This window comes from Streptomyces sp. AC602_WCS936, assembly GCF_019049125.1.
In the GTDB taxonomy this organism is placed as follows: Bacteria; Actinomycetota; Actinomycetes; order Streptomycetales; family Streptomycetaceae; genus Streptomyces.
The window spans coordinates 1-104,632 of record NZ_JAGMUF010000057.1; the positions used below are offsets into that span (position 1 = coordinate 1).

Consider the following 104,632-nt stretch of genomic DNA (forward strand, 5'->3'; position numbering starts at 1 on the left):
CTGGCTCCATCACTACAATCACCACCGCCCCCACACCGCAACCGGCGGCAAACCACCCATCACCAGGTTGACCAACGTCCCTGGGCAGTACACCTAGGTCAGCTCGTCGGAGCGGCCCGCTTCGATGCGGGACCACTGGGCGATGGGGCGCCCGTTCGTGCGCCACTCCTCAGGGTTCTCCTCGGAGTACCAGGGCTGGGGCCAGCCGCGGGGGGAGTCCTCCCATGCCTCCTGGCGTCCGTAGACGGTCATGTCCAGCAGTCCGTGGGTGGGAGCCATGACCTCGACGCCGCGACCGCCGGTGTAGTACGTCTCGAACACCCGCTTGCCGTCGCGGACGTAGCAGACGAGGTGGTGACGCTGCCAGTCACGGCCCTCCAGGAGCTGCGGCGCCGTCTTCTCGACCGAGTACCACGGCATGTCCAAGCCCAGGAAGTCGCGGTAGCGGACGCTCTCTCGGTACGGACCCTTGCAGAGAGTGGCGTACGTGGCGTCGCGGGAGTGGATGTAGGACAACTCGCGGACCTGGCAGTTGAAGAACGTGCAGCCCTCGCACTGCCCGGCAGCGGGCTGTCCGGGCCACCAGGCGTGGAAGTAGGCGATGAGTTGCTTGCGGCCTTCGAAGACGTCGAGGATCGTGACCGGCCCGTCAGCGCCGATGACCTCGACGGTGGCGTCGACCTCCACCATCGGAAGCCGCCGGCGAGCCGCCGCGATCGCGTCTCCTTCACGGGTGTGCGCCTTCTCCCGTACGAGCAGACCTTCCCGGGCCACCTGATAGGTGGCTCTGTCCACCACAGGTGGGAGGGCCGGACTCGATGTGCGATCGTTCACGAGCGTCTCCATTCGCTCCTGTACCGGGCGGCCGGCAGAAGCCACCGGGAAACCAGAATGGCCACTGGGCTGCGCCGGGCTTTGAGGCGCCACGCAGCAGCCCTTCGGCGGCTCGCTCGTTCAGTCCAACAGCCGACGCCGGAGCGGCGAGACCGCAGGCGTGGCCCCGTCCCAGACTTCGACCCGGCCGCGGTCCATACCCTGGCAAGGCTGCGAGTGGATCGAGAGATCCTCGGCGTGGTGGCAGCGGAGTTCGACCGTGTCCGTCGCGAACTGGGCGACCACGAAGCCGGGAGCCGCTCGCTGTCTCTCGCGCGCGGCCCCCGGCCGGTCCTGTTACGGACGTGCTCAGTTGGTGTTGAGCGTCAGCCCGTAGTAGCGAAGGGCGTCGTCGAGCGGCTGGAAGTACGAGGAGCCTCGGGAGTAGACCCCGCCGCTGCACTGCTGGTTGGTCGGTCCGCCGGAGGTCATGCCCTGTGCCTGGTTGCCGGAGATGTACGCACCGCCGCTGTCACCGCCCTCGACGCAGACGCTGGAGGCGGCCAGGCCGCTGACGACCGTGTCGGGGCCGCCGTTGGGGTCGGTGTAGGTGACGGTGTTGTTGTAGGAGCTGATCGCGCCGCAGGTCCAGCCGGTGGTGGCACCGGACTTGCAGACAGCGGCGCCGGCGGCGGCCCGGCTGCTGCCCCTGACGGCCACCGTGCTGGTGCTGCCCTGGCCCCAGGTGCCGACGCTGGTGGTGATCGAGTGGCCGGAGTTGATGGTTGCGATGCCCATGTCGACGCTGCGGGTGCCGAGGGCGTAGCGGGTCTTGTAGCCCTTGGCGAAGGCCGCTCCGTCGTAGCGCAGGGTGTTCACGACGCAGTGTCCTGCGGTCACCAGGTACTGGTTGCCCGATCGGTCGCGGGCCCCGTACCCGACGGAGCACCACTGCGTCGTGTCGTTGAACGTCATCTTGCTGCCGGGGTAGATCGCGGCCTTGGGCTCGAGCTCCTTCTGGCCCCGCTCGATCTCGACGGCGGAACCGTGCCTCGCGGCCTTGGCGAGGAACGCCTTGGCGGCGGCTCCCCGGTCGTTGTTGACCTTGACGATCACCTTGTCGGAGGCCAGATCCACGGCCCAGGCCACCACTCCGGAGGGGACCTTCCTGGCGGCGAGGGCGTCCAGCTCGGCCTTGATCTCGTCGAGTGCGGTCTGACCGCGGGCGGGCACCCGGGCGGTGAGGCCGGCCTTCTCGATTCTGGCCGCCTCGGCGGTGTCGGCGGCGTTGACGGTCAGCTTTCCGGAGGCGTCGAAGAAGGCTCCGTCGCCGGATATGCCGCTCCTCTTGAGCTCCGCGAGCTTGGACTGCTGGGCGGTCTGCCGGTCCAGGCGGTCGGCTGCGGCCTCCTCGCTCACACCGAGCGAAGCGGCCAACGCCCGGACCATCTCGGGCTGGTAGTGGGGGGTGGGCTCAGCGCCCTGCGCCTGCGCCACGGTCTGGGTCCCCAGGACCGCAGAGGCCGAAAGCGCGATGGCCGCCGCAGCCAGGCGGCACTTACGAGAGTTGCGCACGTTGATTCCTTCCGGGTGACAGACAGAAACCCAATGTGGGGTTTATGCCGGAACGCAACAGCGCCCCGGCACAGGACGGCTCCTGCCTGACGGCGAGTCAAAGACCGGCCGTGATCCCGAACTATTGCTCAGCGATTCCTCGAATTACAAGGTGCGTGCGACGGCATCTTTTCGTGGAGTTCTTGATGCTCCGTTGAAGCGGGAGAGAGCAATCAGGGCGGAGCATAAGAGAGTCACGTCCGCCGTTGCATCAGGCCGGCGCATTTACGGATACGCAAGAAACCCGGCGCGCCTCGGAGCGCCGCAGTCTCTCCGGACGTGACACGAAGGCACCCGGGATACGTATAGGTGATTGGCCGGTCCGGATATTCAGGGATCGGACCGGTTCATACGTTGACCAAAGCGCGCGGTCCGCCGGGCGATTTCACCGCACTATGTGCCGATGGAGCGGAAAAGCGCGTAGAAACAAGGAGGCGGCGCCGTGACCAGAATCTACTTCCAGGTCCATGTGCCCATCAGGAACTCCGCACGGCCCGAGCAGCACGGGCTGCACGTTTTCACCGGGGCGGCCGACACCTGGTCGGCAGCGCTCCGCATCGCGCGCGAAACCTGTGACTCGGCCGTTGCCGCGCAGAAGGCGGGCCTTCCGGTCCCTGGCCGGCGTCCGGACGGCTGGGGAGCGCGCGGGCTGCGCCCCGGCTGGGTGCTCGACTGGACGGCTGCGACTGTGCATGCCTGGGGGCACGACAGGAGGTTCCGGCTCAGCAGATCTCACCTGCCCTGACGGGACGGCTCCCTCCGGGTGCGAAGAGGCGCGCACCGCTCCCAGGAGCGCCTCCCAGCCGGTGGTCGAGGTCACGGCGGGAGAGCGCCCCGGTCTTGCGCATGGCGCGGGCGATGTGCTGCTCCACCGTGCGGGGAGAGAGGTGCAAGGTCGCGGCGATCTCCCGATTGGTGAGACCCGAGACGGCGAGCTGGGCGACTTCCGCCTCCCGGGGGGACAACTCGTCGGCGTGCGAAGGGCGTCCGGGAGGGCGGCCCTTCTTGGCCGGCTGCCGTGTGCGCAGCAGGGCCCGGGCCCGCGCCGCGTCCCAGACGGCCCCGAGGTCGGTGAAGCGCTGGGCGCAGGCATCCAACTCGGTGGTCGCCGACAGGGCGGAGGCGCGGTCGGATGCCGGGTCTGTCGACGAGGAGGTGCATCCGGTCTCAGCGGCCGGGCAGTCATGGGCTTCCGTGTCCGCCGCGAGTACGCAGCGCGCGGCGCCCTCCGAGGCCAAGGCCTGGGCGTAGGGGCGGGGCAGCTCCGCGTAAGCGGCCGCAGCCTGCCGGTACAGTTCAGCGGCCCGCAGCAGTCCGTCCCGCCGGTCATGGTCGGGGGCTTCCGTTTCGGCGAGAACGGCCCGGCTCCAGATCAGTGCGGCCCTGGCGGCGGGCGCGTAGCCCGGTCCGAGTCCCTGGGAGAAGCTCCGGACCATGGTGTGTGCCGTGGCGTTGTCACCCACGCGGGCAAGTGCTTCCACGGCCCACGGCGCGAGTTCCGCGGCCCACGACCACACTCCCTTCTCGGCCACCACCTGCCACGCGGCACGCGCCTGTTCCGCCGCGGCCTCCACCTCCTGGCGGGCCAGGGCGAGCCGGACCACGGCGCCGGCGGCGGTCGCGGTCAGGGGAACGGGCAGGTCCTTCGTGCCGAACGTCCCACGCTGGGACAGCCAGCACGCGGCCTCCCCCCAGTCGCCCTGGGCGAGGGCGAGCAGGCCGCGCACGATGTAGGCGTCGGAGGCGATGAGCGGCATGTCGGCGGTCGCGGCGACGAAGTCCTCGCACCGCTTGGCCAGGCCCGACCACCGGCCGGTCCACCATTCCTGGAGCAGTTGGGCCCCCAGCGCGTTGTGCTCGAAGTAGGGCGCGCCGCTCCGCGCGGACAGGTCCCGTCCCTGCGCGAGCAGGTCTTCCGCCTGCTCGTGCAGGCCGAGCCAGACGGCGGAGTCCGCGGCGTTGCACAGGCCGCGTGCCGCCTGCCGGGCGCACGCGGGGTCGGTGGCTTCCAGGGGAAGCCCCTTCACCAGCTCCCACGCGTCCGGTTCGGCACAACTCGTAGCGAGGGCGGCGCGGTTGGCCAGGACCGCCGTACGCATCGAGCCGTCCCCGCTCGCCTCCGCTGCGGCCATGGCCTTGACCAACCACTCTCGGTGGACGTCGATGGAGTCGCCCGGCCAGTAGGGGCTGGACAGCGCCGCCATGGCGCGTGCGGCCAGGCCGGGACGGACCTCGACCAGTTCGGCGGCGGCGGTCTCCAGAGCCCGCCGGCCCTCGGGGTACCGACCCATCTGATTGCACAGCAACAGCCCCAGATCGAGCCGCAGCTCCCCGCGCACGGCCGGCGGCAGAGACGTGTCCTGCACGATCTGCGCGAGGACCTCCACGGTCTGGTCCGAGCGCAGTCCGGTCACCGCGCTGCGGGCCAGCAGCGGTGCCAGCCGGGCGCGGACCTGGGGCGGAAGGCCCGGGGCGGCCAGCGTCCGTTCCAGTAGCGTGACGGCTTGCTGGTGCCGACTGGAGGCCGCCGCCGACTCCGCGGCCTTCTCCACCGCTTTGATCCATCTGCGGCTGTCGCCGGCCGCCCTGTGGTGTTCGGCCACGGCGTGCCAGGCGACGGGCTGTCTGCGGCTCAGCGCACCCGCCGCCCGCCGGTGGAGGTCCTGGCGGACGGGCCCGGGCATGGAGGCTCGTACAGCCGGCGCCGCGAGCGGGACGGCGAAGCCGTAGCGGTCTTCGCCCAGCTCCGCCAGGGCCGCGGAGTCCAAGGCCCGCAGCAGTGCGCTGTTCCCCGACGCGGCTCCAAGTCCCGACACCGCGATCAGTTCGTCGCGGCCGGCGGGTTCGTCAAGGACGGCGGCCGCCCAGACCACCGGCCGGTCCGCGGGGGACAGCGCGTGCGTACGGCTCAACACCAGCTCCGCCAGCCGGGTCGGCGTACCGGCCGCTTCCACCTCGGCTCCCGTACCGGCGAACGCGGGCCGCCGCTCCCTCAGTACGGCGAGGAGGTCGACGACCACGCGGGGCACGCCGCCGGTCTGCTCGTGCAGCGTGCGCACCGCTTCGGCCGTACAGTCCTCGCCCAGCGCCTCCACGGCGGCCCGGCGGACCCGTTCCTCGTCCCAGGACTCAAGCCGGTGCCGGAGCACCGTCATCCGGGGCGGGTACGCCATCGGCGGGCTGCCCAGCGGAAGACCGGGGACGGAGAGTTCCTCCGGGCGATAGGCCACAGCGGCCCCGGAGCCCGGCCCGAGCCCTTCCAGCACCAGACGCAACCGTCGGAGTTCGTCCTCGTCCGCCCGGTGAACGTCGTCCACCAGCCACAGGGCCGGCATCCGCCGGTCCCCGTCCCCGTCCGACGGCCCGCCGTCGACTCCACACCGCCACCACACACGGACCGTGTTCGCCGTCTCGGGCAGGCCGGCCAGTTCCTGAAGCAGATGGCTCTTTCCCTGACCGGCGAGACCCTCGACGAACAACAGCACCGGATCGGCACGTTCGTCGGCCAGGGCGCGTGCCAGGGGCCGCAGAGCGGAACCACGCGTCGCGATCACGCCGTCATCCTCGCTCTCCTCAGGCGGAGCCCATCCACCGTGACGCCCCACGGAAGGCGCCGTTCCGGCACGGTACCAAGGTGACGACACACCCGAACAGACGTGAGAGCAGGACGTCCGCTGACCCTCCTCCGGCGAACCACAAGAGCCACGGCGCGAATCCGCAACGGTGGGCGGTACCCATTCCGAGCAGGCAGTCACATCCATCCACGCCGTTCAACGGGCATGCGTGCCCGGGCGTGCGGAAGAGCTTCCGGCGTCGAGGCGCACCGCGGAGCACACCGACCGACCCCCGGGAAGCAGCGCCATGCCATCCGGCTCGGGACAGCCGGGAGATGGCATGCGCGGTCCGTTCCACACGCCCGTGCACACTGTCGGTCGACCGAGGCTGGAGGAGTTCCGCGAATTCGCTGCGCGGTCTCGCAGTCCGGTCGGCCGACACCTGAAACTAGGCGCCGCTCCGAGTCCCCGAACATCCGGAAGTCGGGATCCACGGATACTCAATCAACCTTTCGGAAGACGTCACAGCATGCTGAGTGCCTGCATCGCGTCGTGCTCGATACGCGAGAGGTCGTGGAGGACGGAGCCGGCCTGCGTGAGGTCCTTCGTGTCGCCGGATTCGCCTGCTGCCGCGACGAGCGCGGCCACCTGTGTCCAGAGGGTGGCGGCCTCGGCATACAGGCTGTGGCCAGTGCGCAGGTGGCTGCTGTCGATCAGCTGGGCACACTCGGCGAGAAAGTCCCGGTAGAGATTGCGGAACAGGGCGCCGCCGGTGCCGGCCCGCTCCATGAGGGCGGCGGCCCGTGGCAGGTCCTCCCGCGGGTCGGCGGTGCGCTGCAGCCACTTCGGCACTTGCTTGGCGGTCTTCTCGATGCCTCGGTGACCCAGGTTCGCGATGGGCGGGTTGAGGAAGGCGTTGGCGCAGGTCCTGATCGCGGGGATGATCCGCTCCTGCGGCGACGTCAGGCTGCTGGGCGCCGTGATGGTGAAGGATCGGTGCCTGGCGGACATGGGGCCGCGCTCGGCCCTGGCCCTGGCCAGGGCGGCGAGGCTGGTGGAGACCGCTCCGCCCTGCGGGTCGGTGTCCACCAGGTAGGCGTCCTGTCCGTCGTAGCCGTACATGGCCACGACGTGCCCGCCGAAGTGCACCTTGGTGCTGAAGTAGTCCAGGTGGTAGCTGTCGAGTTGAAGGCCGACCGGCTGACCGGCGTCGATGGGTGCCGCCACGTTCTTCCATGCCTTGCGTGGAGAGGCGGTCTCCTGGACCAGCAGCTGAAGCCCGAGTGCGGAGGCCAGGCTCCTGGTCAGCTCGAAAGGCTTGACCCGGCCTCCCAGGAAGGGGAAGCCCATGGCTTTGCTGTCCCAGTAGACGAAGGACAGCCCGGAGCCGAGCCCGAACAGCATGGGCTCGGACAAGTCGAGTCCCTCGTGCCGCAGCAGCACGCCCAGAGCAGTCGTCTCACAGTGCCGCATACCGCGGACATCGACGTCTTTCACCATGGTCATGCCGCTCATTCTTCCTCCTGACCTCGACACGCGCCGTGATGGCCCTGGCCCGGCCCGTGGAGTTCCCCCGCAGGACCCGGCGACGACCTGAGGCCAAGCCCCGCCTACGATGCTTCGACACGGAATCACACCTGCACCACGGGGGATACACACATGCGCAGGACAGCAACCACAGTGGCGCTCCTGGTAACGGCCGGGCTGATGACCGCCTGCGGCAGCGGCGACGAGGGGAAGAAGGAGCGCGCAGACAAGGGCACGACCACGTCGTCGTCGAAACCGGCCGCAGGCGGCCAGGACAAGACATACGAGATCACTCTGCAAGTCGGCGGCAAGGGCACGTCCAGAGTGGGCTACAACCTCGACACGAACCATTTCGAGCAGGTCACCCTGCCGTGGAAGAAGTCGGACAAGCTCACCCTGAACGGCACCGAACGCAAGGTGGGGATCACCGTGTCCATCGTGCCGGGTGCCGTGGAGCTGCCCAACGGCCAGCTCGGCGCCGCTCCTTGCTCGATCACCGTCGACGGTGAGAAGGTCGCCGAGGACCCTGGTGGCGTCGACGGCAAGCACATGTGCGAGTACACCCTCCACTGATCGCTGGAGGAGCGGCGCGTCGGGACCGCGCTCGGCGCCCTTGAGTGCTTGGGCTTCCCAGTCCCCTCAAGGGCGCAAGGCCTCAAGTTCGTCCGCGCGACGGAGGTCCTTGGGACGGCCGAGGGAACGGCGCATAAGGATCAGGTCGTCCAGGCCGGCGTAGAGGATGTCGAAACCCGCCGGATCGTGGGCGTTGACCGCCCGGGCAAGGCAGGGCGAGACGTCCAGGTCGCCCCAGGGCAGGGCGGGAGTGCACAGGTCGCCGTCGGCGCCGATGACCTGGTAGGCCACCTGAGAGCGAGCGAGGTCGGGCAGGTTCGCACAACCCGTGGCGGTCAGGGCCTCGCGCAGGGCGTGCGCCTGCTCGGGCGTACCGTCCCACAGCAGGTCGAGGTCGCCGGTCGGTTCTGCCGAGCCGTGCATGATGCCGGCCACCTGGCCTATGACCACCGCACGTGAACCGGCCTCGTGAAGAGCCCGAAGGAATGGAAACGGATCGAAGCCGAAGGCGCCGTCCGTGGCGAACGTACCGACCACGTCATCGGCTTCGCCCGGGCCGCGCCCCGTTGTGGCACGATTCCGGGTGGCCGCCTCGATAAGCCGAACGGCCCGGCGAAGACGCAAAGCAGCAGTTTCATTCACGCAGCTCATTCAACCTCACGCGCAGCAGCCTCACCTCGGTGCGGCTTGCTCGGCCAGGGCTCCAGCGACGGGAGAGCCGGCGGAAGTGGGTCGGAGTCACTCATGATGGCCGTGGAAAGACGGGGCCGCCGACTGGCGAGGAGGACGCATGGGAAAGGTCGCCTAAAGCGCAGCAGGACGAGCGGGACGACACGACGTCGGAGGCATACGGCGGCGCGTGGTCCGGAGTCGAGTTCATCCTGACCCACCGACCGGAGGAGATCGCCGACGCCCCGGCCGTCGTCGTCCTGAACTGCGACATCGTGGAGGCGGTCCGTCGCGCTCAGGAAGTCGCCGGCGACAGGGACGTGCAGATCATCAGCGCCGACATCGCCCGGCAGGCGCTCGAGCACGACCTCATCGACGAGTTGCAGGTCTTCGACGTTCCCGGCGGGCAGCGGATCTACTGGGAGCTGGTTGAGATCTACGAGGACAGTCCGCGTAGCTTCGGGCGTACCTACCGCCCGAAGCGGCGTTCCTGAACTCTTCCCGGTGTGCGGAGAAGCCGCTCAGTCGGAGGGTAGGCACGGAGCTGAGGCAGCAGGCCTCCCACGCGTCATCCTCCGACCTTGCCGGCCTTGATCTGTTGGCGTCGGGTGGCGTCGACCACGATGGGCAGTCCGTCGGGGACCTGGCCCTCGAGGCTGTTGAGGAGGTCCTTGATCGGCGGTGGTTCGCCGGGGCGAGGCCCACGTGTTCAGCAAGCACGGTGGTCACGGTGTTGGCGGCCGGCGGAAGCAGGACGGCGGTGAACAGCAGCGCGAGCACTCTCAGACGCGGGCGAGCTCAGCGGCGCCGAAGGAGACGTCGAAGCGGTCGCACCAGATGCTCACACTGGTGTAACGGGACGGGTCGACGTCGGCCGGTACCGTGTAGTTCTGGCTGCCCTTGTTCCCCTTGAGCTTCCCGAGACTGACGTACTCCCCGTCGTCGAACACGTGCCAGCCGGCCGTCCCCGACTTCACCGGCGCATCGGTCAGCCACACCCGCAGGTCCGGGCCGTTGCTCGTGTCGAGGTTCTCGACACGCACGATGTGGGAGCCGTCGGTGAGCCGCACCAGCTTCACCGTTCCCGAGGTCGCGTGCTCGTGGCTGATCAGCCCGCCGCTCGCGAGGGTCACCGGTCCGGCCGAGGCCGGTGCGGAAGGGGTGCCGTCGGCCGGCTCCCCAGCGGACGGCCGCGGTGGCGGCACGGCTCCGGGCAGTGCCTCGTTGACGGTCTCCTCCTGCCACAGCTTCCATGGCTGGAACCAGTAGGAGCCGAAACCGCCCACCGCGACAGCCACGGTCAGCGCGGTGATGACCCACGGCCTGACCAGCACACTTCGAAGACGTCTCATTGCGCCCCTCCCGACAGTCGTTGACCTGGGACCATTCAATGCGAGAACCGGCCGACACGGGGCACCCGGCAGATGACGAAACTCTTACGCCGCGGCCGTGAACCACCGCGCGCACCGCGCTCACCAGCCGGTCGCCAGCAGGTGGTTGAGGAGCAGGGCCAGCACCGCCTGCGCTGTCAGCCAGGCGCGCGGGCGGGTGAGGAACGCGCAGGCCGGCAGGAGCCACAGGGCGAAGGGGAGCCAGATGCGTTCCGTCTCCGCCTTGCTCATGCCGGACAGGTCGGCGACGAGCAGGGCGAGCAGCGACGCGGCGATGAGGAACGCGAGGCGGCTGTCCTCGGTGCGGACCTCCTCACCGTGCCGTCGGACCAGCGCGGTCCGGCGCAGGCCCGCCGCCGTCGCCAGGCCCGTGATGAGCACCGTGCAGGCGAGGTTGGCCCACACCCAGTAGCCGTAGGGGCGGACCCCGCCCGCACCCTCGTAGTAGCGGGTGACCAGCAGGTGGTAAGCCTCCCACCAGTCGAACCCGGCGACGCCGAACGCCACGGGCACCACCGCCGTCCCCGCCAGCAGCGGCACGAACAGCAGCGGCCGCTTCCGCACCTCGCGTCTGCCCAGCAGCAGCACCGCCGCCCCGGGCACCGCGAAGAGCGTGAGCCCGTACGAGAGGTAGCAGGTCAGGCCGAACAGCAGCCCCGAGCCCGCCGCCCACCACAGCGAGCGTCGCGTGACGGCGAGGGCCAGCAGGGCCACGGCCCACGCGGCGACCGCCGCGAAGTAGCCGTCGGCGGACGTGCCCATCCACACCGCGGCCGGTGCCAGCACCAGGAAGGGAGCCGCCCGCCGGGCGAGCCGTTCGCCGGCCAGGGCGCGCACCGCCACCAGCACCGCCACGCATGCCGTCGCGCCGATGGTGATGCACCAGGCCCCGGCCCAGCCCCCGCCGCGCAGCCCGAGCCGGTCGAGCAGCACGAAGGTGAGCGTGGCCGCCGGGGGGTGACCGGCGACGTGGGCCGGCCAGTTGTCGGGGGAGTGGAGCAGGATGTGCTGGGTGAAGTCGCGCAGGGTCGCCGGGATGTCGTTCCAGCGGCCGATGACCGACAGGTACTCCTGATGGGTGGTGAGCCGGCCCGCGATGCCCCGTTGCCAGCCGTCGATCAGGGCCAGTGACCAGGTCCAGGCCATCGCCGCGCCCCAAGCCGCGGGAAGCAGGGCGCGCCACGGCAGGCGGGCGGCGACGGCCGGGCCGTACGCCACGGTCGCCACCGCCACCAGGACGGCCGCCGGCGTGCCGGGGCCCAGGTGCGGGTCCCAGCGGCCCAGCAGGGGTGGCCAGCCGACGATCAGGTCGTCGTAGGTGAACAGGTACCGGCCGACGAGGCCGGCTGCCGCGACGAGCAGCGCGGCGGCCGCGGCAGCGTACAGGTCGCGGGGAACGGAGCGGAGGCGGGTCACACCGGCACCGTAGGCCGGGAGATGGCGCACCGGTCGGTGCGCACGGCGGACGTCAGCGTTTCGTCATGGGTCGTGGGCCGTACCGGGCGCCGATCGCGGCCTACCGTCGGAACATGCGCGACCTCGCCACACGGCTTCCGTCCTCGCCGAGCTTCTGGCGCAGCCCCCTGCGCGGCCCCTGGTTCACCTCGGTACTCGGCCTCGTCCTGCTCGTCGGCGTCAGCGTGCTGTTCGTGACCGGCCTGCTCTCGTACGCCGCCTACAACCCCGACCTGTCCCCGGTCAACGACAAGACCCCGGACAAGGGACTTCTCGGCTTCTATCTCTTCGCCTGGCCGACCGACCCGCCCTGGCTGTACCGCCTCACTCAGGGCGTCCACGTCACCCTCGGGCTGACTCTGATCCCGGTACTGCTGGCCAAACTGTGGTCGGTGGTGCCGAGGCTGTTCACGCTGCCGCCGGCCCGTTCGGTCGCCCACGCGCTGGAGCGGCTCTCACTGCTGCTCCTGGTGGGAGGCGCGCTGTTCGAGTTCGTCACCGGGGTGCTCAACGTTCAGTTGGAGTACGTCTTCCCCGGCTCCTTCTATCCGCTGCACTTCTACGGCGCCTGGGTCTTCTTCGCCGCGTTCCTCGCGCACGTCGCGCTGAAGGCGCCGGCCGCGGTGCGCAACGTACGCCAGATGCGTGCCGGGGGAGGGGAGGAGCCGGACAGCCTCGTGGCGTCGCGGCCCGACGCGCCGACGGTGTCGCGGCGCGGGGCCCTGTGGGCGGTCGGCGGGGGATCGCTGGTGCTGTTCGCCACCAGCGCCGGCCGAAGCTTCGACGGGGCGGTGCGGGCGACGGCCGTGCTTGCGCCGCACGGCGGTGCCGAACCGGGCGGCGGCCCGAACGGCTTCCAGATCAACAAGACCGCCGCGTACGCGGGCATCGACCCGGCCGAGACACACGAGGACGCGTGGCGGCTCGTCGTCGTCGGCCCCACCAAAACGGTCCGCCTCGGCCGCGCCGACCTGCTGCGACTGCCGCTGCACAGCGCCGCGTTGCCCATCGCCTGCGTCGAAGGCTGGTCGACCTCCGACCAGTGGTGGCGCGGGGTGCGGCTGCGCGACCTCGCCGCCCTGGTGGGCTTCGACGGCGACTCGCCGGACGTGCTCGTCGAATCCCTCCAGCGGCGGGGCGCCTTCCGCAGCGGCGCCCTGCGCGGCAACCAGGTGGCCGACCCGCGCTCCCTGCTCGCGCTGTACGTCAACGGGGAGACGCTGAGCCCGGACCACGGCTACCCGGCGCGGATCATCGTGCCCGCCGCGCCCGGCGTGCTGAACACGAAGTGGGTGGCGCGGATGACGTTCGGAGACCTGGGATGAACCTCGTACGCAGATTGCGGCTGCCGGTACTGCGGCTGCCACGGCCCGTGATCGGCGGCCCTTTCCAGATCCTGCTGCTCGCCGCCTCGTTCGCGCTCGCGGGCTACGCGGGGGTGCGGCTGCTCGCCGGTGACTGGCTCGGCGTGGCGCTGTGGTTCGTGGGGGCGGCGCTCTTGCACGACCTGGTGTTGCTGCCGCTGTACGCGGTGGCCGACCGGGCCGTGGTGAGCGGGCTGGGGAAGGCGGGCCGTCGTGAGTGGGTGCCGTACGTGCGGGTCCCGGCCGCCTTCTCGGCGCTGCTTCTACTGGTGTGGTTTCCGCTGATCAGCGGCCGGGTGGACGCGCGCTACCGGTCGGTCGCCGGACTGTCGGCGGACGGCTTCCTCACTCGCTGGCTGCTGATCACAGCCGCGTTGTTCGGCGGTTCGGCGCTGCTGTTGCTGCTGCGCAGGGCGACGAAGCGGCGTTCCCCCGACGTCCACTGAGCGGCCGTCCGCCAACCGCCGGCGGCCGCGCGGCGGCGCAGGGCGCGGGTGCCGATCCGCGCCCACGGGAAGGGGCTGCCGGACGCGTGGCCGTCCGTGTCGTCGACGACCTGCACGTGAGCGCGCTCGTCGACGTCCGCCCGGGCTGTCTCGGCGATCAGCAGGCCGCCGGGTGCGAGCAGGGCGGCGACGCGGGCGAGCAGGGCGCCGGGGTCGCCGCCGATGCCGATGTTGCCGTCCATGAGCAGGACGGTGCCCCAGCGTCCCTCGCCGGGCAGCGACTCGAACACGGAGCGCCGCAGCGACTGGCCGCCGGTGCGTACGGTGCGGGCCACGGCGGCCGCGCTGACGTCGATACCGAGGACGGTACGGCCCCGGGCGGCGAGCTCCGCCACCAGCCGGCCCGGGCCGCAGCCCACATCCAGCACGGTGCCCTCGCACCGGTCCAGCACGTCCAGGTCGACCGCGTCGGCCCGCGCACACCACCGCTCCACGTCCAGCGGCAGCAGCCAGCCGTCGGTGCGCCGCAGGAACAGCGGCCCGCGACCGGCCCGCAGCGCGGCCGTATAGGGGTCGCAGGCCTCCCAGGCCCGGGCGGCGGCGGGCGGCGCGGACAGCCGGCCGGAGCCCACGTGCGGGGCCGCCCTCACCGGCGCACCCGCCGGTCCGCGCCCGGCGCGCACGCCGCGAGCCGGGCGGCGAAGCGCCCGTGCGGGACCAGCGCGGCCACGGCCCGCGCGTCGTCGGCGGTGTCGACGTCCCGGAGCAGCGGCAGGTCGCGTACCCGCAGCCCGGCCGCGAGCAGCCGCCCACGCTGCACGGCGCCCGTCACCGGTGTCGACATGGGCACGCCACGCAGCAGGGCGGGGTCGGGGCGGGACAGGGCCAAGGCCCAGAAACCGCCGTCCTCGGCCGGGCCGAAGCAGGCGTCGCAGTCGGCGAAGTCCACGTCGAGCAGTTCCGGCGTCACCTGCGGGGTGTCCATCCCGATCAGCAGGGCGGGCCCCGTACACCCGGCGAACGCGGCGGCGAGCCGTTCGTCGAGGCCGCCCGGGCACTGCGGTACGACGTCGAAGCCGGCCGGCAGCCAGGGGCCCGGTTCTCCGGCGAGCACCAGGACCCGGCGGAGTGCGGGCGTCGCGGCCACGGCGCGCAGGGTGTCGGCGAGCGCCGCCTCGGCCAGCGCGGCCGCCTCGGCGGGCGTGAAGGGCGGGGTGAGCCGGGTCTTGACCCGGCCGGGGCGCGGCTCCTTGGCGATGACGAGGAGAGTGGTCGCTGCACTCACCTGGAGGTCTCCTCTCGGACGTCCGGTGCCTCGGCCAGGACGCGGCGCATGTCCCGTACGGCGTGCCAGGTGCCGCGCCACGTGCCCGTCACCTTCGAGGCGCCGGTGCGCGGCAGGTACGGGACGTCGTGCTCGGTGACCCGCCAGCCGGCGTCGGCGGCGCGGACCACCATCTGGAGTGGGTAGCCGCTGCGCCGGTCGGTGAGGCCGAGACCGAGCAGCGCCTCGCGGCGGGCGGCGCGCAGCGGCCCCAGGTCGTGCAGGCGCAGGCCGGTGCGGCGGCGCAGCATCCGGGCGAGGGCGAGGTTGCCGGCGCGGGCGTGCGCGGGCCACGCACCCCGGCCCTGCGGGCGTCTGCGGCCGAGGACGAGGTCGGTGCCGCCGGCCCGGATCTCGCGCACGAAGGGCACCAGCAGGGCGGGGTCGAGAGAGGCGTCGCAGTCGCAGAAGCAGACGACGTCGGCGGTGGCGGCGGTCAGCCCGGCGTGGCAGGCGGCGCCGAAACCACGGCGCGGCTCGGTCACGACCGTGGCGCCGTGCGCGCGGGCGATGTCCGCCGAACCGTCGGTGGAGCCGTTGTCGACGACGAGCGCACGCCAGCCGGCCGGGACACGGGCCAGGACCCAGGGCAGGGCCCGGGCCTCGTCCAGGCACGGGAGTACGACGTCGACGTCCGGAGGGGGCGAGGTGGTCACGGCTTTCACCCTACGAGCGCAAAACGCGCGAACCGGACCTTCGTTCCTTACGAAACGCGGACGTCGCGGCCGGTGCAGCTCCCGGCGGCGACGCCCGCGCGCCCGCGGTGCGAGGCTTGGCGCATGCAGCAGCCCCACGAGTCCACCTTCACGGACCTGTCCCCCCGCAGACCTCCGGACGGGCCCCCTGCCGGTCCCGCCCGGATCCTGGTCGTCGACGACGACCCCACGGTCGCGGAAGTCGTCGCCGGCTACCTGGAGCGCGCCGGTCACGTGGTGGACCGGGCCGACGACGGTCCGGCCGCGCTCGACCGAGCCGCCGCGCACTGGCCGGACCTGGTCGTGCTGGACCTGATGCTGCCCGGCATGGACGGCCTCGAGGTGTGCCGGCGGATACGCGGCACGGGACCCGTGCCGGTCATCATGCTGACCGCCCGAGGTGACGAGGACGACCGGATCCTGGGCCTCGAGGTCGGCGCCGACGACTACGTGACCAAGCCGTTCAGCCCGCGGGAGCTGGTGCTGAGGGTGGAGTCGGTCCTGCGCCGCACCCGGCCCGCCGCAGCGCCGCGCCCGCCGTCCGCGGCCGGCCTGACCGCTGACCCCACCGCTCGCCGGGCCACCAAGGACGGTGTCGAACTGGCTCTCACCCTGCGCGAGTTCGACCTGCTCGCCTTCTTCCTCCGGCACCCCGGGAAGGCCTTCGCCCGCGAGGAGCTGATGCGCGAGGTGTGGGGCTGGGACTTCGGCGACCTGTCCACCGTCACCGTCCATGTACGGCGGCTGCGCGGCAAGGTCGAGGACGATCCGGCCCGCCCCCGGCTGATACAGACCGTGTGGGGCGTCGGCTACCGCTTCGACCCCGCCGGACGGGAGGCGGACTGACGTGCACGACACCCTCCTCATCGCCCTCTACGCCTTCGCCGGTGCCGCCGCCACCGGCCTGGCCGGCGCGGGCGTGCTGCGGCTGATCCGGCGGCGCTCGCTGACGGCGTCGCTCGCCGTGGTGGCAGCCGTCGCCGTCCTCGCGATGCTCGCGGGCACCCTCGCGGTCGCGTGGGCGATGTTCCTGTCCCCGCACGACCTGTCCGTCGTCACGACCGTCGTGGCCATGGCCGCCGTCGTCTCCCTCGCCACCGCGCTGCTGCTCGGCCGCTGGGTGGTCGCCCGAAGCCGTGAACTGGCGGCGGCGGCTCGCTCGTTCGGAGACGACGGCGACTACGCGGCACCCACCACACCGGCCACCGCCGAACTCGACGCGCTCAGCCGGGAACTGGCGGCCACCAGCGCCCGGCTCGCCGAGTCCCGCGAACGGGAACGCGCCCTGGAGACCTCCCGGCGCGAACTGGTCACCTGGATCTCGCACGACCTGCGCACCCCACTGGCCGGCCTGCGCGCCATGTCCGAGGCCCTGGAGGACGGCGTCGCCGCCGACCCCGACCGCTATCTGCGCCAGATCCGCACCGAGGTGGAACGCCTCAACGACATGGTCGGCGACCTCTTCGAACTCTCCCGCATCCACGCCGGCACCCTTCCCCTCGCTCCGGCCAGGGTCTCCCTCTACGACCTGGTCGGCGACGCCCTCGCGGGCGCGGACCCGCTCGCCCGCGAGCACGGCGTACGGCTGGTCGGCGACGCGGTGGCGGCCGTACCGGTCGAGGTGGACGGCAAGGAGATGAGCCGGGTCCTCGGCAACCTCCTCGTCAACGCGATCCGCCGCACCCCCGCCGACGGCACGGTCGCGGTCGCCGCCGAGCGCTCCTCCGAGGGCGTCGTGGTCTCGGTGACCGACGGCTGCGGCGGCATCCCCGAGGAGGACCTGCCCCGCGTCTTCGACACCGGCTGGCGCGGCACCCACGCCCGTACGCCCCCGGCCGGCGCGGGTCTGGGCCTGGCCATCGTGCGCGGCATCGTCGAGGCCCACCGCGGCCGCGCCACGGTCCGCAACATCCCGGGCGGCTGCCGCTTCGAGGTGCTCCTGCCTCCGGCGGAAACCTGAACCCCCGGGCACGCGGTCACCGGCGGCGCAACTCCGCCCGTGCGAACTCCCGCATGCCCTCGGCGAACCCGACCCGCGGCCGCCACCCCGTCTCGTTCCGCAGCCGCGCGGAGTCCGCGGTGATGTGGCGTACGTCGCCCAGGCGGTACTCGCCGGTGACGACGGGCTCCGGCCCGCCGTACGCCGCCGCCAGGGCGCGGGCCATCTCCCCGACCGTGTGCGGCTCACCGCTGCCGGTGTTGTAGGCGACGAGGCCGCCGCCCGGCCTCTGGACCGTCAGCGCGGCGACGTTCGCCGCGGCCACGTCCCGGACGTGCACGAAGTCCCGGCGCTGACACCCGTCCTCGAAGACCCGCGGAGCCTCGCCACGCGCGAGGGCGGAGCGGAAGAAGGAGGCGACACCGGCGTACGGGGTGTCGCGGGGCATCCGGGGTCCGTACACGTTGTGGTAGCGCAGCGACACAGCCGTGGCGCCGGTCGTCCGGGCCCAGGCGGCGGCCAGGTGCTCCTGGGCCAGTTTGGTGGTCGCGTACACGTTGCGCGGATCGGCCGGGGCGTCCTCACCGACCAGTCCCGGCACCAGGTCCGCACCGCACACCGGGCACGGGGGCTCGAACCGTCCCGCCTCCAGATCGGCCACGGCGCGCGGACCCGGCCGCACCACCCCGTGCCGCGGACAGCCGTAGCGTCCTTCCCCGTAGACGACCATCGACCCGGCCAGCACGAGCCGCCGCACGCCCGCCTCGGCCATCGCGGCGAGCAGGACGGCGGTGCCGAGGTCGTTGCGCGAGACGTACTCCGCGGCGTCGGCGAACCCGGTGCCGAGCCCGACCATCGCCGCCTGGTGGCACACCGCGTCCACCCCTGCCAGGGCCCGCGCCACGGCCGCCGGGTCACGCACGTCGTCGCCGGGATCCTCGCGTACGTCGAAGCAGACGGCGTCGTGCCCGTCCGCCCGCAGGGCCTCGACGACGTGGGACCCGATGAACCCGGCACCGCCGGTGACCAGTACGCGCATACGCCCACGCTAGGTCCACCGAACGCCCGCGCCGCGCGCCGCGAGCGGCACGTCACGGGTCCGTAAGAAGCGGGCGGCGCCTCCACGCTTGCTTGCGCTCCGGCGACCGTCACGCCCTCCCCATTCCTGCTAGGGCCGCCGCACCACCGTGAGCAGGTCGTCCCGGTCGGCCAGAGTCTCAAGGGACAGGGTGCGGTATCCGGCCCGGTCGAACAGGACGGTGATGCGGTCGCCGTCCTCGCTGAGCACGGTGCCGCCGCCCCACCGACCGTGCCGTACCTGAGTGCCGACCGGGTAGCGGGAGGCGGTGCGATGCACGGGCCGGTGGGCCTCGACGGGGTCCTGGGCGTCGTCGGAATCCTCCGCCTCACACCGGTCACAGTTGCCGCACGGCGGCTCGTAGGCCTCGCCGAAGTAACCGAGCAGGAAGTAGCGGCGGCAGCCGGTCCCCTCGGCGTACGCCCGCGCCATGTCGACTCGGGTGCGGTCGGTACGCCGGTGTGCCTCGGCCGCGCGTGCGGCCTCCTCCACTGCCTCACCCGGTGGTGTGTCCGGGTCTGGACGCACCTCGCCTTCCTCCCCGGTGGTGACCGTGCCGGCCTCCTCCAGGAGGTTCACCGCGGCCGTCACCCGTGGGCGGGACAGGCCCGTGTCCTGACGTAGCTCGGCGAGGTCGGCTGGATCGTCCTCGTGGTCGTGGACGGCGTCGGCGACCTCGGTCAGCGCCTGTCTGCCGGTGGCGCGGGCGGCGAAGAACGCCTGCATGCCGGTGTCCTCCGGGCGGTAGTGCAGCACGGCGTCGGCCGGTCGGCCGTCCCTGCCGCAGCGGCCGATCTGCTGGTAGTAGGCGTCGAGCGAGCCGGGGAGCGCGGCGTGCAGCACGAAGCGCGCGTCCTCCTTGTCGATGCCCATGCCGAAGGCCGAGGTGGCCACGACCACGTCGGCCTCACCTGACTGGAAGGCCTCGTGGACCCGGGTGCGCTCGGCGGCACTCAGACCGGCGTGGTACGCCTCTGCCGCGAGTCCCAGCGAGGTCAGTTCGCCGGCGTAGTACTCGGTGTCCTTGCGGGTGCCCGCGTACAGCAGGCCCGGTTTGGGCTCGGCTGCGGCCCGCTCCACGACGGCGCGACGACGCTCGGTGTCGTCCTGGAAGCGCCTCACCTCCAAGCGGATGTTCGGCCGGTCGAACCCGGTCACCATCACCCGTGGGTGATTCATGCCCAGGCGCTCGGTGATCTCCCTGCGCACCGGCGGCGCGGCCGTCGCCGTGAGCGCCAGGACCGGGGGCCTGCCCACTCGTCGTACGGCCTGTTCCAGACGCAGGTAGTCGGGCCGGAAGTCGTGGCCCCAAGAGGAGACGCACTGCGCCTCGTCCACCACGAACAGAGCGGGCCCCACCTCGACCACCAGGTCCTTCGCGAGCTGCTCGGGCGCGAGATAGAAGAAGCGGACGCTGCCCTCGCGCACCCGCTCCCAAACGGCACGCTCCTGTGCGGAGGTGAGGTCGGAGTTCAGGGCGACGGCGCCCGGCGACTTGTCATCCCCGGTCAGGCCGGCGATCTGGTCGTGCTGCAAGGCCAGCAGCGGTGAGACCACTACGACCGGACCACTCAGCAGAAGGCCGGGCACCTGGAACACCGCGGACTTCCCGGAGCCGGTCGGCATCACCACCAAGGCGTCCGCCCCGTCCAGCACCCATTCCATGGCTGTCAGCTGCTCAGGGCGCAGACTGTCCCAGCCGAAGACGTCGGCTGCCACACCGCGCAACCGCGCGGCCCGTCCCGTCGCACCCATACCCAGCACCTCACCTCGGCCGGCAGACCCGGAGCGCCGCTCGGAGCCCGGGTACCCCGGCAGCGGAGGGCAACCGGCCAACCGGGAGGCCGTTCGGTCCGCACGGGGTGCGGCGAAGGCTACGTCGCGCGGAACCTTCCCCGCTCGACCTCCGTGACCCGTCCCGTGCCGATCAGCCGGTTCAGGTGCCGCGCCGCGGTCCGTCGCTCGACCGGCCCCACGTGCGGGCCCTCGACGTGCGGGCGGTAGACCAGCCGGTGCTCGGCGATCTCCTCGACGGTCCGCGGCTCGTCCAGGAACGCCAAGAGGGTCGCGTCGCGTTTCTCCACCACCCCCACGAAAGCGTCCAGCCGCCCGGAGAACTCTCCGGCGCCCTCGATCACACCCTTCTGGTGAGCCGTGCCGTACCAGCGGACACCGATCTCCCGGCATCGGCGCACGGAAGCCTCGAAATCCGTGAGACTGCTGCCCACGTCTCCGTAGTACGGGCCGAACGAGGTCAGGTCGATGTCCGCCACGAAGAGGAAGCCGTCCGGCTCGATCAGGAAGCCGCTGTGGCCCGGCGTGTGGCCCGGGAGGTGGACGACGGTCACGGTGCGGCCGCCGAGGTCGAACACCGTGCCGTCCTCGAACCCCGTGGCGTCGGTACGACCCCGCACGTGGAAGCGGTCGCGCAGCATCGCGTGGGTACGCTCGGTGGCCTCCGGGGGAAGGCCGTAGCCTGCGACCATGACCTCGCGTGACCGCAGCGCGGCCAAGTCCTCCTGGTGGACGCGGACGGGCACGTCGTAGTCGGCGAGACCCGCGACGTGGTCCTCGTGCGCGTGGCTGACGAGGACCAGGTCCGCAGGTGGCGCCGTGCCGACGAGCGACAGCGACGGGTCGATGAGCAGTGTCTCGGCGGTCCCGCGCACGAGTACGGAGTTTGCGTAGGGGTAGGCGCCCAGTTCCGCGCCCACCAGCACGGTGACTCCGCCGTACTGCCTTTCCGTGTATGCCGTGGTGGCCAAGGCCGGCACTCCTTCGTCCGCCGCGTGTCGCGGTGATCAGGTACAGGTAGCGGTTCGGGTGTCGAGGCCGGTGGGCCCCGGAAGAGAGTGTCCCCCGGCCGTCGGTGGCGTCCGGGGCGGGGTGCGGGATCAGCCGCGGGCAGGCCTTGACACACAGTGGACCGATAAACCGCATTGAATTGAATGTCACTGCTTCGAGGTAAGCACCTCGTCTCCCTGCTGAATGCGGCCAGTTCAGCAGCTAGCTTCTGCATGTGGACGGATTCCCGTGATCCCTCCCGCTCGTTGCCCATTCCTCCCTGTCTCCCGGTCGGCGCACCCGTGTGCGCCGGACGACCCGTCGTCCAAGGAGAAAGCCCGCCGATGTCCGTCGACAGCATCCCGGCAGCCCAGACCACCCCAGCCACGCCGCAGCAGTCCCTGAGTACCGCCGCCGCCCGCAAGCTCGCCACCACCACCAAGTCCGCGCCGCAGATGCAGGAGATCACCTCCCGCTGGTTGCTGCGGATGCTGCCCTGGGTCGAGGCCGCGGGCGGTGCCTACCGGGTCAACCGGCGGTTGCGTCACACCCTCGGCGACGGACGCATCGAATTCGTCCAGGAGGGCGCGACGGTCCGGGTGATCCCCCGGGAGCTCACCGAACTGGCCCTCCTGCGCGGCTTCGAGGACACGGACGTCCTGAGCGCCCTCGCCGGCCGTTGCACGCAGCGCGACTTCGCGGCGGGTGAAGTCCTCGTCGAGCGCGGCAGCCCCGCAGACCGGATCCACCTGATCGCCCACGGCCGGGTCAGCCAGACCTCCGAGGGCAAGTACGGCGGAGAGATCGCCATCGCCGTACTCGCGGACGGCGACCACTTCGGTGAGAACGCGTTGACGGACTCCGACGCCCGCCACGACAGCACGGTCACCGCCGAGACCGCCGGCACCCTCCTCACCCTCTCCCGCGCCGACTTCGCCGCCGTCCGGGATTCCGCGCCACAGCTCCAGGCACACGTCGACGAGTTCGATGCCCGTACACGGCAGCGGCAGAACAAGCACGGTGAGGCCGAGATCGCCATGTCGGCCGGCCATGTCGGCGAGGTCGACCTGCCAGGCACCTTCGTCGACTACGAACTGAAGCCGCGCGAGTACGAGCTCTCCGTCGCGCAGACCGTTCTGCGCATTCACACCCGGGTCGCCGACCTCTACAACGACCCGATGAACCAGAGCGAAGAGCAACTCAGGCTCACCGTCGAAGCCTTGCGGGAGCGTCAGGAACACGAGCTGATCAACAACCGCGAGTTCGGGCTGCTGCACAACGCCGACTTCAAGCAGCGCATCCAGCCCCGCAGCGGCCCCCCGACCCCGGACGACATGGACGACCTGCTCTGCCGCCGTCGCGGCACCAAACTGTTCCTCGCCCACCCCAGGACGATCGCCGCCATCGGACGTGGCTTCAACGCCTGCGGTCTCTACCCCGACCACGTCGACCTCGGCGGTCAGTCCGTCCCGGCCTGGCGCGGGGTCCCCATCCTGCCCTGCAACAAGATCCCGATCAGCAAGGAACAGACCAGTTCCATCATCGCGATGCGCACGGGCGAGAAGAACCAGGGCGTCATCGGCCTGCGGCAGACGGAACTGCCTGACGAGTACGAACCTGGTCTCTCCGTCCGGTTCATGGGCATCAACGAACAGGCGATCATCTCCTACCTCGTCAGCACCTACTACTCCGCCGCGGTGCTCCTGCCCGACGCCCTCGGCGTGATGGAGAACGTGCAGATCGCCTCCGGGCCGCGCTGAGGCCCCGATACGCAGCATGCCCACGCCCGACAGCCGCACGCACCACGGAGCGGCCACCCCACCGCAGCAAGGAGCCGCCGATGCCCGACCCTGACTTCCTGGCGGCGCTGCATCCGCCGGTCACGATCCCCAAGCCGACACCACCACCGCCGCCGACGGACGCTCCCGCCGCACCCGACACGCCTCACGCCACCACGACCACGACCACGACCACGACCACCATGGACTCCGCTCTCCAGCGCGTTCTGCGCGGACCGACCGGACCGGGCACGGCCTCACTCGCCTTGTCCGGCGGGCAGCGATCCGCACCGGAGCCGGCGGCCCCGGCCCCCGCACCGTCCGCCGAGGGCCGCGCCGTCCCCGGCCTCTACTACCACCCCGTCCCGGAGCCCGACCCGGTGCGCGTCGAAGAGGTGAGCCGCCGGATCAAGCGCTGGGCCGAGGACGAGGTCCAGCTCTACCCCGAGGAATGGGAGGGGCAGTTCGACGGCTTCTCCGTCGGACGCTACATGGTCGGCTGCCATCCCGACGCACCGACGATCGACCACCTGATGCTCGCGACGCGGCTGATGGTCGCCGAGAACGCGGTGGACGACTGCTACTGCGAGGACCACGGCGGGTCACCCGTCGGTCTCGGCGGGCGTCTCCTCCTCGCGCACACCGCGATCGACCACTTCCACACCACCGCGGAGTACACACCGCCCTGGCAGGAGTCACTCGCGTCCGACGCCCCGCGCCGGGCCTACCACAGCGCGATGAAGTACTTCGTCGACGCGGCCACACCCGCACAGTCCGACCGCTACCGGCACGACATGGCCCGACTCCACATGGGCTACCTCGCCGAGGCCGCCTGGGCTCAGACCGGTCACGTACCGGAGGTGTGGGAGTACCTGGCGATGCGCCAGTTCAACAACTTCCGGCCCTGCCCCACGATCACCGACACCGTCGGCGGCTACGAACTGCCCGCGGACCTGCACGCCCGGCCGGACATGCAACGGGTCATCGCCCTCGCCGGCAACGCGACCACCATCGTCAACGACCTCTACTCGTACACCAAGGAACTCGACAGCCCGGGCCGTCACCTGAACCTGCCCGTGGTGATCGCGGAACGCGAGCAGACCTCCGAGCGCGACGCCTATCTGAAGGCCGTCGAGGTCCACAACGAACTCCAGCACGCCTTCGAGGCCGCCGCGGCCGACCTCGCCACCGCCTGCCCCCTGCCCACCGTGCTGCGCTTCCTCAGAGGCGTGGCCGCATGGGTCGACGGCAACCACGACTGGCACCGCACCAACACCTACCGCTACAGCCTGCCTGACTTCTGGTAAGAAACGGACACCTCTGTGACGACTGAAACGACCTCCACCGCCACCGCGAAGATCCCGGCCCCGGCGACGCCCTACCAGGGGGACATCGCCCGCTACTGGAACAACGAGGCCAGGCCGGTCAACCTGCGCCTGGGCGACGTGGACGGGCTCTACCACCACCACTACGGCATCGGCGCCGTGGACCACGCCGCGCTCGGCGACCCGGCGCACAGCGAGTACGAGAAGAAGCTCGTCGCGGAGCTGCACCGGCTGGAGTCGGCACAGGCGGACTTCCTCATGGACCACCTCGGCCCCGTCGCCCCCGAGGACACCCTCGTCGACGCCGGCTGCGGTCGCGGCGGTTCCATGGTCATGGCCCACCACCGGTTCGGCTGCCGGGTCGAGGGCGTCACCCTGTCCGCCGCCCAGGCCGACTTCGGCAACGGGCGCGCGCGAGAACTGCGCATCGAGGACCACGTCCGCTCCCGCGTGTGCAACATGCTCGACACACCCTTCGAGAAGGGCAGCGTCACGGCCTCGTGGAACAACGAGTCGACCATGTACGTCGACCTGCACGACCTGTTCGCCGAGCACTCACGCTTCCTGAAGGTGGGCGGCCGGTACGTGACGATCACCGGCTGCTGGAACCCGCGCTACGGCCAGCCGTCGAAGTGGGTCTCCCAGATCAACGCCCACTTCGAGTGCAACATCCACTCCCGCCGCGAGTACCTGCGTGCCATGGCCGACAACCGCCTCGTGCCGCACACCATCGTCGACCTCACCCCGGACACGCTGCCCTACTGGGAACTGCGGGCCACGTCCTCGCTGGTCACCGGCATCGAGGAGGCGTTCATCGAGTCCTACCGCGACGGCTCCTTCCAGTACGTCCTGATCGCGGCGGACCGCGTGTAGGCCCTGCACGGCGACGCGCGCGACATCAGGGCAACGGCGCTGTCATCGTCCGCCCGCAGCCGACCGGCGCGGGCGGATTCCGTCCAGGAGGTAGGCGGTGCGGCGGTCGTAATCGTCGCGAGGAGGCCGCTCGCCGTGCTTGAGGGCGAGGGCAGTGTCGATGACGAGAGCGTGAAGGTCGCCCGCCGTGAACTCCGGCCGCAGCGCACCGGAGGCCCGCGCCGCCGCGACGATCTCGTCGTTGGCCTCGCTCCCGGCCCGGCAGATGTCCATGAGTTGCCGTGAGTGCGGATACGTCTGCAACAGAACGTCGTTGACAGCGGGCTGGCGGTACTGGAGGTCGCGGAGCGCGGTGAGGTAGTACGCGATCCGCTCACTGACGTCGTCGATGGTCCGAGTGCGGTCGATGACAGCGAACAGCTCCGTCGCGACGACCTCTTCGATGACGGCCTCGATGAGGCCGATCCGACCGCCGAACCGGTTGAAGATCGTGGCCTTGCTCACCCCTGCCGCCTTGGCGACCTCCTCCAGCGGCACCGTCAGGCCCCGCCCCTGGAAGGCGCCGATCGCGGCGGAGCGGATCTGCTCGGAATTGCGCCTGGCGTCGGCGCGCAGGCGGGATTCCGGAGGCACCGCACCGGCCAAGGTCCTCACCGTCTCTCACTGCCGTCCATACCGAAACTTGACTCCATGGGTCAGCTTACCTACGGTGGCCGAAAAGCACGAAACTGACCTGCATGGTCAGCTTATGATGCGGCCCCCACCAGGGCGGATCCGGTGTGGGCACACAGGAAGAGGCCACAAACATGATCGTTGTCACCGGTGCCACCGGGGCTCTGAACGGGACCACCGTCGAACACCTCCTCAAGCGCCTGCCCGCTGACCGGATCGGCGTCAGCGTCCGCGACGTCGCCAAGGCGCAGCACTTCGCCGACCGCGGTGTCCGTGTGCGGCAGGGCTCCTACGATGACCCGGCCGCGCTGCGCGATTCCTTCGCCGGTGCCGAACAGGTGCTTCTGGTGTCCGGCAACGACCCGGCGGCCGACTTGGTCAGCCTCCACCGAAACGCCGTCGAGGCCGCCGTCGCGGCCGGCGCCCAGCGGATCCTCTACACGAGCCAGCTGGCCGCCGTCCCCGGCAATCCGTACCCGCCGACGGAGATCCACATCGCCACGGAGGCGATCCTCGCCGACTCCGGAGTCGCCTGGACCGCACTGCGCAATGGCGCCTACGGCACACTGGACCAGGTGCTCGGCCCGTGGCAGCAGACCGGAGAGATAGCCCAACCGGAAGACGGTCCCGTCCCGTACACCGACCGTGCCGACGTGGCCGAGGCCACCGCGGTCATCCTCGCCGGTGACCGCTCCTTCGACGGCCCGGTCAACCTCACCGCGCCCACCGCCGTCACCCTGGACGACCTGGCCAAGATCGCCTCTGACCTCACCGGCCGCACCATCAAGCGCATCGTCCTGGACGACGAACAGTGGGTCGCCGACCAGATCGCGATCGGCGTCCCGGAGCAGATGGCCCGGTTCATGCTCACCTGGTACCAGGCCGGCCGCGCCGGCCACTTCGCGGAAGCCGATCCCCTGCTGACCGAACTCCTCGGCCGCGAGCCCCGCAGCGCCGCTGACCGGCTCGCAGCCGGCCTCGCCGCCTGAGGGGCTTCGCTTCGATCACCGGGTACTACCACGACCGCACCGGACGGGTGCCGACGCGCCGGCCGGCTCCGTCCAGCAGGTGCCCCATGCGTTTGACGGTTCGGGCGCCGATGATCCGATCGGTGATCTCCAGCGTGGCCAGGCGCGCGGACATGGCGGTCTCGTGCTGCTGCACGGTGCCGATGCCGGGCAGCCAATAGGTGGCCAGGACCGTGGAACTCCCGGTGACGGCGGCGACCAGCCGGCAACCGTGCAGGGTGGCCAGGGTGCGGTGCAGGGCGTTGACGTCCCTGATCGGTGCCCGGCCCCGAAAGGTCACGGCCACCGGAAGTCCCGTGAGGTCGGGGGCCACGTCGCAGCGGAAGGCCACCGTCCCGGAACGCGTGAGTCTGCCGAGCCGTCTGCGGACGGTCGCGGCGCTGACGTCCAGGCGTTGCGCCAGAGTGGCCAGTCCGAGGCGTCCGTCGTGAGCCAGGGCGTCGAGCAGCGCGCGGTCGACCTCGCCGAGAGCGGACGTGGGCGCTTCGGTGTCCGGAATCGATCCGCCGTCGGGGCGTGGGACGTCACCTTCCGCGGCAGACCCGCGCACGCCGCCCTCGCCCCCTGGGAAGGGGTGAACGCGCTCGACGCCGTCACCCTGGCGCACGCGGCTGTCGGCATGCTGCGCCAGCAGTTGCCGCCGGGCACCCTGGTCCACGACGTCGTGCACGAGGCGGGCCACGCGGTCAACGTCATTCCGGAGCACGCGCGGGCACGCTACGAGGTGCGCGCCCGCGGCACGGAGGAACTGGCCGCGGCTCGCCGGCGGGTCCGGGCCTGCCTGGAGGCGGGCGCCCTGGCCACCGGAGCGGAGTTGGACATCGTGCCGCGCGGCCACGACTTCGCCGATCTCCGGCAGGACCCGTTCCTGACTTCCGCCTACCTCCGGGCCGCACGCGCGCTGGGCCGCGACCCGGTGCCCCGCCACGGCGAGCTGATGGCCTCCACCGACATGGGCAACGTCTCCCACGCCGTACCGTCGCTCCACCCGTGCATCGGCTACGACACTGGCGGCGCACTCCAGCACACGGCCGATTTCACCCGTCACGGGACCAGTGAGGGCGCCGACCGGGCCGTCCTGGACGGTGCGACCGCCCTGGCACACGTCGCGGTGGAGCTGGCCACCGACCCTCGGCGGCGCGCCGACTTCCTCAGCCGCGTCGAACTGCGCCGGGCCGCCGCCGAGGCAGGACCCGAGCGGTGACCGGCCCCGATGGACCCTTGCCGAACAGGCCCGCCGGTTCACCACCGCCGAGAGCCGGTGGTCGGAGTTCCGTCCGGGGCGAACGAGTCGTGGAAGGCGAAGGCGTGCGGCGCGGAGCCGTGGTCATGGAGATGCTCCAACCTGGAAACCCCGTCCTGCCAGGTGGGTGTCACACCGTCCGAGACCCACCAGAACACGTAATTCGGGTGCTCAGTCCTCTCGAACCAGTCGTAGCGCCTGCTCAGCGCCTCACGGTGGAGACCGGTGTAGATCGCGTCGAAGGCGGGTCGCAGGCCGGTCCAGAGTGAGAGGGTCGTGGCCAGGGCGGTGGTTTCCGGCGTACGGCCCTTGTCGTACCAGGGCGGGACGGCGAATTCTCCCCACGCACCCCAGTCCGCCTCGAAGAACGCGCCCCGGTCGCCGTCCGCCGCTTCGGCACGCGCGAGGTACCCGGAGTGCTGACTCATCTCCCGGTAGACGGCCTCACCGATGTCATAGAACTCGTGCGTGAGAGGCGCGGGATCGGAGAGGGGTGACTTGAGGACGCCGAATGTGTACAGAGCAAGATGGGACATGCGTCTCTCCCGGGTCTGGGGGCGAGGGTTCCTGGGGCGTGACCAGCTCATCCACGACCCAGGTGAAGGTAGCTGCCTCTTGGCGCCATGTCGAAGTTGCGTTCTTGTTGTCCAAGTGGCCTCTCGCACAGCCCCTTGTGGGGCGCGACGCCGGCGGCGCCGACCGGTCGTCAGCCGAGTGATCGCGGGTACTCGCTCAGCGTGCCGGGGCCGCGTGCTGCTCGGTCCCGGCCGCGATGGATGCAGTAGACCCGACCGAGAGGCAGGTTCCCGAATGAGCACGGTCAAGGAAGCGGTGGAAGTCGAGGTTCCCGTGCACACCGCCTACAACCAGTGGACCCAGTTCGAGGAGTTCCCGCAGTTCATGGAAGGTGTCGAGGAAGTCAGGCAGCTCGATGAGCGCCGCAATCACTGGACCACCCAGGTCAGCGGAGTGAAGCGCGAGTTCGACACCGAGATCGTCGACCAGCTGCCCGACGAACGCATCACGTGGCGCACGACCACGGGTGACAGCAAGCAGAAGGGCACGGTGCGCTTCCAGCGCCTGGACGACACGCACACGCGGGTCGAACTCGTGATGGAGGTCGATCCCACCGGCGTCGCGGAGAAGACCGGTGACATGCTGGGAGTGATCGACCGGCGGGTGAAGGGCGACATGCAGCGCTTCAAGGAGCACATCGAAGGCCGTGGCGGCGAGTCCGGGGCCTGGCGCGGGCGCATCAGGCCGGGGGAGTGACCTCGTCCCGTCCCTGAAGCGCGGCGGTGTCGGCGTCGGTGACCACGTGGTGGCGTCGGCGCCGACAGCCGCATCACGGGTTCCACGTACGTCAGGGCTCGATGCCCGCACCGGCCGCCGGTGATTACTCCCCTGCGGCGCAGGAGTCGCGGTGTTCCAGGTGCGGGAACAGCGCCTTCCAACGGTCCTCCGACAGACTGACGGCTTGTGAGCGGCACATGTCCTCGTAGAGGCGGTCGGTGTCGTAGTCGAGGATGTACGTGTTCTGCTCGTTGGACAGACCCGGCGCGTCGGTCTTGGTGGTGACGGCCAGCCAGCTCCCGTCCGAGGGCAGGCGGACGGACTCCGCGCTCTGCAGGGTGGCGAACTCCGGGGTCACCCAGCGGCCGTCGCGGTCCAGGAACCAGATGCGGTAGGGGCTGCCGGTGATGGCGTGATGACCGTCGTCGGTGGCGGTGAGGGATGTGATGGCGCGGTCAAGGCGTACCGTCTCCTGCTTCTTCCTCGGCTTGCGGGGATCAGACACGTCCCAGAACTCGATCGTGCCGTCGGCGACCGCGGTCGCGAGTTCGTCCTTCCCGGAGGGGAAGTAGCTTTCCGGAGCGGCAGGGATCCGCTCTCCCTCGACCGGGCGCGCCGGCTGGGAGAGGTCGTACAGCCGGATCGTGTCGCCGCTCTCCTCGGTGACGAGCAGCTGCGACACGTCGTCGTACATCGCGCCCCGGCGCAGCGCCGCCTCCTCGATCACGTCGCCCCTGCGTGGATGGTCGGGGTCGGAGACGTCCCAGAACCGCAGGTGCCATTCGTTCTCGACGGTCACGACGGTGTGCGGGCCGGCGAACCAGAGGCTTCCCGTGTCGAAGAGTCCGCCCTTGGCCTGCGCGGGAATGTCGGCCCGCCGCACCGGGTTCCCGGGGTCGCTGATGTCCCACAGGGCGATGGTCCGCTCCTCCCTCGAGCCCACGGCCAGCAAGCTGCCGTCGGGGCTGACGGTGATGTGGGAGACGTCGGCGGTGTACCGGATGCTCGCGCTTCGGTGCGGCGGGCCCTCGGCGTCGAACCGCCAGAGCTGGAGGGTGTGGTCCAGTCCCCCCGTCCAGTGGTGGGCCAGCAGGACCGGGTCGCCGTCGCGGCCGGTCAGGAACCAGTTCGCCTCCCAGTCCTTCGGGAGGGTGTAGCGCGGCTCGGGTGAGCCGTGGTCGCCCATGGTCCAGATCCGGGTGGTCGTGGAGGAGTCGGGCTGGTCCTCCTTGGTGATGAGGAGCCTGCCGTCGGCGCTGATGGGGCCCGTGCCCGCCACCTCCTGCACGGGCAGGTAGCCGGGGAGCGCGGGCGCCCAGGCACGTTCGGTCCAGAGCCGGATCTCGCCGCCCACCTCACCGGCGGCCAGATAGCGGCTGTCGGGGCTGTAGGCGACGGCCTGGACGGGCTGCCCCGCGGACAGCACACCGAGTTCCTGCCTGATCCGGGCCAGCTCGGCCGCCTCGGCCGTCGTGCTGAGCCGCCGTACTCCGGTGTCGCGGTCCGCCCCCGCCAGGAACCTGCCGTCCGGGCTGAACGCGAGCTGCGGCATGCCGTAGTAGCCACCCCAGCCGGTCAGGCCGTCCTCCGCGGTCACCCGCCGCAGTTCCCGCCCGTCCACGACCTGCCACCATGCCGTCGTCCCGCCGCCGCCGTTCGCGACGACCAGGTCCCGGCGAGGGTGAGCCGCGACGGACATGACCGAGGCGGCCTGCTCGGTGTCCCGCAGGACGGGCCGGCCGGGGTCGGTCAGGTCCCACAGCCGCACCTTGGCGGGGTCCCCGTCCGCGCTCGGAGCGTTGCCGTTGCCAGTGATCAGGTGGTGTCCGTCGCGGGTGAACGCCAGGGAGATCAGGTCGGCGTCGGCCACCGTACGCCGCGTGCGCAGCACCGGGCGCGCCGGGTCGGAGACGTCCCACAACCGCAGCCGGCCCTTGTCGCCGCCGGACGCCAGGGTCCGGCCGTCCTTGCTGAACGCCACACTGAACGTCGTCCTGCTCCCCTCGACCGGCACATGCGCCAACCGCTCGGGCCGCTCTGGATCCGCGGTGTTCCACAAGGTCAGTTCCGTACCCGTCTGCGCGGCCAGCAGGGGCTCGCGGGGATGGTGGGCGAGCACGGGCCGGCCCTTCATCCGGAATCGGCCCCCCTCGGCCGGCCGCTTCGGATCGGACAGGTCCCACAACTGCACCCGGCCGTCCCGGTGGCTCGCGGCCAGCGCCCTGCCGTCCGCGCGGTAGGCGAGGCTGAGGACGGGCTCGCGGTGTGGCTCGGCGGGGGTGAGGTGGACAGGGGTCAGAGTGATCGCCGCCGCGTACAGGCTGGAGCGGGTCTCCGGCGTCTCGGCCGTGCGGTACGCGGCCAGACTGAGGTGCAGCGCCGTCCCCGGGTCGCGGTCGCGGATGCGGTCGGCGCGGCCTGCCAGCTCACGGGCGATGAGGGCTCGCTCCCGGCTCGCGGCCTGCCTGTTCTCGTGCAAGGCCCAGCCCGCCAGGGAGGCCGCCACCAGGGTCAGCACCGACAGCACGGACACCCACGCCCGGACGGCCCGGCGCCGGTGCCGCTCGGCGGCGTCGCTCGCGGCGACGAAGTCGCGGACCACCTGCCGTACGGGCGCTGCCCCGGCGGTCCGGCCGGCGGCCGGCTCACGTGCCTCCCGCAGGTCGAAGCCCCGCCACAGGCCACTGGGCCCGCGGCCGCCCTCGTCCCAGCCCTCCGCCGCGGCCGTCAGCCGTCGCAGCCGCAGCAGATCGCCCCGGACCTCCTCGATCCAGCCGGTCAGGCGCTCCCACGCGTGCAACAGCGAGTCGTGCCCGAGCTGCGCCCCGCCGTCCTCGTCCACCACGACGAGATGGGCGTCGGCGAGGAGTCGCAGCAAGTCCTGCGCGTCGGCCAGTTCCTCGCGCGGCACCCTGCGGCGCACCAGCCGGCCCTCGCCGTCGGCGACCTGCACCATGGCGAGCATCAGGGTGCGCAACCGCTGCCGGCCGTCCTCGTCGAGGCCGTCGTGGATCCGGTCGGCTGCGCGGGCGACCGCGTCGCGGATGCCGCCCGCCTGCTGGTAAGCCGCGTAGGTGAGCGTCGTGCCGCGTCGCCGCAGCCAGATCTCCTGAAGGACGTACGCCAGATACGGCAGGGCCGCCGCGTCGCCGGTGCGTCCGCCGCGCCTTTCCTCGTTCACCTCACGCAGCAGGATGCGCGGGACGCCCGTCTCCCACTCCAACCCGGCGTAGCGGGCGGGCTCGACGACGGCCGCCTCGATCTCGTCGTCGTTCATGGCGGGCACCACGAAGTGGTCGTGTTCCGCGAACGGGGCGAGATGCGGGTCGCCGAGAACGTCGCCGTGGTAGTCGGCGCGCAACGCCAGCACGACGCGCGGGCCGTCGGCAGCGGCCAGCGCGGCGGCGAACCGGCCGCGCTCGGCCTCGTCCGCGCCGTGCGTGAAGTACTGCTCCAACTGGTCGACGACCAGGACCCCGGGCACCGGCCCGCCGCGCGCCCCGGATCCCTCGCGGGTGAAACTGCCCTGTTCCAGATCGCGTACGACCTCGGTGACCGAGCGGCCCACCGCCTGCGCCCACGCCTCGGCGAGCCGCCGGAACGGTCGCGCTCCGGGTGCGGGCACCAGGCACACCGGTCCCAGTCCCGCACGGTGCGCCGCCACGCTCAGTCCGGCGCGCAGCAGCGACGACTTGCCGACGCCGGAGTTTCCGATGAGCACCAGCGGTTTCCCCGGCCGGGTCCCGGCAACCCTCGCCAGCAGCCGCTCCGTCATCTCCTCGCGGCCGAAGAACAGGTGGTGCTGCTCGGGCAGGTACGGGCGCAGGCCCGGGTACGGGCACACGGCGTCCGAGTCGTCCTCCGGCACCCGCGGGACGTCCGGGGCAAGCGGCGCGGGATAGCGGCGGTTGGTGGTGACGACCAGCTCGGCCATGCGGGCGGTGCCACCGCCGTAGGGGCGGGCCGCCTCGCCCTGGAGCCGCTGGTCGAGCAGGCGGTAGATCCCACCGAGCGTCAGCAGACGGGAGGCGCCCGCGTCGCCCTCCCGCAGCAGCTTCAGCAGATGCCCTGTGAACAAGGTGTACTCGGTGCCCTCGGCGGCGTAGGCGAGGGAGTTGCGCTGGGCCGACCCCAGCAGATAGCTGCCCTGGGGACGGGACGCGCCGAACGGGTCCTGGGCGGGGGCGTGGTCGGGTTCCCGGGCGTTCCCGGCGAAGCAGCAGTCGAGGATCAGCACCGGGTCCGCGGCGGCGTCGCCGAGGTAGCGCTCGATCTCCGCGTAAGGCACCGCGTGAGCGGTGTCCGTGAGGGACTTCGTCGCGGCCGTCGCGAGATACAGCCGTCCGCCGGGCCCGCGCAGACCGTGGCCGACGAAGCAGAAGACGACGATGCCGCTCTCGGGCCGCTCCTCGGTGGGCGCCGCCCGGTCCGCGGCCTCCGCCAGCGCCTCCAGCACCTCGCTGGGTGACGCGGGGTCCGTCAGCACGCGGACCCGGTCACCCATGCCGCAGTGCGCGCGCAACGTCTCGGCCAGCGCCCGCGCCGAAGGCACGGCCGAGGGCAGATCATGCAGCCGGTCTCCCGGATGGCGGCCGGTGCCGACCACCACTGCGTAACAGCCGGGGCCGGTCAGATCCGGTCCTCCCCCTAACGGCATGGTCAGTGCGCCCCCTCGGTCCGGCGCGTGCCGTCCCCGTCCGACCGACGGGAACCGTACCCGTCGGCCTGCCGGGTGCCGTCCCCACCGGACGGTTCGCGCTCGCCCGTGTCCAACGCGGACGGCTCCCGCCCGGCATCCCGAGCCGATGGCTCCCGCAGTGCCTCCGCCACCCGCTGGGCCAGCTCGCCGGTGCCCTCCGCGGTCAGCGGCCGGACCTTCTCGGAGGTGACCACCAGCTGGGTGCCGTCCGGCCGGCTGATGGTGACGGTCACATTGCTCCGCCGGTTCTGCAGCCAGACGACGAGGGCGGCACCGGCCGCCGCCGTGGGCCCGCCGGGGGCGAGCAGCAGGGCCAGCAGCTCGCTCCAGGCACCGCCCATCGCTCCCGCGGGCGCGCTGTCCGCGAGGTCGCGCCGCACGAGTCCGCGCAGTTCGGGATCCTGGCGCAGCCAGTCGTACAACTCGTCCGTGGCGCTCACGTGGTCCCCGGTCTCCGCCTGTACGCCGAGTGTGAAACGCAAGTCCCGCTCCTCTCCCGGCACGCCGACGCCGCACCGCTCATCCGTCCCCTGAGTCCCCAACTACCCTTACCCGTTCGCCAGTTCCCCGCAAGCACAAGACAGCGACGCCCTCGTAAGGGCCGTCGGGCGGGATGACGTGCTCAAGTGAGTGGGACCCGGCGGGCAGGGACTTCGAAGACGACTTCGCGGCCGTCCTCCTCGTCCCACTGCTCCCCGACCTCAACGAAGCCGAAGCCCGAGATCGTGGCCAGGGATGCCACGTTGTCGGGGCTGATCGTCGCCCGCACAGTCGTGACCGCGGCTTCGGCCGCCGCCCGGCGGAGCAACTCGATCAGTGCGGCTCGGGCATATCCCTGGCGACGAAAGTCGGGGGCGACGGAGTAGCCGATCTCGACCATGCCGACCTCATCAGGTGGGCCGTGGAACCCGGCATGTCCGACGACGAGACCCTGGTCGCCGACGACCGCTTGTCGCACCATCCACCGGGCCTCGCCGGGATCGGCGGCCATCTGGTCGAGCCGGAACCGCCACAGCCACTGTGCTCTGCCGGTCACGAAGTACTCGGTCAGCGAAACCCCGGCCAATCTGCTGGCTTCGGACAGGTCACCATCGAGCAGAGCGGACATCGCCCCGCCGGACAGCTCGACAAAACGTACACACTTCGGGCTCCGCCTGAACGGTCCCCGGCGATCGGCTCCATCTGTCACCCGCGGATGCTCGCCGACTCACCCGGAGGGAGTCCAGCGATTTTGCAGCAGATGACACCGTCGGAGACGAGCTCGCGGCCAATGCCCCACATGGTGTGGCGCGAGCGCGGGCGAGGCCGGTCGTCGGCTCGTCGCTCCAGCAGCTCGGCGGTGACCTGCTTTGCCCTCGCGTCTGGAGAGGTGGCCCGCGACCTGGACCTGCCCGCCGTCGGCACCGATGAGCGTGGAAAGCCGATGCCGTCGAGGACGGGCTTGGCGCCGTACGCCTTGCGCTACTTCTCGGCCGTGCCGGGCTTTCCACCGAGGGATTCCTGATAGACGTCCGCATAGGTACGTGAGTCCTTGATCAGGCCGTCGCAGAACGCGGCGACATCGTCACCGATCAGTTCCAGAATCCCCTTGCCTGCGGCGACACCCTCCTCGAAGAAGTCGACGATCCCGGGCAGCAGGGGCCCGTCGGGCAGGTCGATCGGTCCGACCTTGAACAGATACCGCTGCATCTCCTTGTAGACGATCTGGTAGTCGGGCGGGAGCGCCTTGACCCGAGCCATGTGTGCGCGCCACTGCTTCTTGCCCTCGATGATGTCGTGGATGCTCACGTCAGCCCTCCAGTCGGCTCAGTTTCCTCGCGACGTTCCTGTTCAACTGCTCGCGCCACCGGTCGCGATAGGTTCGAGCCCCGTGTCCGCCGGCCAGCGCCGTACAGAAGCCGGGGATGTCGTCGCCGAGCCCCTCCTGGACGCTCAGCCCGTCCGCTGCGGTCTCTTCGAGCAACCCCAGCGCCGCGTCGAAGATCGGTGTCAGATTGCGCCCGGTGAAGTCCCCATGAGGAAGGAGATGTTCCTTGATCTGCTCCCACGCCGCACGGTAGTCGTCCGGCAAGGCCTCGGCCCGGGCTTCGAACGCCTTCCAATCCCGGGTGAGATCGCTGCCTGTGACCCTCTCCCAGAAGTTCATCTCCCGCCCTCCTTGAGCCTGTCGATGCGTGATGAGACGTACTGCCATTTCGCCCAGAACTTCGCGAGTTCCTCGCGTCCGGCATCGTTGAGCGAGTAGAACTTGCGCGGCGGACCGGCCTCGGATCGTCGTTTCGCCACCTGGACGAGTCCGTTCCTCTCCAGCCGCAGCAGGATGGTGTACACCGTCCCCTCGACGACGTCGGCGAAGCCGAGCTCGTTCAACTGGCGAGTGATGGCGTACCCGTAGGTTTCCTCGCTGCCGATGATTTCGAGCACGCACCCTTCAAGCGTGCCCTTCAACATCTCCGTCAGGTCGTCCATCGCCAGCCCACCTCAGCTCCATCGGTACTACGTGCTACCGAGTACTGCTACAAAGTACCACCGAGTAGTGAAGGGTGTCGACGAAGAATTGCGTGGCCCCGGCGAGGAGCCCTTCCGCAGAACAAGCCGCCCCCGTCCCGCTACTGGTCGACCAGCGCCCACAGCCCGGACACCGACGCGCCACGCCGGCGCTTGGCCTCGATGGTCGTCATGCCCGCGTGCAGGGCGGTGGTGCCGTGGACGTAGGCGTCTTCGACGGGCAGGTAGTACATGAGGTTGAAGTACAGGTGCGGGGCCGGGTGCCGCCGGTCGACGGCGACCGCACGGATCCACGTCGTCGACCCGTAGTGGTAGTACAGGCAGAACCCCGCCATTCGTCGCCCGTCATAGGCGGCCACCACACGCGCTTCGTCACCCATCGCCGCGGCCTGCCGCTCCAGGAGCCCGGTCATCGCGTCGACACCGTCCCGGTCGTGCCCGTGGTCCCGCTGATGGCCGGCGAGCAGCGCACCCGCGTCGTACAGGCAGTCCGCGAGCGCCTGGTGGCGTACGTCCAGCCCGGCGGCGGCGAAGGCGCGGCGTTCCCGGCGTATGCCGGCACGGCGCCGCGAGGGCAGGGAGGCGATGTAGTCGTCGACACCCGTGCCGGGCAGGGGGATGAGGGCGTCGTCCTCCAGACGGAGGGGGCGGCCGGGGTAGAGAGGAGCGAGCCGCGCGGCGGCGGGTGCGGTGAGGTACGGCCACCAGTGGGTGGTGCCGTGCCGGTCGGCGAAGTGCCGTGCGGCGTCCCGCAACAGCAGGAGGCAGCCGTCTCGCTCCGCGGCCCCGAGGCCGGGGGCGGTGAGCGGCGTGTTGTGGTAGCCGCGCCGTGCTCCGGCGATCACGCGCGGCCGCAGGTGTGTGGGCAGCACGGTGGCGGGCTGGTAGTAGTCGTTCGGCTCGTCCCGTACGAGGTAGAGGGGCGCGGCGGCGAGCAGAGTGCCCGCGCGGTCCCGGACGAGTGCGTACGCACACCGGGCGGTCGGGTCGTCCTCTTCGCCCGCGAGCCACTGGTGGGAGAGGTAGAGGCCGGCCGGCCGGGCGAGGTGCTCCCACTCGGCGGCGGGCACGGCGCTGGCGGAATCGACGAGGGTCGTGATCAACGGGGTTTCCTCCGACGATGGCGGTTGGCGGCTTTGAGAGCCGGCGCGGCGAGGACGGCGATCAGGCAGGCGGCGGCTTCGACGCCCCACGGCAGGAGCGGGCCGGCTTCCAGCAGCAGGGTGAACACGGCGGGAGCGGCGACCATGCCGACGGCCCACGAGAACTGGTACAGCCCCTGCGTGAAGCCTCGCGCCGCCCCTGGAGTGAGGCTGACCGACAGTTCGCTCAGCGCAGGTCCGAGAAGGATCTCCGCGACGCTGAACAGCACCATCGCGCCCATGAGGGCGACCCACGCGGTGGAGGCGAGGTGGGGCAGCGCGGGCAGGGCGAACGCGCCCATCGCCAATGTCATGACCAGGTATCCGGCCGCCACGGCGCGGCGGGGAGCCTTCGGCGCGACGTGTGCGGTGATGACGGTCGACAACCCGGAGACGATGACGGTGTTGACGACGAACAGCGCACTCGCCGCCGACGCGGAAAGCCCCAGGGAACGGGTGGTGTAGACGGCGACCAGCACGGAGAGCATCGCCTGGGCGAGGACGTAGGGGATGTTCGCGGCGACGAGGATCAGGTAGCGGCGCGTGTCGTCCGCCGGGCTGACCACGGTGTCCGGTGCCGCGCCCTCCGCCGGCGGGGGAGTGGTGGTGAGTGCGGCGAAGCAGAGGGCGGCCAGCAGGTACGTCGCGGCGTCGACCGCGATCATCCACCACAGCGAACCCGGACCGAACACCGTCAGCGCCCCCGCCGCCGCGGCGGCGCCCGCGGCGAGGCCGATGTTGCGCAGCGAGCCGGTGAAAGCGAACCATGCCCGCCGCTCCCCGGGTTCGGTGACGTGCGTGATCAGGGTGCGCTGCGCGGTGAAGTACATGTTGATCCCGGCCTGCACCAGCACGTACACGCCGACGACGTGCCACAGCTCGCCCGCCGCCAGGAACAGGGCGAACCCGGCTGCGGCGACGACGTTCGCCCACACCACGACCGGTTTCGGCCCCACCCGGTCCATGAGGCGCCCGGCGAGGAACGTGACCGGCAGGGCGATCGCCTGTCCCACCGTCGTGGCCACCCCCACCTGCGCCAGCGGCAGACCTCGTACGTCGGTGAAGTACAGCAGCCCCAGCGGCAGCAGCATGCCGTTGCCGACGGAGTCGATCAGGTTGCCGGTGATGAAGAGACCGTGTCCCCGCAGCACGGGTACGCCGAGACGTTCCGCGGCACGGGAACGGCCGCGGGCCTGTGTCACCGCGCTCACGGGCACAGCAGGGAGCGGATCTTGCCCATGACGTCGGCCGCGGGGAAGCCGGTCGTCTCGTGCAGTTCCGTCAGGGCCTTCACCGTGCTGTCCTCCTCGCCCTCGGCGAGGGTGAACGCGACGATGTCGCCGCGGGAGACACCGTCGATGACCAGATCGTGCGCGGTGACCACCGTGACGCGCTGCCGCAGCTCGGCCACCACCGCCGGCGGGACGCCGTCCTCGGCGAGGAACTCGACGGCCCATCCGGTCCGTTCCGCCGGACCGTCGGTGACGGGCAGCCCCCGGGCCATGCGGGCGAGGGACGCGAAGGTGTTCGTGCCCGAAGCGGCGCACGACAGGGTGGTGGCCCCGCCGATGCGCGGGTTGATCTCCAGTACGACGAAGTGGCCGCGGGCGTAGACCATGTCGACGTTGACCGACCCGCACACCCCGAGGTCCCCGCACAGGGTGACCAGCGTGCGGGCCACTTCGGCGAACGCGGCGTCCGCTTCCGCGTGGGGACCGCACCAGCGCAGGTCGGCGAAGGTGAACACGGGCTCCGCCCCGGCGCGCCCGGTCCAGCACAGCGGCAGCACCCGGTAGGAGCCGGGGCGCCCCACGATGTCCACGCTGCACAGGTCGCCCTCGACGACCTCTTCCACCACCGCGGACACCTCCGGCGGGGAAGCGAGGTAGGCGTCGAGGTCGGCGGCACCGCGGAGGGTGCGGATGCCCATGCTGGTCGAGTCCCACACGGGCTTCGACAGCAGCGGATAGCCGATCTGCCCGGCCCGTACGCGCAGGGCGTCCCGATAGCCGGGCACCGGCAGCCCCCGACCCGCCAGCAGGTCGGAGTCGGTACGGAATCCGGCCGGCACCCTCAGCCCGGCCTGCTCGCACAGCCGCTTGGTCTCCCACTTGTCCACCAGCAGCATCGTCGACTCGAGTGGAGTCATGACCGTCGGGATTCCCTGGGCGTCCAGCAACGCCTTGGCCGCGGCATCTCGCACCGCGTTCTCGCACGGCAGCGAGATCGACACCGCGGCATCCGCTCCCCAGGCGGCGACCGCGTCGGCGAGCGCCCTCGGCGTCACCGCCCGGTCCAGCCGCTCCCGGTACCCGGGAAAGTCGTCGTCGCCGGCGGCGCCGCTGGTGTGGAAGAGCCCGGCCTCGATGCCGTCGGCGGCGAGCCCGCGTACGGCTCGCTGGATGTAGGGGTCGGCGCGCTGGATACCGACCGACCGTAAGAACGCGATCTTCCGCACCTGTTCAGCTCACTTCCACTCGGGACCGGGCGGCCACCCGACCGGCCAGCCTGCCTGCTTGGTCAACCGTTTCCGCGCGGGCCACCACGTGCCCGACGCGGCAGCTCGAGTCCGCCGGCTCCGGCACCGTGTCGCCGGGCCGCAGGTGCAACTCGCTGTGCGTACCGGGCATCTCGGGGATGGACACCTGCCGGAGCACCCCTCCCCGCTCCGGCAGCAGGAACCGGATCGTCGCCGCGTCCGTACGGGAGGCGACAGTGTCTGGGGTCCGGCCGAGCACGGCCTGGAGACAGGCCACGGCTTCGCTCACGCCCGTCGCGGCCTCGACGACCTCGCACAGGTTGTCGCCCGGCAGACGGGCACCGGTCTCGATCACATACGGCGTCTCGGTGCCCCGGGGGATCTTCACCTCCGTGTGGGCGATCCCGTTGCGCACACCGACGGCGAGCGCCGCCCGCGCGGCGACGTGCTGCACCCTCCTGGCGAGCGGCGGGGCCAGACCGGACGGGCAGGTGTGTCCGGTCTCGATCCGGTATCGGCCCTCGGTGGTGTCCTTCCTGACGACCGGCAGGGGATAGGCCACCCCGTCCGCGACGACCGTGTCGCACGAGTACTCAGCACCCGGGATGTACTCCTGTACCAGGGCCCGCGTGTCGAGCTTCAGACCGTGCGGGTGCGCGTGGGTGTACTGCCGGGCCGCCTCGACGGCACGGGGCAGCTGATCCGGGGTGTCCACCACGGACACGCCCCACGAGCCGCCCTGCTCCGCGGGCTTCACCACCAGTGGCCGGCCCAGCTCGCCCGACCTGGCCACCCCGTGCGCCTCGGCCGCGTCGTGCACGACCGTCCAGCGGGGGGCGGGGACCCCGGCGGCGGCGAACGCCTCGCCCATCAGGATCTTGTTCCTGGCCGCGTGCGCGAGCGCCGGATCGTTGCCGGGCAGGCCGGTCCGCCGGGCGAGCAGGGCGGCGAGCGGCGTGAACAGTTCGAAGCAGGCGACGATGCCCGAGACGGCGTGACGCCGGCAGAAGACGTCCATGTCGTGCAGAGCCCTCGGAGTGTCCGCGAGGTCCGTCGTGCACACCCCCGCGAGAGCCGAGCGCAGCCACACCGGATAGCCGTCGTGGATGTCCTTGTGCGTGGCCGCGTACAACCGCAGGCCCAGCCGCTCGGCGGCCTCGACGAGGAAGCGCCCCGCGTTGCCCATCGGCTCGATCACCAGCACTGCCGGCCCGCGCGGGCCCCCACCGATCGTCATGCGACCAGCAAAGCCGCAGGGCACAGCGGACGACTATGGGCCCGACCGACGAAAACAACTCCTCGCAGAGCGCGGGCATTTGGAGCATCGGCCAGCCAACTCACCAGTAGCAGAAGCTCATTTGGTGCACACGCCTCATGGAGCGGCGCGAGCACTCCGTGATCGGATCGCCACGTCAGGTAAGCCGCACCCGCGACCCGAACGGGGATCACCGCCGTGACCAGCCTGCACCAGCAACTCGCCGACTACATCGACCAGGGCGTCATTCCGCCCTACCAGTACTCGTACCCTCCCCGCTCCACCTACCGCCCCCTCCAGGAGGGCAGGTGGACCGTCCACGACGTGTGGGAGAAGGACCTCGCCAACTACCAGGTCCCCGAGCTCAACCTCTACCTGCACGTCCCCTTCTGCGACCGCAAGTGCGGTTTCTGCAACCTCTACACGATCATCAGCACCGACGAGGACGTCTTCGACGCCTACACCGACGCCCTCTGCACCCAGATCCGCGATCACGCGGAGATCATCCAGGCCCGGCGCCTGCGCACCGTCTACATCGGCGGCGGCACCCCCGCCCTGCTCAAGCCCCGGCACTTCGAGCGGATCTTCACCACCATCGGCGCCGTCTACCCCAACTGGCGCTCCACCGTCGAAGAAGTCGCCGTCGAGGCCACCCCGTCCTCCATCGCCGACGAACCCGACGAGTTCAAGGCCCTGATCGAGATGGGCCTCACCCGGGCCAACGTCGGCATCCAGTCCCTCGTACCCCGCGAGATCCGCGAAGCCGGCCGCGGCGGCGAGGACGAGGACGTCATCCGCCGGGCCGTCCACACCGCACACGAACTCGGCCTGCCCGACCTGTCCACCGACCTGATCATGGGATTCGCCGGACAGACCCCCGAGACCTGGCGCCACAGCGTCGACGAACTGGCCCGGCTCCGGCCCACCACCATCAGCACCTACTTCCTCACCGTGCGGCCGGACGCCTGGTTCTCCAAGACCGGCGCCTACCAGTACATGTGGCAGCCCGAGCTGTACGACCGCTACGACTACGCCCGCCAGGTCTTCCTCGAGCACGGCTACGTCCAGGAGGGCTCCGTCCGCTACAAGAGGCCCGGCCGAGGGGGCTACGCCCAGAAGGTCCTCACCTTCCACGGCGTCCCCCTCCTCGGCCTCGGCGTCGGCGCCCGCTCCTACACCAGCGTGCTCGACTACATGAGCGGCAGCGTGAAGCCCTCGACGGCCGAGGTGGCCGACTACATCAAGAAGGCGAAGAGCCACGCACTCGCCCCCGTCACCGGCTTCGAGCTGACCGGCGAGGAGATCGTCCGCAAGCGCCTCGTCCTCGACACCTTCGACCTGGATCTCACGGAACTCGACCGCTTCGGCTACCAGCAGCACGCCGCGGAGTTCGAACCCATCCTCGACGCGGCCGAGTCCAACGGGCTCCTCCACCGCATCGGCCGCCGCGTCCAGCTCACTCCCAAGGGCTTCAAGTACCGCGACATCCTCTCCTGGATGTTCTACTCGGAGCCCGTCAAGGCACTCGACCGCGAGTACTACGAGAACCTCCACGCCGCCAACCGGCGCGCCCGGACCAACATGGGAGCGACTCCCTTACGCATCACCGGCATCGACCTGCGCGAGCACGTCGCATGAGCGACCTGTACGTCGCCGCGGGCGGAGGAGGCGACCCCATCGGCACCCTCATCGCCGCCCGTACCGTCACCGTCGACCCGGCCCCGCCGCTGATCGCCACGTACGCCTGGGAGCGCCCCGAAGTCGACCCCACCGCCAGGCCCCTCGGGCAACGGGACTTCACCGGGCTCACCCGCGAAGCCGGCGGAACGGCCTTCACCTCTGCCACCCGGGCCCGCCCGCCGGCCGGATCCACCATGCCCGGCCTGGCCAGGGACCTGCCCGTCCGGCTGCTGCTGCTCGACCCCGCCCAAGGGCTCTTCTCCCTGTCACGGCAGATCGAAGCCATGGCCGAAGCAGCCGGCGACCGGATCCGCGTCATCGACATCGGCGGCGACATCCTCACCCACGGCGACGAGCCCACCCTGCGCAGCCCGTTCGGGGACGCCTTCACCCTCGCCGCCTGCCACCTCGCCGGCATCCCCACCACCGTCTACGTCGCCGGGCCCGGCCTCGACGGCGAGATCGACGAACAGCTCCTGCTGAAACGCCTCACCGGCCGCCGGCCTCTCACGCCCGGCCGGGACGCGGCCTCGGCGGCCGGTCCCGCGCTGGCCTGGCACCCCTCCGAGGCATCCGCCCTGTGGGCCGCCGCCATCCACGGCGCCCGCGGCACCGTCCGGACCGTCCACCACACCGTCCGGCTCACATCCGTCTCCCCACGGCTGTACCACCTGCCGCTGCGGGACGCCATCGACCACAACCCGGTCGCACAAGCCCTGCTGGACGAGCGCCCGGCCACCCTGGAGGCGGCGGCGGCCCTCTCCCACCGGCTCACCGGCATCCATGGACTGGCCCCCGAACGCGACCGCGCACCCCATGACCAACCGCACGCCGGGAGCACCGCCCTCCTCGACCAGGACCAGGCGATGAAGACACTCCGCGAAGCGGCCGACGGAGCCGACCACGTCACCCTCCGGTACGCCGCCCGCACCCTCGACCTCCCCTGGACGGCCATCCCGTCCCTGCGAGAGGTCCTCGGGAGCGACATGCCGCTGCTCCGGCTCACCTGAACCTCCGCCAGGAGAGCTCACCGGCTGAGCCCGACGCCGGGCACGGGTCCTTCCACCAAGAGCGAGGTCTCGCGGTTCTTCACTGACCTGGAGCACCCAACTGACCGCGGTCCGCACCCGGCCCCTGGACCGCATCCTGGTGAGCCGATGACTGTCCCGGTTATGCTGCCCTGTCCTGTCAGGCCAGGAAGGATCGGCACTATGCGCGGCACCCCGTCAACCTTTCCCGATCGGATCGAGCTTGCCGGGGAAGGGCTCGTCCTGCGTGACTGGACGGAAGCAGACCTGGCCGCGATGCCGGATTTGTTCGACCATCCCGACATCGCGTACTGGACGCCGGTTGTCTCGCCCTTCGACGAAGCTGCCGCTCGCGCGCGGCTGGACCGGGACCGGCAGATGCGGGCGGAGGGCACGACCATCCTGCTCGCCATCACCGTTGATGGTTGCGCGCCGCTCGGCGAGGTGATGCTGCGGCGCGCTCCAGAGGGCACAGAGATCGGCTACGCGGTCGGCCCGGCGTACCGCGGCCGGGGACTGGCCGCGCGGGCGGTGCGGGTGATGGCGGCATACGCCTTCGAACAACTGGGCGCGGAGCAAGTGATCCTGGAGCTGGAGGCCGAGAACACCGCGAGCGTCGCCGTGGCCACCAAGGCCGGGTTCAGCCTGCTTGACGTGCCGCTGATCGAGGGGGAGGAGAAGGGACGTCCCTATGCCCTGCAGACGTGGGGCCTGCGGCCGACAGTGTCAGACAGTTCAGGGTGACTGTCCCGCCGCTGAAGAGGGCGGCCGGTCTTGTTCGCGTTGGCGTACACGATGACGATGCCGCCGAACGCGTCCATGCCGCCGTCCACCGGGATCTCCGCGCCGCTGATGAACGACGCGTCGTCGGACAGGAGGAACACGACCAGGGGCGCCACCTCGCCGACGGTGCCGGTGCGGCCGAGCGGCGTGGCGCGGATGTTGGCCTCGCGGAAGGCGGGTGCGGCGGAGGCGGTCATCTCCGTCTCGATGCAGCCGAGGTGGATCGTGTTGACACGGGTGCCGCGCGGGCCCAGCTCCCGGGCGGCGGTCCTCGACAGGCCGCGCAGCGCCCACTTGCTGGTCGTGCAGGCGACCGGGTAGTGCGCGGTGAGGGCCGCGAGGAGCCGACGTTGACGACCGATGAGCCCGGTGGCATGAGCGGTGCCAGGTGCTGGACGCCGAGGAGTGGACCGGTGACGTTGACCGCGTGGACGCGGGCCATGTCCTCGGGGCGCACGTCGCCGAGGTGGGCCCGCCAGGTGATGCCGGCGTTGTTGACCAGGCCGTGCACCTGCCCGTACGACTCCCGCAGCTCGGAGGCGAGTCCGGCCCAGTCCCGCTCGTCGGTGACGACGACGACCTTGCCGAGCAGCCTCTTGAGGTGCGGGTCGCTCACGGCCGCTCCCGGGACCGGCGCCGGCCGGCGGGGAGCGGGACGGGCTCGACGCCGGGGACGACGGTGTTGGTGAGGGTGCCGATGCCCTCCACGGTCAGGGTGACGGTGTCGCCCGGCTTCAGCGGCGGCGGAGTCTGCTCGCCGCGGCGGCCCCACAGTTCGGCCAGGCAGCCGCCGTTGCCGCAGGTGCCCGAGCCGAGGACGTCACCCGGTACGACGCGGGTGCCGCGGGAGGCGTAGGCGGTCATCTCCTCGAAGGTCCAGCTCATGTTGGACAGCAGGTCCTCGCCGACCTTGTCGCCGTCGACATCGGCGGTCAGAGCCAGACGCAGGAAGCCGTCGGCGTCCCGGTACGGCTCCAGTTCGTCCGCGGTGACCAGGTACGGGCCGAGCGTGGTGGCGGTGTCCTTGCCCTTGCAGGGGCCGAGGCCCACCTTCATCTCCGCGCTCTGCAGGTCGCGCGCGGACCAGTCGTTGAACACGGTGTAGCCGACGACGTGGTCGCGGGCCTGCTCGGGAGTCAGGTCACGGCCGTCCCGCCCGATCACCGCGCCCACCTCCAGCTCGAAGTCCAGCACGGACGAACCGGGCGGCACCGGGACGTCGTCCCGGTGGCCGTAGATCGCGTGCGGGTTGGTGAAGTAGAAGGTCGGTGCCGCGTACCACTGCTCGGGGACCCCGGCCACCCCGTCGATCGAGCGGCGTACGCCCTCGACATGCTCCTCGAAGGTAACGAAGTCCCGTACCGACGCGGGCCGCAGCGGGGGCAGCAGCCGTACCTGGGAGACGTGGGGGCCGGACGGGACGTCCAGGGCGGCCCGTCCGGCGCCGAGCAGCCCGGGCAGGCCGTTCACCTCCGTGAGCAGGTCGGTGAGCGAGGTGACGCCGGGCAGAGGGTAAAGGGTGCCGTCGTCCTCCACGACGGCCACGCGGTGGCGGTGGCGGTGTTCGTAGGCGGCGAAACGCATGCTACGGCTCCTGGGGGAGGGGGTCGGTCGAGGGAATGCCCATGAGGTCGTGGCCCGCGGTGAGGCGGCCCGGCAGCCGGCCGCGCGGGCGGAGCCGCGGGCCGCCGCGTCCCCGGTGTGCGGAGAGGGATCAGACCGGCGGGGCGACGAACACACCGCGGTCGGGATCGTTGAAGGACTCCTTGGCGACGAGTTCGTTCATGGGGTTGGCGGTACCCCACTGGTCGGTGACCTCGGGCTGGGAGAAGTCGTAGACGTGTGGGTGCCAGGTGTCCTCGTCCAGACACTCCAGCTCGGTGGTGTACTCGACGGTGTTGCCGTGCGGGTCGAGGAAGTAGGTGAACGTGTTGTCGCCCGCCATGTGCCGGCCCGGACCCCAGATCTTCTTGAAGCCGGCCCGGATGACGCGCCCGGAGCCGCGCATGTACTCGTCGATGCCGCGCATCTCGAAGGAGACGTGGTGCAGGGCGGTGTGCGGGCCCTGGGCGATGGCCATGGAGTGGTGCTGGCTGCTGATGCGCATGAAGTGCATGACCTCGCCCATGTGCGGCGAGCTGAGCGTGTCCGACAGCGCGAAGCCGAGGTGACGCTCGTACCACTCGCGGGTGCGGTTCAGGTCGGGGGAGTTGAGCACGACGTGGGAGAGCTTGACCGGGATGGCCTCCTTCTCCTCGATCTTGCGGTGCTGCCTGACCACGACGTCGGCGGAGACCTCGATGGTGCGGCCGTCGACGTCGAAGAAGCGGAAGCCGTATCCGCCGCCCGGAGTGTCGACCTTCCCCGGCTGGGAGATCAACCGCACGCCGCCCGCCAGCAGTCGCTCGGCGAGGGTGTCGACGTCCGAGGCGGACGCCGCGCCGTAGGAGACCAGGTCGAGGCGCTTCTCCTCGGCCTTGCGGAGCCGGACGACGTACTGCTCGGGGGAGCCCTCGGCGGCGAGGAAGGAGATGCCGGAGTCCTCGGCGACCTTGGTCAGGCCCCAGACGCCGGCGTAGAAGTCGAGTTGCTTGTCGTAGTCGGGCACGGCGAGGTCGACGTGCCGCAGGTGGGTGAGCAGGCGCATGATGTCAGTCCTTCCGGAGGAGGGCGGCGGCGTTCGCGCCGCGGACGGCGTGGAAGTCGGCCTCGGGCAGTCGTGCGGCGCGCAGGGCGCCGACGGGGTCCTCGGTGCCCATGTCGAAGGGGAAGTCGGAGCCGAGCAGCACCCGGTCGGCGCCCGCGGCCCGGACCAGCTCCCGCAGCACGTGCGGGTCGTGGACGAGGGAGTCGAAGTACAGCCGCCTCAGATAACTGCTGGGCGGGTGCGCGCAGTCGGCGCCCGCGTCGGAGCGGGCCGACCAGGCGTGGTCGGCGCGGCCGATGTGGGTGGGCAGGTAGCCACCGCCGTGCGCCGCGATCAGTCGCAGGCCCGGGTGACGGTCGAGGACACCGGAGAAGATCAGGTGGGAGAGGGCGACGGCGTTCTCGGTGGGCTGGCCGACGCTGTTGGACAGGTACCACCGGTCCAGCCGCTCGTCGAGGGTGCACCCGAAGGGGTGCAGGAAGAGCAGCGCGCCGGTCTCCTCGGCCCGGGCCCAGAAGGGCTCGTAGGCCGGGTCGGACAGCTCGCGTCCCGGCGCGTGACTGGAGATCTCCACCCCGGCCAGGCCCTGCTCCAGGGCGTGGCCCAGGGCGCGGACCGCCTGCTCCGGGTGCTGGAGCGGGACCAGCCCGAGTCCGCGCAGCCGCTCGGGGGCGGCCGAACAGTGCGCGGCCGTGGCCTCGTTGGCGAGCCGGTACACCTTCTCGGCCGTGTCCTCGTCGGCCCAGTAGTGATAGTGCGACGGGGAAGGGCTGACCAGCTGTACGTCCACGCCCTGGGCGTCCATCGCTGCCAGCCGCACGGCCTGGTCGGTCAGCCTCGGGACGCGCTCGCGGACCATGGAGCCGCTGACGGCGAGGGCGGCGGGACCGTTGCGCCGGGCGTCCAGCTCCTTGGCCTCCGCCTGTCCGGGCAGACCGGCGACGAGCGCTTCGACCTCGGGCAGCAGGACGTGGGCGTGCACGTCCACGGTGGGCGTGTCCACGGCGGTCACGGCAGCTCCCTGAGCATGGTCATGGTGCGGGCCATCAGACCGGGCACGTCGGCGTCCCGTACCCCGTCGAGCTGCCACTGCCCGATCTGTACGGACGCCTCCACGACCGGGCGGACGCGGGCGATCCGCCGCTCGTAGTACGCCTGGAACAGGACGTCGTCCCACTCGTCGGACCCGGTCAGCATCTGCGAGAGCACCCAGGCGTCCTCCAGGGAGAGGGCGGCCCCCTGGGCGAGGGTGGGCGGGCAGCAGTGCGCGGCGTCGCCGACGAGCACCACCCGGCCGCGGTGCCAGGAGCCCTCGACCAGCATCCGGTCGAACCAGGTGTAGTTGACCTTCGCCGGGTCGGTGATGTGCTCGGTGATCTCCGGCCAGAAGCCGCCGTAGTGCCGGGTGAGGCGGCGCATCTCGTCCGCGTACGACTCGGGCGGTATTCCGGCGCGGTCGCGGTTGGCCTCGACGACGTAGGCGTAGAGCGTCGTCTCGCTGGTGGGGCAGTAGCCGGCGATGTAGGCCGGGCCGCCGTAGGCGAGGTCGGTGCGGGTCACGCCTCGGGGCCGCGGGGCGGCGATGCGCCAGATGGCCATGCCGGTCGGTTCGGGCTTGTCCGTGATGCCGATCGCGGCGCGGGTGGCGGAGCCGAGGCCGTCGGCGGCGACCACCAGGTCGTAGTGGGCCTCGGCGCCGTCGCTGAAGCGGACGGAGACGCCTTCCGCGTCCTGGTCCAGGATGTCGGCGGTCGTGCCGAGGCGGACGGTGGCGCCGCCGGCGCGCACGGCGTCGATGAGGATCTGCTGGAGCCGGGGGCGCTGCATGCCGACGGTGGCGGGCAGGTCCTCGCCGCCGGTGCGCAGGTCGTCCTGGTCGTGCAGGACGGTGCCGTCGGGGGCGGCGATGCCGACCGAGCCGAAGCCGAATCCGGACGCTTCCACCTGTTCCCAGACACCGATTTCGCGCAGCACGCGCAGGGCGTTGCCCTGGAGGGTGATGCCGGAGCCGGCGGTGGCGTTCCAGTCGTCCTTGGCCTCGATCAGGTCCACGTGGAGGCCGGCTCGGCTCAGCAGGACCGTCATGGCGTTGCCGGCCGCGCCCCCGCCGATCACCAGAACCTTACGGGCTTTGCTCATGGGGAACTCCCTCGTTCCGCTGATTACTTGACGGCGATCGGGTTGACGGGTGAGCCGACGGCCCCGGTGATGGGCAGGGGAGCGGCGGTGAGCCAGAAGTCGTACACGCCGTCGGCTGCGCAGTCCTCGGCGAGCGCCTCCAGGTCCCACATCTCGCCGATCAGCAGGCCGATGTGAGGGATGGCGACCTGGTGCAGCGGCTGGAAGGCGTGCTCGAACTCGTTCGGGCGGACCTCGAAGCCCCAGGTGTCGGTGGCGATCGCGGCGATGTCGGTGCCGTGCAGCCAGCCGGCCGTGGTGAACGACAGGCCGGGGGCGGGTCCTCCGGCGTAGTCGCCCCAGCCTCCCCCACTGCCTTCGGCGTGGGGGGAGCCCCGTCGGCGTACCCGGGCGAGCTGGCCGGTGCGGACGAGGACGATGTCGCCGCGACCGACTCGCACACCGTGGGCCTCGGCGGTCGCGGCCAGGTGCTCCTCGGTGATCGCGAAGCCGTCCGGCAGTTCCCCGTCCTCGCCGACGACCCGGCCGACGTCCAGGAGCACCCCGCGTCCGGCGACGTGCGGGGCCATGTGCTCGATGCCGGTGACCAGATCGCCGTCGGAGGTGACGACCTGCTCGGCGGCACGGCCGTTCCACGCCTTGCCGTGGTCGAAGATGTGCCCGAGACCGTCCCACTGCGTCGAGCACTGCAACGGCATCGTGATGACGTCGTCGGCGCCGCCGATGCCGTGCGGCAGACCCTGGTTGCCGAGGGCGGCGTCGGTGCCGGTGTCCAGCATGGTGTGCACCGGATTGGTGCGCCGCCGCCAGCCCTTCTGCGGGCCGTCGATGTCGAAGCGCTGCGAGAGCGAGAAGCTGACGCCCCGCCGGACCAGTGCGGCCCCCTCGCGGCGCTTGGCCTCGTCGAGGAAGTTGAGCGTGCCGAGCACGTCGTCCTCGCCCCAGCGACCCCAGTTCGAGCACGCCTTCGCGGTCCGGGCGATCGAGCCCTCGGGATCGGTGCGGTCCAGCGTCATCGGGCCGCCTCCGCCACGCATCGGGTGCGCTGGGCGCCGAGTCCGGTGATGGAGGCGTCCATGACGTCTCCGTCGCGCAGCAGCCGGCCCCAGTGCATGCCGTTGCCGGCGGGGGAGCCGGTGAGCACCAGGTCGCCGGGGAGCAGCCGGGCGGTCTGCGAGGCGTAGGAGACCATCCGTGCCACGTTGAAGATCATGTCCTTGGTCGACTCGTCCTGCATGGTCTCGCCGTTGAGCTTCAGCGTGAGGCGCAGGTCGCCCGGGTCCGCGATGGACGCGGTGGGCACGAGCCAGGGGCCGAGCGGGGTGAAGCCGGGGGCGTTCTTGCTGCGCAGCCAGTCGGTGCCGATCTGCGGCATGTCCCGGCGGAACACGGTGGCGCGGTCGGTGAGGTCGTTGGCGATGGTGTAGCCGGCGACGTGGTCGAGGGCTTCCTCGACGGGCACCCGGTGGGCCGGGCGGCCGATTACCGCGGCGAGTTCCAGCTCCCAGTCGGGCTTGTCGGCCCAGGCGGGCAGTACGACGTCGTCGTACGGGCCGGTGATCGCGCTCGGCAGCCCGATGAACACGTACGGCAGGTCCTCGGCGGCCCGCCGGTCCATGATCTCGGCGGCCTCCGCGCGCCGTTCCTGCTCGGGACGGTCGTCGCCCGGGGCCCGGTGGGCGAAGTGCAGGTCGATGACGTGCTGCCGGTAGTTGGCCCCCGACTGGAGCACCTGGCGCGGCTCCACCGGAGCGTGCACCCGGAACTCCGCCAACGCCCGGCGTACGGGGCCGGTGGCGCCGGCCAGTGCGGTCAGCCGCGGCAGCACCGCGTCCCAGTCGTCCAGGACCCCCCGCACGGTCAGTGCGGCGTCACCCAGGGCGGACCGCAGGTCGATCACCTGGGCGTCGGGAGTGACGAGAGCGGGGAAGGCGGGGCCCTCGGGAGCGGAAAGGGTGGCCAGGGCGAAGGGTCCGGCGAAGAGGGCGGACGCGGCTTCAGGTTTCACGGACATGTCCTCCTGATTGCGATGGCACCAATCTGGACCCGTCACCCGTGATCAGGGAAATAGATTCTGTGGATGACAGCCATCCACGCGCCGAATTTCCGCAGGTCGTCGTCGTAATGCTAGGAAAGTCGCCGTGAATCTCAGTCGCCTGGACCTCAACCTCGTCGTCGCCCTGCGTGCCCTGCTGGAAGAGCGCAACGTCACGCGCGCCGGGCAGCGCGTCGGCCTCAGCCAGCCGGCGATGAGTGCGGCGCTCTCCCGCCTGCGCCGGCACTTCGACGACGACCTGCTGGCCCGGGTCGGCGGCCACTACGAACTCACCGCCCTCGGACAGGTCCTCCTCGACCGCGTGTCCACCGCCTACGAACTGCTGGAACGCCTCTTCGCCAGCCAGGCGGACTTCGACCCGGCCAAGGAGAGCCGTGAGTTCGAACTCGTGGCGTCCGACTACGCCGTCGCCGTCTTCGGCGCCGAACTCGCCCGGGTCGTGCACCAGGAGGCCCCCGGCATCCGACTGCGATTCGCCCAGACGCCGACCACCGTGGTGGACGCCACGGACACCCTGCTCAGCGCCACCGACGGGCTGCTCATGCCGCACGGCGTCATCAGCGACTTCCCCGCCACCGACCTCTACCAGGACCGGTGGGTCTTCCTCGTCGCCGACGACCACCCGAGCGTCGACGACCGACTGACCCGGGAAGACCTGGCCCGGCTGCCCTGGGTCACCTACCAGCGCACCTACGACGCCCCCGCCGTCCGCCAACTCGGCATGCTGGGCATCGAGCCCCGCGTCGAGGTCTCCGTCGACAGCTTCCAGATCATGCCGCTGCTGATCAGCGGAACCCGGCGCATCGCCCTGATCCAGGCCCGCCTCGCCCGGCTCCTCGCACCGCTCGCCGCCGTGCGCGTGGTGGAGCCGCCCTACGAGGCGGTGCCCCTGCGGGAGGCGCTGTGGTGGCACCCGGTACACACCCACGACGCGGCCCACATCTGGCTGCGGGAGACCGCCGCCCGCGTCGGCAGGCGGATGACCGACGAGCCCGCGGGGTGAGCGAGCCCCGCCGCACGTGAACGGAGGACGTCACCCGCGTCGCGGATGGAATCCATCCGTAACGTGAATGACGGCAGGGGTGGGCAGGGCGCCCGGCAGGACGCATGCTCGGACGGGGCCCATCGGTGCGTTCCCGCTCGACGTCTCCCCCCTCGGCAGCCGGAGACCGGCCTCCTACAGGTCCTGCAGAACACCGAGGGCGAGAAGGCCGTTTGCGCAGAAGACGGCGGTGGGCCGCTCGGGCAGACCGAGGATCCGATGTCCGGCGATGTCCGGCGTCCTTCGGCACAACTCGCCGTCGGTCGCCCCGACGCCGAACCTCGCGGCACGCTCTTCCGGTTACGGGGCGGCTTGGTTCGAGGTGGCGTGGACGGAGCCGAGCAGGTCGAGGGCCTGGGCGTCGGGGCTGCCGGGCTCGGCCTGGTAGACGACAAGTTGTTGGCCCGGAGCGTCCCGCACGTCGAACGCCTGGTAGGTGAGCGTCAGAGCCCCGACGTCCGGGTGGAGGAAGTGCTTGGCGTCCTGGGTCTTGCCACGCACGGCGTGAGACTTCCACAAGTGGGTGAAGTCCGCGCTGTGCTCGGTGAGGGCGCGGACGAGTTCCCGGAGCCGTGGGCTGTCCGGATCGATGCCGGCCGCCTGACGTAGGTGGCTCACGATGGCCTGCGCCGTGTGACTCCACCGGGTGTAGAACTGTCGGCCTGCCGGATCGAGGAAGGTCATGCGGGCCAGATTGTCCGCATGCTCGAAGGGTGAGTGCAGGGCCTCGGCCAGGGCATTGCTCGCCAGGACGTCCAAGGTCCTGTTGATGACGAACGCCGGGGCGCCCGGGTAGCCGTCCATCAGCTGACGAAGGGCGGGACCGACTCGGTCCGTGGTGTGGGTGAACTGGTTGCTCGGCGCTGTCCCGGCCAGCCGGTGCAGGTGCGCGTGGGCGTCGGGGTCCAGCCGCAGAGCGCGGCCGAGCGCGTCGAGTACCTGGGCCGAGGGGTGGCGTTCGCGCCCCTGTTCCAGGCGGGTGTAGTAATCCGCGTTCACACCGGCCAGAACTGCGACCTCTTCACGGCGCAGTCCGGTGACCCGGCGCACGCCGTAGCTCGCCATGCCGACGTCTCGCGGCCGCAGCCCCGCCCTGCGTGCGCGTAGGAACTCTCCCAGATTGTTGTCGGTCATGTCCTCAGGTTAGAGCGCGGGGGCGGTGTGCTGCCTGGGTGCACCGCACCCAGGCAGCACACGACCTGGTGGGCGGTCGCAGACCTGACCAGACTCGGTGTCGGGCAGGAAGATCCGCACCCATGGACGAGGAGAGTCCGCCATGACAGGCAATACAGAGGAGGGCCATGCCGACGCAGTCGGCATGTGGGTGACCGCGGACGGTCACATCCGCCAGGAGCTGCGGCCGGACGGCCGCTACGACGAGGCCCGCGGCAACCGGCGCAGCGCCTACACGGGCCGCTACACGGTGACCGGCAGCCACATCGACTACGTCGACGACTCCGGGTTCCACGCGACGGGTGACATTCGCGACGGCGTGCTCCACCACGAGCACCTCGTGCTCTACCGAGAGGAAACGCAGGCATGACAGACGCAGTCAAGGTGGTGGCGGTTACCGGGGCAAGCAGCGGGATCGGCGAGGCGACCGCCCGCCGGCTTGCCGCAGACGGCCACCGTTTGCTCCTGGGGGCGCGGCGCGCCGATCGTCTCGATGCGCTGACCAGGGAGATCACCGCAGCAGGAGGCACTGCGGCGTTCCAGCGGCTGGACGTCACGGACGCCGACGACGTCCGGGCTTTCGTCTCCGCCGGATGCGAGCGCTACGGCCGAGTGGACGTGGTGGTCAACAACGCCGGAGTGATGCCGCTCTCGCCGCTGGAAGCGCTGAAGACCGACGAGTGGGACCGCATGCTCGACGTCAACGTGCGGGGAGTCCTGCACGGTGTCGCCGCCGCCCTGCCCGTGATGCGAGCTCAGGGGGGCGGGCACTTCGTGAACGTCGCTTCCGTCGGCGCCTACGAGGTCTCTCCGACCGCCGCCGTCTACTGCGCCACAAAATTCGCCGTCCGCGCGATCTCCGAAGGACTGCGCCAGGAGTCCACCGGGAGCATCCGGGTCACCCTCGTGTCCCCGGGCGTGACCGAGTCGGAACTCGCCGACAACATCTCCGACCCAGCTGCCAGGGAGGCCATGAAGGCGTACCGCGCCGTGGCACTGCCCCCTTCCGCCATCGCGGATGCCATCGCCTACGCCATTTCCCAGCCCTCGCAGGTCGATGTCAACGAGATCGTCGTCCGCCCCGCCGCCAGCGCCCAATAGCCCGCGGTAGCGCCAGACGGGTTGCACTCGGCATCTCCGGGCTCCCTCCCCGCCTTCGTCGACTGAGGTGGCCGATGCATTTGTCAGTCCCAGTACGTCTCGTGGGTCAGCCGGTTGCCCTGTCCGTCGAAGGTGTCGACGGACGCGATGGTCTCCCCGTCGGCGATGGGCAGGGCGAACGCACGGTAGGAAGTGCCGGGCAGTGTCACCACCTGCGCTGTGCGGACCGTACCGCCGTCGAGCGTCAACCGGGCCGTGGCCGTTCCCGAGGCAGGGTTGCCGACGAAGATCCGGGTCCCGGACGCCCCCTTGTCGGACAGGCTGCGCAGTCCGGCGGCCTGGACGTTGTCGGCCTCGCCGGCCACGACGGAGCAGCCCGCCCAACGGCCCGCCTGGTGGTCGACCTGGACGCCGCCGATGAAAACCCGTTGGCAGAGCAGCGAGAGGTCCTCCGACCGGGGACCGCCGCCGAGGCCGGAGCCGCCGTCGGTGTCGCGGCCGGCCTTGCCGCCGGCGTCAGTGTCCGTGGAGGGAAAGTCGTCCGGCACGTGCGGATAGAACGTCAGCGTCACCGACCACTCCTTGCCGTCGATGCTGCCGGAGCGGATCACCCGGCTGCGTTCTCGGGCCTCCAACGCGTCTGGATCCGGTGAGACGGAGGGGGACGAGGCCGCGGGAGGCGGGCCGTCGTCCTGCGGCGGGCCGGTCAGCAGCGGCAGGACGACGGCTGCCGTGACCGCGGCCACCAGCGTCCCGGCCGCCGCGGTCACGATGGTGCGGCGCGACCTCCGGGCACGGGCCCCGTCCAGGATGGCCTGCACAGGGGCTGGTCCGGGCGCTGTCCGCCCGGCCGCCCGGGCCAGCGCATGCCGCACGTCCGGTGCGGAATCGGCGGCGTGCAGGGGGCCGAGCCGGTCCGGCACGGAAGCGCCCGAGGCGTCCGAGCTCCTTGAGGCATCTGATTGCCCGCCGGGTGTGTGGGGGCCGGTCATGCGGCGCCTCCGAGATCCGCGCGGCCGTGCGCCGCCAGGGCGGGGTGTGCCCGCAGCTTGGCCAGAGCACGAGAAGCCTGGCTCTTGACCGTACCGGGCGAGCAGCCCAGCGTCCGTGCCACCTCGTCCGCCCCGAGGTCCTCCCAGTAGCGGAGGACAACCACGGCTCGTTGCCGTTCGGGCAGTTCGGCCAAGGCCTCCATCAGCACGTCGCGCTCCTCCAGACGTTCGGCCTCGCCGGACCGCTGCGGACGGTCCGGAAGCAGAGGGGTGAGCAGATGGGCGACCCGTCTGCGGCGGTGGCGGCTGCGGTTGTTGTTCACCAACGCGCGCCGCACATAGGCGTCGGCGTCCTCCCGCCGAACCCGGTCCCACCGCGCGTACACCTTGATCAGCGTCGTCTGCACCAGGTCTTCCGCTTCATGGAAATCACCGGTCAGCATGTAGGCGGTCCTGACCAGGCGGCTCCAGTAGGCCGAGGCGAAGGCCGTGAAATCGTCTTCGGCAGCGAGGGCCGGTCCGATGTGCACGAAGAGTCTGTCCCTGCGGGTGTGTGGGCGGGCAGGCGGTACGGTCCGGTCCCCGGATGCGGACGGCACCCGGGGACCGGGACAGGCGGGTCAGTCCCAGTACGTCTCGTGGGTCAGCCGGTTGCCCTGTCCGTCGAAGGTGTCGACGGACGCGATGGTCTCCCCGTCGGCGATGGGCAGGGCGAACGCACGGTACGAGGTCCCCGGCAGCGTCACCACCCCAGCAGTACGGACCGTACCGCCGTCGAGCGTCAACCGGGCCGTGGCCGTACCCGAAGCCGGGTTGCCGACGAAGATCCGGGTCCCGGACGTGCCCTTGTCGGTCAGGCCGTGCAGCCCGGCACCCTGGACGAAGTCGTCCCGGCCGTCCACGACGGCGCAACCCGCCCACGGCCCGGCCTGGTGGTCGACCTGGACCCCGCCGATGAACACCCGCTGACAGAGCAATGAGGGATTCTCGGGCCGGGAATCACCGAAGCCGGAGGTCCGGTCGACGGTGGGGAAGCCCTCCGGAACCGCCGGATAGAACTGCAGCGTCACCGACCACTCCTCGCCGTCGATGATGCCGGCGCCGACGGTACGGGCTACCGTCCGCTGTTCCTCGCCCTGCGCGTGCCGAGCCGGGTGCTGCTCCCCCTGCGTGGCCGACTGCGTCTGCAGCCGCTTGCCGGAGGCGTCACCGGACACCTCGTCGGCAGCCCAGGCACCGGCTACCGGTGTACTGACCACGATGGCGGCCGCGCCGACGGCGACCGCGAGCTTCTTGAAGCTGCTGGACACGTTGCTCCTACGGGAAGTGGGTGATTGGACCGGAGGGCGCTCTCCACCCACTCCTACTCCGTTTGTCTGCCCGGGGGTTGCACGCGCCGGCAGATCTCCTGGCACTCGCACTCGGGCCAGCAGCCGGGGGCTCCGGCATGGCCGTACGGGCCAAGTGCCGGGCCGGAGGCTGAGTCCTCGACCACGAGCGCCGCCGCCTCCCGTGTTACCGACCTTGCCGTTGGTCTGTCGCGTTGAGCGACACGCCGAGGTCCGGCCCGGCCCGCTGCCGGAGGCGACGTCGCCAAGCGCGGCACGGCGGCGCGGGTCGCCGCTGCCGCGAAGGACCTCCGTCTGCTGTTCGAAAGCCGCAGTCCGCGACTTCGAACGCCCCCGCGCCACAGTGCTGCCCCTGGCCGGCCCGCAGGTCCGGACGTTCCTCTCCGGCCGGGCCCGCGTCGAGCAGCACGCCCCGGCCCGACGACCACAGGCTGCCAACCACCTGCCCGCCCCACTCGGGATTCGGGCCTCGGAGCGCGGTCGTCGTTCCCGACACCGTCGCATGTGCACGCCTGAGGGGCGGCCGGCCTCCCTCAACGCCTCGCCGATCGCCTCGGGTCCCAGGCCGGCCCGTGCAACGGCCGTAGAAGCGGGCCGATGTCAGTGCCAACCCCTAGCCTTCGTACGTGAGTTCAATGATCCAGTCCTATGCCTACGTGCACGCGTCCGCCGTGCACGAGACCCCGGCCGGGCGTTCCCTCGCCCTGGAAACCTCAGGCGGTGCCACGCCGGACGGCGAGGCGGCCAATCCGCGGTTCTTCGACGGGTTCCTGACCGCGCCGGCCGCCGCTGCGACGGCGCTGCTCGCGGTCGCCGACGTCGCCGCCAGCCGCTACTACCGGCCACGGCCGTCAGGCTCCCTGGACCCGGTCGTCACGGCCGGCGGCGACCGGCTGCGGCTGGAGTCCTTCTCCGCCTGCTGCGGCGTCCACGCGCGCCTCGACGTCCTCGCCCCCGGCCTCGACGGTGACGACGTCGGCCACGGCACCACCAACGTCGACATCAACACACCACTGCGTCTGGCCCTCGCCAGGATCGGCGGCCTGGACCCGCTGCACCTGCGGGTGGGGCCGGACGGACTGGAGGCCACCACCTTCGACGGCCGGTTCGTGGAGAAGAAGGTCCCGCTGCCGGAGCGCTGGCTGCGGGGCTTCGCGGAGGCCCAGGTGCTCGCGGCGGGCCTCGTCCCGCGCGCCGAGATACCCGCCGCGGAGGCGGCCGCGGTCCTGAGGGCGCTGCCTCGGCCCACCCAGCGGTCAGGCGCGCACACGACACGCTGGGTGGTGCCCTCGGGCCACACCCTGCGCCCGGCGACCAGGCCGTCGCCCGGTGCCGTGTGCCTGCCCGGCTGCGAGCGACTGGTGAGCCTTCAGCAGGTACTGCGGCACGCGTCGACGGTGCGGGTGTACGCCCCGGGGCCCGAGCGAAACCATGACGAGCGGAGCCGGCACGAACAGGACCGGAGCGCGCCCGTCGCGTGGGAGGCCGCGCTGCCCGGTATGCGGCTGACGCTCCTGCTCTCCCCGCACGCCTCGCGCGGCTTCTCCGGCGAGGGCGGCGTGCTCGACGACCTCGCCACAGGACCGGCGGCGCGGGACACGGACCGGGTGGCGGAGCTGCTGGCCTGGGAGCCGAAGATCGACGTCGCCGACCTGTCCGCGCAGTCCGGCCTGGAGCCCGGACGCGTCCGCGCGGCCCTGACGATGCTGGGGACCGCCGGGCAGATCGGCTACGACCTCGCGGAAGAGGCGTACTACCACCGGCACCTCCCCTACGCCGCGGGCACCGCCGAGATCCGCAACCCACGGCTGCGCGGAGCGAAGGCCCTGGTCGCTCAGGGCGCGGTCCGCATCGACGGCGCGCTGGCGTGGGTGGGCAAGGGCGAGCACGCCTACCTGGTCCGCATCGAGGACGGCGAGCGGATGAGCTGCACCTGCCTGTGGTGGGCGAAGTACCGGGGCGGTCGAGGACCTTGCAAACACGTACTCGCCACCCGCATGGTCCGGAACACGAAGAAGGAGTCGGCACGGTGAGACTGATGGCCCTCGTGGAGGCCGGTGACATCCCCGGCGTGCTCCAGGCGCTGGGCGAACTCGGCGTGGAGCAGCGTGCGGCCCAGTTGCCGGAGCTGACCGCCCGCTACGAGGAGATGGGCTTCCCGGGCTGGCTGCAGCTCACCGCCGAACAGAAGGTGGCCCTGGCCAGCGCACGACTGGGCTGCCAGGTGACCCCGGACGCCGCGGCCCGCCACCTCCACTCGGGCGGACGCTACGTGCCCTCGCACGACGGCTGGATGGTCGACGTCGTGGACCTGTTCCCTGTCGCATGGCGGACCGATCTCGTGGCGCGGCTCGACCAGCAGGTGCGGGAGCGCAGCGGTTCCCAACGCCTCCACCTCGTCGTCGACCACATCGTCCGCACCACGGGCTGCCCGATGCCGGAATCCGACTACTTCCTCAAGGGCTGGCTGAGCAGGCAGTCGTACGGCCCGTCGGACAGGCTCCTGGAGCGGCTGCGCGAGGACCCCCTGACCTCCACGCTTCTCCCACTGGCCCTGCAACGGCCGTCCGTCTCCCTCAGCACCCAGATGCTGTCGGCCCTGTGCACCTTCGCCGCCGAGGGGATGGTGGACCGTGCCGCACTCGTCCGCCGAACCTTCGCGATCGTGGCCGACCAGCATCCTGCCGCCGCGATCCACTACTGGCAGGCCGTGCCCCTCACCGCCGACGAGCACGCCCGGACGGCACCCGAGCGGGCCGCCCTGGCCAAGACGCTGCTCCCGCATCTCCTCCAGGGCGGCGCGCTCAGGACGATCACACCGGTCGTGGCGTTCCTGCGGGCTCTGGCCCCCACTCCGGCCGAGAAGGCTCCCTTCCTCCGGGACCACGTGGCCATGCTCGACCTGTCGTCCCCGGTGGCCTCCCACGGCCAGGAGGTCCTGCGCGAACTGGACGAGGCGGGGCTGCTGGAGGAGGACGTGCTGAGCGAGGCCTGCGAACGCATCCTGCTGCGCCCCGAGAAGAAGCTGGTGCGCGCCCAGCTCTCCTGGCTGGACCGGGTGGCACGGCGGGAGCCCGGACGCGCGGGCCGGGTGCTGGCCGACGCGGTGCTTGCCTTCGGACACCCGGACGTGTCCGTGCAGGAGCGCGCACTCCGTCTCGTCGCCCGCCACCTGAAGAACGCGGGTGACCCGGTGCGGGCGGAGCTCCGGACGGCTGCCGCTTCGCTCGGGCCGGGGCTGTCCGCGCGCGCCGCGGAGCTGCTCGGCACGGGCCACGACAACGGCGCCGAGCGGGTCGCCGAGGCCGAGGTGCTGCCCTACCTGCCCGGGCCACTGCCGGTGCCGGGACCCGTCGGGACGGCCGCCGAGGTCGCCCAGGAGCTGGCGGTGGTCCTCGCCGACGACGACGTGGTGGCGTTCGAGCGCGCGCTGGACGGGCTGGTCCGCCATGCCCGGCTCGACCGTGTGGCGCTGTGCCGAGCGCTCGAACCGGTCATGCGCAGGGAACCGGGCCACCACCGTGACTGCGGGCAGAGCGATCTGTACGACGTCGCGGCGGCCGTACGGGGCGACGAGCCGAGGACACTGTACGGCCGCCCCCACCGCCGAATCAGTCACGGCGAGGCGCTCTCCCCGCCTGGCAAGTTGCTCATGGCGCGTCTGATGGAGGCCCTCGATCTGATCGAGTCCGGCGCGCAGCCGTTCCTGCTGGCCCTGCCGACCCACGTCACCGGCGCGGTCGACGCGGGCGTACTGGTGGAGCGCATCGCCGAGCTGGAGCGTACGCGGGTCGAACCGGCACCGGTCGATCTGGCACAGGCCCTGCTGCGGGTGACCCCCTCAGCGGACGATCAGGTGCGGCGCGCCGCAGGTGACCTGCAGTCGGACGCCGGCCGACGGCTGGCGCGCTGGCTGCGCGACGGCGGGCTGCCGCACCAGGACTCAACTCCGGAGAAGTGGCCGACAGCCGACCCGGCCGACGCCCCGCCCGGACGGTGGGAGCCCGTGTCCCCCGGACCGGATCAGGACATACCGCTTCCACCGGTCGCCGCGGCCGTCCTGGGTACGTACGTACGGGACCGGTCCCTCCGAGGCAGCTACAGCCCATTCGACGCCTACGCCGCACCGTACTGGGTGGCTCAGCTGCCTCATCACCGCGACGAGGTGGCCGCACACGCCAAGAACTCGGTGAACGGCCGCATGCTCGCACGTCTGGCCGAGGCGGGTGGCCGGGCGGGATACGCCCTGCACTGGCAGATCGCCTGGAAGATCGGGTACGACCGTGACGCCGCGGTGGACGCCCTGCTCGTGCTCGCCGCCCAGGGACAGCTGGACGGGCGGCTGCTCGCTGGGCAGTTGCAGGCGTTGAGACGGAACGGATCGAGCTCACCGAAACGTGTCGTCGACGGACTGCGCGCGGCGGCCGAGACCGGCGCGTACGCCACGGTCTGGTCCGTACTGGAGGCGGCCCTGCCCGCGCTGCTGCGCGGTACACCGGTCCGGGAAGCCGGGGCACTCCTCGCGCTCGCGGTCGAGTGCGCTTCGCGCTGCTCGGCCAAGGGCAGTATCCCCGAGGTCGAGGCGGTGGCCGCGCGCACCGGATCGAGCCAGACGGTGAAGCACGCCAGGCTGCTGCGAGACGTCCTGCGCTGAGACCACCGGCCCGCAGCCGGCACTGGTGGAACCAGGATCCTGGCGGCCACGCTCACCCGTCAGGGGCGCCGGGTGACCCTGACGGGCAGGCAGCACCTGGACCATGACGTCCAGTTCCGCCATATCAACGAGTAGGCCAGAGAACATATGGGCGCCGGTGAACCGGCCGGCTGTTCTCCCCGGCGGCCCGCCCTGGCAGTCATACACCGGGTGCCCGCGCAACCCGACGTGAGCAAGGACGGCTCTTCGGAGTCAACACCAGCACCGTCACCAGAGCCGTTCACCAAGTCGAGCCCCTCTTGGCGCGTACGTCGTGTGGCGTGGGCGACCCGATCCCGTGCACCGCGGTGGCCGTCAACATCGTCCAGTTGCGAGTCGGCCGCTGCGAGCACGGGGTTGGCGCAGACTGGCCTCACGTCCGTTGCAAGGAAGGGCGTAGGTAGGGTGACCTGGTGTTCTCAGACGTAGGCCCCTTGAAACAGTTGGTCGTGGCGCTTGTGGGGCTGTTCTTCCTCGGTGTGCCGTCGCTCGTTGCGCACCGCAGGAGGGTTCAGCGCCTGCGGTGGGTCGTCGTGGTCAATGTCATCGGCGTTCTCACCGGGTTGTTCTGGTTCGTGGCCCTGTTCATGGCGATGTCGATGGCCACCCGTCAGCCTGACCGCGCGCTGGCGCCGGGCAGTCAACCGGGCCCTTGACGACTGGCCGTCGTGCCGTCTCGACGGTCGGCCGTCGGCGCGGGTTGTGCGGCGAGTGGACCTCCGCCCCGACGAATGGCCTTCCCGCCGCAGATGCGGGCGCCTTCCTTCCGCTCGACGGCAGTGACAACCGAAGCAGTATGGAAACTATAGTTTACATAGACCGTCCTGGTGAACTATAGTTGTCGCATGACGGCCTCTGAGATCACCCCAGAAGAGCAGGCGGAACTCGGCAAGGCGCTGTACGACGCCTTGAACCCCCTGGCCTCGGCCATCCGCTCCCGGGAGACCGGGTTGTCCGCCGACCGTATGTGGGACGCGAGTCCGGTCGACGTGGCGCTGTCCGTCCTGGCCGCGTGGAAGGTGATGGATGGGGAGGTCAAGCGACTCACGGAGCGGGCGGCAGTGACCGCCGGCTCCTACGGTGCGAGTTATGAGCAGTTGGGAGAGGTCTGGGGCATCACCCGGCAGGGTGCCCGTAAGAAGTGGCCCGACGCCGTCAGCCGCTCAGCACCCACGACAGCGGGCAAGAGCACGCTTGCGCTGTTCGGAGGGACCGCTGAGTTGGTGCGGTCGCCCTCCGGCGGATGGGGCTGGACTGGCCGAGGCGCTGATGGAGCATCCGGCACGGCCGCCGATGGGGCACGGTACGCGACCGCAGAGGAAGCAGCCGCCCACGCGGGCGCATTCCTCAAAGAACACGCCCTCGGCGTCGAGGATTGAGTCCTGAAGCTTCTCACGTGGGTCACCTGCGAGCCCAGATGAAGATGGCGGCGAGGTGGAGTGCGGCCTGGCAGGCTCGGCAGTGATGGACACGGCCGGGCGGCAGGTGGTGGCCGCCGGCCTGAGAGACTCCTCTACGAGACCGAACGTGCCGATGAGTCTCGCGACGATCGCCCCGCTCGCGGTTCTCGCCGAGCCGGCAGTTACGGGATCAAGAACTCAAGCTCGGGCCGGTCCCACGTCACCGCGGGAGGGTTCGCTGAGGCGTTTCCGGTGGGCTTCCCGCCAACACGCCGTCTCTACGGCGTATGGGCATCATCGAGCTGTGCCGGGGTGGCGCCGCGCGAGACACCGTGAATCGCTGCGGGTCCGACATGCGTAGTACGCGCGGGCAGCGGGAACAACACGAAAAGTCTGAGCGGGGGAGCGCCCAGTGTCTCGGGTGGAGGGGAAGGGATGACCGGGGACCGCGTCAGGTGGACGAACGGCGTGCGTCGGCGGTCCCTGCTGAACCCCGTGTACGCGGCAGCCTTGCTCTTCCACCCTGCGTGGATTCCCCCGGCGCTCGATCCCAGCATCGATACGCTTCGACGGGTGCGCACCATCGCTGGCCTTCTCACCTGCTTCGGCGTGCACGTAGCACTCGCCGATTTCAGCATCCCGTCACCGCTGAGCAAGATCAATAATGTGGTGCTGATTCTGCTGACCGTCCATCCCGTGACGGTCGGCGTCATGCTGCTGGTCTGGCGGAAGCGCGGCCACCAGGTCCGCACACTGAGGGTGCCCGTACTGAGAGGCTTCATCCTGCTGGCCTCCTACGTCGGTGCCCTTTTGATCCTCATCCAACTCACGATCGCGAGCCCGGAGAGCGAGACCAGCCCCGGTGCGGAGATGATCCATATCGGTGTTGCTCTCTGGCTGTTCTGCTTCGTCATCGTCGCGTCGCTGGCGGTCATCAAGAATCTCTTCGGGAGCGCCGCCATACACCCCAGCCTGCCTGCGCTCCTTGCCACGATCATCACCTGGCTGGCCGCGTTGCTGGATCTGAACACCGACGAGGTCGTCTTGGGCGTGGTCCTCGTCCTGAGCGGCCCTGTGACGGTTACCGCCGTCGCCGTCCTCGAACTGTCCAGGCTTCGTCGACACCACGGCATAGAGTTGCTCACCCATCCTGGTGCGCCTCCGCAGCCTGGTCAGCCCCGTCCGGGCGGCGGGGCCGACTTCCAACCGTTCTGGTTCGCTGTGCCGGTGACGCGGCCGCTCTTCGCGGAAGACGGTTCACCGAACCCGGTGGCGCAGCTGACACCTGGCACCTGGTACCTCGCTGTGGAGCAGCGCTGTGAGGGTCTGGTCGCACAGACACAGGACGGGCATCGCGGTGTTCTACGGGACAGCTCCGACATTGAGCGCGGCTAACTGATCGTGTTGATCCTGTTTCTGACGACCTGTGGGAGCAGGCGGCCCCCGCTTCGAACCTCGTCAGCCGAAAGCGACTCACCTCCACAGCACTCATCATGTTCCTCCGCTGGCTCACCGAATTGGGACGCATATCGCCCGGACAGCTCCCAGGACTTGTCCGGGCGATCGTGCGGGGATCGGCGATTTCGATCCATGGAGTGATCTATCGATCCTGCTCAGTGATCATCTTGAGCATGGCGTGGGCTGTGTTGCTTTCGGAGTCGATTCCGTGAACCTCGGTGTCTTCAAAAGTGACGGCCGCGGCGCTGCGGGTGAACATGGCCCGCTCGTACTCGGTGAGCGGGGCCTCGTTGTCGTCGAGGTAGGTCCTCACGAACGATGTGCCGGCGTACTCGGGTGTGGCGTCGGAGAGCAGCGGCCGGACATGCGACCACGCACCGTCCGCACTGACCAGCAGACTGGTGACGACAGTGCCGCCGTCGGTGAACGTCACTTCATGACGGCCCTCGCCGAGAACACGGGCGCCAGTGACCTTGTGCCCCCACCGGTGCGGACGGAGTGCAGTGACGGGACCTCTCTGAACGAACCGGCTGCTGAAGGGCGCTGAGCGGCTGATGAAGGCCTTCTCGCGTGGCGGTGGCCAGGAGCCACACGGTGCGGCGGGGGCCGTCCGGAAGCGCCCTGCGGGGTCTCCCGGACGCGACGCACGGTCCGGCTGAGCTTCCTCGCGCTGCGGTCGTTTCGTAAGGACTTCTTTGAGCTCCGGGGCACGGCTGCGAAGTGGCCCCAGGCGGCGTACGGAGTCTGGTCCCCTCTGCCCTCAGAGCGCCGACTGCATGTGATTGATCAGGGAGATTCAATCGCCTCGGATGCGGGCGTGCAGGTGCATGTCGTGTCGGCCGTCATCGTGGACCGCGGCGCTGCGCTTGGTGCCTTCCAGGAGATAACCGGACTTGGTGGCGACCCTGCAGGAGGCATGGTTACGGGTTGAGTGGTCCAGATGCAGGCGCTGGAAACCGATCTCGTCCAGGGCCCAGACAGTGAGCGTCGTGAGGGCGCGCGAGGCGATACCAGCGCCGCGGGCGGCCGGGAGAACCCAGTACGCGACGTCGGCTATGCCGTCGTCGAAGTCGAGGCCCCGCAGTGCGATCCGGCCGAGCACCTGGCCGTTGTCGTGAGCGATTGCCCAGTGGCCGCCCTTCTCAAGTTCCCAGTCCTGACGGTATGTATCGAACCACTCCCGGACCTGAGTCTCGGTAGCAGGCCGACGTGTGTGCCAGCGGCAGATCTCCTCGTCTTGGTATGCGGAGAGGAATGCTGGTGCGTCGGCTGGGGCCCAGGGACGTAGCAGCAGTTTCCCGGTGGTGGGAAGCGCTGGTTGGGGAAGATCAGACAGGAAGCCAGAAGGAATGACGGGCGGCGTGGACAGAGCGCGAGTCATGGGCCATGGTCGCCCGGCGATGACTACGCACGTCAAGGTCACAGACTCGGCTCTTCATATGGCGACTCGTTCGCCGACCTGTTCAGGAGTGATTGGCCGGACACTGCCTGTCCGGCGGACCGCACCGCAGTCGGCGACGTTCGGCGGAGGAACACATACGGGAGAGGCGTGCCGGCATCGACTTCGACTTCGGCCTGGCCAGCCGGGCTCACGCGCTCGACTGGGTGGTGGCGCTGCACGACAATCCGGCGGCCATGCGCGGGCTGGCCGCGTCCGTGCACCCGCTGGTACGTCGCAGCGTGGCCCGGACGCGGTGGCTGCCCGCCGACGTGGTCGAGCGATGCGGCTGCGGGTGTGGCGGTGGCGGACCGGTAGCCTCACCTCACCCACCCTGACCGGCCCCTCAACCACCCCCGCTTTCCCCGGGCCGGCCTGCTCCGGTTCGCCGACGACCCGGACCCCCGGAAGCGGCGGCTCGCCCTCGAAGACCCGCGCTCCACGGCCGAGACGGTCGACCGGTCAGCCCGGGACGCGGAGACCCGCAGGTGCGGCTGCGGGCGGCGACCGACCCACGGCTGTCGCCGACGGTCGTGGAGGACCTGCTCGACGACCCGACCGACTGGGTGCGAGCGGCGGACGTCAGACATCCGCGGCTGCCCGCCCCAACGCTCGTACGACTGCTGCGCGACCCGGATACCGCGTATCGGCAGGTGGTCCGTGGGTGAGAACACGATCACAGGCGAGTACAAATCGCTGGCTCACTATTTCGCAGGTCTGTGAGGTCTCCGAAGGGCGGCTGGTCTGGTCGCGAACTGAGAGAGTTCCTCAGCGGTGGGCTGTCAGGATGCGGACGCATTCTTCCAGACAGGAACGAGTTGATGTTGCGCCTTCCTGGGCCCAGACAGCATGAGCACTGGTACTCAGCTTCACGTGCAACCATTCCCTGAGAGGGGCGAGTCATGGCACGTCCGTCTCTCTGCCCGCCCGAGCTTCGTGAGCGCGCGGTACGCATGGTCAGAGAAGTCCGTCCGGACTATCCGACCGAGTGGGCCGCGATGAAGGCAGTAGCGGCCAAGCTAGGGATCGGCGCGGCTGAGACGGTGCGGACGTGGGTCCGCAAGGCGGAGGTCGGCGCGGCCAGCGGCCCCGCGTCACGTCCGAGGAAGCCGTCAAGAGCACGCAGCTGCGGGCCGGGAACGGGCGGGCACTGGCCCGCCGCCTCGGCCGCCGCGAGCACATGAGCGACACCGTCCAGGCCACTGCCGGTCTGCTGTCCCATCAGCAGACCGCGGACCTGCCGACGACACGGCGGAAGTGAACACCGAGCCCCGCCGCCATCCTCGATGCCTCACCGCCTACCGTGCACGAGCTCGTCAGGAGCGTCGTCCGACCAGGCCCTGGTAGAGACGGCGTTTCTGCTCGATGGTTTCGGCCCCTGCCAATTTCTCCGCCCATTCCTTCTTTATCGTCTCCAGGAATTCGTGCCAGCGCTGTCCGCCCGGCTTCTCCATTTTCTTCAGCTCGACCAGGCGCTGGTTGTTCTTCATCTTCCCGGAGCCGACCTTGTCCTGTTTGTGGCCGTGCAGCACCGACTCGGGGTTGGCGGTGGCCTCCGTGGACCTGATGCCGTGGTGGTATCCGACCGGGCTGCGGGCGTGGGGCGCCACCGTCTCGATACCGACCAGCAGGGAGCCGTCCCGTGCCGCGGTGGGCGCGGTGAACACCAGGAGCATGTGCCCGTAGGAGCCGTCCGGCAGCACCACGTCGCCGTTCCAGTCCTTGGTTCCGAGGCCGCCGCCGGAGATGTTGACGCCCAGTAGATCCGGGTTGGTCATGCCCGGGGTGAAATCGGAGAGCTTGTTCTTCAGCGCCGAGCCGACGCCGCCCTGCTCCTTGAAGGCGCCAGGCTGGTCGTCCTTGTTGGGGCCGATGGTGGCACGGTGTGTGGCAAAGTCACGCACCACCACGTGCTTGTCGCGGACGCCATTCTTCGTGATGCCGAGGTTGTCGAGTAGCTGATGGGGTTGCTCACCCGAGCTGAGGGCGGGGATGCGGATGTTGACGCGTCCTCCGTGCGCGAGCGCCCGGATGACGTCGCCGTCCTTGTAGTCGAGGTGCCGGCCGTCGGTGCCGCCGACCTGGAGTCCGTTCTGCAGGACGAGCAGGAGGTTGGTGAGGATGGTGCGGGCGAAGGCATCCCGCTCCTTCATCTCGGCCTCCGGGCTCTCTCCGTCGGAGTGCTTGTGGTCCTTACTCACCCCCTCCGGGAACAGGGTGTCCACGGCTGTCTCCCTGATCTGCTCGTCCCGTTCGGCTTCCAGCTTCCGGCGTTCCGGATCGTCGGTTCCCATCGACTGGCTGTTCATGAAGCGGCCCAGGGTGTAGGCCGGGTTGTCGGGGATGCGGGCACCGCCTCGCGGGGCCTGCTCCCTGAAGGCGATGGTGGCGGCCAGGATGCGTTGTCCCGGAGACAGCTTCAGCCATGTCGAGTAGTTGGCCTGCTCCTCGGCGTTGTCGGCCTGCGTCGCCTTGCCCGTGACGCCCTTCTTGGCACCCTTGTCGGTGCCGGACTTCGCGCCCAGGCCGGCCGCGTTCTGCTCTCCCTCGGCATAGGTGCCTATGCCGATGTCCTTCAGCCAGTCCGGCCTCGCCGTCGACAGGGCCTTGATGTCGTTCACTTCGTCTTCCTGGAAGGGCTTCCCGAGGACGAGTCGGCGCTCCAGGACTCGCCGAAGCCGGGCATTCTCCCACAGCCACTTCTCCGGCCACTTCTTATGCGGCTCCCAGAAGTTGAACTTCCGCTTCTTCTGCAGCGTGTTCTTCTCGATCGACTCGGCCAGCCGGGTGACCAGGGGATCGACCGGCTGGGCGTTCTCCTCCGAAGGCGCGTCCTTGGGTGCCGCGGCCTGTTGCGTCCGCTGAACGGTCGCCGTCGCCGCCCGGTTGCCCGCCGCGCGCTGGATGTCCCTCAGCTCGGCGGGGCCCGGCCGGCCCGGTCCGCCCGCCGTCGGCGCGGACAGCGCCGTGGCCTGGGGCGAGGACACGGACCGAGCGGGTAATTTCGGCTTGTTGCGCTCGTCGGTGCTGTGCTGCTGTTCATGCATCGTTCAAGGTTGACGGCTTCGCGGCGACTGCTCAAGGGATATGAGGGCAACCCGGTGTCTCCGGTCAGGCCGGTCTCGGCGAGGCAGCCGTCTATGAGGTCGCTGCGGTATTGGATGTGTCGTAAGCCGCGTCGGATGCGCTGCACCGAGGAGCACGCATTGAACATCCCCGGCACCGGCACCGTGAGCTGGAACCCCGAGGCCCTCAACGAGATTCACTCGAACGACGAGGGACGTCCCGTCCTGTTCGCCAACGCCCGCGTCCTGACGATGGACCCGCTGATTGGAACCATGCCGGCGCCGACCTCCTCTTGGTCGCCTCCCCGGCCGTCGCGGTCGGACCCGCTATCATCACCGCGGCGGGGGACGACAACGCCATCGTGGTCGACTGCACCGGCCTGACCATCGCCCCCGCCGTCGTTGACACCGTCGCGCTGGCCGACGGCCGCGGCCACCGCTCCGAGTACGTCGCGACGCCGACACTGGGCAACACTGCCGACTTCCTGGTGCTGCCCGACGGACTCGCCGCCGACGTGCCGAGTGCGGTGGCCACCCTCGTCACCCGGCCAGAGCAAGTGCGCGCACTCGTCGCGGCCGGCCGACCGGTTCTGTCGTCTCGCTGAACCGGGCCGCCCGCGCAACCGCACGGATACCGCCGTGGCCGAGATCCGGGCCTCAACCCTCGTCATCATCGCTGCTGCCGCTCGTCGAGATGGGGCAACAGCACCGCGAACCGCACAGCGAGTTGACCGCGAACCTCGTCGGAGACGCGCGCCTCAAGACCAGATCGGCTGGCCCGGCCTAAGGTTCGCAGTCTCCGAATCAGACGCCGCGGCCTCGAGGTTCCGGACGTGCGGCAGTCTGCGGTGATGACTGACCTCATACACGCTTGGGAACGCATCGAGGCCTGGCTTCGGGAGCATCAGTGCACCAGTGCTCTCGCCTCGCTTCATCCACCCGCCTCCGAAGAGGCCCTCCAGTCGCTTCAGGGCGCCATCGCGTATCCGCTGCATCCGGACCTCGTCCAGTGGCTGAGGATCCACGGTGGCGCGCCGCCGTACCACGTTCCGGTCTGGCCGGGCGGCCACGTGCCGTACGACGTCGATGTACTTGCGGGCGGTCCCGAGTACATGGAGGAGATGCTCGAGGAGTTCAGCGAGCAACGTGCCGAAGACGGGAAAGGGCGCCGTCTGTTTCAACGGGTCGCAGTACACCTGCGCCGTGGTCAGTGTGTAAAAGATCTACGTGGACACCACCAAGGCCGACTGAGCGTCTACATCAGTGCCATGTCGTTGAGGCCGGGGGCACCGCGCGGTGCCTCCCAGCCCGTCCCTGTTGTGAAAAGGGTGTCCTCAGTTGAACCTTCGAGCCCGTCTGTGTACCAGCCCAGCGGTGTGGACCGCGTCAGTCTGGGTGGGGATCGTCCTCGTCTGCTTCCTTCACGTGCTCCACCTGGAAGCCGACCAGGTCACCAATCTGCAGCAGGGACGCATCACCTTCACCGGTGCCACGCACGCCCACCTCGCTCACGCCCCCCAAGACATACCCGCAGCACGCCCCGCCGAAGCCGCCTACACCGCAGTCTCTGCGCTCGTCCCCGCTCAGGAGTCCTGGTAGACGTGCGAACGACAGTCACCGACCGCCTGACGAGCAGCCCCGTCGCCGCACTGCTGGCCCTGGCAGGAGTCGCCGCCAGCGTCCTGGTCGGCCACGGCGGCCTCGACACGGTGGTTGGCTGCGGAATCCCCAGCGACAGCCGCCCCTCCCGAACAGCGGCGGACTGGATCACCAACGCCGATCACGTCGTCGTGGCCACTCCGACAGCCGAACAGGACACCAACCGGCGCAACTTCACCAAGGGCGCCATCCAGTATCAGACCGACCGAGCGGTGACGTTCCGCACGGACAAGATCCTCTGGTCTTCCCCACGTCCCCGGCAGCAGATCGGGCAGGACTTCGACATGGTGAGTGCCGGCTGGAACGTCTACCGCGACAGCGGCAAGCGCACCAAGCGAACGACCGCTGCGGCTCCTCGCCTCGAACCCGGCCACACCTACCTCCTCGCCCTGCGATGGGCCTCCGGGCAGTGGGCAGTACTCGGAGAAGGCGCCGCCGTCCCCTTCGACCACCAGACCGTCGGACAAGGAGAATGGTGCGGACGCACCCTGAGCAAAGAGGATGTCGCCCGCGGCGAACGCTTCTCTCGCAAAGATGATCACAGCCTCGAGAAGGCGGTACACGGCCAGGACGAACAGGCCGTCACCCGAGAACTCACACGGGCCGAGACCGAATCGCGGGCAAGAGGACGCTGATACGCGGGGAGGACGCCCCTCAAGACACACGGGCCCTTAGCTCCGTCCCCCTTTCATTCTGGAGTGCTGCGAAATGTGGGGACCGGCTGAGGCAGGCGGCGGCTCGGGCCAAAGACAACAGGGGCGGCTCACGCACGCCCCGCCATCACCTCCGCGAAGTACCGTCGCGCGGTCCTGGTGCGGTACAGCTCTCAGGACTCCGCGGCCCGTCCGAAACGCGGCGCGCTCTCGTCGTCGAGTGCCGACAGGAAGCCGCCCAGAGTGTCGGTGACCTCGTCCAGGCTGCGGGCGCTGAAGAGCACCGGCTGGTACCCGGAGATGTCGTAGTCGGTGGCCAGCATCGCGCGGATGTCGAGCGGACGGATCCGAGCCTGCCGCAGGCGGCAGATCTCCCCGGACGAGGAGAGCAGAGCCGCCCCGTAGGCCTTGGGTGTCCCGCCCTCGGCGAGGACTCCGTACTCCAGAGTGAACCAGTACACGTCGCTGATCATCTGGAGGACGTCCTTGCGCTCGGCGCGCATTGCCGCTTCCCCGATCAGCCGGTAGATGTCGGCGAAGGCCGGCGAGGCCAGGTGGATCCCGTGACCGAAGACGTCATGGATGATGTCAGGAACCGCTTGTTGCCGACCACACCGCCCGCGAGGGTGAAGTCGAAGCCCGTCAACCTTCGCAGGTGCAGCCCGACCTCGGCGTGCTGCGGGATGTGGGCCGCTGGAACGGGCGCCTGCTCACGGGCGTCGAGGGCGGCACGGCAGGCATGCTCACGTTGGGCGTTCCGGAGCCGCTGGTGGACGGTCCGCCAGGTCTGCTGCTCGGTCTCGGTGTAGTCCACTCGCGGTGAGGGGTCACCGACCCGGTGTCCGCGGGCCAGCGACGCGATGGACCGGCGCCGCGGCAGGTAGCGGGGATCACTGAGACCAGGGTGCCTGGCGGCCGCGTCGAGCCGGCCGTCGGTCGCGATCGGAGTACGCACGCGTATGTCTCTCACAAACCGATTGTCGCGGTCGGCACGCTTCCAGGAAGGGGCACAGTCCTGCTTCACCTCGGCCTGGACGTAGGCGAGCCGTGCCCTCACCGTGAACGGCTGTCCCGGACTGTTCGTGAAGTGCACCAGGAAGGACATCGCCACGTCCCAGGTGATGAGAGTGCCAGGGCGTCCACGGAGTCTCCGCCAACTTGAAGTAGTTGGCCAAAAGGCTGGTGCGACTGGCTCGCCGCTGTCCACGCGCACCGCCAACCACCTCGCCGATCTGCTGCGGAGCCATCTGAAGGCGTTCCGGTCCAGGTGGCGGATCCGGCCGCCGGGGACGATTGCGGTGATCGTGCTGGCCGTACTGCGCCATGACCAGCGCGTGGCCGACATGGCCGGCGGCAACGACGTGTCCGAGTACACCGTCCGCAGCCGGCGCGACGAGTTGATCGGACTGCTCGCCGCCCAGGCGCCGCGGCTGGACCGCGCCCTGAAGAAGGTCACCAAGCAGGGTGGGGAAGCGGTCCTGATCGACGGCACCCCCATCCGCACCCAGCGCCGCTCCGGCAAGGCTGACCGGCGGAACTACGCCGGCAACCACCGCAGCCACGGCCTGCACGTCCTCGCCCTGACCGACGAGAACGGCCGCCTGATCTGGACATCCGCCGCCCAGCCCGGCCGCACCCATGACAACGCGCCGCCCGCCACGACGACATCCTGGCCCAACTACGTGCCGCCGGCCTCGGGGCACTGGCCGACCTCGGCTTCCGCGGCCTGGACAACGACATCCTCGACCCCGTGATCGTCACCGGCTACACCGCCAGCCGCACCCACAAGCTCACCCCAGTCCAGAAGGAAGCCAACCGCGTCCTCGCCGTCGGACGGGCATCGGTCGAGCACGGCTTCGCCCACCTCAAGAACTGGAGGACCCTCACCAAGCTCCGCACCGATCCCGCCCGCGCCACCCGCCTCCTGCGCGCTCTGCTCGTCCTGACAAGCCTCGAAGTCAACCGTTGACGGATGATCTTCTCCGCAGACCCCCATGGGGGACGGCGGCCAGCGTCAGGTTCAGGCGGGGGTGAACTGCTTCCAGGACTGGGCGCCGGTGCCGTTGCACATGGAGATCGGCGCCGGTCGCTTCCAGTGTGCTCGACGAGATCGATGACGAGGTGTAAGCCGCCTCGCTGCGAGAATCGGGTCCTTGCCCGGCTTGCCCTGTCAGTCCGTACGTCTGGCCGTCAATGATGGCACTGGAAGGTCCCGGACCGCAGTCGGCGGACGGACTGGAACAGCGGCGAGGACCACGGGGAACGGACAGGACACGCATGCGGAGTCTGAGGCATGGACCGAGCACAGCCGCGTACGGATGTGGTGGAGCCGGAGGCGGCGACTGGTCACGCTTCGGGGCAGAGCGTGTTGCGTAGCCCTATGTTGATGTGGCGTGCGTCGTCTTCGGTCGGCATGACACCGTTGTAGGAGAACAGCTCCATCGCACTGTCGACCGTGTCCGGGACACCGCCGTCGAGGTTGACGCACTGGTAACGCGCCTTTTCGATGGCCTTGTCCCGGTCCTGGACGAGCTTGGGGTTGACGTCCTTGATGGCCGCGATGACGGCGCTTCGCTGGGCGCCGGTGGGCGCCGGCGGGACGACCTTGTCGGCCTCAGATGTGCCACTGCTGTCAGGGGTGCCAGGAGCCTCAAGTGCGCTGCTCGGAGACGTGGGTGCGCTGCTCGCGGCCGCGGGAACCTCGCTCGGGGTGGTGCCCCCCTTGCTGTCGGTACCGTTGTCGTTGCTGCAGCCGACAAGGCCGAAGGTGAGTACGACGGTGACGGCTGCGGTGGTGGTACGGATGCGCATTGTTCCCCCTGAAAGTTGCGAGTCCAAAGAGCATCATGCGCGCTCGATGCGCTGGGAGTGGAGCGGTCACATAACTGTGACACGACAAGGCCCAGACCGGGACTTTGTCCGGGACGATCCGCCTTCCGGCCAGGAGGGGAGTCCCGCCCGGGCTCCGAAGGCGACCACATCATTCGGCGTCGCAGTGTGCGTCGTCCTCGCCCTTCTGGCTTTCCTCGTGCCGCGCCTGTCCCACCACCCGCAACGCGGTACTCAGCGCACACTCGGTCTCGGGTCACGGGCCGGTGGGAAGGCTCCCGGCATCCTCGGGCGAGCGCTCAGCAAGCCGTTTCGCACCAGTTCCAAGGCTGTCGGCCGCAGCGGGTCGGCCGGCCGGCGAGCCCGTGGCCACATGCCGTTCTGACCGGCGCCGCGGTCTGTGGTGAGCCTCTCCAGGAGAAGCCGCAGGACGGTGTTCCGCGCAGGCGCCGGAAGGTGCGGGCAGGGAGACTGCGCCAGGGCTTGCTGGGTGGCGCAGCGTCCAGCGAGCCCGTCGGCGTCCGTCCGGCTCGGTGCCCTTTTCCCTTGCTCGACATCATGACTCGTCGGAAGTCGTCTCTCATTTACAAGTTCCGTCGAAAATAGGCATGTTGGCCACCATTCGGGGCATTCGGCCCGGAAGGCCGACGTGACGTGACGGCGGCTGGCACTCGTTGAGGGGATGGGGATTCGCATGCGTTACAAGGGGACGAAGGCCGGCGCGATCGTGGTTGCCGCGGTGACGGGGAGCGTTGTCCTGGCGGGGTGTGGTGACGGCAGCGGTTCGCAGGTCGAGGGGGGCGGCGCGTCGCCGAGCGCGAGCAGAAGCGCCGACGCCCAGGAGCAGGGCACGACGGAGGTCCGGGCCGCCTACGAGAAGACAGCCGAAGCCGAGTCCGCGCGGATGACGATCAAGATGAATCTCGCCGCGGCGGGCAAGAGAATCACGTCCGACGGCGAAGGCGTCCTGGACCTGGCCACGGGCGACAGCGTCATGACCATTACCGCGCAGGACAAGACCATCGAGCAACGCGTGGTCGACCAGGTTCTCTACCAGAAGGTGCCGGGCCAGAACGCACCGAGTGGCAAGCCCTGGATCAAGATTGACCTGGAGAAGGTCGCCGGACAGCAGGGCCTGAGCAACCAGCAGATAGGCGACCCGGCCCAGACCGCCGCCTACGCCAAGGCGATCACGGACAAGGACGTCACCAAGGTCGGTACCGAGAACGTCGGCGGAGTCAGCACCACGCATTACAAGGTCTCCGTGGACGTCTCCAAGCTGCCTGGCGGCGAACAGATGAGCCAGCAACTCGGCCCGACGCTGCCGATGCAGGTCTGGCTCGACGACGAAGGCCGGCTCCGGCGCCAGCAGATCGACCTGACCGTCAAGGCCCCGGCCTCCGCCTCCGCGAAGCCGGAGGGCAGCGCCTCGGCGCAGCAGCTGAAGATGAGTACGGTGATGCAGTTCTCGGACTTCGGGACCGAGGTCAACGCCGAGGCCCCGCCGGCCGACCAGGTTGCCGACATGACCGACAAGGCCCTCCAGGGCAGTCGGCAGCAGAGCTGAGTGGCGCAGGCCCGGTCGGTGCCCGCTGTCTGAGACCGTCAGACGGCGGGTCACCCAGTCCGGCCGGCCGCATCGAGTCCAACGCGAGCCTGAAGCACCTGTCCTACCGGGCGATCCGCAACAACCCGATGTTCTTCGACCGGGGCGAGGGCGGCACCTTCGAGGAGCTCAGGGACCGCGGGACGCTCGGGCGGGCGGTCCCGCAGCCCGGCTTCGGCGTGTGTGTCGTACCGGTTCTCCACTTGGACATGCGGGGCGCGGGAGACACCGGCCTCGGCGGCGACGTGCGCGATCGGGCGGGTGCGGCAGCGCTCCAAGAGCCGTCGGCGTCCCTTGATGGTCAAGAGGGCGTTCGCATGTGTCACCGCAGCATCTCGATGCTCCGGCTGGCCGTGATGACGGCATGCAGGGGGAACGCGATGAGCAGCGCGACCGCGACGAGGAGCCCACTCGCCCAGAGCGGTCCGAGGACCCCGGCTTCGGTGCCGAGCGTGGCCGCACCGACGACGGGGCCGGCGGCGGCACCCACGTTGAGCGCCGCGGTCGCGTATGAACCGGCCATGGTGGGGGCTCCCACGGCCTGGTAGAGGACCCGCGTGATCAGCGTGCTGCCCAGCGCGAACGACAGCGCGCCCTGCACGAACACGAGGAGGAACAGGGCAACCGGCTCATCGGCGAGCACTGCCAGGGCCGGCCAGCCGATGAGCAGCAACGGACCACTGACCGCGATGACCGGACCGGGACTTCGGTCGGACAACCGTCCGGCGGTGGTGACGCCCACGAAGGACCCTGCGCCGAAGAGCACCAGAGCGACAGAGATCCACAGCTCGTCCAGCCCGGCGCTGTCGGTCACTACGGGGGCAAGGAAGGTGAGGCTTCCGAAGGTCGCCGCGTTCACCAGCGCGCCGAGCAGCATCACCAGGATCAACCTCGGCCGGGCGAGCTGGGCGAGCTCCGCTCGCAACCCCGGCCTGCCAGTCGCCTCATCCTCATCATGTCCTGCTGGGATGCCTTTCAGGATACCGAGAGCGGCAGGCAGGCAGAGAACGGCGACAGCCCAGAAGGTGGCCCGCCAGCCGAGCGCCGTGCCGAGCACCGCCCCACCGGGGACACCGGCGATCGTGGCCATCGTCGTGCCGGACAGCAGCACGGCCAGCGCGCGTCCCTTGTTGTCGGGTGAGACCAGGCCGGCCGCAGCCGTCAGAGCGACAGCGAGGAACCCTGCGTTCGCGAGCGCGGCGGCGACCCGGGTAGCGAACAGGATGGGGAAGCTCGTGGTGAGGGCGCCCACGGCGTGAGCCACCGCGAAGACGAGGACGAATGCGAGAAGGGCCGGGCGCCTGGGCCAGTTGCGGGCAAGCGCAGCGACGAGGGGGGCGCCGACGATCATGCCGATCGCGAAGGCCGAGGTGAGCACGCCTGCTGTTGCGACGGTGACGCCGAAATCCGAGGCGATGTCCGGCAGAAGGCCGGCGAGCATGAATTCCGAGGTGCCCATGGCGAAGACCGCCAGGGCAAGCAGGTACAGCGGGAGAGGCATCGAGTGGCTCCGAGGTGAGGAGAGGCACGAGAAGGTCATCTCGTCACCGCGGCCAGCCCTGAGCGCACACTTGTCCCGTCGCAGGAAGCGGTGGGACGACAGGGCTACGAGCTCAGTGGTGCAGGGGGCTGACGGCGTGACCGAAAGCCCCCACCTTGTCTGACTCAGGACTCGACATGGCCCGCAGGCTACCCGACCGATGCCCGTTGCAGCATCCTGCTTTCACCGGCGTCGGCCCGCGTCGCCAACGTCCTGTCCCGCAAAGGCTAGTCGGCGACTATGCCGCGGGCGCCGAGGACGTTCCGCAGCTCTGGGCCCAGGAACTCGGAGCCGAGCACGCGCCGGAGATTCGGCAGCAGCACGAGGTCGTCGAGGGAAGCGACGTCGAACAAGTCGTCCTCGCCGTCCCAGACAGGGGCACATTCTTGGTACACCTGGTTACCGCCGTCCATGCACAGCTCTTCGACGCCGGCCAGGAGCTCCTCGCTGATCTCCAGAGACGCGAAGTAGCTGCGTGCCTCGGGCACAACCTGGTACGCCAGACCGTGCCGCTGCGCATACTCCCAGGGGTCGTCGCCGAGTCCCGTCTCCTTCAGGAAATCGGCGAGGCAGAACTGAGGGGTGAGGCTCTCATCGACGTACATCAGCTGTTCGACGACGATGAGCTTGAAGTTGAAGTCCTTGAACGCGGCGGCCATGCGCACAATCTATGCGGCAGGCACTGACACCGGGACCACTGCCGGAACCGGTGTGTTCCGTTGACTGCGAGCACGCTGAAGGCCTGCCTGTCGGGGCTGGCCGCGGTCGCCGACACAGTGCCTCTTTCCCTCGTCGACAGGAGATGGATCGAAGTGTGCCGGGTCGTACGCTGGACAGCGGCGGACGGCACTCTCGGAGAGCGGCCTGGTCCCCCTGTCCCGAGGCAGGAGCTCCCCGCCGTCCTGGCGGACACCGAGAACTGGGAGTACCCGCGAACCAGCACGTGGCTGGGCTGCCTCACGCTGACCTCGCCTCCCGGGCCAGGGCGTTCAACACACCGTGGTCGGAATCGCTCACCTCCGCGACCTCGCGTGATCAGAGGCCCGGCCTTCGTCAGTCACCCCGCCCTACCTCTGGACGGCGTCACCTACGAGGTGCAGGGCGCGTTCCCGCGCTGGGGCCGCACAGATTTCGGTGGGCATTGCACGCGCGGGCCCGTTCGTAGCTCTACTTCTCGTCGAGTTCGAGAGGAAGTGAATGCCGTGATCCAGCCGGAGGACGGAGCGCCGCTCCCCGGACGTCCAGGGCGTTTCCTCGCCGTGTTCGTTGCCGTCGGCACCGCCCTGCTTCTGATCGCCGAACTGTACGCGGCGACACAGTCGGTGGCGCTGACGGCGGTGTGCGGCACCGTCGCGCTCGCGGTCGCCGCGGCGTACGTCGTGCATCACCGCCGCACGTCCGGCGCGGACGCCGCTCCCGGCGTGGCACCCGCGCAGCACCACGGGGCGGCACCTCTTGGTTCCAGCGAGGAAGGACCCATGCCCGTGGACAGCCGTGGGGCGTTCGACGATTTCTTCCGCACCGAGTACCCACCTCTGGTGCGGCTGTTGCTCCAGATGGGAGCGCGCTACAGCGAAGCGGAGGACGCGGCGGCGGAGGCCATGTCCGTCGTCTATGAAAAGTGGGAGACGATCACGGCACACCCGGCGTACGCCCGTACCACCGCGATCCGCCTGGTCCGCCGCACGCCCCGCGAGCTGGTGGCGGAGATCCGCGAGCAGGAGTTGGGCGTGGTGGACTTCCTCCCCTTCGTCGACGCGGGCGCACTGGACGTCCTGGAGATGTTGCGGGGAGCTGCCCCACGAGCAGCGGCTCGTGATGGCGCTCACGATCGCCGACCACACTCCGGCGGAGATCGCCGAACTGGTCGACCGCCCGGTCGCGACCGTCCGTTCGAACCTCCGCCACGCCCGCAGCGCCCTCCGGCGCATACGCCGGTTCGACGACCGGGCCTGAGCCCCGGCAGGAAAGAGCAGGAAAGAGCAGGAAAGAGAGGGAAGATCATGAACCACGAAGACCTGGACGCACGTCTGGACCGCGAGCTGCGGCACGGAACGGCGGCCCTCGACCGGGCCCTGCGGGAGCACCTGGACGTGGAGTCCGCGCTGCTGCAGGTGAAGAGCGGACGACGGGACGCGACCGACCCGACGGACGAGCGGCTGCGCGAGGTTCTGGTGGCCTGGAGCGCCGAGTTGGACATCGCCGTCCGCGGTGCGGGACGGGCGATCCGTCCGGTGGCCGACGACGCGTTCTTCGCCGCTCTGACCGGCCGCAGCCGCGAGGGCGTCGAGCCGTGGCCCGAGACGCAGGTCACGCTGTCGGAGGAAGCGCCTTGGGTCATCACCGTGTCGCTCAGCCTCCCCGGGGTCCCTCCGGCGGACATGCGAGTCGTCGCGGAGATCGGCACCGCCGACCGGCGGCTCTCCACCGTGCTGGAACCCGTTGACGACTCTCGTACACCCGACGACGTCGTCGAACTGCGCGGCATGGTGACCGTGGAGGGCGACGAGCCGCCGTCGCTCCCGGGCGTCCGGCTCACTCTGCGCGCGGAGCGGTCGTGAGCGCCGGAGTCTCCACCGCCTGGCAGCAGGTGGTGGAGGCGCTCGCGGCCCGGTCGGGACAGGAGGACGCGGCCGCGGCCCGCCTGGCTGAGGTGTGCCTCGCGGCGGCCCCGCTGACGCCCGAGTGTTCGCGCGCGACCCGGCCCGGCGGCCTCCCCTCGGGCCGCCCGCCGGCCGAGGTGACCCCCCGGGTCGCCGCCGCCCTGCTCGACGCGGTGCGTGGTCGGGAGGGGAGGGTGGCGCGCTACCGGGAGGTCGTCGGCCTGCTCACCATCCGGGGCGCCTGGCGGCCGTCGTCCGACGACCGCTACGGCGAGATCCGCGACCAGCGGGAACGGCGCGACCGGGCGCTGGTCCTGGTGCTGGAGCTGGGCGACGCCACGCTGACCGCCATGTGCCGTTACTACCGTGGCAGTTCGGAGCTGCGGCTCACCCATTGGCCCCAGGCACTCACCGATCTGCTGGAGGCCGCGGACGAGGCGGTCGCCCTGCTGGAGGCGGACGAGGACGGCGGGCGGCACCCCGGCCCCTTCGCCGCCGTGAGCAACCGGCCCGTGCCGTGGGCCGAGCCGCCCCGCGTGCTGGTGCGGATGATCGCCTGCCGCGCCCTCAAGTGGTCCGCCAACGCCGCCTCCCTCCTGGGCGACATGGAGCAGTGGGCCGTCAGCGTCCGCCGAGCCGTGGAACTCGCCGAGCCCCTGGCCGAAGTCCGCCCGTCCATGCTGGTTGAGGCCCTCGCCGCCCAGGCCAATCTGGCCCGGCACGTCGGAGACCGCGACACGTTCCGGCAGGTCGAGCGCAGGCTGCGGAACTGGGCCGAGACCGGCGGTCCGGAACGTGTCCTGCGCGGCTGGCTGACCGTCGCGTCGGACAACGCGGCCCACCTCCACGACTACAGCCGCGCGTACGAGATGAGGAAGCCCCACATGCCTCTGACCAGCGATGACTATCTGTACGTCAGCTCCTGATCGGTAGCGGTGCTTGAATGGACCGTCGTTCCCTTTCTGGCAAGGAGAAGCGCTGTGCCCCTGGTGTCTGTCGTGATGCCCGTGTACAACTCGGCGGCCACTCTCGGTGCGGCCGTCCGATCGGTACTCACGCAGACCCACAGCGACCTGGAGCTGCTGGTCACCGACGACCAGTCCTCCGACGGCTCCATGGACCTGCTGCGCGAGTTTGCCGCCCAGGACGAGCGCGTCCTGCCCCAGCCCGCGCCTGAGCAGGGAGGCGCGGGCCGGGCCCGCAACCTCGCCATCGAGCGGGCCCGCGGGGACTACATCGCTTTCCTCGACTCGGACGACATGTGGCTGCCGGAGAAGACCGAGAAGCAGCTCGCCTTCGCCGCGGCAGGCCACGCGCCTTTGACGTTCACCTCGTACTTCAAGATGGACGCCGACTACGCCGGCGAGAGCACCGACTGGGTTCCCAACGGCCGGGTGATCCGTGCGCGGGAGCACGTGGACTACCGCGCCATGCTGGTCAGGGACCACATCGGTGCCCTCACGGCCATGTACGACCGCAACGTCCTGGGCACGAGGCTGATGCCGGAGATGCGCAAGCGCCAGGACTACGCGCTCTGGCTGTCGATCATGCGGGACGGCGCTGACGCCCGGGGCCTGGCTGAGCCGCTTGCGGTGTACAGGGCCCACCAGGCGGGATCGCTGTCCTCCAACAAGCTGTCACTCGTGCAGTACAACTGGGCCCTGTACCGCGAGCACGAACATCTGTCGGTCCCGCGGTCGACGCGGGCACTGGCCGGCGCTGTGTGGCAGTCGCTGCGCAACTCGCGCGTCTAACCCCGTGCATGGGCCTGCGGAGCCCGATACGCGACAAGTGCCTGCGACTCGTCCTACGTGAAGACGTGCTGACGTGAAGACGTGATGACGTGATGACGTGATGACGTGAAGACCAACCCCTGACCCGACTCACCAAGGGAAGTACCTGCCATGTCGCTGATCACCGAGTACAGCGTCTCCGCCCGTCCTGACCGCCGACTTGTCGAGGTCTACGACGCGGACGCGTCGTCAACCAGCTCACCCTCGGCCCGGCCGGCGAAATGGTTCTGCCACGCCCCGGCGTCTGCGAAGGTCATGCATGGTGGGACGGGCGTCAGGCCACGGCCGACTACTACGACCGGTGTGGTCAGCGCAGTGTCGCCGAGCAGTGGGGCAGTCCCCAACTCCGGCAGGCATGGCGGCAATGCCCGGCGCGTGAGCGATACGTGCTCGACCTGTGGTACGTCCGTGAGCCCGAGCCCATCGACGAGGACCTGTAGCGTCGCCTGAAGGCTGGCAGGGAATGAGCCCTTTCAGGCTGGCCACCGATCAGGGGATGGTCTCAACCTGTCGGTCCAGAAGCGCTGTTGGTCCTCGTCCTGCCGCACTCGACCTGCCTCATGCGCTGGTCGAGTGGGTCACGATGCTCATCGTCGCCCGTGAGGGTGGCCGCCGCTGCAAACTCCCGCCGCATCAGCCTGCATTCGTCGCGCTTGCCTACCTGCGCGAGCACTACCCCGACCGCGTGCACTTGGACGGCACCCTCAGCGAGCCCGCGGCGCAAACCCGCCCCCGCCGCATGACCGCACACGCCCCTCTCACCACCCCGACCTGAGTGGTCACGACCTTCAGCGACACCCTTCAGGGCTGGTAGCCGCTGGCCTGAACGGTGAAGAGTCGCGCGTACGTACCGTTCTCGTCGAGTAGTTCGGTGTGGGAGCCCTCCTCGGTGATCCGGCCGTCAGCCAGTACGACAATCCGGTCCGCCTCCCTGACCGCGCCGAGCCGGTGCGAGATCAGCAGACTGGTGCGGCCCGACCGGTATCGCCGCAGCCGGTGATGGATGTCGTACTCGGCCTCCGCATCCAGACCCGAGCTCGGCTCGTCCAGGATGAGCAGCTCCGGGTCCCTGCGCAGGAACGCCCGGGCGAGAGCGAGGCGCTGCCACTGTCCCCCGGAGAGCAGCGCCCCAGCGTCGTCGTCGGAGCCGCCGGAGGCGAAGACACGGCTCAGGATGGTGTCGTAGCGGTGCGGCAGCTTCGCCACGACGTCGTGCACACCGGCTTCCCGCGCGGCGGTGGTCAGCTTCGCCAGATCGCCGAGCGCCCGCACGTCACCGACGGCGATGTTCTCGCCGGCGGTGAGGTCGTAGTTCATGTAGTCCTGGAATACCGCGCCAAGCCGTCGTCGCAACTCGTGCACCGGTACCCGGCGAATGTCGACCCCATCCCACAGGATCTCGCCCCGAGTCGGGTCGTAGAACCGGCACAGCAACTTGACCAGGGTGCTCTTCCCGGCACCGTTGTGCCCGACCAGGGCGACGGACATGCCGCAGGGGAGGAACAGATTCACGCCGCGCAGTACCCAGGGACGGTCCTCGCCGTACCGGAACCAAACGTTCCGTAGCTCTATGCCTCGGTTCAGCGCGGGAAGCCCGGTCTGGAGGACACGGTCGGCCGGCGGCTCCAGATCCGGCCCGGCCCGCAACACCGCCTCATAGTGGTTCAGCAGCAGCAGCTGATGGTGCCCGTCGGCGAGGGAGCCGACGAGACCGGACAACGCGCCCTGCACACCGACGACGGCGGCCACGAACATGGAGATGTCACCGACCGTCAGCTGTCCCCGCTTCGCCGCGAGCACTGCCCAGAGCAGTCCGCCGCCGGAGACGAGTGCACCGAGCAGCGCGAGGCCGGACTGGGTGACGAGTTCCCTGCTGTCCACCCGCCGTCGTTCGACGTCGGCCGTGCGCCGTTCGTCGAGCATCCGGTCCTTGAAGAAGTCACCGGCCGCGAAGAGCCGGATCTCCTTGGCCGCGTCCAGACTCGACAGCAGGGACTGGTAAAAGAACTCCCTGCGCTGCGCCGAGCTGATGCGCCAGGCACTCTTCGCTCGGCGTTGGGACAGCCGGAGTTCGGCCACCAACGCGGGCACGGCCGCCGCAGCGACCAGGCCGGTCATCACGGGGCTGATGACGTAGAGCGCGACGACGAACCCGACGACGCTCAGGGCTCCGCCGGCGATTCTCAGCCCGGTTTCCACGAAATGGCCGACGGTCTGGCTTCCCGCAGACTGAGCCATCCGCAGTCGGTCCTGGAACCGGGGGTCCTCGAACCTGGCGAGACCGCCGAAGGAGTTGACGGCCGTGAAGAGCCGGTCCACCGCCCGCATACCCGCCGCCCGGTTGAGGTGCGCGCCCAAGTACTGGCCGAGGTGCGGCAGCAGCGCCGCCACCAGCCCCAGCAGACCGAGTCCGAGGGCCAGCCCGAGCAGGGCTGCCTGGCTCACACCGGTCAGCCGGTCCAGAACGAGCCGGGTGAGCCAGGCCACTCCCACGGGTACTCCGGCGGCAGCGACGGCGACGGTCGCGAGGCCCGTCATGTGTGCGGGTGCCGACTGCCAGGCGAGCGTGACCGCACCGCGGGCGGCGGCGAACCCGTCGCGTGGCGCGAGCTGTTCCCTGCCGCCGCCCGTACGGCGGTTCGCAGCCTTGTTCGTGTTCTCGCTCATGCACCGGCCTTCGTCGGGTGCGGAACACGCAGCAGGGCACGGCCACTGGCCGCAATCCTGCCGTCGGAACCCATACGGACGCCGGTCGGCATGCCCCGGATGCCGAAGGCCTGGGTCAGTTCGCCCTCAAGGCGAGTCACGGCGACCCTGGCCACCGGGGACAGCGCGGCGACGAAGGCGTCGGGTCGCTCCTCGCCGTCCTCGTCCCACACCACGGCGGCCAGAACCTGACCCGGTCCCGCCGCGCGGGCCAGTTCCACCACGCTCGGGAGCAGTTCCTCGCACGGAAGGCAGCCCGGGGACAGGAAGGCCACGAGCATTCCCTCGTGGAGACTGTCACGGGTCAACACCCTGCCTTCGGTGTCATGCACGGAGAAGTCGCCCACAGGCTCTCCGACAGAGAGCCCCGAGCCCTGGAAGGGGTCGCCCTTGGTGGCGGGCGGGGACCCGTGTCCCTGGGTGCGCAGCCGTCGGACGACCCCGAACGTCAGCATCAGGTTGACGATGCTCAGCAGACCGAACAGCGCTACGAGGGCAGTCAGGTACGCCATGGCGGATTGGTCCCTCCAGGGACGGCCCGGCCGTCGTGGCCAGGTGATGAAGGCGAACAGGGGTCACTGACGGTCACCGGCCGTCGCGCGCGGGAGCCTGCGGACGACTACGCCCAGCAGTTGGCCGGAGGTGAAGTAGCCGCACTGACGGGAGTCCAGGCTCCGCCCCGGATTGTCTCCGAGCAGTACGAGCCGCCCGTCCGGCACGCGTTCCTCGGCCAGCGCCCGCAGTGCGGGGCCCGCGTCCCTCGGCACCCGGTCCCCGGGGACGGCAGCGGCCCGTTTGATCAGCCACGCGGGTAGGGGGTGGCGGTCCCAGCGCTCACCAGTGGGCGGCCCGGACACGACGAGCTGACCGCTGCGGACCGCGGCGAGCCGGGCTCGGCGGACCACGACCCGGTCGCCGTCGGCCAGGGTGGGAGTCATGCTCTCGCCCTCCACTGTGACGACGATGTACCGGCGGTGGATCAGGGCCACCGTCGCGACGACCGCCGAAGCCGCCGCGCACCCGGCACCGAGTGTTGCGAGCGCGGCGGAGCGCGTCATGCTCCCGCCTCCTTGGGATCCACCGGGCCGAACAGGTGGGCCAGGTCGTCGAGGCTCACCGTGAGCAGCGCGAGGAGGACACCGACGCCGACGGCCAGGAGCAGTCCCGCCGAGGAGCCGGTCTCCGCCCCCCGCGTAACGGGCCGTCCCACCGCCCCGGCGAGGGCCACGCCGGCCAGCAGCACATTGCGCACGACGTGCCGGGCAGCGACGGGTTCCGAGCCGCCGAAACAGTGGCAGGCGGCGGTCTCACCGCGCCGGAGCACACCGGTCAGGGCCACGGCGAACCCCACGAGCAGGAGTGCGGCTGCCGCGAAGCCGGCCGTCACGGACGTTGGGACGACGAGCGCCACCGGTACGGCCGCCTCGGCGGCGATCACCAGGGGCGCCACGGTCTTCGTACTGCGCCTCAGCGGTGGGGCGAGGTGCGCCACCGAGAGCCGGAAGGCGCGGTACGCGTCCGCGGAGCCGACCTTGCCCGCGATCGAGCACAGGAAGACGAGGCCGAGCAGGACCTGGCTGCTGACGATCACATAGTTCATCGGAGCGGGACCCTCCCGCCGGCGTGGAGCCGGGCGCTGAAGACACGTCGTCGGAGACCGGCTCCGTCCCGGCGCGGGCCGGGACGGAGCCGGTGCCTAGCGGTTGCCGTGGTACGTGGGGGGCGACGGACGCCCTGTCACATACGGCAGCCGCAGTAGCCGACGCGCTGGTAGTCCTCGCACATCTCGTACCACATCAGCGTGGTGGTGCGTCCCTCGCAGCTGCGATAGATGCACTCGCTCTGCCAGCAGTCCGCCGCCGACGCAGTCGTCTTCGGGGCCATCTTGTCGAGCAGACGATCCGAGATCGTCCGCAGTTGTACGAGCATGCCCTTCCTCCGGTTCTTCGTGAGCTTCGTGGGATCGCCCGGCTCGGTTCCGGTCCGCGTACGGCTGCGGTTCCAGCGGTGCGCGGCCCCGGTTCGGTCTCGCCGTGCGGGCTGATCCGAGCTTGTGGCACGGAGTCGACCGCGGCAACGGCGTGTGCTGTCCCGGACAGCCCGTTCCCTGTCCGGACTGGTCACAGGAGTGTCCGGATCCTGTCCGGAGCCGGTGGCGGAGGACCGGAATCAGCGTTGTCCGCGTGTGGCAGGACGGCTCACGATGTCTGCATGGCGAATGTGGGGGAGATGCAGCCGCAGCAGGTCGGTGATGCAGGGGAGTTCGCGACCGCCATGCGACGGCTCAAGGAACGTTCGGGGCTGTCGTACCGTCAGCTCGAGGAGAATGCCGCCGAGCACGGAGAGGTGCTGGCCCGCAGCACGCTGGCGGACGTCCTCGGCGGGAAGGTCACGCCGCGTCCAGAGCTGGTGGCCGCGTTCGTACGGGCCTGTGGGGACGGGGAACGGGTGCGGGAATGGCTGGAAGCCCGGGAAAGGGCCGTCAGTGGCGGGATGGACCAGGCCGAAGGCATCGACGAGGGCGAAACGGGAACACAGGGGTGGCGCACGCGTCGTGGGCCGGGGTGGCGGTGGCGCCGGATGCCCGTGCTGCTGTTGGGGCTCGCCGTGTTCTCGCTCGTGGCCGCTACCGCCTGGGTCGTCGGCTCCATCGGTGAGTCTGGCGATTCCGCGGAGGAGGGAGCGGGCGCATCCGCGCCCTCGGGGGACCGCACCGCCCTGCCGCGGGGTTCGGTGGAGATCCGTCCGGCCCTGGCGGACGGTCTGTGTCTGACGGACGGACGTGCCGAAGGGTACGACTCGTTGGTGGCCGTGCAGCGCCCGTGCAGGGACGTCGCGCCCCAGGAGACCGAGCTCGTGCCCGCGGGCGGAGGCACGTTCCGTGTGCAGTGGTACCACCCCGAGCACGGAAAGGGCTGTCTGACGGCGGTGACCGTTCGCACCGGTGCCGCGCTGCTGGAGCCCTGGGACGACTGCGGCAAGACGAGCAGGTTCCGCATCGAGTCGTCGGATTCCGGTGGCGACGATCAGTATGTGCTCCATGTGGTGGGCGGTGGGTGCGTCGGCATCAGCGGATCGAGAAAGTCCACCGGAGCGCCGGCGGTGACCCAGCCCTGCGATGGCAACGTCAACCAGGTCTTCTCCATCTCCTCCGCGCCTTGAGCCGGTTGATGGTGCGGCCGGTGCGACACCTCGGAGAGCTGGCTCAGAGAGCATCCGATCTAGGTAGTTGGTGTTCTGGGACGGTTTTGTGACTGGTGGCGTCGGCGGTCGTCACACGTGGCGTACGTGCTCGTCGTCCGTCTACGACTACGCCGTACCGCCTCCCCTGCCGCGAAGGCGGCGATCAGCCAGGCGATCTCCAGGGTGGTCCGGGCCGGTGTCACGACCTCGCGCGCAGGACCGCCCCATAAGACCAGGGAGGTGAGGAGGAGTGCGGCCGGCACGCCCGTGGACGCAGCCAGGGTGACGGCGCGGTGCCCGGCGCGTACGGCGCTGTAGACCGCGATCAGGTAGGAGACGGCGAGCACCTCGAACCCGGCCGCCTGGTAACCCACCGCGGACAGCCCGGTGACGGCCAGCACCACGAGCGGTGCCCGGCGGCACGCGGCCAGCGCCAGCGCGCCGGCCGCCAGCAGCGCCAGGCCGAGCACCTCGCGGCCCCCGGACGGGTGGGGCCCGGACAGCCCGGTGCCCAGCAGAAGTGCCGCCACCCCCACAGCGATCGACCAGTCAGTGACCTTGACCGGAACAGTGAACCGCCCCTTGTTCAGGAGGAGTGAGGGTCAGTCGACGGGAGCAACACAAACCCTGGGGCACGACGAACCGCCGATTCAAGCCCTCAGCCAGCCAGATGCAGCGCTCAGTCGGACGCTTGGACCCTCTTGGATTGATCTTCGGCACATGGGGCCGCACGTGAGTGCGGCGTCGAAAGTGCCGCCCGGGCCCTCCACGATGACGGACGCCGCACCACCGAGGAGCAGAAGTGACGTATCCGCCCCAAAGCGCTAACTCTTGGGATGCCCGGCCTCGCGGACGGGGTGGCGGAGGGTAACGCGCCGTGGCGTACGGGTCCATTGTTCCGTAACACAGTTGGAAATGTCCCGTACGAAGTGGTGACCATGGCTGTGCCGGCCGTGGTCCTCACCTGGAGCACGGTCATGATCGTGCTCGGACATGCGGCGGCGCGGTCCTTCTGCCCTGGCTGGGCCTGATCATGCAGGTCCTCACCGCCGCTGACGGCCCGCCCAGCCCCCGCCGCTGCCGGGCACGGCCAGACGCGGCCGGCGCCCAGCGCCGATCTCTCCCAACGCCGGCCTCTCCCACCGTGCCTGGCTCGAACCGGTCCGCGCCGTCCTGATTGCCAGCGGCCTGACCCTCGAGGACCTCGTCGACCGCTCCGGCTAATCCAAGACGCCGCTTCCTTTGGCGGCTGTCCAGGGGCGAGCGTCAGGGTGGGGTGCTGCTGTGACAGTCTGCTCGCGTGGACGATCTCGCAGGTACGCAGGCTCCAGGCAGCCGTTTGACCGACCCCACTGCGTCAGTCGCGGAACTCGAACGGGTGCTGCCTGACCTTGTGGCCCACCGTCTGCCGACCCCAGCGGGTGTCAACTGGCCACGGCTGGAGAGTGTGTTGGGTACGGCTCTGCCTGCTGACTACAAGCTCCTCTGTGAGCTCTACCCAACGTTCGAGCTGAGTGACTTCATGCGTGTTGGAGGCCCGGCGCCGGGTGCCGAAGTGGCCTGGGCCGAAGATACCGATGACCTGGAAGTCCTGGCCGAGTGGTGCGAGGACGCCGACTTGGCCGTCCCGATGCATCCGTACCCCGCACCGGGCGGCCTGCTTCCCTGGTCCTCCTCCAACCAGGGAGACTTCTTCTTGTGGACCACCAGCCCCGCCGGGCCGCAGGAATGGACGGTCACCGTCGCCTCGCGCAACGGTGCGTGGTGGCACTACACCGGTGGGGCGGTACAGTTCCTTGCCGATCTGGTGAGCGGTGTTCTGGAGCCCTGGGCACTGCCGACAGTCCGACCTGAGATCACCTGGATCGGTCGACCAGGCGGCGGTAGCAGATGAGAGCAGCAGGAATGCCGGCGAAGGCGAGGAAGTGCTCGGCCTGGCGGTCGTAGCGTCGGTGCAGGCGTCGGGATCCCGAGAGCCACGACACCGTGCGCTCGACGACCCAACGGTGGCAGCCCAGGCGCTGGGAGGACTCGACCCCGCGACGGGCGATGCGTGGGGCAATGCCGAGCTCGCGCAACCAGCGCTGCAGGTGTTCGTAATCGTAGCCTTTGTCCCGGTGGAGCTGGGTGGGCCGGCGCCGACGCGGTCCCCGACGGGATCGAATGGGCGGGATGGCGCGCACCAGCGGTTCCAGGACCTGACTGTCATGGAGGCTGGCGCCAGAGATCGCGAGCGAGATCGGCAGCCCGTTGCGATCGCAGATCAAGTGAATTTGATCCGGTCTTGCAACGGTCAGTCGGATTCGGTCCGGTCAGAGGCCCCGTAGGAGGGCGTGGACGCTCACCGAGCCGATAGCGCACCTGGACCAGTCCAGCCTCCCCTGCGCGCCAAGTTCGTCGCTCCACTGTGTGAAGCGCCGGCACGATCGCTGCCAGCACCTCCCCAGCACCGGCGCGTCGTCGGCCCCGCCCTGAGGCCGTTGCACGACGCTAGGCGGCACCACGCTCCGGAACAGCTCCCACAACTCATCCGGTACCAAGCGCTCGACAAGACTCTCCACGACCAGCCGACGACTCCCATGGGTCAAAGGAAAACGACGTCTAATGGGTGCTTCTGATCCATGTCGAAGAGGATGCGTTCAGTGGCCCGGCGCGACTGGGTATCAGGGGGCGTCCGGCCGGCCGGCTGTCGTCGTCTGCCCCGGGGCCGAGGTAGGTGTGGACGGTCATGGGTTGCCAGACGGGCGGGACGAGCGGGGCGTCGGAGATGCTCGCGATGTCGTGCACGACCGTGCCCGCAGCCCGCCGACGAGGCGGGCATGCAGCCTCAGCAGGGGAGTGACGCGCAGCAGTCCGGCGCGGGATGCGGCGGCGCGGTTCCTCCTTCCTCGTGTTCACGGCCGAAGAAGTGGACGGCGAAGCCGACGTGCTCGTAGGTGTCGTCACCGTGCGCGTGAGTGGGCCCGTCCTCCCGAGTGTCGGCGGAGCCGGCCCGGTCGTTTCGCGTGTGGGCCTGCGAGGAGCACTTGACCCGGCCCCAACCAGATCGCCGAACACGTCCCGCACATACACGGGCTGCACGACCGCAATCGCCGGATGTACGTTGGCGGCCGGTGCCGAGCGGCGATTCGACGCCTGTCACCGGGTCGCGATCTGCGCCGCCGCCGCCGCTTCGGGCTGTTCTCGCGCATCGAGCGCTCGACGGCGCAGCGGCCGGTGCCCCCTTCGCGCCGCAGCCGCGTCCGGCCCTGTGACGCCCGAGGGCAGCACCCTTCCAGGATGCCGCCCTTCGGCCGTGCACGGTCGTGCCCGAGTACGTTCGTGTCAGAGCGAGCCGACCGGCGTCCGCTCCTTCGGGGTGGAGTCCTCGTCCGACGCGCCCCAGCACTCCACCTCGCCGCGTAGGCCCGGCACCTGCTCCTTCCGGAAGACCGGGTCGAGGCCCTGGTTGCGCTGGGCCATGTAGTCGTCGAGGAGACGGAAGGCGACCGCGCCGAGGGGGACGATAGCGATCAGGTTGACCAGGACCATCGCGCCCATCGTGACGTCCGCGAGGCTCCAGACCAGCGGGACGGAGCCGACCGCGCCGAGGACGGCGCAGGCGATGACCATGGCGCGGTACGAGCTCATCACGCTCTTGCTGCGGGTGATGAACTGGATGTTGGACTCGCCGTAGTAGTAGTTACCGATCATGGAGCTGAAGGCGACCATGAAGATCACCAGGGTCAGCAGGTGACCGGCCCAGTCGCCGAGCGTGCTGGTGAATGCGGACTGCGTGACGTCCGCGCCGCCGCGCTCGCCGAGGGTCGGGTTCGCGGAAAGGATCACGAAGGCGGTCATGGTGCAGATGACCAGGGTGTCGAAGTAGACGCCGAGGGTCTGGACCAGGCCCTGCTTGACCGGGTGGGTGGTCTCCGCGGACGCGGCGGCGTTCGGGGCGGAACCCATGCCCGCCTCGTTGGAGAACATGCCGCGCCGCACGCCCTGCAGGATCGCCGTGCCCACGGCGCCACCCGCGACCTCGCGGAAGCCGAAGGCCCCGCCGATGATGTCGCCGAGCATGCCCGGCACGCTGCCGAGGTTGAGGAGAACGATGACCAGGCCGACCAACAGGTAGAGCCCGGCCATCACCGGGATGATGACCTTGGTGACGGCCGTCAGGCGCTTCACGCCGAAGAACACGGCGAGTGCGAGCAGCACGGCCAGCACGACGCCGAGGACGGGGTTGAACCAGGAGGCGTCCGAGCCGAAGGAACCCTTCGTGGCCACCGTGATGGTGTTGGACTGCACCGCGGTCAGCACGAACCCGAACGTCAGGGTGATCAGAACCGCGAAGACCACACCGAGCCAGCGCATTCCGAGCGCCTTCTGCATGTAGTAGGCAGGGCCGCCCCGGTACGTACCGGGCTCCATGTCGCGCACCTTGTACAGCTGGGCCAGGACCGACTCGACGAACGCCGAGGCACCGCCGACCAGGGCCATCATCCACATCCAGAAGACGGCTCCGGGGCCGCCCATGGTGATCGCGGTGGCCACGCCGGCGATGTTGCCGGTGCCGATCCGCGCGGCGGCGGAGATGGTGAAGGCACCGAAGGGGCTGACGCCGGACTGCGGCTTGTCCTTGAGGACCCGGAACATCTCCGGGATCAGGCGGATCTGCACACCCTTGGAGCGCAACGTGAACCAGACGCCGGCGACGGCAACCAGCGGAATCAGCAGATATGTCCAGAAGGCGTCGTTGAGGTCGACGACCCAGGCTTCCAACGTGCTCATGCGAATGCTTCCCGGTTCCTCGTGAGTCGGGGAATCGGCCCGGTTTCCGCATGCGCGTACAGGTCGTGTACGGAGCGGACGGCCGGGCCGGGCGGTGCGGAGGTAAACACTCCGCAAACCCCAGGACTCTAGGCTGGCGTCGCCGTCGCTGCCTATGGTTCCTGGAAGTGCTCTACGTCACATGAATCCCGCACATGCGAGAAGTCGCCGGCCGAAGCCGTCGTCGGAACTGCCCGCCTGCGAGGTGAGTGGACCGAGTCCCGCAGAAGGTGTCGCAGGAACAGCGTTTGGCGACCGGTTCCGGAGGCAGTCGGTGATCACCTGGCTCACGGATTTCGATGAGAAACGACGACACTGTCGTGTCCACGAACGTGAGACGGCCCGCCTCTCGTCAGAGCGGTCGGCCGTCGAAGGGGCCGCCGGAGCCGGGCTTGAACGTCGCGCCGAGGTCGTACTGCGCGATCCCGAAAGGTTGAAATCCGGCATCGGCAAGGACGCGGAACAGGAACTCGGAGGTGGAAATGTCGTACCGGTGCCACGGGCCGCCGTCATGGGACCGCGCAAGGACGGGGTAATCGCCCGGCCGCTCGGCGTCGATCAGCCAGCAGTACTCGTCGGCCCATTCGGTGGCGCCCCATACAACCACCCCATGGCCGCCCGGCGCGTAGATCGCATAGGGATCGACGGCGGAGACGTCTCCGTGCTTGCTGTCCTGGTCGACCGACAGGGAGACCCGCCACTGTGTCAGGAAGTTGAACGAGACGCCCTCGTCGCGTCCCAGAAAGTAGACGGAATCACTGAAGATGCCGCCGCCGAACGCCTCGTAGAGCTCCTTGTAGTCCACCGGCAGCGGCGCCCCCAGCTCTCCCTCGATCGCCGCCCAGTCGACGGAGGTCCCGAGCGGCTTCCACCCGGTCAGTTCGATCACTCGCTGAACCCATATACGACAATCCTTGGGCAGTTCAGTCCCCACTTCTCCTTCGATCTCCGCCCAGGGTTGCGCGGCGTCCCGCGCGTCCCAACGTATGACACGGAGAAGAGGGTCCACCCAGGAGACTCCCTCCGGCGGTGCATCTGGCGACGGTGCAGCCCGCTCCGCCACGAGCACCACCAGCTGTTCGCCGTCCCCGGCACGGACCACACCGCAGCCGATCCACCGACTGCCGAACGCCCACCCGCGCATCTCAACCAGCTCCCCAGCGAAAGGAGCAAGGAGCGGTAGCCCGGTCCGCTCGGTCACCGTCGGATCGACGTAACCGCCCATGACTAGGTTGCGCAGCTGCCCGTACCGACGGTTGAACCCCTTCAGGAGAGTGGACAGGCTGGTTGTGTCGGATACCACGAGGCATACATGCCCCGCCAGGTGCCCAGACCGGTCGCACACCAACTCTCGCCCGCCCGGCCGAACCAAGGAGGCAACGGCTGCGAGCAGTTCCTGTTCGTCCATGGCCAGAGAGTGAAACACGCGCCACGGACAACGAGCCGGGACTGCGAGCCAGCTGGCATCCACGACTGACACCACAGAGGACGAATGGCGCCGGACACAAGCGTCCTTCGTCGGAGTCGAGAAGGCTTGCCAAAACCCGCCGAGCAGGCCCGGGCCGCACTGCGGACGGAACTCCCAAAGCGTGTGTCGCAGGTGCGAGTCCTGCCGGGAGCACAACGCGCTACGGCCCTGACCTGCGGTTTCTCATCCAGGGTGGGGTCCTAGCTTGTCATTTTCCAGTTCGACGCGGCTTCATGCCCACCTTGTGGCGGGCAGGACGGCTGAACGCCTCGCCGGTTGCAAGGATTCTGCCCACGTCATGACGGGTGGCGGGTGACGGTTTCTCGAGCCCGGTGGCCGACCGGGGCCGGGACGAGACGGTTCCGGCGCACCGGCCGGAGAGCCGGCCTTCGTGCACAGGTTTCTGAACCCTCTCCGGACGCGGGCGGGCGAGCCGCAGCTGGGCATGGGCGGCGATCACCAGCCAGGCCCACCGGTCGGCCGCCTCCGGACTGCGAACGGCCTTTGCCTCTCCGAGACGCGGGAGCAAACGCGGCCCGAAACGCCGGACGGACGCTGAGCTTTGGCCCGCTCCGCCTCATGCGACCATCGCGAAGAACACCTTCACGTCGTAAGCCACCGCCGTGGCGGTGTTGGCCGTGACCGTACTAGACGAGCGATAACCCGCTGTGGCCTGTGGAGATGCCCGCAGGAACTCGGGCGATACGCCGAGGGGGATGCCGACCGCCCACGCCCATCGGGTCAGGCAGTAGATCAGGTGCACCGCGACGGCGAATGTAGGTGGCGGTACGCCCCCAGCGCCACACAGCCGAAGCCGGCGCAATCTCAGCAAGCGGCGCGGCTCAGCGGGTCCGGTAGCGCGCGTAGATCAGTCCGCTGTCGAAGGTACGCCCCTCGACCAGCTCGAGATCGATGCGCACGCCGTCGGGGAAGAACCTCTTGCCGCCGCCGACCACACTCGTGGTGATGAACAGGTGGTACTCGTCCACCAGGCCGGCCGCGATCGCCTGGGCCGCGAGGTTCGGACCGTCGATGGTCAGGTCGTGATCGGCCTCGGCCTTGAGCCCGCGCACCGCGTCCGGGTCGAAGGTCCGCTCGATCCTGGTCTTCGCGCTGGACACCGACTCCAGCGTCGTGGAGTACACGATCTTCTCCGCGGACTGCCAGTCGCGGGCGTACCGCAGGATGTGCGGCGGCTGGTCGGGCTCGGTGTGCGCGGTCTCCCAGTAGACCATGGTCTCGTACATCCGTCGGCCGTAGAGGTACGTGCCGACGGGGCGGAAGAGGTCGTTGATGAAGGTATGCACCTCCGGATCCTCCGCCCCGGTGCCGAGGTCTCCGTCCGCCGCCTCGGCGTAGCCGTCGAGCGAGGTGATCATCGAGTAGATGAGCTTTGCCATGCGTCTCCTTCAGGTGGTGTGGGTGGTGTGCTCGGGGTCGGCTGGAAACACCGGGAGCCGGGCATCGGTGACGTTGTCGAAACGGGCATCCCCTCCGCGGATGAGCACGAAATGCCTGGAGATCGCGGCCTGATAGACCAGCAACGGCCCAGCCGGTTCGAGGTCCTCCGGCACTAGCTGGTGACCGGTCGGCAGGCGAGTGTTGAGCAAGGCGAGGTCCGCCGCGCGGGCGTCGTCGGCAGCCGGCCCCGCAGTTGCCTCCAGGTAGATCGCTTCCGCCCCGCCGACGGGCGCAGCCATGTCGAAGACGGTGATCGCCACCTCCGGACGCGCTGCGACATTCCGTGAATGCCGGCTGTCCGGCGAGGACACCCACAGAACCCGGTGCTGCCCGTCGGCGGCGAAGAACACCGGGCTGGCCCACGGCCGACCCTCGCCGTCCGCGGTGCCGAGGACGAGGTAGCGATGCTGAGCCAGCAGCCGCGGTACCGTTTCCCACATCGTCAGTCCTGCGGTTCGTTGTGACATCAGGGCAATCCTGGAACGTCGGCAACCCCGCCATCAACGGCGGGTTCGTCAACAATCGTTCAGCCAGGGTGAACAATGGAGGGATGGAACGGCAGGACATCGAGGTGTTCCTGGCTCTGGCTCAGGAGCTGCATTTCACCCGCACCGCAGAGCGGCTGCGGGTCGCGCCTGCCTCGGTCAGCCAAACGATCAAGAAGCTCGAGCGCCGGTTCGGGGCACCACTGTTCGCCAGAAGCACGCGCCGGGTGGAGCTGACCCCGCTCGGCCGACAGCTCCTGGACGAGCTCGGCCCGGCTTACGCACAGGTCCAGACGGCGATCGCGCGAGCGATTGCCACCGGCCACGGCACCACAGGTGAGCTCCACCTCGGCTACATGTCCGCCGCCATCGCCCGCCGCGTCCTGCCGTCGGTCGACGCCTTCCACGCCGGTACGCCGGGCTGCCGGGTCACCATCCGCGAGACCGCACTGGACGACCTCTACGGGCCACTGCGCCGCGCCGAAGTCGACCTATCGATCCTGCCGCTGCCCGTTGCCGAACCGGATCTCACGGTCGGGCCTGTGCTGCTGTCCGAAGCCGCACTGCTCGCCGTCCCCGCCGACCACCATCTGGCCCGACGCGACCAAGTGACCCCCGAGGACCTGACTCAGGAGACCTTCCTGTTCGCCCAGAATCTTCCCGACTACTGGATCGAGCACCACCTGCCACTCACCCGGCCGACGCCCACGATCACCCGGCTGCCCGGTTTCCAGGAGATGCTGGCCTACGTCACCTCTGGCCATGGCGTGGCCATCGTCGGCGCCCAAACCGAACAGCTCTACCCACGCCCCGGCCTGACCTGCTTGCCGATCGCCGACGGTCCCACCTTCGACTACGCCGTCGTCTGGCGCACCGGCGACCTGACCGCTCTCGCATCCGCCTTCCTCCACCACGCCGTCAACGGAAGGTGTTCCTCTTAGGAATCGATGCAGGGCTCGTCCACAGACCGGCATGACCAGCGGCGATGTCGTTCTGCGCTGGCAGGCGTTCCTGCGCAGGTTCGACCTGGAACACACCTTCCGCATGAGCAAGCAGACCCTCGGGCCGCCCGCACCTGCACTGCCCAGCCCGTGCACCGAAACCCTCAACGTCGCATCAGGGGAAGGCTAGTTGGCTCGAAGAACCGACATCCCGCCACCCGTCACGACGTGGGCAAAACAACCAGACGACCCGAGACCATCGTCGAACGTAATCGCCTCAAAGCTCGCAAGTCGGCCACCAGCGCCTTGAAGACGCTCAAGAGCCATGACCGCTGAGTGAGGGCGTGCCGCGGTAGTGCCGCCGGTGGACGGGCTACGCAAGGACACCGTCTACATCGTCGACGGCACCCCGTGCCCACCCGCGACCGCAATATCATTGCAATAGACAAGAAGTCCCGCTACTTGACCAACATGTGGGCGTGATCGACGCCAACAGCCGCCTGGTAGGTGGCTATCGGACTGCCGTTGCCCGGCGGCCGCAACGACTGCCGGGCTTCACCGAATCCGGCGTCGACCGGACTGCCGCGGCGCACCCACCATCGGCGGCGACTACAGGACACCGGCCCGCTCATCCCACACCGTCAACGACGAGGCCAGGCGCGCCTCAACCCCGCCAGGAAGCGGAAATCTCCGTCCACCGGCGGGCGCGAGCACGAGTGGAACACCCTGTCACGGCTGAAGAACTGGAAGATTCTGCGGAACTGCCGACTCAAGGGCAACGGCACGCACCTGGCCATGCTCGGCATCGCCCGACGCCATTACCTGGCCCTCACCGGATAACTCACACCCCCATACGGGACAACTTCGAAGCGTGCTGCCCGTTCACCGGCAGTTCTCCTGGCTGTCGCACATCAGTTCCGCGAGAACCTGACGGGAAGGCGCAAGCATCCGCATCTTCGCACTGTGATCCACGGCACATGCCCCAGGGGCTGACGGTGGGTTAGGATTCAGCCGCATTCTGTTCGTCTGTCAGAACAGCGTGGCGGGGGGCAGGGGGGTTTCCTGGGGGAGCTACCTTTCGGACTTGGCGCCACCTCGCGTTGCCTGGAAGGGACTTCACGTGGCATCTCGCCTTCGTCGACGGTCGCATGCTGGTCTCGCGTGGACCTCCATGTCAGTGGCAGGGGGACCGCCGTCGTCTTCGCCGTGATGACACCTTCCGCGGCTGCCACCGGTGGGGTGGCAGAGGATATGCCCCCGCCTGCGATCGGAGTTTCCGGTCTCTTCCGATGCGGTACGAATCCTCACGGAAGAGGGAATTCTGCCGAGGAAGCTCGACGGCCGCATTCTGCCGGCCGGGCCGGAGACATTCACCGGAGGTAGGCGGTCTGTCCTAGCCTGAATTCCTGTGACCGGAATTCGTGCGACCGGCTGAAATCCAGCAGGTGGGGTCCACCGCCTCGTTTCTCTCACATGTCCTGATCCGGTCCGCATGGCCGGAGCCTTCCGGCCGAGTCCGCCGTACGCTGCGTCGGGGCGCCCTGACGTGGCCGGATCCTTAATCCTTTGGGGAACATTCTTGATAGCCAACCGTTCACGCCTCATGTGGACCACGAGCGCCGCCGCGGCGCTCGCCACCCTGTTGACGACCGCTCCGGCGAACGCCCTCAATGGCGCCGATGCCCCCGCCGGGTTCGGCTTCACCGCGAAGATCAACGTCGGGGAGCAGACCGCCTGCACCGGCACACTCGTCTCGCCCCGGTGGGTGCTGACTGCCGCCTCCTGCTTCGACCCGGACGGTAAGCCCGCCGCCGGCAAGCCCGCCGTCAGCACCACCGTCACCGTCGGCCGCACCGACCTGACCCAGACCACGGTCGGGGCCACTCGGGCGGCGGTCGAACTCGTCCCGCACCCCGACCGGGACCTGGTCCTGGTGAAGCTGCAGACCGGTGTCGCCGGCGTGAAGCCGGTCGCCCTGGCCGCCACGCCGGTGGCGGCCGAAGAGAGCGTCCAGGCGGCCGGTTTCGGCCGCACGAAGACGACGTGGGTTCCCGACAAGCTGCACACCGCCTCGTTCACGGCCGCAGGTGACGGCTCGGCCAACGTCGCTCTGACGGCCACCGGCGACGCGGTCATCTGCCAGGGGGACGCAGGCGGCCCCGTCCTGCGAGAGGCGGGCGGGACGCAGGAGTTGGTCGCCGTCACCAGCAGGTCGTGGCAGGGCGGATGCCTCGGCATGCCGTCCACGGAAACCCGGACGGGAGCCATCGCGACCCGCGTCGACGACGTGCGTTCCTGGATCACCGGTACCGCGTCCCTCGTTCCGGGCGACCTGAGCGGCGACAACAAGCCCGACCTCGTCGCGGTAGACAACCTCGGCAAGCTGTACCTCTACCCCGGTACGGGCACCGGCGGTCTCGGAACGCGCACCCTCATCGGGACGGGCGGGTGGTCGGGTGCCTCCGTCACCCACCGCGGTGACTGGACCGGGGACGGCATGGAGGACATCGTCGCCCGCGTCGGCAGCGAGCTGCGCGTCTACCCCAACCGCGGCGACGGCTCGCTTGCCAGGCCGATCAGGATCGGCACCGGACTGCCCACGAACGCCCAGGTCGTCGGCGTCGGCGACGCCACCCTGGACGGCCAGCCCGACCTCGCCGTCTCGTACAACGACAAGCTGTACATGTACGCGGGCGTCAGCAGCACCACCCCGTCCGTGGCCGCACCCGTCCAGATCGGCAACGGCGGCTGGGGCGTCATGAGCCTGACCGCACCCGGCGACGCCGACCGGGACGGTCGGGTCGACCTGCTCGCCCGGGACACTCGTGACGGCATCCTGTACATCTACCTCGGACAGGCCAACGGAACGTTCAGCGATCGGACCGAGTACGGCCATTCGTACACCGTCAGCTGGCGGCCCCTGATCGCCGGAGCCGCCGACGCCAACCGCGACGGCGTCGCCGACATGTGGACCACCGCGGCGGACGGCACCCTGAAGTTCTACAAGGGCGGGACCTCGATCCACGGCCCGATCGACGGGCCGAGCGTTCAGGTCGGCAACGGTGGCTGGAACGCCATGAGGTCCATCAGCTGATCCTCGCTCCGCCCTCTCGCGGTTCCACCCGGTCCACCACGGCCGGGAGCACGACGGCGGGTCCCGTGGACACGAGGCCCGCCGACAGCTCCCGGCCGTCCGGCAACGCGGTGGTTCGCAGGGCGCTCCGACGCGGCCCTCACCCCTTGCCGTGCACGAGTTTGTTGGGGCTCGCGTAGGGTCAACATGCTGACTTGGCCTTCGTGGGGCTGCTGCTGGCGAGACACGCGAATACTCTCTGGCCTGCTCGTTGAAGTAGCGGTACTGGGCCCATACCGGAATCGTCCAGCAGCTCTTCCGCTTTCTTTGCCCTCGTTTTCATCCTCGCCCGCGAGGGCGTTGCGCTCGATGGGGTCAGCCTGTTGCGTCGCGTCACCTTCCAGGCCGACGAGCCGCAGGACGCGCTGATCCTCACCCGGTACGTCGACGTCCACCTCGCGGAGACTCGACGCAACAGCGCCTCCCACGACTCCTAGCGGTCGGGCATGAAAGCTCCGTGAGACATCTGGTCGCCCGGACGCATGGAACCGCCGCGCAGGACAGGTGACGGCGGAGCACTACACGCGGTGACAACTGCCGTGCCTCGCGCGCTGCCGGTGACAAGCAGCGCGCCGACCTGGTGACAACTACTGTGCCTTGCCGCGCTGAAGCCACAGGGCAGTGACCGTCGATGGTGACACCTGTCGTGCTTCAGCACATCCGCGTGACTGAGCGCGCTATTGAGGACTTCTGCCCAGGGTGACGGTGATCTCGGTGGTGGGCACGTCGCGCGGCGGTTGCGGGCTTCGCGCAAGTCCGCTTACGCCTGGCATGTTTGCTGGGGGGACGGCTGAGTGGAGGCCCTGCGGTCCGAGGGGCCGTCCGGGTGTCCGTCACGGATGAAGCCCGAGTGGCGGGCCTGGCTGGCGGCGGAGCTGGAGAAGGGGCAGGCCGCCCATGGCTGGGTGGAGGGCCAGCGGTGGGTGCTGGCCCGGGTGGCGACGGTGATCGCCCGGCGGTGCCCTGTGCGTTTCAGTTCGGCGCAGAGCTGGCCCATTCTGCGCCAGACGGGCTACTCGGTGCAGGCGCCGGTGCGGCGGGCCGCCGAGCGCGACGAGGAGGCCGTGGCCACGTGGACCAAGGAGACGTGGCCTCGGGTGGAAAGACGGTGAGGGACCAGGACGCCTGGCTGCGCTTCGCGGACGAGGCAGGGCAGCTGCTGTGGCCGCCGAAGGCGTGCACCTGGTCCCGTTGCGCCCATTCGCCCCTGGTCAGGGTCCGGGCGGCTGGCTCTGGCCGCACCTCCATGGCGGGTCTGTTCTGCCGCAAGGCCGGTCAGCGCACCCGGCTGGTCTTCCGGATGCTGGTCCACCATGGCCGTAAAGGTGAGAAGAAGGGCTTTCAGGAGCAGAATTTCGCCTCGTTGTTGGATGCCGCCCACCAGCCGCTCGGCGGCAATATCGTGCGGGTCGGGACAACTACAGCCACCACGTCGCCGCCGCCAAGCGCGAGCTGACCGCAGAACGGTCGTGGCTGACGGTCTTCCGCTTCCCGATCTACACCCCCGACCTCAACCCGGCCGAGTGTGTGTGGGCGGACCTGAAGAAGAGCCTGGGCAGCCTCGCCCCGTGCAGCATCGATGACCTGGCAGGGCTGGTCCGCACGCGCCTCAAACGGATGCAGTATCGGCCCGACCTGCTCGACGGGTTCATTGCCGAAGCCGGACTAATCCGGCCGGCCCACCATGACGTCAGCCCGAACCGAACACCTCAAATCCTTCCGGCAAAGCTCTCTCTGCCCTGCGTCTATCGGCGCGGGGCTGGCCGCCGGTCGACGCGGAACAGCGGCCCGGTGACGCGGTGTCCGACGACTCCAGCGCCCTACTGGGCCTGCCGTCAACGAAGTTGTCGCCAAGTGCATGCTGGTAGACTTCCCGGCCTCGATCCGCAGCCGTGGCACTGCGGCCATGGGGCACGGCAGAGGCCGTCCGGTGCCCCGGGCCCGGCCCGGTGCAAGATCTCCGCTCACGCGTTGAAAGGGTCTTGCCGTGGACAGGTTCGAGCAGAATGAGAAGGCCCCGGTATCCGAAGGTATCTGCCTGCTGACCGTCGTCAGCCCGCGCAGAGATGAAGGCAACAGCCCGACCGGGATCGTCGGACGGTGGCTGGCCCGGCAACTGCTCGCCATGGGCCGGCATGTGCGGGTGATGGCCGAGCCGGACCAGTGCGGTGGCTGGCCCGACACGGTCGACGTCGTGGAGGGGTCCATCACCCGGCCGCTGGAGTGTGCCCGAGCCTTCGACGGTGTCGAGGCCGTGTTCCTCGCCGGTGCTCATCCGTCGACGGTCCAGGACGCCCTCACTCTGGCGCGAAACGCCTCCGCCCGCAAAGTCGTTCTGTTGTCGTCTCACGGGCCGGAGTACGAAGAGGCGAATCCGCCGGAGACCTGGTTCTGGCTGGCGATCGAGAAGGCGGTGGAGCACTCGGGCATCGCCTGGACGCACATCCGGCCGTCGGCTGTGATGGGTGCCGTCGTCGAGGGCACCTACCCGGCGACAGGGTCGGACTGGCCTGACACCATCCGCGCCGACGGGGTGGTCCGGGAGGCTTTCCTCGACCAGGGCCACTACCCCTTCATCCACGAGCAGGACCTCGCCGCCGTCGTGGCCGCGGCACTGATCAGCGATGATTACACCGGGACGGTCGTCGAGGCTGTGGGCCCGCCGCTGAGTACGCGTTCACGGATACAGAGCATCGCCACCGCTCTCGGCTGCGATATCGGCACGGTCGATCTGGCGGCGGACGAGAGCCGGGCGATCTGGCGACGCCGTGGCTGGCCGGACGGTGCGATCGACGTGACGCTGTACGCACTTGAAGAGTACGGCGCCCGCTTCGCCGAACTCGTTCAGTGGACACTCGACCAGCGGCCGTCCGTGCAGGACATCATCGGCCGCCCACTGCGCACGTACGACGACTGGGTGAGCGAGAACATCGACTCATTTCGCTGACCTCGGCGTGCTGAGCACAATGCCCCGCCGGGCCCCCTCCACTGTTCAAGGTCGTTGACACATGAGGTCGCCCTGAACCGAAAATCTCAGTAGTGAGGACTGTGGTCATGGCGGGTGCTCGCCCAGCGCCGCGCTCAGTACGGGCTGTTTCCTCACGGTCACAGCGCGAGCCGGTCCCGAGTAGCACGCCGGCTGCGTTGCACCAGCTATCGAGTACGCCATCCAGGGAGCTGAGGGCCCAGTCTTGAAGGTAGCCGACCGCTTCCGCTCGGTACTGGCGGCCCAGCGTTGGGTGAGGAAAGCGTCCGCAGCATCGGCATCGATGCTGCGGACGGACATCAGAATGTCTTGCCTGCCTAGATTCGGTAGGCGTGAGTCCAGGAGGATGCGGCAACGCTGGTCCACCACCTGTTCGCGGAGCCCAGGTTGGTACTCGGCCGCGACCTGCAGCAAAGGTCGGACGACGCTCACGTCCCAGATGGCCATCGGCCCAGTCAGTAGCCGCAGCCCGGCCAACTGGTGCGCAGGCTCGGCTCGCAGCAGCACTGCGGTTAGGACTGCCCGCTGTGCCGGCGCCGGGAGCCAGGACCAGCCAAGTAGGCATCACGGTCGGGGGCGGCCAGGTGGGCGAGACAGGCAGCGTGACCGGCTACGCGGATGCCACGGCAGCCGGATGACCTGCCTGAAGCTACGTCCGCGCCTACCAAAGAGACGACTGAGTGCAGTCCGGCGGCTTCCGAGCCCTGATGGGTGCCGCGGCGCTGAGGTCGCTCGCCTGGTCGGAACGACAGGTGGACCGCAACTGTGGTCTGGGACCCATCGTTTGAATCATCTGGTAGTTGGCCAAGGCTGCTGAACTGGAGAGTCGATCGCGGTGCCGATTGTGGCGTGCGCGTCGGCGGAGTTCGATGTGGGGGTGGGACGGGTCGGCCGGGCAGGCGTGGAGTTGGAGGTTGTAGCCGCCGACGATGTCGATCAAGGTGAAGTTGCCGTCCCGGGCGCCCAGGGGAGGCGGCGACGGGTCCGTCCGGTCCTCCCCGGCGATCCAGGTCCCGCTGCCGCCGTCCCATTCCCAGGAGGCGATGATGAGGAGCGGGACCTGCACGGTGCCGCACTCGGGGCAGGGGCGGGGCTCGGGATCGATCGTCTACTAAGAGGTCCTAACAAAGGCGTTGGACGTGGCGGTGGGTGATCAGGCAGATGGCGAGGCTGAGGAAGGCTTCGTGGATGTCGTCGCGTCGTTCCCAG

95 protein-coding genes and 11 pseudogenes are annotated in these 104,632 nt (G+C 70.0%); 46 read left to right on the forward strand and 60 right to left on the reverse strand.

What is annotated here, in order from left to right; translation table 11 throughout:
- Positions 1-93: 93 nt before the first annotated feature.
- Together KUM03_RS20045 and KUM03_RS20050 are read right to left on the reverse strand one after the other, a co-directional pair.
- The gene (locus tag KUM03_RS20045; protein ID WP_217250650.1) at positions 94-846 is read right to left on the reverse strand and encodes a DUF899 family protein; all 753 of its coding nucleotides are present in this window, start codon (positions 844-846) and stop codon (positions 94-96) included.
- Positions 847-1,182: 336 nt separating this feature from the next.
- Positions 1,183-2,388: an alpha-lytic protease prodomain-containing protein gene (locus KUM03_RS20050; protein ID WP_217250651.1), complete on the reverse strand. Its 1,206-nt coding sequence runs from the start codon at positions 2,386-2,388 to the stop codon at positions 1,183-1,185.
- Positions 2,389-2,869: 481 nt separating this feature from the next.
- Here KUM03_RS20050 and KUM03_RS20055 point away from each other — a divergent pair, with 481 nt between their 5' ends.
- Positions 2,870-3,172, forward strand: a complete 303-nt coding sequence (locus KUM03_RS20055) for a hypothetical protein (RefSeq protein WP_217250652.1) — start codon at positions 2,870-2,872, stop codon at positions 3,170-3,172.
- Here the strand turns inward: KUM03_RS20055 and KUM03_RS20060 are convergent.
- The gene (locus KUM03_RS20060; RefSeq protein WP_217250653.1) at positions 3,150-5,981 is read right to left on the reverse strand and encodes a LuxR family transcriptional regulator; all 2,832 of its coding nucleotides are present in this window, start codon (positions 5,979-5,981) and stop codon (positions 3,150-3,152) included. The two genes, KUM03_RS20055 and KUM03_RS20060, sit on opposite strands and share 23 nt — an antisense overlap.
- A 522-nt stretch (positions 5,982-6,503) precedes the next feature.
- Positions 6,504-7,487, reverse strand: coding sequence for a BtrH N-terminal domain-containing protein (locus KUM03_RS20065; RefSeq protein ID WP_217250729.1), 984 nt, complete (start codon positions 7,485-7,487; stop codon positions 6,504-6,506).
- A gap of 153 nt (positions 7,488-7,640) precedes the next feature.
- Between KUM03_RS20065 and KUM03_RS20070 the strand changes: the two genes are divergently transcribed.
- Positions 7,641-8,081, forward strand: coding sequence for a hypothetical protein (locus tag KUM03_RS20070; protein ID WP_217250654.1), 441 nt, complete (start codon positions 7,641-7,643; stop codon positions 8,079-8,081).
- A gap of 66 nt (positions 8,082-8,147) precedes the next feature.
- On the opposite strand, the gene KUM03_RS20075 is transcribed toward KUM03_RS20070, so the two are convergent.
- Positions 8,148-8,732, reverse strand: coding sequence for a hypothetical protein (locus tag KUM03_RS20075; protein WP_217250655.1), 585 nt, complete (start codon positions 8,730-8,732; stop codon positions 8,148-8,150).
- 29 nt (positions 8,733-8,761) lie between these two features.
- On the opposite strand from KUM03_RS20075, the gene KUM03_RS20080 reads away from it, so the two are divergent.
- Positions 8,762-9,244 (forward strand): dihydrofolate reductase family protein, encoded by a 483-nt coding sequence (locus KUM03_RS20080; protein ID WP_217250656.1) that lies wholly within the window; start codon positions 8,762-8,764, stop codon positions 9,242-9,244.
- Positions 9,245-9,532: 288 nt separating this feature from the next.
- Here the strand turns inward: KUM03_RS20080 and KUM03_RS20085 are convergent, their stop codons facing one another.
- The gene (locus KUM03_RS20085) at positions 9,533-10,102 is read right to left on the reverse strand and encodes a DM13 domain-containing protein (protein WP_217250657.1); all 570 of its coding nucleotides are present in this window, start codon (positions 10,100-10,102) and stop codon (positions 9,533-9,535) included.
- A gap of 120 nt (positions 10,103-10,222) precedes the next feature.
- Entirely contained in the window at positions 10,223-11,557 is a 1,335-nt protein-coding gene (locus KUM03_RS20090; RefSeq protein ID WP_217250658.1) for a hypothetical protein, read from the reverse strand.
- 113 nt (positions 11,558-11,670) lie between these two features.
- On the opposite strand from KUM03_RS20090, the gene KUM03_RS20095 reads away from it, so the two are divergent.
- Both KUM03_RS20095 and KUM03_RS39265 read left to right on the forward strand, forming a co-directional pair.
- Positions 11,671-12,921: a molybdopterin-dependent oxidoreductase gene (locus KUM03_RS20095; protein WP_217250659.1), complete on the forward strand. Its 1,251-nt coding sequence runs from the start codon at positions 11,671-11,673 to the stop codon at positions 12,919-12,921.
- Positions 12,918-13,406, forward strand: coding sequence for a hypothetical protein (locus KUM03_RS39265; protein WP_374225351.1), 489 nt, complete (start codon positions 12,918-12,920; stop codon positions 13,404-13,406). Before KUM03_RS20095 ends, KUM03_RS39265 begins: the two co-directional genes overlap by 4 nt.
- A gap of 182 nt (positions 13,407-13,588) precedes the next feature.
- Here the strand turns inward: KUM03_RS39265 and KUM03_RS39270 are convergent.
- The 3 genes and pseudogenes from KUM03_RS39270 to KUM03_RS20115 all read right to left on the reverse strand — a co-directional run.
- Positions 13,589-14,089 (reverse strand): annotated as a pseudogene (locus KUM03_RS39270) (class I SAM-dependent methyltransferase); the annotation flags it as partial.
- Positions 14,053-14,691 (reverse strand): DUF2064 domain-containing protein, encoded by a 639-nt coding sequence (locus tag KUM03_RS20110; protein ID WP_217250661.1) that lies wholly within the window; start codon positions 14,689-14,691, stop codon positions 14,053-14,055. The gene KUM03_RS20110 and the pseudogene KUM03_RS39270, both read right to left, overlap by 37 nt.
- Positions 14,688-15,395: a glycosyltransferase family 2 protein gene (locus KUM03_RS20115; RefSeq protein WP_217250662.1), complete on the reverse strand. Its 708-nt coding sequence runs from the start codon at positions 15,393-15,395 to the stop codon at positions 14,688-14,690. Before KUM03_RS20115 ends, KUM03_RS20110 begins: the two co-directional genes overlap by 4 nt.
- A gap of 114 nt (positions 15,396-15,509) precedes the next feature.
- On the opposite strand from KUM03_RS20115, the gene KUM03_RS20120 reads away from it, so the two are divergent.
- Positions 15,510-16,271: a response regulator transcription factor gene (locus tag KUM03_RS20120; RefSeq protein ID WP_217250663.1), complete on the forward strand. Its 762-nt coding sequence runs from the start codon at positions 15,510-15,512 to the stop codon at positions 16,269-16,271.
- Between the two features lies 1 nt (position 16,272).
- Complete coding sequence (locus tag KUM03_RS20125; protein WP_217250664.1) at positions 16,273-17,385, forward strand: sensor histidine kinase KdpD; 1,113 nt, start codon at positions 16,273-16,275, stop codon at positions 17,383-17,385.
- Positions 17,386-17,401: 16 nt separating this feature from the next.
- On the opposite strand, the gene KUM03_RS20130 is transcribed toward KUM03_RS20125, so the two are convergent.
- The 3 genes from KUM03_RS20130 to KUM03_RS20140 all read right to left on the reverse strand — a co-directional run bounded on the left by KUM03_RS20130 (position 17,402) and on the right by KUM03_RS20140 (position 21,207).
- Positions 17,402-18,403 carry an NAD(P)-dependent oxidoreductase gene (locus KUM03_RS20130; RefSeq protein ID WP_217250665.1) on the reverse strand — a complete coding sequence of 334 codons (1,002 nt, stop codon included), beginning with the start codon at positions 18,401-18,403 and terminating at the stop codon, positions 17,402-17,404.
- Between the two features lie 129 nt (positions 18,404-18,532).
- Positions 18,533-20,197 carry an ATP-dependent DNA helicase RecQ gene (locus tag KUM03_RS20135; RefSeq protein ID WP_217250666.1) on the reverse strand — a complete coding sequence of 555 codons (1,665 nt, stop codon included), beginning with the start codon at positions 20,195-20,197 and terminating at the stop codon, positions 18,533-18,535.
- Between the two features lie 119 nt (positions 20,198-20,316).
- Complete coding sequence (locus KUM03_RS20140) at positions 20,317-21,207, reverse strand: MBL fold metallo-hydrolase (RefSeq protein WP_217250667.1); 891 nt, start codon at positions 21,205-21,207, stop codon at positions 20,317-20,319.
- 363 nt (positions 21,208-21,570) lie between these two features.
- On the opposite strand from KUM03_RS20140, the gene KUM03_RS20145 reads away from it, so the two are divergent.
- From KUM03_RS20145 to KUM03_RS20155, 3 genes are all read left to right on the forward strand, one after another.
- Positions 21,571-22,986 (forward strand): family 2B encapsulin nanocompartment shell protein, encoded by a 1,416-nt coding sequence (locus tag KUM03_RS20145; protein WP_217250668.1) that lies wholly within the window; start codon positions 21,571-21,573, stop codon positions 22,984-22,986.
- A gap of 80 nt (positions 22,987-23,066) precedes the next feature.
- Positions 23,067-24,311 carry a family 2 encapsulin nanocompartment cargo protein terpene cyclase gene (locus KUM03_RS20150; RefSeq protein ID WP_217250669.1) on the forward strand — a complete coding sequence of 415 codons (1,245 nt, stop codon included), beginning with the start codon at positions 23,067-23,069 and terminating at the stop codon, positions 24,309-24,311.
- A 15-nt stretch (positions 24,312-24,326) separates the two neighbouring features.
- Positions 24,327-25,202, forward strand: coding sequence for a geranyl diphosphate 2-C-methyltransferase (locus tag KUM03_RS20155; RefSeq protein ID WP_217250670.1), 876 nt, complete (start codon positions 24,327-24,329; stop codon positions 25,200-25,202).
- A gap of 42 nt (positions 25,203-25,244) precedes the next feature.
- Here KUM03_RS20155 and KUM03_RS20160 read toward each other — a convergent pair whose 3' ends face one another.
- On the reverse strand, positions 25,245-25,835 hold the full coding sequence (locus KUM03_RS20160; RefSeq protein WP_308406361.1) for a TetR/AcrR family transcriptional regulator: 591 nt from the start codon (positions 25,833-25,835) through the stop codon (positions 25,245-25,247).
- Between the two features lie 173 nt (positions 25,836-26,008).
- On the opposite strand from KUM03_RS20160, the gene KUM03_RS20165 reads away from it, so the two are divergent.
- Entirely contained in the window at positions 26,009-26,863 is an 855-nt protein-coding gene (locus KUM03_RS20165; RefSeq protein ID WP_217250671.1) for an NAD(P)H-binding protein, read from the forward strand.
- Between the two features lie 25 nt (positions 26,864-26,888).
- On the opposite strand, the gene KUM03_RS38420 is transcribed toward KUM03_RS20165, so the two are convergent.
- On the reverse strand, positions 26,889-27,452 hold the full coding sequence (locus KUM03_RS38420) for an Lrp/AsnC family transcriptional regulator (RefSeq protein ID WP_308406362.1): 564 nt from the start codon (positions 27,450-27,452) through the stop codon (positions 26,889-26,891).
- 24 nt (positions 27,453-27,476) lie between these two features.
- Here KUM03_RS38420 and KUM03_RS20170 point away from each other — a divergent pair, with 24 nt between their 5' ends.
- Positions 27,477-28,106: a peptidase dimerization domain-containing protein gene (locus KUM03_RS20170; RefSeq protein WP_308406363.1), complete on the forward strand. Its 630-nt coding sequence runs from the start codon at positions 27,477-27,479 to the stop codon at positions 28,104-28,106.
- Between the two features lie 38 nt (positions 28,107-28,144).
- Here KUM03_RS20170 and KUM03_RS20175 read toward each other — a convergent pair whose 3' ends face one another.
- On the reverse strand, positions 28,145-28,681 hold the full coding sequence (locus KUM03_RS20175; protein ID WP_217250673.1) for a DUF3291 domain-containing protein: 537 nt from the start codon (positions 28,679-28,681) through the stop codon (positions 28,145-28,147).
- Between the two features lie 274 nt (positions 28,682-28,955).
- On the opposite strand from KUM03_RS20175, the gene KUM03_RS20180 reads away from it, so the two are divergent.
- Positions 28,956-29,417, forward strand: coding sequence for an SRPBCC family protein (locus tag KUM03_RS20180; protein ID WP_217250674.1), 462 nt, complete (start codon positions 28,956-28,958; stop codon positions 29,415-29,417).
- 124 nt (positions 29,418-29,541) lie between these two features.
- Here the strand turns inward: KUM03_RS20180 and KUM03_RS20185 are convergent, their stop codons facing one another.
- The 10 genes from KUM03_RS20185 to KUM03_RS20230 all read right to left on the reverse strand — a co-directional run bounded on the left by KUM03_RS20185 (position 29,542) and on the right by KUM03_RS20230 (position 41,503).
- On the reverse strand, positions 29,542-34,095 hold the full coding sequence (locus tag KUM03_RS20185; protein ID WP_254399614.1) for a caspase family protein: 4,554 nt from the start codon (positions 34,093-34,095) through the stop codon (positions 29,542-29,544).
- 2 nt (positions 34,096-34,097) lie between these two features.
- Complete coding sequence (locus tag KUM03_RS20190; protein ID WP_217250676.1) at positions 34,098-34,619, reverse strand: hypothetical protein; 522 nt, start codon at positions 34,617-34,619, stop codon at positions 34,098-34,100.
- A gap of 140 nt (positions 34,620-34,759) precedes the next feature.
- Positions 34,760-35,245, reverse strand: a complete 486-nt coding sequence (locus tag KUM03_RS20195; protein ID WP_217250677.1) for a GNAT family N-acetyltransferase — start codon at positions 35,243-35,245, stop codon at positions 34,760-34,762.
- Positions 35,246-35,598: 353 nt separating this feature from the next.
- Positions 35,599-35,925: a DUF1048 domain-containing protein gene (locus KUM03_RS20200; RefSeq protein ID WP_217250678.1), complete on the reverse strand. Its 327-nt coding sequence runs from the start codon at positions 35,923-35,925 to the stop codon at positions 35,599-35,601.
- A gap of 1 nt (position 35,926) precedes the next feature.
- Positions 35,927-36,283 carry a DUF1048 domain-containing protein gene (locus KUM03_RS20205; protein ID WP_217250679.1) on the reverse strand — a complete coding sequence of 119 codons (357 nt, stop codon included), beginning with the start codon at positions 36,281-36,283 and terminating at the stop codon, positions 35,927-35,929.
- Positions 36,280-36,606 (reverse strand): PadR family transcriptional regulator, encoded by a 327-nt coding sequence (locus KUM03_RS20210; RefSeq protein WP_217250680.1) that lies wholly within the window; start codon positions 36,604-36,606, stop codon positions 36,280-36,282. The genes KUM03_RS20205 and KUM03_RS20210 overlap by 4 nt, the downstream gene beginning before the upstream one ends.
- Before the next feature lie 140 nt (positions 36,607-36,746).
- Positions 36,747-37,748, reverse strand: coding sequence for a GNAT family N-acetyltransferase (locus tag KUM03_RS20215; protein WP_217250681.1), 1,002 nt, complete (start codon positions 37,746-37,748; stop codon positions 36,747-36,749).
- Entirely contained in the window at positions 37,745-38,998 is a 1,254-nt protein-coding gene (locus KUM03_RS20220; protein ID WP_217250682.1) for an MFS transporter, read from the reverse strand. Before KUM03_RS20220 ends, KUM03_RS20215 begins: the two co-directional genes overlap by 4 nt.
- Positions 38,995-40,245, reverse strand: a complete 1,251-nt coding sequence (locus KUM03_RS20225) for an ATP-grasp domain-containing protein (protein WP_217250683.1) — start codon at positions 40,243-40,245, stop codon at positions 38,995-38,997. Before KUM03_RS20225 ends, KUM03_RS20220 begins: the two co-directional genes overlap by 4 nt.
- Before the next feature lie 4 nt (positions 40,246-40,249).
- Positions 40,250-41,503: an ATP-grasp domain-containing protein gene (locus tag KUM03_RS20230; protein ID WP_217250684.1), complete on the reverse strand. Its 1,254-nt coding sequence runs from the start codon at positions 41,501-41,503 to the stop codon at positions 40,250-40,252.
- A gap of 216 nt (positions 41,504-41,719) precedes the next feature.
- On the opposite strand from KUM03_RS20230, the gene KUM03_RS20235 reads away from it, so the two are divergent.
- From KUM03_RS20235 to KUM03_RS20245, 3 genes are all read left to right on the forward strand, one after another.
- Positions 41,720-43,159: a coproporphyrinogen-III oxidase family protein gene (locus tag KUM03_RS20235; protein ID WP_217250685.1), complete on the forward strand. Its 1,440-nt coding sequence runs from the start codon at positions 41,720-41,722 to the stop codon at positions 43,157-43,159.
- Positions 43,156-44,211 carry a DUF1152 domain-containing protein gene (locus KUM03_RS20240; protein ID WP_217250686.1) on the forward strand — a complete coding sequence of 352 codons (1,056 nt, stop codon included), beginning with the start codon at positions 43,156-43,158 and terminating at the stop codon, positions 44,209-44,211. Before KUM03_RS20235 ends, KUM03_RS20240 begins: the two co-directional genes overlap by 4 nt.
- A gap of 201 nt (positions 44,212-44,412) precedes the next feature.
- On the forward strand, positions 44,413-44,973 hold the full coding sequence (locus KUM03_RS20245) for a GNAT family N-acetyltransferase (protein WP_217250687.1): 561 nt from the start codon (positions 44,413-44,415) through the stop codon (positions 44,971-44,973).
- On the opposite strand, the pseudogene KUM03_RS20250 reads toward KUM03_RS20245, so the two are convergent.
- The 7 genes and pseudogenes from KUM03_RS20250 to KUM03_RS20280 all read right to left on the reverse strand — a co-directional run bounded on the left by KUM03_RS20250 (position 44,919) and on the right by KUM03_RS20280 (position 51,812).
- Positions 44,919-45,628: pseudogene (locus tag KUM03_RS20250) on the reverse strand (SDR family NAD(P)-dependent oxidoreductase). The gene KUM03_RS20245 and the pseudogene KUM03_RS20250 sit on opposite strands and share 55 nt — an antisense overlap.
- The gene (locus tag KUM03_RS20255; protein ID WP_217250688.1) at positions 45,625-46,596 is read right to left on the reverse strand and encodes a fumarylacetoacetate hydrolase family protein; all 972 of its coding nucleotides are present in this window, start codon (positions 46,594-46,596) and stop codon (positions 45,625-45,627) included. Before KUM03_RS20255 ends, KUM03_RS20250 begins: the two are co-directional and overlap by 4 nt.
- A 130-nt stretch (positions 46,597-46,726) precedes the next feature.
- A complete protein-coding gene (locus tag KUM03_RS20260; RefSeq protein ID WP_217250689.1) occupies positions 46,727-47,659 on the reverse strand; it encodes a VOC family protein in 933 nt (310 codons plus the stop codon).
- A 4-nt stretch (positions 47,660-47,663) separates the two neighbouring features.
- On the reverse strand, positions 47,664-48,671 hold the full coding sequence (locus KUM03_RS20265; protein WP_374225352.1) for an amidohydrolase family protein: 1,008 nt from the start codon (positions 48,669-48,671) through the stop codon (positions 47,664-47,666).
- Entirely contained in the window at positions 48,668-49,798 is a 1,131-nt protein-coding gene (locus KUM03_RS20270; RefSeq protein WP_217250690.1) for an FAD-dependent oxidoreductase, read from the reverse strand. Before KUM03_RS20270 ends, KUM03_RS20265 begins: the two co-directional genes overlap by 4 nt.
- Before the next feature lie 23 nt (positions 49,799-49,821).
- On the reverse strand, positions 49,822-50,814 hold the full coding sequence (locus KUM03_RS20275; protein ID WP_217250691.1) for a cyclase family protein: 993 nt from the start codon (positions 50,812-50,814) through the stop codon (positions 49,822-49,824).
- A complete protein-coding gene (locus KUM03_RS20280) occupies positions 50,811-51,812 on the reverse strand; it encodes a fumarylacetoacetate hydrolase family protein (protein ID WP_217250692.1) in 1,002 nt (333 codons plus the stop codon). The genes KUM03_RS20275 and KUM03_RS20280 overlap by 4 nt, the downstream gene beginning before the upstream one ends.
- Before the next feature lie 127 nt (positions 51,813-51,939).
- Between KUM03_RS20280 and KUM03_RS20285 the strand changes: the two genes are divergently transcribed.
- A complete protein-coding gene (locus KUM03_RS20285; protein ID WP_217250693.1) occupies positions 51,940-52,857 on the forward strand; it encodes a LysR family transcriptional regulator in 918 nt (305 codons plus the stop codon).
- Between the two features lie 339 nt (positions 52,858-53,196).
- Here KUM03_RS20285 and KUM03_RS20290 read toward each other — a convergent pair whose 3' ends face one another.
- Positions 53,197-54,030 carry a helix-turn-helix transcriptional regulator gene (locus tag KUM03_RS20290; protein ID WP_217250694.1) on the reverse strand — a complete coding sequence of 278 codons (834 nt, stop codon included), beginning with the start codon at positions 54,028-54,030 and terminating at the stop codon, positions 53,197-53,199.
- Between the two features lie 142 nt (positions 54,031-54,172).
- Here KUM03_RS20290 and KUM03_RS20295 point away from each other — a divergent pair, with 142 nt between their 5' ends.
- The gene (locus KUM03_RS20295) at positions 54,173-54,439 is read left to right on the forward strand and encodes an Atu4866 domain-containing protein (RefSeq protein ID WP_217250695.1); all 267 of its coding nucleotides are present in this window, start codon (positions 54,173-54,175) and stop codon (positions 54,437-54,439) included.
- Positions 54,436-55,170, forward strand: coding sequence for an SDR family oxidoreductase (locus KUM03_RS20300; protein WP_217250696.1), 735 nt, complete (start codon positions 54,436-54,438; stop codon positions 55,168-55,170). Before KUM03_RS20295 ends, KUM03_RS20300 begins: the two co-directional genes overlap by 4 nt.
- An 83-nt stretch (positions 55,171-55,253) precedes the next feature.
- On the opposite strand, the gene KUM03_RS20305 is transcribed toward KUM03_RS20300, so the two are convergent.
- From KUM03_RS20305 to KUM03_RS20315, 3 genes are all read right to left on the reverse strand, one after another.
- Positions 55,254-55,991, reverse strand: a complete 738-nt coding sequence (locus tag KUM03_RS20305) for a hypothetical protein (RefSeq protein WP_217250697.1) — start codon at positions 55,989-55,991, stop codon at positions 55,254-55,256.
- A gap of 167 nt (positions 55,992-56,158) precedes the next feature.
- A complete protein-coding gene (locus KUM03_RS20310) occupies positions 56,159-56,692 on the reverse strand; it encodes a SigE family RNA polymerase sigma factor (RefSeq protein WP_217250698.1) in 534 nt (177 codons plus the stop codon).
- A 90-nt stretch (positions 56,693-56,782) separates the two neighbouring features.
- Positions 56,783-57,472, reverse strand: coding sequence for a hypothetical protein (locus KUM03_RS20315; RefSeq protein WP_217250699.1), 690 nt, complete (start codon positions 57,470-57,472; stop codon positions 56,783-56,785).
- 674 nt (positions 57,473-58,146) lie between these two features.
- On the opposite strand from KUM03_RS20315, the gene KUM03_RS20320 reads away from it, so the two are divergent.
- From KUM03_RS20320 to KUM03_RS20335, 4 genes are all read left to right on the forward strand, one after another.
- Positions 58,147-59,544 carry an SWIM zinc finger family protein gene (locus tag KUM03_RS20320; RefSeq protein WP_217250732.1) on the forward strand — a complete coding sequence of 466 codons (1,398 nt, stop codon included), beginning with the start codon at positions 58,147-58,149 and terminating at the stop codon, positions 59,542-59,544.
- 5 nt (positions 59,545-59,549) lie between these two features.
- Positions 59,550-62,165: a DUF6493 family protein gene (locus tag KUM03_RS20325; protein WP_254399635.1), complete on the forward strand. Its 2,616-nt coding sequence runs from the start codon at positions 59,550-59,552 to the stop codon at positions 62,163-62,165.
- Between the two features lie 452 nt (positions 62,166-62,617).
- Positions 62,618-62,860 (forward strand): superinfection immunity protein, encoded by a 243-nt coding sequence (locus tag KUM03_RS20330; protein ID WP_217250701.1) that lies wholly within the window; start codon positions 62,618-62,620, stop codon positions 62,858-62,860.
- A 189-nt stretch (positions 62,861-63,049) separates the two neighbouring features.
- Positions 63,050-63,583, forward strand: coding sequence for a hypothetical protein (locus KUM03_RS20335; RefSeq protein WP_254399615.1), 534 nt, complete (start codon positions 63,050-63,052; stop codon positions 63,581-63,583).
- A gap of 203 nt (positions 63,584-63,786) precedes the next feature.
- Here KUM03_RS20335 and KUM03_RS39275 read toward each other — a convergent pair.
- A pseudogene (locus KUM03_RS39275) lies at positions 63,787-63,876 on the reverse strand (GNAT family N-acetyltransferase); the annotation flags it as partial.
- A 163-nt stretch (positions 63,877-64,039) separates the two neighbouring features.
- Between KUM03_RS39275 and KUM03_RS38425 the strand changes: the two are divergent.
- On the forward strand, positions 64,040-64,999 hold the full coding sequence (locus tag KUM03_RS38425; protein WP_254399616.1) for a hypothetical protein: 960 nt from the start codon (positions 64,040-64,042) through the stop codon (positions 64,997-64,999).
- 354 nt (positions 65,000-65,353) lie between these two features.
- Here the strand turns inward: KUM03_RS38425 and KUM03_RS38430 are convergent.
- Both KUM03_RS38430 and KUM03_RS20350 read right to left on the reverse strand, forming a co-directional pair.
- A pseudogene (locus KUM03_RS38430) lies at positions 65,354-65,549 on the reverse strand (FAD-dependent monooxygenase); the annotation flags it as partial.
- Positions 65,550-65,858: 309 nt separating this feature from the next.
- Positions 65,859-66,443 carry a GNAT family N-acetyltransferase gene (locus tag KUM03_RS20350; protein WP_217250702.1) on the reverse strand — a complete coding sequence of 195 codons (585 nt, stop codon included), beginning with the start codon at positions 66,441-66,443 and terminating at the stop codon, positions 65,859-65,861.
- A 545-nt stretch (positions 66,444-66,988) separates the two neighbouring features.
- On the opposite strand from KUM03_RS20350, the gene KUM03_RS39045 reads away from it, so the two are divergent.
- Together KUM03_RS39045 and KUM03_RS38440 are read left to right on the forward strand one after the other, a co-directional pair.
- Positions 66,989-67,168 carry a hypothetical protein gene (locus tag KUM03_RS39045; protein WP_217250703.1) on the forward strand — a complete coding sequence of 60 codons (180 nt, stop codon included), beginning with the start codon at positions 66,989-66,991 and terminating at the stop codon, positions 67,166-67,168.
- 234 nt (positions 67,169-67,402) lie between these two features.
- Positions 67,403-67,641, forward strand: a pseudogene (locus tag KUM03_RS38440) (IS3 family transposase); the annotation flags it as partial.
- Between the two features lie 175 nt (positions 67,642-67,816).
- Here the strand turns inward: KUM03_RS38440 and KUM03_RS38450 are convergent.
- A complete protein-coding gene (locus KUM03_RS38450; RefSeq protein WP_254399617.1) occupies positions 67,817-69,547 on the reverse strand; it encodes a PE-PGRS family protein in 1,731 nt (576 codons plus the stop codon).
- 380 nt (positions 69,548-69,927) lie between these two features.
- On the opposite strand from KUM03_RS38450, the gene KUM03_RS38455 reads away from it, so the two are divergent.
- Positions 69,928-70,170 (forward strand): hypothetical protein, encoded by a 243-nt coding sequence (locus KUM03_RS38455; protein ID WP_254399645.1) that lies wholly within the window; start codon positions 69,928-69,930, stop codon positions 70,168-70,170.
- Here KUM03_RS38455 and KUM03_RS38460 read toward each other — a convergent pair.
- Both KUM03_RS38460 and KUM03_RS38900 read right to left on the reverse strand, forming a co-directional pair.
- A pseudogene (locus KUM03_RS38460) lies at positions 70,133-70,361 on the reverse strand (hypothetical protein); the annotation flags it as partial. The gene KUM03_RS38455 and the pseudogene KUM03_RS38460 overlap by 38 nt on opposite strands.
- Positions 70,362-70,951: 590 nt before the next feature.
- Positions 70,952-71,077, reverse strand: a complete 126-nt coding sequence (locus KUM03_RS38900; protein ID WP_302185879.1) for a hypothetical protein — start codon at positions 71,075-71,077, stop codon at positions 70,952-70,954.
- An 89-nt stretch (positions 71,078-71,166) separates the two neighbouring features.
- Here KUM03_RS38900 and KUM03_RS20375 point away from each other — a divergent pair, with 89 nt between their 5' ends.
- Entirely contained in the window at positions 71,167-71,859 is a 693-nt protein-coding gene (locus KUM03_RS20375; protein WP_308406364.1) for a hypothetical protein, read from the forward strand.
- Positions 71,860-72,050: 191 nt separating this feature from the next.
- On the opposite strand, the pseudogene KUM03_RS20380 reads toward KUM03_RS20375, so the two are convergent.
- Positions 72,051-73,222, reverse strand: a pseudogene (locus KUM03_RS20380) (hypothetical protein).
- Between KUM03_RS20380 and KUM03_RS20385 the strand changes: the two are divergent.
- On the forward strand, positions 73,176-73,631 hold the full coding sequence (locus KUM03_RS20385) for a transposase family protein (protein ID WP_217250704.1): 456 nt from the start codon (positions 73,176-73,178) through the stop codon (positions 73,629-73,631). The pseudogene KUM03_RS20380 and the gene KUM03_RS20385 sit on opposite strands and share 47 nt — an antisense overlap.
- Complete coding sequence (locus tag KUM03_RS20390; RefSeq protein ID WP_254399639.1) at positions 73,580-73,846, forward strand: transposase family protein; 267 nt, start codon at positions 73,580-73,582, stop codon at positions 73,844-73,846. The genes KUM03_RS20385 and KUM03_RS20390 overlap by 52 nt, the downstream gene beginning before the upstream one ends.
- Before the next feature lie 377 nt (positions 73,847-74,223).
- Here KUM03_RS20390 and KUM03_RS20395 read toward each other — a convergent pair whose 3' ends face one another.
- The gene (locus KUM03_RS20395; RefSeq protein ID WP_217250705.1) at positions 74,224-74,688 is read right to left on the reverse strand and encodes a hypothetical protein; all 465 of its coding nucleotides are present in this window, start codon (positions 74,686-74,688) and stop codon (positions 74,224-74,226) included.
- 184 nt (positions 74,689-74,872) lie between these two features.
- Here KUM03_RS20395 and KUM03_RS38465 point away from each other — a divergent pair, with 184 nt between their 5' ends.
- Together KUM03_RS38465 and KUM03_RS20400 are read left to right on the forward strand one after the other, a co-directional pair.
- Positions 74,873-75,091, forward strand: a complete 219-nt coding sequence (locus KUM03_RS38465; protein ID WP_308406367.1) for a DUF6411 family protein — start codon at positions 74,873-74,875, stop codon at positions 75,089-75,091.
- A gap of 309 nt (positions 75,092-75,400) precedes the next feature.
- Entirely contained in the window at positions 75,401-76,273 is an 873-nt protein-coding gene (locus tag KUM03_RS20400) for a hypothetical protein (RefSeq protein ID WP_217250706.1), read from the forward strand.
- 361 nt (positions 76,274-76,634) lie between these two features.
- Here KUM03_RS20400 and KUM03_RS20410 read toward each other — a convergent pair whose 3' ends face one another.
- Positions 76,635-77,813 carry a Cmx/CmrA family chloramphenicol efflux MFS transporter gene (locus KUM03_RS20410; protein WP_217250708.1) on the reverse strand — a complete coding sequence of 393 codons (1,179 nt, stop codon included), beginning with the start codon at positions 77,811-77,813 and terminating at the stop codon, positions 76,635-76,637.
- A gap of 266 nt (positions 77,814-78,079) precedes the next feature.
- Positions 78,080-78,511 carry a hypothetical protein gene (locus KUM03_RS20415; protein WP_217250709.1) on the reverse strand — a complete coding sequence of 144 codons (432 nt, stop codon included), beginning with the start codon at positions 78,509-78,511 and terminating at the stop codon, positions 78,080-78,082.
- A 955-nt stretch (positions 78,512-79,466) separates the two neighbouring features.
- Between KUM03_RS20415 and KUM03_RS38905 the strand changes: the two genes are divergently transcribed.
- Genes KUM03_RS38905 through KUM03_RS20435 form a run of 4 tightly spaced genes read left to right on the forward strand, consistent with a single transcriptional unit; the run spans position 79,467 to position 82,209 of the window.
- A complete protein-coding gene (locus tag KUM03_RS38905; protein ID WP_302185880.1) occupies positions 79,467-79,808 on the forward strand; it encodes an RNA polymerase sigma factor in 342 nt (113 codons plus the stop codon).
- Between the two features lie 47 nt (positions 79,809-79,855).
- A complete protein-coding gene (locus tag KUM03_RS20425) occupies positions 79,856-80,413 on the forward strand; it encodes a hypothetical protein (protein ID WP_217250711.1) in 558 nt (185 codons plus the stop codon).
- Entirely contained in the window at positions 80,410-81,381 is a 972-nt protein-coding gene (locus tag KUM03_RS20430) for a hypothetical protein (protein WP_217250712.1), read from the forward strand. The genes KUM03_RS20425 and KUM03_RS20430 overlap by 4 nt, the downstream gene beginning before the upstream one ends.
- Positions 81,382-81,435: 54 nt before the next feature.
- Positions 81,436-82,209: a glycosyltransferase family 2 protein gene (locus KUM03_RS20435; protein WP_217250713.1), complete on the forward strand. Its 774-nt coding sequence runs from the start codon at positions 81,436-81,438 to the stop codon at positions 82,207-82,209.
- Positions 82,210-83,049: 840 nt separating this feature from the next.
- Here KUM03_RS20435 and KUM03_RS20440 read toward each other — a convergent pair.
- The 5 genes from KUM03_RS20440 to KUM03_RS20460 form a co-directional block, all read right to left on the reverse strand.
- Entirely contained in the window at positions 83,050-84,915 is a 1,866-nt protein-coding gene (locus tag KUM03_RS20440) for an ABC transporter ATP-binding protein (RefSeq protein ID WP_254399618.1), read from the reverse strand.
- On the reverse strand, positions 84,912-85,466 hold the full coding sequence (locus KUM03_RS20445) for a TlpA disulfide reductase family protein (RefSeq protein WP_217250714.1): 555 nt from the start codon (positions 85,464-85,466) through the stop codon (positions 84,912-84,914). Before KUM03_RS20445 ends, KUM03_RS20440 begins: the two co-directional genes overlap by 4 nt.
- Before the next feature lie 63 nt (positions 85,467-85,529).
- The gene (locus KUM03_RS20450; RefSeq protein ID WP_217250715.1) at positions 85,530-86,012 is read right to left on the reverse strand and encodes a S26 family signal peptidase; all 483 of its coding nucleotides are present in this window, start codon (positions 86,010-86,012) and stop codon (positions 85,530-85,532) included.
- Entirely contained in the window at positions 86,009-86,554 is a 546-nt protein-coding gene (locus KUM03_RS20455) for a MauE/DoxX family redox-associated membrane protein (protein WP_217250716.1), read from the reverse strand. Before KUM03_RS20455 ends, KUM03_RS20450 begins: the two co-directional genes overlap by 4 nt.
- Positions 86,555-86,691: 137 nt before the next feature.
- Positions 86,692-86,883, reverse strand: coding sequence for a hypothetical protein (locus tag KUM03_RS20460; RefSeq protein WP_217250717.1), 192 nt, complete (start codon positions 86,881-86,883; stop codon positions 86,692-86,694).
- A 282-nt stretch (positions 86,884-87,165) separates the two neighbouring features.
- Between KUM03_RS20460 and KUM03_RS20465 the strand changes: the two genes are divergently transcribed.
- The gene (locus tag KUM03_RS20465; RefSeq protein ID WP_217250718.1) at positions 87,166-88,116 is read left to right on the forward strand and encodes a helix-turn-helix domain-containing protein; all 951 of its coding nucleotides are present in this window, start codon (positions 87,166-87,168) and stop codon (positions 88,114-88,116) included.
- Positions 88,117-88,175: 59 nt separating this feature from the next.
- On the opposite strand, the gene KUM03_RS20470 is transcribed toward KUM03_RS20465, so the two are convergent.
- On the reverse strand, positions 88,176-88,667 hold the full coding sequence (locus KUM03_RS20470) for a hypothetical protein (RefSeq protein WP_217250719.1): 492 nt from the start codon (positions 88,665-88,667) through the stop codon (positions 88,176-88,178).
- A 770-nt stretch (positions 88,668-89,437) separates the two neighbouring features.
- On the opposite strand from KUM03_RS20470, the gene KUM03_RS20475 reads away from it, so the two are divergent.
- Positions 89,438-90,031, forward strand: a complete 594-nt coding sequence (locus tag KUM03_RS20475) for an SMI1/KNR4 family protein (RefSeq protein ID WP_217250720.1) — start codon at positions 89,438-89,440, stop codon at positions 90,029-90,031.
- Here KUM03_RS20475 and KUM03_RS20480 read toward each other — a convergent pair.
- From KUM03_RS20480 to KUM03_RS20505, 7 genes and pseudogenes are all read right to left on the reverse strand, one after another.
- Positions 89,994-90,698, reverse strand: a pseudogene (locus KUM03_RS20480) (IS5 family transposase). The gene KUM03_RS20475 and the pseudogene KUM03_RS20480 sit on opposite strands and share 38 nt — an antisense overlap.
- A 763-nt stretch (positions 90,699-91,461) precedes the next feature.
- A complete protein-coding gene (locus tag KUM03_RS20485; RefSeq protein WP_217250721.1) occupies positions 91,462-92,910 on the reverse strand; it encodes a sodium:alanine symporter family protein in 1,449 nt (482 codons plus the stop codon).
- A gap of 391 nt (positions 92,911-93,301) precedes the next feature.
- Positions 93,302-94,357: an SMI1/KNR4 family protein gene (locus KUM03_RS20490; protein ID WP_217250722.1), complete on the reverse strand. Its 1,056-nt coding sequence runs from the start codon at positions 94,355-94,357 to the stop codon at positions 93,302-93,304.
- Between the two features lie 268 nt (positions 94,358-94,625).
- Positions 94,626-94,916 (reverse strand): annotated as a pseudogene (locus tag KUM03_RS38470) (transposase); the annotation flags it as partial.
- 78 nt (positions 94,917-94,994) lie between these two features.
- Positions 94,995-95,180, reverse strand: coding sequence for a hypothetical protein (locus KUM03_RS20495; RefSeq protein ID WP_217250723.1), 186 nt, complete (start codon positions 95,178-95,180; stop codon positions 94,995-94,997).
- A 79-nt stretch (positions 95,181-95,259) separates the two neighbouring features.
- A complete protein-coding gene (locus KUM03_RS20500) occupies positions 95,260-95,817 on the reverse strand; it encodes a dihydrofolate reductase family protein (protein ID WP_217250724.1) in 558 nt (185 codons plus the stop codon).
- 9 nt (positions 95,818-95,826) lie between these two features.
- Complete coding sequence (locus tag KUM03_RS20505) at positions 95,827-96,345, reverse strand: pyridoxamine 5'-phosphate oxidase family protein (protein ID WP_217250725.1); 519 nt, start codon at positions 96,343-96,345, stop codon at positions 95,827-95,829.
- Positions 96,346-96,428: 83 nt separating this feature from the next.
- Here KUM03_RS20505 and KUM03_RS20510 point away from each other — a divergent pair, with 83 nt between their 5' ends.
- The 8 genes and pseudogenes from KUM03_RS20510 (at position 96,429) to KUM03_RS20545 (ending at position 103,384) form a co-directional block, all read left to right on the forward strand.
- Complete coding sequence (locus KUM03_RS20510) at positions 96,429-97,304, forward strand: LysR family transcriptional regulator (RefSeq protein ID WP_217250726.1); 876 nt, start codon at positions 96,429-96,431, stop codon at positions 97,302-97,304.
- Positions 97,305-97,326: 22 nt separating this feature from the next.
- Positions 97,327-97,640, forward strand: a pseudogene (locus KUM03_RS20515) (hypothetical protein); the annotation flags it as partial.
- 34 nt (positions 97,641-97,674) lie between these two features.
- A pseudogene (locus KUM03_RS20520) lies at positions 97,675-98,144 on the forward strand (transposase); the annotation flags it as partial.
- 763 nt (positions 98,145-98,907) lie between these two features.
- Positions 98,908-100,398, forward strand: coding sequence for an FG-GAP-like repeat-containing protein (locus KUM03_RS38475; protein WP_254399619.1), 1,491 nt, complete (start codon positions 98,908-98,910; stop codon positions 100,396-100,398).
- An 878-nt stretch (positions 100,399-101,276) separates the two neighbouring features.
- Positions 101,277-101,549, forward strand: coding sequence for a winged helix-turn-helix domain-containing protein (locus KUM03_RS20535; RefSeq protein ID WP_217250727.1), 273 nt, complete (start codon positions 101,277-101,279; stop codon positions 101,547-101,549).
- Positions 101,546-101,893 (forward strand): transposase, encoded by a 348-nt coding sequence (locus KUM03_RS39050; RefSeq protein ID WP_308406366.1) that lies wholly within the window; start codon positions 101,546-101,548, stop codon positions 101,891-101,893. The genes KUM03_RS20535 and KUM03_RS39050 overlap by 4 nt, the downstream gene beginning before the upstream one ends.
- A 17-nt stretch (positions 101,894-101,910) precedes the next feature.
- Positions 101,911-102,447 (forward strand): hypothetical protein, encoded by a 537-nt coding sequence (locus KUM03_RS39280; RefSeq protein ID WP_374225353.1) that lies wholly within the window; start codon positions 101,911-101,913, stop codon positions 102,445-102,447.
- Positions 102,425-103,384, forward strand: coding sequence for an SDR family oxidoreductase (locus tag KUM03_RS20545; protein WP_217250728.1), 960 nt, complete (start codon positions 102,425-102,427; stop codon positions 103,382-103,384). The genes KUM03_RS39280 and KUM03_RS20545 overlap by 23 nt, the downstream gene beginning before the upstream one ends.
- Positions 103,385-104,632: the final 1,248 nt, after the last annotated feature.

Excerpts from the sequence above, each read along its gene's own strand:
- KUM03_RS20070 (WP_217250654.1), top strand. The coding sequence starts at position 7,641 with ATGCGCAGGACAGCAACCACAGTGGCGCTCCTGGTAACGGCCGGGCTG.
- KUM03_RS20185 (WP_254399614.1), bottom strand. The coding sequence starts at position 34,095 with ATGCCGTTAGGGGGAGGACCGGATCTGACCGGCCCCGGCTGTTACGCA.
- KUM03_RS20320 (WP_217250732.1), top strand. The coding sequence starts at position 58,147 with ATGATCCAGTCCTATGCCTACGTGCACGCGTCCGCCGTGCACGAGACC.
- KUM03_RS20180 (WP_217250674.1), top strand. The coding sequence starts at position 28,956 with ATGAGCACGGTCAAGGAAGCGGTGGAAGTCGAGGTTCCCGTGCACACC.
- KUM03_RS20535 (WP_217250727.1), top strand. The coding sequence starts at position 101,277 with ATGAAGCCCGAGTGGCGGGCCTGGCTGGCGGCGGAGCTGGAGAAGGGG.
- KUM03_RS20240 (WP_217250686.1), top strand. The coding sequence starts at position 43,156 with ATGAGCGACCTGTACGTCGCCGCGGGCGGAGGAGGCGACCCCATCGGC.
- KUM03_RS20195 (WP_217250677.1), bottom strand. The coding sequence starts at position 35,245 with ATGTCCGCTCTGCTCGATGGTGACCTGTCCGAAGCCAGCAGATTGGCC.
- KUM03_RS20045 (WP_217250650.1), bottom strand. The coding sequence starts at position 846 with ATGGAGACGCTCGTGAACGATCGCACATCGAGTCCGGCCCTCCCACCT.
- KUM03_RS20290 (WP_217250694.1), bottom strand. The coding sequence starts at position 54,030 with ATGACCGACAACAATCTGGGAGAGTTCCTACGCGCACGCAGGGCGGGG.
- KUM03_RS20120 (WP_217250663.1), top strand. The coding sequence starts at position 15,510 with ATGCAGCAGCCCCACGAGTCCACCTTCACGGACCTGTCCCCCCGCAGA.
- KUM03_RS38905 (WP_302185880.1), top strand. The coding sequence starts at position 79,467 with ATGAAAAGTGGGAGACGATCACGGCACACCCGGCGTACGCCCGTACCA.
- KUM03_RS20145 (WP_217250668.1), top strand. The coding sequence starts at position 21,571 with ATGTCCGTCGACAGCATCCCGGCAGCCCAGACCACCCCAGCCACGCCG.
- KUM03_RS20505 (WP_217250725.1), bottom strand. The coding sequence starts at position 96,345 with ATGTCACAACGAACCGCAGGACTGACGATGTGGGAAACGGTACCGCGG.
- KUM03_RS20095 (WP_217250659.1), top strand. The coding sequence starts at position 11,671 with ATGCGCGACCTCGCCACACGGCTTCCGTCCTCGCCGAGCTTCTGGCGC.
- KUM03_RS20260 (WP_217250689.1), bottom strand. The coding sequence starts at position 47,659 with ATGCGCCTGCTCACCCACCTGCGGCACGTCGACCTCGCCGTGCCCGAC.
- KUM03_RS38425 (WP_254399616.1), top strand. The coding sequence starts at position 64,040 with ATGACCGGGGACCGCGTCAGGTGGACGAACGGCGTGCGTCGGCGGTCC.
- KUM03_RS20130 (WP_217250665.1), bottom strand. The coding sequence starts at position 18,403 with ATGCGCGTACTGGTCACCGGCGGTGCCGGGTTCATCGGGTCCCACGTC.
- KUM03_RS20065 (WP_217250729.1), bottom strand. The coding sequence starts at position 7,487 with ATGACCATGGTGAAAGACGTCGATGTCCGCGGTATGCGGCACTGTGAG.
- KUM03_RS20485 (WP_217250721.1), bottom strand. The coding sequence starts at position 92,910 with ATGAGCACGTTGGAAGCCTGGGTCGTCGACCTCAACGACGCCTTCTGG.
- KUM03_RS20455 (WP_217250716.1), bottom strand. The coding sequence starts at position 86,554 with ATGAACTATGTGATCGTCAGCAGCCAGGTCCTGCTCGGCCTCGTCTTC.
- KUM03_RS20460 (WP_217250717.1), bottom strand. The coding sequence starts at position 86,883 with ATGCTCGTACAACTGCGGACGATCTCGGATCGTCTGCTCGACAAGATG.
- KUM03_RS20275 (WP_217250691.1), bottom strand. The coding sequence starts at position 50,814 with ATGACGCTGGACCGCACCGATCCCGAGGGCTCGATCGCCCGGACCGCG.
- KUM03_RS20490 (WP_217250722.1), bottom strand. The coding sequence starts at position 94,357 with ATGGACGAACAGGAACTGCTCGCAGCCGTTGCCTCCTTGGTTCGGCCG.
- KUM03_RS20395 (WP_217250705.1), bottom strand. The coding sequence starts at position 74,688 with ATGCGCATCCGTACCACCACCGCAGCCGTCACCGTCGTACTCACCTTC.
- KUM03_RS20085 (WP_217250657.1), bottom strand. The coding sequence starts at position 10,102 with ATGAGACGTCTTCGAAGTGTGCTGGTCAGGCCGTGGGTCATCACCGCG.
- KUM03_RS20255 (WP_217250688.1), bottom strand. The coding sequence starts at position 46,596 with ATGCGTTTCGCCGCCTACGAACACCGCCACCGCCACCGCGTGGCCGTC.
- KUM03_RS20510 (WP_217250726.1), top strand. The coding sequence starts at position 96,429 with ATGGAACGGCAGGACATCGAGGTGTTCCTGGCTCTGGCTCAGGAGCTG.
- KUM03_RS20350 (WP_217250702.1), bottom strand. The coding sequence starts at position 66,443 with ATGACTCGCGCTCTGTCCACGCCGCCCGTCATTCCTTCTGGCTTCCTG.
- KUM03_RS20500 (WP_217250724.1), bottom strand. The coding sequence starts at position 95,817 with ATGGCAAAGCTCATCTACTCGATGATCACCTCGCTCGACGGCTACGCC.
- KUM03_RS20280 (WP_217250692.1), bottom strand. The coding sequence starts at position 51,812 with ATGTCCGTGAAACCTGAAGCCGCGTCCGCCCTCTTCGCCGGACCCTTC.
- KUM03_RS20445 (WP_217250714.1), bottom strand. The coding sequence starts at position 85,466 with ATGGCGTACCTGACTGCCCTCGTAGCGCTGTTCGGTCTGCTGAGCATC.
- KUM03_RS20230 (WP_217250684.1), bottom strand. The coding sequence starts at position 41,503 with ATGACGATCGGTGGGGGCCCGCGCGGGCCGGCAGTGCTGGTGATCGAG.
- KUM03_RS20415 (WP_217250709.1), bottom strand. The coding sequence starts at position 78,511 with ATGGCCGCCGCGTTCAAGGACTTCAACTTCAAGCTCATCGTCGTCGAA.
- KUM03_RS20150 (WP_217250669.1), top strand. The coding sequence starts at position 23,067 with ATGCCCGACCCTGACTTCCTGGCGGCGCTGCATCCGCCGGTCACGATC.
- KUM03_RS20135 (WP_217250666.1), bottom strand. The coding sequence starts at position 20,197 with ATGGGTGCGACGGGACGGGCCGCGCGGTTGCGCGGTGTGGCAGCCGAC.
- KUM03_RS20075 (WP_217250655.1), bottom strand. The coding sequence starts at position 8,732 with ATGAGCTGCGTGAATGAAACTGCTGCTTTGCGTCTTCGCCGGGCCGTT.
- KUM03_RS20205 (WP_217250679.1), bottom strand. The coding sequence starts at position 36,283 with ATGAACTTCTGGGAGAGGGTCACAGGCAGCGATCTCACCCGGGATTGG.
- KUM03_RS20210 (WP_217250680.1), bottom strand. The coding sequence starts at position 36,606 with ATGGACGACCTGACGGAGATGTTGAAGGGCACGCTTGAAGGGTGCGTG.
- KUM03_RS20410 (WP_217250708.1), bottom strand. The coding sequence starts at position 77,813 with ATGCCTCTCCCGCTGTACCTGCTTGCCCTGGCGGTCTTCGCCATGGGC.
- KUM03_RS20450 (WP_217250715.1), bottom strand. The coding sequence starts at position 86,012 with ATGACGCGCTCCGCCGCGCTCGCAACACTCGGTGCCGGGTGCGCGGCG.
- KUM03_RS39265 (WP_374225351.1), top strand. The coding sequence starts at position 12,918 with ATGAACCTCGTACGCAGATTGCGGCTGCCGGTACTGCGGCTGCCACGG.
- KUM03_RS20270 (WP_217250690.1), bottom strand. The coding sequence starts at position 49,798 with ATGAGCAAAGCCCGTAAGGTTCTGGTGATCGGCGGGGGCGCGGCCGGC.
- KUM03_RS20325 (WP_254399635.1), top strand. The coding sequence starts at position 59,550 with ATGGCCCTCGTGGAGGCCGGTGACATCCCCGGCGTGCTCCAGGCGCTG.
- KUM03_RS20335 (WP_254399615.1), top strand. The coding sequence starts at position 63,050 with ATGACGGCCTCTGAGATCACCCCAGAAGAGCAGGCGGAACTCGGCAAG.
- KUM03_RS20175 (WP_217250673.1), bottom strand. The coding sequence starts at position 28,681 with ATGTCCCATCTTGCTCTGTACACATTCGGCGTCCTCAAGTCACCCCTC.
- KUM03_RS20300 (WP_217250696.1), top strand. The coding sequence starts at position 54,436 with ATGACAGACGCAGTCAAGGTGGTGGCGGTTACCGGGGCAAGCAGCGGG.
- KUM03_RS20400 (WP_217250706.1), top strand. The coding sequence starts at position 75,401 with ATGCGTTACAAGGGGACGAAGGCCGGCGCGATCGTGGTTGCCGCGGTG.
- KUM03_RS38475 (WP_254399619.1), top strand. The coding sequence starts at position 98,908 with ATGTGGACCACGAGCGCCGCCGCGGCGCTCGCCACCCTGTTGACGACC.
- KUM03_RS38450 (WP_254399617.1), bottom strand. The coding sequence starts at position 69,547 with ATGCATGAACAGCAGCACAGCACCGACGAGCGCAACAAGCCGAAATTA.
- KUM03_RS20295 (WP_217250695.1), top strand. The coding sequence starts at position 54,173 with ATGACAGGCAATACAGAGGAGGGCCATGCCGACGCAGTCGGCATGTGG.
- KUM03_RS20245 (WP_217250687.1), top strand. The coding sequence starts at position 44,413 with ATGCGCGGCACCCCGTCAACCTTTCCCGATCGGATCGAGCTTGCCGGG.
- KUM03_RS20440 (WP_254399618.1), bottom strand. The coding sequence starts at position 84,915 with ATGAGCGAGAACACGAACAAGGCTGCGAACCGCCGTACGGGCGGCGGC.
- KUM03_RS20425 (WP_217250711.1), top strand. The coding sequence starts at position 79,856 with ATGAACCACGAAGACCTGGACGCACGTCTGGACCGCGAGCTGCGGCAC.
- KUM03_RS20165 (WP_217250671.1), top strand. The coding sequence starts at position 26,009 with ATGATCGTTGTCACCGGTGCCACCGGGGCTCTGAACGGGACCACCGTC.
- KUM03_RS20465 (WP_217250718.1), top strand. The coding sequence starts at position 87,166 with ATGGCGAATGTGGGGGAGATGCAGCCGCAGCAGGTCGGTGATGCAGGG.